The organism is Ramlibacter cellulosilyticus (genome assembly GCF_014297465.1).
Lineage (GTDB): Bacteria > Pseudomonadota > Gammaproteobacteria > Burkholderiales > Burkholderiaceae_C > Ramlibacter > Ramlibacter cellulosilyticus.
This window is the reverse complement of sequence record NZ_JACORT010000006.1, coordinates 164,903-275,513: the sequence shown is the minus strand read 5'-3', so window position 1 is coordinate 275,513 and position 110,611 is coordinate 164,903. Positions and strand designations below refer to the sequence as shown.

Below are 110,611 nucleotides of genomic sequence, written 5' to 3'. Positions count from 1 at the left end.
GAAGGCAGCGATGCCGCCCAGTCCTTCCGCAACACCGTGGCGCTGGCGCAGCATGCCGAGCGGCTCGGCTACCGCCGTTTCTGGCTCGCGGAACACCACGGCATGCCCGGCATCGCGAGTGCCGCCACCTCCGTCCTCATCGGCCACGTCGCGGGTGCGACGCGCAGCATCCGCGTCGGCGCCGGCGGCATCATGCTGCCGAACCACTCCCCGCTGGTGATTGCGGAGCAGTTCGGCACGCTCGAAGCGCTGTACCCCGGCCGCATCGACCTCGGCCTCGGCCGCGCGCCGGGTTCGGACCAGACCACCGCCCGTGCGCTGCGCCGCAACCTGCAGACCGATCCCGACGAATTCCCGCGCGACGTCGTCGAACTGATGGACCTGATGTCCGACGCGCCGCGGCAGCAGGTGCAGGCCGTGCCGGGACGGGGCGCGAAGGTGCCGGTCTGGATCCTGGGGTCCAGCCTCTTCGGCGCGCAGCTCGCGGCGATGCTGGGGCTGCCTTACGCGTTCGCTTCCCACTTCGCGCCGGGGCAGATGATGCAGGCCATCGAGCTGTACCGGGCCACGTTCCGCCCTTCGGAGTCCCTGGCGAAGCCGTACGTCATGCTGGGCTACAACGTGTTCGCGGCCGACAGCGACGAGGAGGCGGCGCTGCTCGCCAGCTCGATGCAGCAGGCCTTCGTCAACCTGCGCACCGGCCGCCCCGGCAAGCTGCAGCCGCCGGTCCCCGGCTACCTGGAATCGCTGCCTTCGGGCATCCGCGCGATGCTGGACGAAGTGCTCGCCTGCACCGCGATCGGCTCCGGCAGCAGCGTGCAGCGGCAGATCGAGGCCTTCGTGGAACGCACGGAGGCCGACGAGCTCATGGTGACCTGCCAGGTGTTCGACCAGGACGCGCGCTTGCGGTCCTACGAGCTCGCCTCGGCGGCGATGGCGAAGAAGTGATCCTTCAGCCGCGCTTGCTGCGCGGCAGCCGCCCCAGCACCGGATAGTTGGGGTCCGTGTAGCCCGGCGTGGAAGGGTGACCTGCGGGCACCAGGCGGTCCACAAGCGCTTCGTCTTCCGCCGTGAAAGGCGCTTCCTGCAAGGCCGCCACGTAGTCCTGCCACTGCTCCAGCGTGCGCGGGCCGCAGATCACCGACGTGACGGCGGCGCTGTCCAGGACCCACTTGAGCGCGAAGTGCGCCGCGGTGCTGTCGCTCGCCTCGGCATGCTTCTTCACCTCCTGCGCCAGCGCCACGGACTCGCCGCGCAGCTCCGTCTGCAGGATGCGCTTGTCCTTGCGCGCCGCGCGGCTGCCTTCGGGCAGCTGGTCGAGGCTCGCGTACTTGCCCGTGAGCACGCCGCGCGCGAGCGGGCTGTACGGGACCACGCCGATGCCGTAGTAGGTGCAGGCGGGCAGCAGCTCCGCTTCCGCCGTGCGGTTCATCGCGTTGTACAGCGGCTGGCAGGCCACCGGGCGGTCGATGCCGGCTTCGTCGCACAGGCGCACGACTTCGGCGATGCGCCACGCGGAGAAGTTCGACACGCCGAAATGGCGGATGCGGCCCTGCCGCACGAGGTCCGCCAGCGCATGCACCGTTTCTTCCAGCGCCGTCGTGCGGTCGTCGCGGTGCAGGTAGTAGATGTCGATGTAGTCGGTGTCCAGCCGCCGCAGGCTCTGGTCCACCGCGCGGAACAGGTTCTTGCGCGAGAGGTCCGGCGGCGTGGCGAGCAGCGGGTCGGGCAGGTAGCCCACCTTGGTGGCGACGACCCAGCGGTCCCGCTCGGCCTGCACGGCCTTCCCGACGATCCGCTCGGAATGGCCACCCACGTAGGCGTCCGCGGTGTCGATGAAGTTCACGCCGGCTTCGCGGGCCGCGGCGATGATGCCGCGCGACGCGGCTTCGTCGGCCTGGTCGCCGAACATCATGGCCCCGAGGCAGAGGGGCGAAACCTTCAGGCCGGAGCGGCCGAGACGGCGGTAGTCCATTGCTTCTCCTGGTGAACCCTCCAAAGACAAGACCCCTTGTAAATCGTTGATCTACAAGGGGCCTGCTTTTCTGGTGCCGGAGAGAGGAATCGAACCCCCGACCTTCTCATTACGAATGAGCTGCTCTACCGACTGAGCTACTCCGGCGAAGCCTGCCATTATAGGGCATGTGGTTGGACCGGATGGACGGGCTGTTGCGCTGCCGTCAGAATCCGGCGCCAGAAAGGGAGCAGGATTTTGCAGAGACTCGCCTTGTCGGTCGCCATGGGCGACTACGACCGCACCCGCGCGCTGCTGGATGGCAGCGTGCGCATCGACGGGGTGGACCCCGTCTTCATGACCATGTCGCCGGAGGAGGCCTTTTTCCGGGCTTTCCGGGGCACCGAGTTCGACATCGGCGAACTTTCGCTTTCCAGCTACACGCTGAAGGTGTCCCAGGGCGACTGCCCTTACGTGGCCGTCCCGGTGTTCCTGTCGCGCGCCTTCCGCCACACGGCCATCTACGTGCGCCGCGACCGGGTGCGCACGCCGGCGGACCTGCGCGGCAAGCGCGTGGGCATCCCGGAGTACCAGCTCACGGCCAACGTCTGGGCGCGCTCCCTGCTGAAGGAGGACCACGGGATCCTTCCTTCCGAGGTGACGTGGGTGCGCGGCGGCATCGAGACGCCCGGCCGCGCCGAGAAGCTGCGCATCCAGCTGCCACCCGGCGTGCGCATCGAGGAAGCGCCGGAAGGCGACACGCTGGCGGCCATGCTCGATCGCGGCGACCTCGACGCCTTCGTGGGCCCGCGGGCGCCGTCGTGCTTCGGCCGCAACCCGCAGGTGGGCTGGTTCTACGCCGACCCCACCGCGGCCGCGGAGGACTACTACCGCCGCACGCGCATCTTCCCGATCATGCACGTCGTGGGCATCCGCCGCGAGCTGGTGGAGCGCCACCGCTGGCTGCCGGTCGCCGTCTACAAGGCCTTCGAGGCCGCCAAGGCGATCGCGCTGGAGCGCCTGGCCGACCCCTCCGCGCCCAAGGCTTCGCTGCCCTTCCTGGAGGAGCTGCTGGCCGCCACGCAGCAGCTCATGGGCCGCGACTACTGGCCTTACGGCGTGGAGGACAACCGGGTCACGCTCGAAGCCTTCCTGGCGCACCACCACGACCAGGGCCTGTCCGCCCGCAAGGTGCAGCTCGAGGAGCTGTTCGCGCCCACCACGTACGAAATGGCCAAGATCTGACATGACCGCACCCGATCCCGCCCTGGTCGACGACCTCGTCGCCGCCAACCACATCCTCCTCGACGAAGGCGTGCTGGATGCCTTCGGCCACGTGAGCGTGCGCCACCCCGGCGCGCCCGACCGCTTCCTGCTCGCGCGCAACATGGCGCCGGGCCAGGTGCGCCGGGAGGACATCCTGCAGTTCGCCCTCGACGGCACGCCGCTCGATGCTGGCGACCGTCGCGTGTACCTGGAGCGCTTCATCCACGGCGCGATCTACCGCGCGCGCCCCGACGTGATGGCGGTCGTGCACAGTCACTCGCCCTCCGTGGTGCCGTTCTCCGTGTCGCGGCGGGCGCGCCTGCGGCCCGTGTGCCACATGAGCGGCTTCCTCGGCGCGGGCGCGCCGCTGTTCGAGATCCGCGACACGGCGGGCGATGCGAGCGACCTCCTGGTGCGCGACGACCGCCTCGGCCGCGCCCTGGCGGACACGCTCGGCTCGGCCAGCTTCGTGCTGATGCGCGGGCACGGCTCCACGACCGTCGCACCGTCGCTGAAGCTGGTGGTCTACCGCGCGGTGTACGCGGAAGTGAACGCGAAGCTGCAGATGCAGGCACTGCAGCTCGGGGACCCCGAATACCTCACGGACGGCGAAGCGGTGGCCGCGATGGCCAGCACCGAAGGGCAGGTGGAGCGGCCCTGGGCGCTGTGGAAGGAAGCGGCCCGCCAGCGCCGCGGGCTCTGAACGACACGAACGAGGAGGAGACACCATGGCTTTCCAACTGCCCCGCCGCACCGTCCTGGGCGGCATCCTGCTGGCACCCTTCGCGGGCGCGTTCGCGCAAGCCGCCTGGCCGGCACGACCCGTGCGCGTGATCGTGCCTTCGTCGCCGGGCGGCGGCACGGACGCCTTCGGGCGCATCCTGGCGCAGGCGCTGACCGAACAGACGGGCCAGTCCTTCGTCGTGGACAACAAGCCCGGCGCCAGCGGCAACATCGGCGCCGACATCGCGGCGAAGGCGGAGCCCGACGGCTACACGATCCTCGTCGCCTCCAACTCCTCGCTGGGCATCAACCCGGTGCTGCTCAAGACGATGCCTTTCGACATCGAGCGCGACCTCGCGCCGGTGACGCGCGGCGTCATGGCGCCGATGGTGGTGGTGGCTTCCCCGGCCACCGGATGGAAGACGCTGAAGGACCTGGTGGACGCCGGCAAGCGCGAGCCGGGCAAGTTCTTCTACGGCTCCGCCGGCGTGGGCAGCCCCGTGTACGTCGGCGTGCGCATGATCGAGGACGCCACCGGCGCGAGGTTCACGCACGTGCCGTACAAGGGCGTGGCGCCGGCGTACCAGGACCTCCTGAGCGGAAGGCTGCAGTTCATGTTCACGGACCTGGCGTCGATCGACCAGCACATCAAGGCCGGCAAGGTCGTCGCGCTCGCGGTGAACCAGAAGACGCCGCTGCTGCCGAACGTGCCCACGCTGGGCGACGCCGGCTACCCCGGCGTGCGGGCGTGGACGTCGTTCAGCGTGATGGCGCCCGCGAAGGTGCCGCCGGCCATCGTGAAGCGGCTCGGCGAGGAAGTCGGCAAGGCCATGCGCAATCCGGCGGTGGTGCAGCGGCTGGAGCAGCAGGCGCTGATCCCGGTGCACGACACGCCGGAGGAATTCGCGGCGGAGCTGCGCAAGGAGCGGCAGCACTGGGGGGAGTTCATCCGGCGGAACAACATCCAGCCGGAGTGACGTAGGCTGGGTTGCGCGCACGCGCACCCCAGCGGTTTGCGCGAAAGCGCTGGGGTTCGCTGGCGCGAAACCCAGCCTACGCTCCGGCGCGAAGCCCGGCCGACGGTTCCGCGCGAAACCCAGCCTACTGCTGGTGGTACGAAGTGACGCGCTCCACTTCGTTCTTCGAGCCGAGAATCACCGACACCCGCTCGTGCAGCTTCTTCGGCTGGATGTCGAGGATCTTCTCCCTGCCGTTGGTGGCCGCGCCGCCCGCCTGCTCCACCAGCCACGACATCGGGTTGGCTTCGTACATCAGGCGCAGCTTGCCCGGCTTGTCCGGCTCGCGCTTGTCCCAGGGGTACATGAAGATGCCGCCGCGCGTGAGGATGCGGTGCACGTCGGCCACCATCGAGGCGACCCAGCGCATGTTGAAGTCCTTGCCGCGCGGGCCTTCCTTGCCGGCCAGGCACTCGTCGATGTAGCGCTTCACGGGGGCGTCCCAGTGGCGCATGTTCGACATGTTGATAGCGAATTCCTTCGTGTCCTCCGGAATGCGCACGTCCTCCTGCGTCAGCACGAAGGAGCCCTGTTCGCGGTCCAGCGTGAACATCGCGACGCCGTCGCCGACGGTCAGCACCAGCGTGGTCTGCGGGCCGTAGATGCAGTAGCCGGCGGCCACCTGCTTGCGGCCGCACTGCAGGAAGTCGCCTTCGTCCACGCCGCGGTCGTCCTCGGGCATGCGCAGCACGCTGAAGATCGTGCCGATGCTCACGTTGACGTCGATGTTGGAGGAGCCGTCCAGCGGATCGAACAGCAGCAGGTATTCGCCCTTGGGGAAGCGGTTGGGCACCACGTAGATGCCTTCCATCTCCTCGCTGGCCATGCCGGCGAGGTGGCCGCCCCATTCGTTCGCCTCGATCAGCACCTCGTTGGCGATGATGTCCAGCTTCTTCTGGATCTCGCCCTGCACGTTGCCCGTGCCGGCGGTGCCCAGCACGTCGCCGAGCGCGCCCTTGTTCACGGCATGGCTGATGCGCTTGCAGGCGCGGGCCACCACTTCGATCAGCAGGCGCAGCTGGCCGGGGATGTGCCCGTGCGTGCGCTGCTGCTCGACGAGGTAGCGGGTGAGGGAGGTGTTGGAACTCATGGTTGAACTCTAATCGGCCAGCGCGCGGGTGACCACCTCGCGCACGTCGTTGCTCAGGTCGGGCTTCGCGGCCACGCGGGCGATCGCCTCGCGGGCGGCGCCGCGCAGGGGCTCGGCCAGCTTCTTCCAGCGATCGAGCGCGCGCGCGAGGCGGGCGGCGACCTGCGGGTTGATGGCATCCAGCTCGATGACGCGGTCGCTCCAGAAGACGTAGCCCGCCGCGTCCGCGCGGTGGAAGCCGCCCGGGTTGGCGCTGCAGTAGCTGAAGATCACGCTGCGCGCGCGGTTCGGGTTGCGGATGTTGAAGTCCGGGTGGACCATCAGCTGCTTCACGGTGGGCAGGATGTTGCCTCCGCGGTCGGGCGCGCCCGCCTGCAGGGCGAACCACTTGTCCAGCACCAGTGCCTCGCCCTTGAACATGGCGTGGAAGCGCTGCAGCGCCTCGGCCGCGAGCGGATGGCCGGTGCTCACCAGCGCGGCCAGCGCGTTGAAGCGGTCGGTCATGTTGGACGCGTCCTTGAAGCGCTGGTAGGCCTTGCCGGGCCACACCGCGTCGCCCGAGGAACGCGCGGCGAGGCACAGGTTGGTCAGCGCCATCCCGGCCAGCGCGCGGCGGCCGCTGGACACCGGGTCCGGGCGGTAGGCGCCGTTGTCCTTGTGCGCCTCGTAAGCCCATTCCCATTCGGCGGCCAGCGCGCGCGCCAGCTGCTCGCGCATCGCCTCGCGCACCGCGTGGATGCGCTGCGGGTCCACCACGTCCAGCTGTTCGGCGATGTAGGTCTCGCCGGGCAGCGTCAGCACCAGCTCCTTGAAGGCCGCATCCAGCGTCGGGTGGCGCAGCACGGTGCGCATCGCATCCAGGTAGGGCGCATCCAGTTCCACCGGGCTGCCGGTGCGGATGAAGGTCAGCGCACGGCCGGTGGCCAGGCGCTGCGCGGCCTCCCAGCGGTTGAACGGGTCGGTGTCGCTGGCGAGCAGGGCCAGCAGCTGCTGGTCGCTGTAGTCGTAGTCCAGGATCACCGGCGCGCTGAAGCCGCGCAGCAGCGAAGGCACGGGCTCCGACGCGTAGCCCGGGAAGGTGAGCGTCTCGGTCGCCTCGGTCAGCACGTGCAGGCCGCTCGTGAGCTCGCGGCCCTCCGCATCCAGCAGCCCGAGGGCCACGGGGATCACGAAGGGCTGCTTCTCCGGCTGGCCGGGCGTGGGCGCGCAGCTCTGCGTGAGCGTCAGCGTATAGATGCCCGAGACCGCGTCGAAGTGCGTCTGCGCCCGCACGCGCGGCGTGCCGGCTTGCGAATACCAGCGCTTGAACTGGTCCAGGCGCTGCGCGAGCTGCGACTCCGGGTTCGCGTCGGCGATGGCCTGGGCGAAGTCGTCGCAGGTGACGGCCTGGCCATCGTGGCGCTGGAAGTACAGCGACAGCCCCTTGGCGAAGCCTTCGCGGCCCACCAGGGTCTGCATCATGCGCACGACCTCCGCGCCCTTCTCGTACACCGTCACGGTGTAGAAGTTGTTGATCTCCAGGTACTGGTCCGGGCGGACGGGGTGGGCCATGGGGCCCGCGTCCTCGGGGAACTGCGCGGTGCGCAGCACGCGCACGTCCTCGATGCGCTTGACCGCGCGCGCCGACGCATCGCCGGCCAGGTCCTGGCTGAACTCCTGGTCGCGGAAGACGGTGAGGCCTTCCTTCAGCGAGAGCTGGAACCAGTCGCGGCAGGTCACGCGGTTGCCGGTCCAGTTGTGGAAGTACTCGTGGCCCACCACCGACTCGATGTTGGCGTAGTCCACGTCGGTGGCGGTGGCCTGGTTGGCGAGAACGTACTTCGTGTTGAAGATGTTCAGGCCCTTGTTTTCCATCGCGCCCATGTTGAAGTCGCTGGTGGCGACGATCATGAAGCGCTCCAGGTCCAGCGGCAGGCCGAACCTGGCCTCGTCCCAGGCGACCGAGGCCATGAGCGAGTTCATCGCGTGCTCGGTCTTGTCCAGGTCGCCGGCGCGCACGTACACCTGCAGCAGGTGGTCCTTGCCGTTGCGCGCGGCGATGCGCTGCTCGCGGCACACCAGCTGGCCGGCGACGAGCGCGAACAGGTAGCTGGGCTTGCGGAAGGGGTCGACCCACTTCGCGAAGTGGCGGCCGTCCTCCAGGTCGCCGTGGTCGACCAGGTTGCCGTTGGACAGCAGCACGGGGTACTTCTGCTTGTCGGCGCGCAGCGTCACCGTGTAGCTGGCCATCACGTCGGGACGGTCCAGGAAGTAGGTGATGCGGCGGAAGCCTTCCGCCTCGCACTGGGTGAAGAAGGACTCGTTGCTGACGTACAGGCCCATCAGCTTGGTGTTCTTCGCCGGCGCGCAGGTGGTGAAGATCTCCAGGTCGAAGGGCTCGTTGCCTTCGGGCAGGTTCTCCAGCACCAGTTGGCCTTCCTCCATCTTGAAGGAGGTGCCTTGCCCGCCCACGAGCACCCGCGCCAGGTTCAGCTCCTCGCCGTCGAGGCGCAGGGGCTGCGGCATCACGTCGGGGTTGCGGCGGATGCGCATGCGATTGAGCACGCGGGTCTTGGCCGGGTCGAGGTCGAAGCAGAGTTCGACGCTGTCGATCCAGAACGCCGGCGGCTGGTAGTCCGCGCGGTAGATGACCTTGGATGTTCCTTCACGCATGGAGGCTCTCCAGAAAATCGTTCTTCATGAGTTCTTCGAAATCCCGCACCGAGGCGATCACGTGCGGGCCTGCGAGTTCTTCGGCCTTGTGGGTGCTGCAGATGGCGACGGCCCGCATGCCCGCGCGGTGCGCGGCTTCGATGCCGAAAGGCGCGTCCTCGAACACGATGCAGTCGCGCGGCTCGGCGCCGAGCTTCTTCGCGGCGGCGAGGAAGATGTCCGGCTCCGGTTTCCCGGGCAGGCCCTGGTCGCCGCGCACTTCGGCCTCGGGTCTCACGTGCACCCGTTCCAGCACGAAGTGCAGGTTGTTCCTGTCCCCGGCGGTCGCCACGGCGATCTTCAGCCCGCGCGCCTGCGCGCGCCGCGCGAACTCGGAAAAGCCGGCGACCTCGCGGAAGTCCTCCGCGAAGATGCGCCGGTAGTCCGCTTCCTTCTCGTCGATCAGCCGCTTCGCTTCTTCCTCGGGCAGGTCGTCGCCGAGCAGCAGGCGCACGCACTCGATGCCGTTGCGGCCGGTGGTGCGCTTGAGGATCTCGTCGACGGACAGCTGCACGCCGTGGCGCTGGCGGAACAGGTCCCAGCTCTTCGCATGGGCGGGCATGGAGTCCACCATGGTCCCGTCCATGTCGAAGATGAGGGCAGCGGCCTTCAAGGCTTGTCATCCCGGGCTTGACCCGGGATCCATGGGGCGTTCGTTGCGGCGCGGAAGCCGCATGGATTGCGGGTCAGGCCCGCAATGACATGCTTCCTTCTCATACGCCCTGCTTCAGCGAAGCCTCGATGAACGCATCGAGGTCGCCGTCCAGCACCTTCTGGGTCGCCGAGATCTCCACGCCGGTGCGCAGGTCCTTGATCCGGCTGTTGTCCAGGACGTAGCTGCGGATCTGGTGGCCCCAGCCCACGTCGGTCTTGGAGTCTTCCAGCTTCTGCTGCGCTTCCATGCGCTTGCGCATCTCGAAGTCGTACAGGCGCGAGCGCAGGCGGCGCCAGGCGACGTCGCGGTTGGAGTGCTGCGAGCGGCTGTCCTGGCACTGCACGACGATGCCGGTCGGGATGTGCGTCAGGCGCACCGCCGAATCGGTCTTGTTGATGTGCTGGCCACCGGCGCCGGAGGCGCGGTAGGTGTCCGTGCGCACGTCCGCCGGGTTGATGTCGATCTCGATCGAGTCGTCGATCTCCGGATAGACGAACACGCTCGCGAAGCTCGTGTGGCGCCCGCCCGAGGAGTCGAAGGGCGACTTGCGCACGAGGCGGTGCACGCCCGTTTCCGTGCGCAGCAGGCCGAAGGCGTAGTCACCCTCGATCTTGATCGTGGCGCTCTTGATGCCGGCCGTGTCGCCCGGCGTCTCGTCTTCCACGGTGGTCTTGAAGCCCTTGCGCTCGGCGTACTTCAGGTACTGGCGCATCAGCATGCTGGCCCAGTCGCAGGCTTCGGTGCCGCCGGCGCCGGCCTGCAGGTCCAGGAAGCAGTTGCTGGGGTCGGCCGGCTGGTTGAACATGCGCCGGAACTCCAGGTCCTTGACCAGGGCTTCGAGCTTGCTGCCTTCGGCCTCGATGGCCTGCAGGCCCGCCTCGTCGCCTTCCTCCTTGCTCATCTCGTAGAGCTCGAGGTTGTCGGCGAGCTCGCGCTCCAGCGTCTGGATCGTGCCCACGACGCCGGACAGCTGCTTCTGTTCCTTGCCCAGTTCCTGCGCCTTCTTCGGGTCGTTCCAGACCGCGGGGTCTTCCAGCGAGGCGTTGACGGTCCTCAGGCGCTCCGACTTCGCATCGAAGTCAAAGATACCTCCGGAGATCGGCCGTCCGGGCCTGCAGGTCCTGCAGGGTGGTACCGATCAGGTTGATGCGTTCTGCGTCCATGTTCTATTCATTCCTTCGTCGAACCCTGAATTTTCTCATGCCGGGCTCGCGGGCGCAGGCAGGGGCAGGGAGAGGATGAACTCGGAGCCCTGGCCCACGGTGCTGCGCACCTCCAGCCGGCCCTGGTGCGCCTGCGCGATCTGCCGCGCGATGTACAGGCCGAGGCCGAGGCCCGCGACCTGCGCCGCGCCTTCGGTGCGCTCGAACTGCTCGAAGATGCGCTCCTGGTCGGCGGGCGCGATGCCCATGCCCTGGTCGCGGACGGACACGAAGGCTTCGCGGAGGTCGTCGCGCAGCCCCACGGTCACGACGACCGGCTTGCCGCCGCCGTAGCGCAGCGCGTTGGTCAGCAGGTTGGTGATCACCTGCTCGATGCGGAACTCGTCGCCGACGATGCGCAGCGACTCGGGCGCCGCCAGCGTGAGCTGCACGCCGGTCGCGTTGGCCTGCTCCTGGATCGCCTCGACGACCGCCTGCGCGGACGCGGCGAGGTCGAACTCCGCGGGAACGATGGCCAGCTTGCCCGTGCGCGCACGCGAGACGTCGAGCATGTCGTCGAGCAGGCGCACCATGCTGCGGATCTGGCGCTCGTCGCGTTCCACCATCTTCTGCATGGCCTGCGTATCGGGCGCCTTGGGCGAGGACAGCATCTTGCGGCGCAGCTGCGCCTGCAGGTAGACCGAGTTCAGCGGGTTGCGCAGCTCGTGCGCGATCATGGACATGAAGTCGTCGCGCATGGCCACCGCGCGCTGCAGCTGCACCTGCGCTTCCTGGAGCTCCTGGCGCTGGCGGAACAGGTCCACGAACACGGAGACCTTGCTGCGCACGGCATGGGGGTCGAGCGGCTTGTACAGGAAGTCGACGGCGCCGGACTCGTAGCCCTGGAAGGCGTAGTTCAGCTCGCGGCCGGCGGCGCTCACGAACACGATGGGGATGGTGCGGGTGCGCTCCGTCCCGCGCATCAGCTCGGCCAGCTCGAAGCCGTTCATGGACGGCATCTGCACGTCCAGGATGGCGAGCGCGAAAGGGTGCTCCAGCATCAGCGACAGCGCGTCGTCGCCCGAGCGCGCGGTGAAGATGCGGCGGCCCGGCCCACGGATCAGCGCTTCGAGCGCGATCAGGTTCTCCTGCAGGTCGTCGACCAGGAGGATGTTGGCTTCGGGGGTGGGGGAACTCATCGGCAGGCCACAGTGTGCAGCAGGCGGTGCAGGCCTGCCAGCGGAAGGACGAAATCGGGATCGGCGGCGGCGATGGCGGCGTTGGGCATGGTGGCGTGCAGCGCCTCGGCGGGGTCCTGCACCGCCGTGAGGCCGCCGCGGGCCTTGATGGTAGCGAGGCCGGCGGCGCCGTCCTCGTTGGCGCCGGTGAGCACCATGCCGAGCAGGCCCGGGCCATACGTTTCGGCGCAGGATTCCATCATGACGTCGATCGAGGGCCGCGAGAACAGCACCGGCGGGTCGCAGCTCAGCGCGAAGGTGCGGTCCGTCTCCACCAGCAGGTGGTAGCCCGGCGGCGCGAAGTACACCGCGCCGGGCGCCGCGGGCGCGCCGGGCTGCGCCTCGTGCACGGGCACGCGCGTGCGCTGCGCGAACACCTGCACCAGGCGGCTCTCGTGGTCCTCGGGCAGGTGCAGTACGATGATGATGGGCGCTGCCATCGGCGGCTGCAGGTCGTCCAGCAGCGTGAACAGCGCGTCGATGCCGCCGGCGGACGCGCCGATCGCGACGGCTTCGGCGGCGAAGGCGAAGCGCTTCGGCAGGGCGGTCTTCATGCGTCCCCCCGCTTGCGGTAGAGGCGGTCGGGCCGGCTCACCGGCTCGAAGCGATCGGCGTAGGCGGAGAAGTCCAGCGTCTCCTTGGAGCCCAGGCCGAGGAAGCCGCGGCGCGTGAGCGACTCGTGGAACAGGCCCAGCGCGCGGTCCTGCAGGCCGCGGTTGAAGTAGATCAGCACGTTGCGGCACGACACGAGCTGCGTCTCCGCGAACACCGCGTCGGTGGCGAGGCTGTGGTCGGCGAAGGTGATGCTGTCGCGCAGCTTGCGGTCGAACAGCGCGCCGCCGTAGGCCGCCGTGTAGTAGTCGCTGAAGCTTTTCAGGCCACCCGCGCGCTGGTAGTTGCGCGTGAAGGACTGCATGTGGTCCAGCGCGAAGATGCCCTGGCGTGCCTTCTCGAGCGAGGCGTGGTTGATGTCCGTCGCGTAGAGGATGGTGCGTTCCAGCAGGCCTTCCTCCAGCAGCAGGATCGCCATGGAGTAGGGCTCCTCGCCCGTGCTGCAGCCCGCGACCCAGATCTTGAGGGACGGATAGGTCCGCAGCACCGGCACCACCTGCCGCCGCAGCGCGAGGAAGTAGGCCGGGTCGCGGAACATCTCGCTCACGGGCACGGTGAGGTACTGCAGCAGGCGCGCGAATTCGTCCGGGTCGTGCAGCACCTTCTCCTGCAGCGCGGAGATGGAGCCCAGCCCCATGCGCTGCTGCGCCTGCAGCACGCGCCGGCGCAGCGAGGCGAAGGCGTAGTCGCGGAAGTCGTGGCCATAGCGCAGGTACACCGCCTGCACCAGCAGGCGGATCTCGATGTCCGCCACCGACATGGTCAAAGTATGCGCTCCAGCTTCGGCATCCACACGCGCATCAGCGAGAACAGCCGCTCCAGCTCGATCGGCTTGGCGAGGTAGTCGTTCGCGCCGGCCGCGAGGCACTTCTCCTGGTCTTCCTTCATGGCCTTGGCGGTGACGGCGATGACGGGCAGCTTCTGCCAGCGCGGGTTCTTGCGGATCTCGCGCGTGCAGGTCAGGCCGTCCATCTCGGGCATCATGATGTCCATCAGCACGAGGTCGATCCCGTCGGGATTCTCTTCCAGCTTGCGCAAGGCCTCCACGCCGTTGCGGGCGACCTCCACCTCGGCGCCCTTCTGCTCCAGCGCGCTCGTGAGCGCGAAGATGTTGCGCATGTCGTCGTCCACCACCAGGATGCGGCGCGCCTCGAAGGCCTTGTCGCGGCTGCGCGCCGTGCGCAGCATCTTCTGGCGTTCGCTCGAGAGCTGGTTCTCCACCTTGTGCAGGAAGAGGGTGACCTCGTCCAGCAGGCGTTCCGGCGAGCGCGCGCCCTTGATGATGATGGACCGGGAATAGCGCAGGAGTTCCGCTTCCTCGTCGCGGGTGAGGTTGCGGCCGGTGTAGACGATCACCGGCGGGAAGGAGCGGCTCTCGCCCGCGGCCATGCGGCGCAGCAGTTCCTGCCCGCTCATGTCCGGCAGCTTCAGGTCGATGATCATGCAGTCGAACACCGACCCCGCCAGCGCGTGCAGCGCGGCGGCTCCTTCGGAGACCGCCACGATCTCCACGTCGCCGTCGCCGATCAGCGCCCGCACGCTCTCCTGCTGCCGCGGGTCGTCTTCCACCAGCAGCACGCGCTTGAGCTTCTGGCTCAGCTTCTCCTCGAGCCGCTTGAACACGGCCTGCAATTCCTCGCGCGAGGCGGGCTTGCGGGCATAGCCGATCGCGCCCATCTGCAGCGCGGGCTCGGAGCGGTCTTCGGCGGACAGCGCGTGCACGGGGATGTGCCGCGTGCGCGGGTCTTCCTTGAGCCGCTGCAGCACGGCGAGCCCGGTCTCGTCGGGCAGCAGGATGTCCAGCAGCACCGCGTCGGGCACCTGCTGCGTCGCGAGTTCCACCCCGGCGCGCGCGTCGTGCGCCACCAGGCAGCGGTAGCCGAGTTCGTGCGCGAGGTCGAACAGGATGGACGCGAAGCGCACGTCGTCCTCGACCACCAGCACCGTGCGGCGGCCGTGGGCCGGCACGTCGCGGTCGTCGGGAAAGCTGGGGGCGCTCGGCGCAGGCGCGGGCGTGGCGGCTGGCGCCGGGCCCTGCGCCACGCGGGGCGCGGCGGGGGTCGGCGTGGGCGGCGCCATGGCCACGGGCTCCTGCGCCTTCTCCACCCGGTATTCCAGGGGCAGCACGACGGTGAAGGTGCTGCCCTGGCCGGGCGCGCTCTCGACGGAGATGTCGCCGCCGAGCAGGCGGGCGAGGTCGCGCGAGATGGACAGGCCCAGGCCCGTGCCGCCGAACCTGCGGCTGTTGGTGCCGTCCGCCTGGCGGAAGGCTTCGAAGATCAGGTCCTGCTGCGACTCCGGGATGCCGATGCCGCTGTCCCGCACCTCGAAGCGGATGCGGTCCCCCGGCTCGCGGCCGACGCGCAGGGCGACGCTGCCGTGCTCCGTGAACTTGACGGCGTTGGCCAGCAGGTTGCGCAGGATCTGCTCCACGCGGTGGCGGTCCGTGTAGAGCGAACCCGGGGCCTCGGGCTCCGCCGCCACTTCGAGCTGCAGGCCCTTGCGGGTGGCCAGCGGCTGGAACATGGAGCGCAGGCCTTCCATGACGGACGCCACGGAGGCCACCTCCGGCCGCACTTCCAGCTTGCCGGCTTCGACCTTGGCGATGTCCAGGATGTCGTTGATCAGGTTCAGCAGGTCGTTGCCTGCGTTGTAGATCGACTCGGCGAACTTCACCTGCTCGTCGCTCAGGTTGCCTTCCGCGTTGTCGGCGAGCAGCTTCGCGAGGATCAGCGAGCTGTTCAGCGGCGTGCGCAGCTCGTGCGACATGTTGGCGAGGAACTCCGACTTGTAGCGGCTCGCGCGCTGCAGCTCGCCCGCGCGTTCCTCCAGCTGCACCTGCGCCTCGCGCAGCTGGTCGCGCTGCTGCTCCAGGCGCTCGGCCTGCTCGGAGAGCTGCACGTTGGTCTGTTCCAGCTCCGCCTGCTGGCTTTCCAGGTGGGCCTGCGATTCCTTCAGGGCGCGGGACTGCTCCTCGAGCTCCTCGTTGGCCGTGCGCAGTTCCTCCTGCTGCACCTGCAGTTCCTCGTTGAGCTGCTGCGTTTCCTCCAGCACGTCCTGCAGGCGCTTGCGGTAGCGCGCCGCCTCCAGCGAAGCCCCGAGGATGCTGCTCGCGTACTCGAGCAGTTCGCCGTCGCGCGCCGCCAGCGGGCGCAGCAGCCCGACTTCCAGCACGCCGGCGAGGCGGCCTTCGTGTTCCACCGGTGCGATCAGCACGGACTGCGTCGTGGCCTCGCCCAGCGCGGAACTGACCTTCAGGTAGCCGGCGGGCACGTCGCTCATCGGGATCTGGCGACGCTGCGCCGCCGCTTCCGCGACCAGCGTGCGGTCCTGCGCGAGGCGTTCCCCGGCGCCCCCGGTGCCCGCCGACCAGCCCCAGGTCGCCACGCGCACGAAGCCGGGAGGCTCGGGCACGTAGAGCGCCCCCACGGCGATCCCGAGGTACTGCGACAGGAACTCCAGCGCGCCGTGGCCGACCGCCGCCAGGTCCTGCTCCTTGCCCAGGCGCTCGGAGAGCAGCGACTGCCCTTCGCGCAGCCACGCCTGCGCCTGCAGCGCCTCCGCCTGGCGCTGCTGGTCCGCCAGCGCCGTCTCGTAGTTCTCCGACAGCCCCGTCAGGTCCTTGCGGCCGCGCCAGGCGATCAGGGCGCCGGTGGTCAGCATGAACAGGACGAAGGCGACGGAGGTGATCAGCGCGTTGTGGTTCGTCTCCTCGATGCGCTGCGCGCGGTCGCGGCGCTCGACGCGGAAGAACTCGTCGAACTCGTCGCGCACGTCGTCCTTCAGCTCGCGTCCCGTGCTCGCGCTGATCGGCGCGAGCGGATCCTTGCGCTTCTGCGCGATGCGGTCGGCGGCGTACTCGCGCCAGCGTGCCTGCAGGTGCTCGATGCGGTCCAGCCGCTGCGTCTGGCCGGGGACGCCGTGCAGCATCTCGCGCAGGCGGCGCCCTTCCGCCGGTTGCCGCGCCATCGATTCCTCGTAGGGTTTCAGGAAGCGCTCGTCCCCGTTCAGCAGGAAGCCGCGGACCGCCGACTCCATGTCGAGGTCCAGCTTCTGCACCACGGTGGCCTGCTGGAGCAGTTCATCGCTGCGCTGCACCGCCGCGATGGCCGAGGCCAGGTACCAGAGCAGCGAGAGGAAGACGAGGGCGCTGGCGACGCCGAGCGCCAGTGGCAGCGCGAGGTTGCGCTGGAGGATGCGGCGGAAGGTACCGGGATCGTTGGGGCTGGATTGGGGCATGGCGCGGCTTGCCTTGGCAGGCAGCCGGCCAGTGTGCCGGGAAATCGCTCGGCCGTGGGGTGACTCAGGCGGAGGTCGGGTCCCCGGGCGAAGAAAAAGGGCTTAACGCGCCGTCGCGGCACCCAAGCGGGCCTGCGCGGTGCGGCTGCCCAGGTTGGCGGCGCGCTGCAGCCAGCGCACGGCCTGCGTCGAGTCCTGCGGCACGGTGGCGCCTTCGAGGTAGGCGATGCCGAGGAAGTAGCTCATTTCCATGCGGCCGAAGCGGATGCCTTCGTTCGTCGACTTGCCCGAGCGCTTCACGATCATGGGCACGTCGCCCTGGCCGTCGGCGAAGGACTGCATCTGGTCGATCGTGTTGCGGAAGAAGCGGTCGCGCGAGAGCATCGCCCGGTCGCGGTCCGGCATGGAGGCGACCAGTTCGTCGGCCAGGACCGGCAGCACCTCGAACGGCGTCATGCCGCCGCGCATGCGCGGGGAGTACCAGGCGCGCAGCATCACGCGGTCCAGCGGCAGCAGGCCGTCGACCTTGCTGGGGAAGTAGCTCAGGACGGTCTTGCCCGCGGGATGGCCCCGCACGCCCATCACGTGCATCGCCTCGTGGTAGGCGCAGCGGTAGGCGTCGCGGTTGCGCATCTGCATGGCCGCGGAGTCGATCCTCGTCTCGGTCTGGAAATTCAGGAAGGTGACGCAGGGCTGGTTCTCTTCCAGCATGTTGTCCGGCACGATCTCGACGCTCACGTTCGCGACCTGGGCCGCGTCGGGGCGGTCGCTGACGTCGATCACGCGGATGCCGGCCTCGGTGCCCACGTCCTTCAGCGCCTGCAGGGTGACCTGCTTGTGGACCCCGAGGTTCACGCCGTAGATGCGCACCTTGATGTCCTGCTCCCAGCGGACGAGGCGGGTGGGCGTGCCGCTCTGGTGCCAGAGCACTTCCCACATCGTGTTCATGCCCTGGTCGAACTCATCCGACTGCGCCAGGACGGGACTGATGACTGCAGCCGCCAGGAGGGCGGTCACACCCGACTTCCACATGAGTCACCCCTATCGAAGATGTCCGACTATGGGGTAGGCGTTCTCCTACGACAAGCGCTTTTACGTACAACTGGTTTCATGCAGCGCTACAGCCACAAAATTTCACGAATTCCGCCCATGCTGAGGCGCGAACGCCGCGCCGGCGGCCGTCAGGAGGAAAGGAAGTCCTCGATCAGCCGGGCGACTTCCGCGGGCTGGTCGTGGTGCAACATGTGGCCGGCGTCCTCGACCCGGCCCAGCCGCAGGTCGGACACGGACTTCAGACGTTCGTGGTACTCGGCGAGCGTGTACCGGCCCTGCCACCACTGGCCCAGGCTGTCGTCGCCGGCTTCCACGTTCAGCACCGGCGCCGTGATCGCCTTGTAGATCTCCAGTACCTCGTCGACACGGAACAGGCTCGCATTGACGATCTTGTGCGCCGGGTCGCCCAGGATGTGCCATTGGCCGTCCGCTTCCTGGCGGGCCCAATGGCGCGCGAGCCAGTCCGCCTTGTCCTGCGTCAGGCGGCGGTTGGTCTTCATCAGGCGGCGCGCGACGCCTTCGACGCTGTCGTAGGTCTTCAAGGCCATCTCGCCGCGGTGGAAGGCCTTGAGCTCGCCGATCCACTTGGCATACCGTCCGGGCGCCTGCGCGGGCCGCGTGGCCGGCATGCCGAAGCCTTCGAGGTTGGCGAGCCGGCGGATCCGCTGCGGCCGCGCGCCGGCATAGAGCATGGCGATGTTGCCGCCCATGCTGTGGCCCACCAGGTCCACCGGCGCCTCGCCCGCGTAGTGATCGAGCAGGAATTCGAGGTCCGCGAGGTAGTCGGGGAACCAGTAGTTGTCCGGCCGTGGGCCTTCGGTGAGGCCGTAGCCGCGCCAGTCGGGGGCGATCACCAGCCGGTCGTGCGCGAAGGCGTCGACGACGAACTGCCACGAGGCCGCCACGTCCATCCAGCCGTGCACCAGCACCAGCGGCGCGTGCCCCTCGCGCGCCTCGCCCCAGAGCCGCACGTGGTAGCGCAGGTTGCGGATCGGGACAAACTCGCTGCGGGACGCGCGCTTCGGTTGGTACATTCGGTCGATCATAGGAGACAGGACGATGGCGGGCAGTCAAGGCAGGGACAACTGGGCGGCCATGCACCGCGGGTTCGGCTGGCAGGTGCCGCCCGGCTTCAACATCGCCGAGGCGTGCTGCGGGCGCTGGGCGCGGCGCGAGGATGCGGACACGCGCGTGGCCATCGTCGCGCATGGCGCTTCGCCCGCCGCGACGCTCACCTTCGCGCAGCTGCAGCGCGAAGCGAACGCGATGAGCCGGTTGCTGGTGGGGCTGGGCGTGCACCGCGGCGACCGCGTGGCGATCGTGATGCCGCAGCGCTTCGAGACCGCGATCGCCTACATGGCGGTGCTGCAGCTCGGCGCGGTCGCGATGCCGCTGTCCATGCTGTTCGGGCCCGAGGCCCTGGAATACCGGCTGCAGGACAGCGAAGCCGTGGTGGCGATCTGCGACGAGAGCTCGATCGGCAACATCGGGCAGGTGCGTGCGTCGTGCCCCTTGCTGCGCAGCGTCGTCGGCGTCGGCGGTGCCGCGGCGCAGGCGGACCTCTCGTGGGAGGCGCAACGTGCGACGCTGGAGACCGGCTTCACGCCGGCGGCGACGCATGCGGACGATGGCGCGGTGCTGATCTACACCAGCGGCACGACCGGGCCGCCGAAAGGAGCGCTGATTCCGCACCGCGCGCTGGTGGGCAACCTGCCGGGCTTCGTGTGCAGCCAGAACTGGTTCGGCTTCCGCCCCCTGCGCCCCCGCCCCGGCCCTCCCCCGGCGGGGGAGGGGGCAAGTCCGGAAAGCGACGCAGTGTTCTGGTCGCCCGCCGACTGGGCGTGGACCGGCGGGTTGATGGACGCGCTGCTGCCTTCGCTGTACTTCGGCCGCCCCATCGTCGCGTGCAACGCGCGCTTCAACCCCGACACCGCGTTCACGCTGATGCAGGAGCACGGCGTCACGCACACCTTCCTCTTCCCCACGGCGCTGAAGGCGATGATGAAGGCGTACCCGCGGCCGCGCGATCATTTCGCGTTGCGCCTGCAGGCCGTCATGAGCGCCGGCGAGGCGGTCGGCGACGCGGTCTTCCAGTACTGCCGCGAGCAGCTGGGCGTGACGGTCAACGAGATGTTCGGCCAGACCGAGATCAACTACGTGGTGGGCAACTGCAGCATGAATGGCGACACGGCCGGTGGCGTCGGCTGGCCCGCGCGGCCGGGCAGCATGGGCCGTCCCTATCCCGGCCATCGCGTGGCGGTCATCGACGACGACGGCAACGAGGTGCCGCCCGGCGTACCCGGGGACGTGGCGGTGAACCGCTACGACGTGCACGGCGAGCCGGACCCGATCTTCTTCCTCGGCTACTGGAAGAACCCGGAAGCGACGCGGCGCAAGTTCACCGGCGACTGGTGCCGCACGGGCGACCTCGCGACGCGCGACGAGGACGGCTACCTCTGGTACCAGGGGCGCGCGGACGACGTGTTCAAGGCCGCGGGCTACCGCATCGGGCCGAGCGAGATCGAGAACTGCCTGGTCAAGCATCCCGCCGTGATCAATGCCGCGGTCGTGCCCAAGCCGGATCCCGAGCGGGGCGCGCTCGTGAAGGCCTACGTGGTGCTCGCGCCCAACGTGCTGGAGGCCCGCGCGATCACCACGCGCGGCCCGGACGCCTTCGACGCGGAACTCGTGAGCGAGCTGCAGCTGCACGTCAAGGGCAAGCTCGCTCCCTACGAGTATCCCAAGGAGATCGAGTTCATCGACGCCTTGCCGATGACGACCACGGGCAAGGTCCAGCGCCGCGTGCTGCGGCTGCAGGAAGAGGAGCGGGCCCGCGGCAGGGTGTCGTCGTAGGAACGGTCCGGCTCCCGCTGTCCTGCCTGTCCCGCCTGCCGCGCGCCGCCGGGCCGCTACCGTGGCGGCCATGGTCAAGGACACCCGCAAGAGCGTGCTGTTTGGCGTGGGGCTTCTGGTCGGCGTCGCGGCCGGCGCGGTGGGCATGATGAGCCTGCGCGGCGGCGACGGGCCGTACACGGGCTCGCCCGCGCCGTCCACGCGTGCGATGGGCGCCTCCCCAAGTACCGCGTTCGTGACCGCGATGGCGGGCAACTGCGAGATGGCCCCCATGTTGCCCAGTGCGGGCGACGGCGACGGGCGCGCCACGTTGCAGCAGAAGGCGGGCACCGGCAGCGCGGACGAAGTCGCCTCGCTGATCCTGGACGGCAAGGAGGCGGCCGCGGCCGGCCGCCAGCGCGACGCGGAAGTCGATTTCCTCAATGCGTGCCGCAATGCGGCGACGCTGCAGGACGGCGACCCGATCCCGCTCGCCGATGCGATGTACCAGCTGGGCCGGCACTACGCCACCGTGGCCGCGCTCGGCGCGCCCGGCAAGGGCAAGGACCTGTTCCAGCGCGCCGAGCGGCTGTACAGCGCCAGCCTCGAAGGCTATCGCGCGCGCTACGGCGAGGACCACGAGAAGACGCGCTTTGCCCGCGAAGGGCTGGTGACGGTGCAGCACGCGACCGGCGGCAAGGCGCCGACGGCGATCGCGAAGGCGCCGCCGGCTCCGCCCGCACCGGCGCCCGCGCCCGTCGTGCAGGCGCCCGAGCCCGCGGCGGCAGCATCTGCTGCGCCTGTCGCGAAGACGGCGCCTGCGCCCGCACCCGCACCGGCCGTGGCCGCGAAACCGGCGCCTGCTCCTGCGACTGCGGCCGCACCTGCTCCCGCACCTGCACCGGCACCGGCACCTGCCGCCGCGGCGGCGCCCGCGAAGCCGCCCGTGGCGAAGGCGCCGGCCCAGCCGCGCCCGCCCGAAGCGCAAGCCGCAGGCGAAGAGCGCACGGCCTCCACACCCGCGCGCAAGCGGCGCGTGGAGGAAGAAGCGGCGCCGCGCGTCGAGCGACGCGTCGAACCCGAAGTCACGACGGCCGCTCCGGATGAGCCACGTCCGCGTCCGCAAGCACGTCGCACGCCCCCGCGCGACGTGGCCGAGCCCGGCGACACCATCGTGGACGTGACGCCGCCGCCGGTTCGCCGGCCGCGCCCCGCACCGTACGCGGAGCAAGCCCAGCCGGAGCCGCCGTCTTCGCCGCCCGACGCTTCCAGCAGCGGCGCCGGGCCGGCGCCCAGCGCGGAGGGTTCGCCGGACGCGCCGTAAAGTTGCGGTGCGTCAGCCACGGCCTACACGCGGGCGTCCCGGGCCTCACGACAATAGCCGCTTACGCAGCGGCTGCTGCCGGGACATGCACATGGACCTCGCGGATGCGGGAACCACCGACCTCGCGCGATCACGCGCACTGCTGGCTGGCCAGAACCAGGCCTTGCAGCTCGCCGTGGGCGGCGCACCGCTCGCCTCCGTGCTCGACGTGCTCGTGCTCACGGCCGAACGCCAGTCCGACGGCGGCGTGCTCGCTTCCATCCTGTTGCTCGAAGAAGAGGGCGAGCGCCTGCGCCACGGCGCCGCGCCCTCGCTGCCCGCTGCGTACAGCCAGGCGATCGACGGGCTCGTGATCGGCCCCAGCGTCGGCTCCTGCGGCACCGCCGCCTGGCGCAACCAGGTCGTGGTGGTCAGCGACATCGCGAGCGACCCGCTCTGGACGGCGTTCCGCTCCCTCGCGCACGAGCACGGCCTCGCGGCCTGCTGGTCCACGCCGATCCGCTCCACGCTCGGCGAAGTGCTCGGCACCTTCGCCATGTACTACCGCGAGCCGCGTGCGCCCTCCGGCCACGACCGGCAGGTGGTGGAACTGCTCGCGAACACCGCGGCAGTGGTGATCGAACGCGACCGCGAAGCACGCGAGCGCAGCCGCATCGAGCAGTCGCTGCGCAGCAGGCAGGAGCGCTTCCGCGCCCTCGTCGCGGCCAGCCAGGCGATCCACGCCAGCCTGTCGGTGGAGGAAGTCGTCGCCGTGATCACCGAGCGGGCGCGCACGATCGTCGGCGCGCGGGACGCGACGGTCACCTTGTTCGCGTCCGGCAGTCCTGCGTCGCTGCAGGTGCCGGAGTGCGAGGGCCTGTCCGTGTCGCTGAATGGCGCGCAAGGCGCGAAGCTCGGCATCGTGCAGCTCACGGGCAAGCTCTCCGGAGAGTTCAGCACGGACGATGAAGCCGTGCTCACCCAGCTGGCCTCCATGGCTTCGGTGAGCATCGAGAACGCGCGCCTCTACGAGTCGCTGCGCGAAGCCAACCAGCGCAAGGACGAGTTCCTCGCCACGCTCGCCCACGAACTGCGCAACCCCCTCGCGCCCATCGGCAACGCGATCGCGCTTCTGCGCAAGGGCGGCGCCCAGGCGACCGAGAAGGTGATCGGCATCATGGAGCGCCAGCTGCGCCAGATGGTGCACCTGGTCGACGACCTGCTGGACGTGTCGCGCGTCACGACGGGCAAGATCGTGCTGAAGCGGGAGCCCGCCGAGGTGCGCGAGATCGTGCAGGTGGCGATCGAAGCCAGCCTGCCGCTGATGCAGGCGGCCCGCCACACCTTGCACCTGGACCTGCCGCCGGAAGCGCTGCACGTGGTGGGGGACCGCACGCGGCTCGCGCAGGTGCTCACCAACCTCCTGAACAACGCGGCCAAGTACACGCCGGACGGCGGCCGCATCACGCTGACCGCGCGCGCCACGCGGCGCGACGTGCTGCTGCAGGTGCGCGACAGCGGCCTGGGCATCCCGGCGGACATGCTGCCGCGCGTGTTCGAGATCTTCACGCAGGTGAAGCACGCCGAGGAACGCTCGCAGGGCGGCCTGGGCCTGGGGCTCGCGCTGGTGAAGAAGCTGGTGGAGATGCACGGCGGCGACGTGTGGGCCGAAAGCCCGGGGCTGGTGCAGGGCAGCACGTTCACCGTGCGCCTGCCGCTGGCGCATGCCGAAGTGCAGCCGCAGGAAGGCGCCGCGACGGCGCCGGTGGCGGCCGCCGCGGCGTTCCGCATCCTGGTCGTCGACGACAACCACGACGCCGCCGAAAGCCTCGCCATGCTGCTGCAATTGAGCAACCACGAGACGATGACGGCGTACAGCGGCCCGCAAGCCATCGACGTCGCCCGCCGCACGCGTCCGCGTGCCGTGTTCCTGGACATCGGCCTGCCCGGCATGAACGGCTACGAGGTCGCGAAGGCGATGCGCGAAGACCCGGACCTCTCCGGGACGACGCTGGTGGCGCTGACGGGTTGGGGGACGGAGACGGACCAGAAGCAGGCGCTGCAGGCGGGCTTCGACTACCACCTCACCAAGCCGGCGGCACCGGACCAGGTGCAGGAGTTGCTGGCGCGGATGGGGCAGGGGCCTGTGCGGGACGGCCTGTCTTCGTAGGGTGGCGCCGCGGCAGCGGCGGAAGGTGAGCGAAGCGAACCCCACCGATCATGCGTAGAGCACCTGGCAGTGCTCGCACCAGAAACTCCTGCGATTCGTCCTCCCCAGGTGCCCCTTCTTCAACGGAATGAGGCACCTCGGGCACGTGCGCTTCGTGTGCGCCAGCCAGTGCTTCTTCAGCACGAACTGCTTCTTCCACTCGTAGAAGTCGAAGCTGTACTGCCGCGCCTCGCGCACCAGTTCGCGCAACTTCGCCGCCGACAACGCGCCGATCGTCGAGAGGGGATGCACCCGGATGCGGAACAGCACCTCGTTCTTGATGATGTTGCCCACGCCCGCGAAGATGTCCTGGTCCAGCAGCGCGTCGCACACCAGCATGTCCGGCGCGGAGCGCAGGCGCTTCAGCGCGAGCTTCTCGTCCCAGTGCTCGGACATCACGTCGGCCCACCAGTCGTAGGCGAGGTCCAGCGGTTCCTCGATGAAGCGCACCGAGCAGGCGTAGAAGTTGATCTCGCCCACGTCGAACCCGAGCGACAGCCGGGGCACCGCCCAGCTCTTCGCCTCGTTGATGCGGTAGCTGCCGAACAGCATGAAGTGCACCCGCAGGCTGAAGTCCGGCAGCTCCACCAGGAAGTGCTTGCCCCAGCTGCGGAAGGACTCGACCTTCTGCTCCTGCAGCCGCTCCTTCTCGATCGTCGTGTTGCCGGACACGCGGCGGATCGTGTGCCCGAGGAAGGGCGTGACCTGCTCCTTGAGGATGACAATCGAGGGACCTTCGGGCATCCCGCTAATATGCTCGACCGATTCCACACACCGTCAACGCTGTAACGCCATGCAAACCATCCAGCTCGGCCAGAGCGACCTGCGCGTCACGCCCATCTGCCTGGGCACGATGACCTTCGGCGAGCAGGTGAACGAGGGCGATGCGCACGCGATCCTCGACCGCGCCGTCGCGCGCGGCATCAACTTCCTCGACACCGCGGAGATGTACCCGGTGCCGCCGCGCGCGGACACCTGCGGCGCCACGGAGGCCATCATCGGCCGGTGGCTCGCCGCGCGTCCGGGCCTGCGCAGCAGGATCGTCCTTGCCACCAAGGTGGCGGGTCCCTCGCGCGGCATGCCGTGGGTGCGCGCCACCCCGGGGCTCACGGCGGCGGACATCGTCGCGTCCTGCGAGGGCTCGCTCAAGCGCCTGCAGACGGAGGTGATCGACCTGTACCAGGTCCACTGGCCCGAGCGCCACGTCCCGACCTTCGGCGAGATCTACTACCAGCCCGGCAAGGAAACGAGCCGCACGCCCATCTACGAGCAGCTCGAAGCCTTCCAGAAGCTGGTGCGCTCCGGCAAGGTGCGCTACATCGGCGTGTCCAACGAGACGCCCTGGGGCGTGCACGAATTCGTCCGGCTCGCGGAGCAGCACGACCTGCCGCGGGTCGCGACGGTGCAGAACCCGTATTCGCTCACCAGCCGCATGGTCGACAACGGGCTGGACGAGACGATGCACCGCCTCGGCGTGTCCCTGCTCGCGTATTCGCCGCTCGCGTTCGGCGCACTCACCGGCAAGTACGACGACGGCGGCCTCGATGCGCCGGCCGTGCGCGAAGGGCGCCTGTCGAAATTCGAACGCATGCGCAACCAGCGCTGGGCGCGCCCCGACGCGCTGGAAGCGGCGCGCCGCTACAGCGCGCTGGCGCGCAAGCACGGCCTCACGCCCACGAAGCTCGCGCTCGCCTGGTGCTACGGCAACTGGCGCGTGGCGAGCACGATCATCGGCGTGACTTCGCTCGCGCAACTGGAGGAAAACGTCGACGCGTGGGGCACGCAGCTGTCGCCCGAACTGCTGGCGGAGATCGACAAGGTCCGCTGGGAGATCCGGGACCCCGCGGCCTGACGCCATGGCGAAGAAGGACCACGTCAGCGAAACGCCCGCCACCGCCTTCCTCAAGGCGAACGGCGTCGCGTTCACCGAGCATCCTTACGAGTACGTGGAGCACGGCGGGGCCCTGCACAGCAGCGAGGTGCTGGGCTTCGACCCGTTCACGGTGGTGAAGACGCTGGTGATGGAGGACGAGAAGGCGCGGCCGCTCATCGTGCTGATGCACGGCAACCGCAAGGTGTCCACCAAGAACCTCGCGCGCCAGATCGGCGCGAAGTCGGTCGAGCCCTGCAAGCCGGAGGTGGCCAACCGCCACAGCGGCTACCTCGTGGGCGGCACCTCGCCCTTCGGCACCCGCAAGCAGATGCCGGTGTACATCGAGGAGAGCATCCTCGCGCTGCCCCGCATCGTGCTCAATGGCGGCCGGCGCGGCTACCTGGTGGGCATCGACCCGCAGGCCTGCGTGCAGCTGCTCGGGGCGAAACCGGTGCAGTGCGCGCTGGCAGAATAGCGCCCACACAAGGAGGAGACGAGAGATGGAGTCGCTGTATCCCGCGCTGGCGGTGCTGGCCGCCTACCTGCTGGGGTCGCTCGCGTTCGCCGTGCTCGTGAGCAAGGCGATGGGCCTCGCGGACCCGCGCACGTTCGGCAGCAAGAACCCGGGCGCGACCAACGTGCTGCGCTCCGGCAGCAAGCCCGCCGCCGTCGTCACGCTGCTGCTCGATGCGATGAAGGGCTTCGTACCCGTGCTGCTGGTGAAGCTGTTCGGCGACCGCCACGGGCTGCACGAAGGCACGATGGCGATGGTCGGGCTTGCGGCCTTCCTCGGCCACCTCTATCCCGTCTTCTTCCGCTTCCAGGGCGGCAAGGGCGTGGCCACCTTCCTGGGCGTGGTGTTCGGCATCGACTGGATGCTGGGCGTGGCCACCGGCCTCACCTGGCTGATCATCGCCTTCTTCTTCCGCTATTCCTCGCTCGCCTCCCTGGTGTCGGCGGTGTTCGCGCCCGTGTACTACCTGATGGGCGACCGCCTCGCCTGGTACGCCGAGCGCCCGGTCGCGGTGGCACTGTTCGCGATGGCGCTGCTGCTCGCATGGCGCCACCGCGAGAACATCCAGCGGCTGCTGGAAGGCAAGGAAAGCCGGCTGGGGGCGAAGAAAGCCGGGTGAGGGCAGGCTATTCCTGTTCCACCAGGAAGCGCGACACGCGCGGCGGCTCCTCGCCGATGTGGAAGGCGAGGCGCTTGTCGCGCAGGGCGACGTCGTCGGCGCTGATGCGGTCGAAGCGGCGCAGGTGCTCGGTCCAGGACGCGTCCGTGATCTGCTCCACGTAGCGCCCCGGCTCGTACAGGTCGTGCAGCAACTGCCAGTCGAGCGCGCCCTGGCGCAGGCGGCTGCGGCGGCTCTCCTGCATGAGGGCCAGGAATTCCGGTGCCCGTGCCGGGTCGATGCGGTATTCGACCCGCACCTGGATGCGGCCGGCCTGCGGCGGCTCCGGCATCTCCGGGACCTTCAGCACGCGCGACGGCGTGTGGTCTTCCTCGGTGCCGCGGTCGACGACGGTGCGCTGCGCGACCAGCATCGTCACGACGCTCGTGACGGCCGCGATGGCCAGCGCATGCTGGATGCTGGTCCACGTGGCGACCTGGCCCCAGAGCGCGGCACCGGCGGCCGTGGACCCCATCAGCGCCATCTGGTAGATCGACATGCCGCGCGCCCGCACCCAGTCGGGCAGCGCCATCTGCGCGGCCACCGTGAGCGAGTTCGCCACGGTGATCCAGGCGGCGCCGGCGACGATCATCCCCGGCACGGCCAGCCAGATGCTCGGCGCGTACACCACCACGACGGACGCGAACGCCTGCAAGGCCGTGCCCACCAGCACGCGCGGCTGCAGCGGCAGCCAGCGCCGGATCTGCGGCATCAGCAGGGCGGCGATGATCGCGCCGACGCCCATGGAGGCGAGCAGCACGGTGAAGGTGCCCGCGGTGCCTCCGTGCAGGCCGCGCGCCACCAGCGGCAAGAGCGCCAGCAATGCCGTGGAATGCAGGAAGAAGAGGGCGATGCGCAACAGCACCGCGCGCATGCGGCCCGACTGCCACACGTACTGCACGCCCACGCGCATCGCGCTGGCGAGCGGCTCGCGCCCGAGCGGGCTTTCCTGGTGCACGCGGCGCCAGCGCATGATGGTGATGCCCGCCATCACGGACAGCGTGGCGTTCAGCACGAAGACGTAGGCGCTGCCGAAGCTCGCGATCAGCGCGCCCGCCACCAGGGGGCCGATGATGCGCGAAGCGTTCATCGCGATGCCGTTGAGGGCCAGCGCCTGCGCCAGCTGCGGGCGCGGGACGATCTCCGGGATGATGGCGGCGAACACGGGCCAGCGCATCGCCAGGCCGATGCCGTTGGCGAAAGTGAGCGCCAGCAGCAACGGGGCGGTGAGCCGGTCCAGGAGGATCACGACGCACAGGAGCGTGGCCACGGCCGCCACCCAGAACTGCGTCGCCATGAAGTAGCGCCGGCGGTCCACCGTGTCGGCCAGCGCGCCGCTGGGCAGCCCGAGCAGGAAGACGGGCAGCGTCGATGCGCTCTGCACCAGGGCCACCCACAGCGGCGACGGCCCCAGCGTGGTCATCAGCCAGGCCGACGCCACGTCGTTCATCCACATGCTCGTGTTGGCGGCGAGCCAGGTGAACCACAGCATGCGGAACACCGGCGCGCGCAAGGGCCCGAGCGCGCTTTCGCGGGGCCGCGCCTCGCGGGGCCCGGGGTATTCGGAGTCCCTCAAGTCAGTAGCGGCGCTCCAGCACCAGCTGGTCGTTGAAGCGTGTCATCTGGAAGCGGCCGAGGAAGCTGTTGCCCAGCAGGATGTGCCCGCCGTGGTTGGGAAGGACCGCCGCATCCACGTCGTAGACCTCCACGTCGCCGACGCGCACGGAGGACAGCTTGACCTGGTAGACGGTGACCTGCCCGTTGGCGGTGTTGCCGCGCCCGAGCTGGCCCTTCCTGTAGTCGATGCCCAGGCGCTCGGCCTCCGCCGCCCCCATGGCGATGGAGGTGGCGCCGGTGTCCACCATGAACTGCACCGCGCGTCCGTTGATCGCGCCCTGCGTGACGAAGTGCCCGCCGCTGCCGGCCGTGAGCACGATCTTGTTGCCCATCGGCGCCGCCGTGGCGCCCCAGGCCATGGGCGAGTCGCCCACGCGCAGCGTCTGGCGCTGGCCGCCGACCTCCAGCACGGCCTGGTCGCCGGCGGTGGAGACCACCTTGACGCCCTGCCAGGTCTCCCCGGCCGCGACGGCCTTGGGCGGGCGGCCGTCGACCACCAGCAAGGCCTTGGACCCGAGCATGCCCTGGAGCGTGACGGATTGCGCGGCGGCGGCCCCGGCCGCCAGGGCCAGGAGGGTGGCGAACAGGCGCTTCATGGGCTCTCCCTTTTCAGTCCCGGAAATTCGTGAAGGACAAGGGTAGCTCTGCCATCTCCTTGCGCACAAGGGCCATCGTCGCCTGCAGGTCGTCCTTCTTGGCGCCCGTGACCCGCACGGAATCGCCCTGGATCGCCGCCTGCACCTTCAGCTTGCTGTCCTTGATCAGCCTCTGCAGCTTCTTCGCCTGTTCGGACTCGATCCCGCTGCGGACCTTGACGACCTGCTTCACCTTGTCGCCGCCGATCTTCTGGACGTCGCCCTTGTCCAGGAAGCGCACGTCCACGTTGCGCTTGGCGAGCTTGCCGACCAGGATGTCGTAGACCTGGTTCAGCTGGAACTCGGCGTCGCCCGTGAGGGTGACTTCCTTGTCCTTGATCTCGATGGCCGCGGCGGTGCCCTTGAAGTCGAACCGGGTCCCGATCTCCTTGGCGGCGTTTTCCACGGCGTTCTTCACTTCCACCATGTTGGGCTCGCACACGGTATCGAACGACGGCATATGAGGTGTCCTCCTGCACAGCCGGGTGGCTGCTTGGGCCACAATTCTCCCATGATCGTCGAGACCAACGCGTCGCTGCAGCCGCACAACACGTTCGGCATCGTGGCGCGCGCCAGGAACATGGTGCGCGTGAAGTCCGCCGCGGACGTCCACGCCGTGCTGGCGCACCCCGAGCTTTCCAAGGAGCCCAGCTTCGTCCTGGGCGGCGGCAGCAACATCGTGCTGACCGGCGACGTGAAGGCGGTGGTGCTCAAGGTGGAGGTGCCGGGCCGGCGCGTGCTGGAGGACGGCCCCCGGTCCGCCGTGGTCGAATTCGGCGCCGGGGAGAACTGGCACGAGGCCGTGACCTGGACCATCGAGCAGGGCTTCGGCGGGCTGGAAAACCTGGCGCTGATCCCGGGCACCGTGGGCGCCTCCCCGGTACAGAACATCGGCGCCTACGGCATCGAGCTGCAGGACCGCTTCGAATCGCTGGACGCCATCGACCTGATGACCGGGCGCGAATTCACGCTCGATGCCGGACAGTGCGCCTTCGGCTACCGCGATTCCGTGTTCAAGCATTCCCCGGCGCGCGACAGCGACTTCGGCCTCGCGGGCCGGGCGCTGATCCTGCGCGTGCGCTTCCGGCTGCCCAAGCCCTGGAAGCCGGTGCTGGGTTACCTGGACCTGCAGCGCAAGGTGACGGAGTCGGGCGTCGTCCACCCCAGCCCGCGGCAGATCTACGACTGGGTCTGCGCGATCCGCAGCGCCAAGCTGCCGGACCCGCGCGTGATCGGCAACGCGGGCAGCTTCTTCAAGAACCCGACCGTCACCCCCGAGCAGTGCCAGGACATCATCGCCCGCGACCCCGGCATCGTGCACTACCCCATGCCGGACGGCTCGATCAAGCTCGCCGCCGGCTGGCTGATCGACGCCTGCGGCTGGAAAGGCAAGTCCGTGGGGCAGGCGGGCGTCTACGAGAAGCAGGCGCTGGTGCTGGTCAACCGCGGCGGCGCCACGGGCGGCGAGGTCGTCACGCTGGCGCGCGCCATCCAGACCAGCGTGTACGAGCGGTTCGGGATCCGGCTGGAGCCGGAGCCGGTGGTGGTGTGATGGCTTGAGATTGCTGGGGTGCGCTTCGCGCAACCCAGCCTACGGGGGCGAACGCGTACGTTCGTAGGCTGGGTTGCGCGAAGCGCACCCCAGCTTTCCGTCCTCTACCCGACGTTCTTCTCCCACCACCCCGCCAGCACGTCGTCGCTGGCGAGCACCCACAGGGCGAGGAAGGTGACGATCGCGCCGCAGGCCAGCGCGTTCTGCAGCGCCGGACGTACGCCGTCGAAGCCGAACACCGTGGGCAGCAGCATCAGCGCGACGCCGAGCACCACGTCCAGCCATTCCTCCCAGGCCTGCGAAAACTGCATCGCGCCGACGCTGGTGGCGAAGAGGAGGGCGCCGACCGCCGCCGTGGTGGCCGCGGCGATCACCACGGACTGGAAGCCGAGGACCCAGGGGGAGAGGACCAGCCAGGCGCCGACGAGGGCGTTCACGGGATCCTGCCAGTGCTTCACGCGTGCCATGCGGAACTCCTTTCGCCGCCACGGCGGCTCTCCGGTGGACGGGACGGTGCCATGGTAATCCTCGCGCGCAGGGAAGCCAACGTCTGCCGCAGGGCGGTGGCGACGACGCCTCAGGCGACGCCGCTCGCCGCGGCCGCCGCCTCGCCCGGCCCGCGCGGGACGGCGCCGGGCAGCGTGTCGTCCACGTCGCGCGTGGCCAGCGGCTGCACCCACGCCGCGGCGGCCGCCGTCACCGCCGGCTGCACGGGCGGGGCAGCCGGCTCGGCGATGCCGTCGCACAGCATGCCCACGTCCACCTCGTCGATCTGCTCCGGCTTGAGGAACTGCTCGGCGTACTGCCGCCACACGCCGGATTCCACGAACAGGCCGAACAGGTCCGGGTCGATGTGCCTGTCCTTCACCATGAAGCGCATGATGCGCAGCGCCTCCGAGAGCTTCTTCGGCGGCTTGTACGGGCGGTCGGCCGCGGTGAGCGCCTCGAAGATGTCGGCGATGGCCATGACGCGTGCGGGGATCGACATCTCCTCGCGCCGCAGGCCGCGCGGGTAGCCGGTGCCGTCCATCTTCTCGTGGTGGCCGCCCGCGTATTCCGGCACGCGGCGCAGGTGGCGCGGCCAGGGCAGCGACTCGAGCATGACGATGGTCTGCGCCATGTGCTCGTTGATGCGGTAGCGGTCTTCCTCGGTCAGCGTGCCGCGGCTGATCGACAGGTTGTAGATCTCCCCGAGGTTGGCCTCGCGCTCCGGGGCGCGCATGCGGAAGCCCCAGGGGTTGCCCTCGGCGGACAGCCGCAGCCCCTCGCGCGGGCTGATGTGGTCGTAGCGGTCCTCCAGCAGCTTCTCCTGCACCGGCAGCGGCCGCTCGGGGCTCGCGTCGCGGCGCTTCTTCTCCGCGTAGGAGATGCCCACGCGGTTGGAGAGCGTACGCGTCCACGTGCGTTCGGCGATCTGCTTCAGGCGTTCGACCTTCTCCGGCGCCATGTATTCGCCGCCGACGTTGCATTCGCCGATGAAGGCGAACTCCTCGTCGAGCGTGGCGCACTGCCGCTCGTACTCGGCCCGCAGCGCGGTGGCGTCGCCGCCTGCGAGCAGGCCCTGCAACATGGCGATCTCGGCATCGCGCTTGAGCACCTCGAAGCGCATGCGGACTTCGTGGATGCGGTCGTAGATGCACTCCAGCTTGGTCGCCTTGTCGACGATGTGCTCCGGCGTGATCACCTTGCCGCAGTCGTGCAGCCAGCAGGCCACGCGCAGCTCGTACCACTCTTCCTCGGTGAGGTCGAAGGCGCCGAAGGGCCCGTCCTGCGCTTCGCACGCGGCGCGCACGAGCATCTCGGTGAGCACGGGCACGCGCTGGCAGTGCCCGCCCGTGTACGGGGACTTGGTGTCGATCGCCGCGGCGATCACGCCGATGAACGCGTCCAGCAGCTGCTTCAGCTCCGCGATCAGCATGCGGTTGTCGATGGAGACGGCCGCCTGCGAGGCGAGCGCGCTCACCATCGGCACGATGGAGGGATCGAAGGCGATGACCCGGCCGTCGCGGTCCTTGGCGTTGATCAGCTGCAGCACGCCGATCACGTAGCCCTGGTGGTTCTTCAGGGGCACGGTGAGGAAGGAGCGCGACCGGTAGCCGAGGCGGCGGTCGAAAGCCTCGGTGCCGGAGAAATCGAGCTGGTCGGTGCGGCTGTACGCGTCCTCGATGTTCACGATCTCGCCGGTGATCGCGCAGTACGAGGCGACGTTCCGCAGGTTGGCTGCGCCCGTCTCCGTCACCAGCGGCACCGGCGGCAGGTCGATCTCCACGCCGGTCGTGCCGCCCATCGCGATGCCGAGCGAGTCGTTGCGCACGATCTGGAACGCGAGCTCCGTGCCCTTGCGTTTGAGATACAGCGTGCCCGCGTCGGCGTTGGTGAACGCCTTGGCCTCCAGCAGGATGCGTTCGCGCAGGCGCGCAGGGTCCTTCTCGGCGGACAGAGCGATGCCGATCTCGATCAGCTCCTGGTAGGCCTGCGCGGTGCTCTGGTGCACATCCATGCGGACACCCCTTTCCCTGCGACACCACAGGTTACACCGCGTAGCGCGAGCGTGCGGCGGCTGAGCTTGCGGCGGAACAGGTCCGCGTGTGAGCAAATACCGCGTCGCGATCAGCGGCGGGCGATCCGTCCCACGTAGAAGCCGAGGGCGGTCTGCCAGCCGTCGAGGAGGACCGTGTCGCCCGGCTTCGGCAGGGCGCCGGTGACGCGGCCGTCGAGGCAGAGGTTCGCGGTCTGCCCGGCGTGGAGGAACTCGCCTTTCTGGCGGCAGATCTTGCTGCTGCTCGAACCATCATGCAGGGACAGCAGGCGGCCTTCGCGCGCATGGACTCCGTCACCGAGGGCGCGCGTGAACATCGCCGCCCAGCCGAGGGGGCTCACCACCAGCGCGAGGGAGATCACCATGGCCGTGGCAGGAAAGAAGAAGCCCCAGCGCAGGACCGGATTGCGCCAGGTGGCCCGCGCGGCGTTCGTCCAGCGCTCGGAGACGAGCAGCAGCGTGCCGAACGCGAGGGTGAGGAGCCCGAACATCCACGGCATCGCCGCCCGGTACGCGTCGGCCCGCACGAAGAAGAAGCCGCCTTCCTGCACGTGCGCGACCGCGCCCACGACCACCCCGATGAACAGTGCAACGAAGGCCCACTGCCACCACGACATGCTGCCCGCCTCGAGGGAGCGCATCTGATCGCGCGCGTGGGCGAGGATCGCTTCGGTCTCTTCTTCCGACCGGCGCAGGATCGCGTCGCTGCGCGCCTGCAGGCGCTCGCGTGCGGCCTCGTCGAGGCGGCCTTCACGCTCGAGGCGCTGCATCTCCTCGACGAGCGCCGTGAGCTCGGCGTGGACGGTCGACGCCGGGGGATCGCGATCCGCCGCCATCCACCGTCCTCCCGCCCGCCGGGCCTCAGTCCTTGCCCAGCGACGGCAGCGGCGCGTCGCCGCCGCTCGTGAGCAGCCCGGTCTTCGAGTAGATGCCCAGCTTCTGGCGCGTGTCCGTGATGTCCAGGTTGCGCATGGTCAGCTGGCCGATGCGGTCCTTCGGCGTGAACGGCGCGTTCTCGACCTTCTCCATCGACAGGCGCTCCGGCGCGTACGTGAGGTTCGGCGACTGCGTGTCGAGGATCGAGTAGTCGTTGCCGCGGCGCAGTTCGACCGTCACTTCGCCCGTCACGGCGCGCGCCACCCAGCGCTGCGCCGTCTCGCGCAGCATGATGGCCTGCGGGTCGAACCAGCGGCCCTGGTACAGCAGGCGGCCGAGCCGGCGGCCGTTGTCGCGGTACTGCTCGATGGTGTCCTCGTTGTGGATGCCGGTGACGAGGCGCTCGTACGCGAGGAACAGCAGCGCCATGCCGGGCGCTTCGTAGATGCCGCGGCTCTTGGCCTCGATGATGCGGTTCTCGATCTGGTCGCTGGTGCCCAGGCCGTGGCGGCCGCCGATGCGGTTGGCTTCCAGGAACAGTTCCACCGGGTCGTCGAAGGTCTTGCCGTTCAGGGCGACGGGCTGGCCTTCCTCGAAGCGCACGCGCACTTCCTCGGCCTTCACCTGCACGTCGTCCTTCCAGAACGCCACGCCCATGATCGGGTTGACGATGCGCAGGCCGGAGTTGAGGTTCTCCAGGTCCTTGGCCTCGTGCGTCGCGCCGAGCATGTTCGAGTCGGTCGAATACGCCTTCTCGGCCGACATCTTGTAGCCGAAGCCCGCGGCCGTCATGAACGCCGACATCTCGGCGCGGCCGCCGAGTTCGTCGATGAACTGCTGGTCCAGCCAGGGCTTGTAGATGCGCAGCGACGGGTTGGTGAGCAGCCCGTAGCGGTAGAAGCGCTCGATGTCGTTGCCCTTGAAGGTGCTGCCGTCGCCCCAGATGTGGACGTCGTCTTCCTTCATCGCGGCCACGAGCATCGTGCCGGTCACCGCGCGGCCCAGGGGCGTGGTGTTGAAGTAGGTGATGCCGGCGGTGCTGATGTGGAACGCGCCGCACTGCAGGGCGGCGATGCCTTCGTGCGCGAGCTGCTTGCGGCAGTCGACCAGGCGGGCCTTCTCCGCGCCGTATTCCAGCGCCTTGCGCGGGATCGCGTCGTAGTCCGGCTCGTCGGGCTGGCCGAGGTTCGCGGTGTACGCGTAGGGCAGGGCGCCCTTCTTCTTCATCCAGTGCAGGGCGGCGCTGGTGTCCAGGCCGCCGGAAAAGGCGATGCCGACCTTCTGGCCGAGCGGCAGGCTCTCGAGGATGGTGCTCATGACGTGATCAACCGAAGTGGCAGATGTAGTGGTAGGCCTCGGTCACGCGGATCTCGAAGCTGGAGTTGCCCGGGACGGAGAACTTCCCGCCGGCGGCGGACTTCTTCCACTCGCTCGTGCCCGCGAGCTTGTACTCGCAGGAGCCCGCCACGCATTCCATGACCTCCGGCGCGCCGGTGTTGAAGGTGAGGGTGGCGGGCAGGATCACGCCCACCGACTTCTTCGTGCCGTCGGCCAGGGTGATGCCGTGGCTCACGCACTTGCCGTCGAAGTACACGTTGGCCTTGGTCGCGACGGACACGGCGTCGAATTTCTCGGTGGTCATGGGAATAGCTTCCGGGGAAACCCGCAATTTTAGGCGAGCGCGCCGCGGCGCCGGCCGGGCAGGAAAAAGGGCGCCCGCAGGCGCCCTTGGCACGCGAGGCGCGAGGCCTAGCGATGGCGGTGGCCGTGGCCGTGGCCGCTGAAGGAGAAGCCCAGCGACAGGCCGATGGGGAAGGCCGGATACGGACGGGCGTACGGATAAGGATACGGATAGGCGGGATACGCCGGGTAGGCCGGGTACGCGGGATAGGCGCCGTACGCCGGATAAGGCTGGCCGTAGACCACCGGCGCGGGGCTCTGCACGATCACCGGCGTCTGCACGGTGGCGACGGGCGTCGGCACCGTGGTCACCTGCGGCGCGGGCATGGCGACCTGCGGGGCCTGCTGTTGCACCGGGGGTGCGACGACGACACCGCCGCCATCGCCCAGCGGCGTGGCCGCCGGCGCCTGCGTCACCACCTGGCCCTGCAGCTGCACGGTGCGGCCCGGGTCGTAGGGCATGCGGGCGCTGTACTGCTGGCCGCGGTACTCGTACACCACGTCGTAGCCCACCGTGCGGTTCTCGGTCACGTTTTCGGTGGCGCACTGCGGGTAGGTCTGCGCGTAGCGCTGGTTCTGGGCTTCGACGTTGTTGCCGATGATCGCGCCCATGATCGTGCCGACCGCGATGGCGGCGGTGTTGCCGCTGCCGTGGCCGATCATGCTGCCGATGCCGGCGCCGGTGAGGCCGCCCACCGCGGCGCCGCCGCCGGTGGTCGTGACCTGGGACGGGGCCATCGGCTGGCAGACGGTGCGGGGCACCGCCACCTGCTGGACGACGGGGGTGCTGGAGAGGACGTTCCCGAATTCCTGCGCGGCGGCGCCGAAGGCGGCCAGCCCCAGCGCGGCGAAAAGGACGGTCTGTTTCATGGCGAGGACTCGTTGGACTACTGGTGCTGAAATCTTAAGCACGCGCGGATGACCTTGCCAGCCTTTACGGTAAAGCGGCTGTAAACCGCGCTGGCTCATGCATTTGTTCGCGCCTCCCAGGCTTTCGCGTCGAAACCGACCGTCACCTGCCCGTCCGCCCACTCGACGACCGGCCGCTTGATGACGCTGGGCTGCGACAGCATCAGGTCACGCGCCCCTTGCGCGTTGCCGGCCCGCAACTGCGTGGCTTCGTCCAGAGCCCGCCAGGTGGTGCCCTGGCGGTTCAGGAGCTTCTCCCAGCCGGCCGCCGCCTGCCAGCGCTCCAGGCGGTCCGCCGGGACGCCCTGCTTCCTGAAGTCGTGGAAGCCGTGGTCGACGCCGCGGTCCGCGAGCCAGGCGCGCGCCTTCTTCACCGTGTCGCAGTTCGGGATGCCGTAGAGGGTGATCGCCATGCAACGGATCATAGGTCGCGCGGGGCGGGACAATGCAGGGATGAAAGAACTCGGCGAATGGCTCGCGCACTGCGAGCGGCTGCATCCGAAGACCATCGACATGGGGCTCGCGCGCGTGCACGAGGTCGCGCAGCGCCTGCAACTGCGCTTCGACTGTCCGGTGGTCACCGTCGCGGGCACCAACGGCAAGGGCTCCACCTGCGCGATGCTGGAAGCGATCGCGCTGCAGGCCGGCTACCGCACCGGCGTGTACACGTCGCCGCACCTGGTGCACTTCGAGGAACGCTGCCGTATCGCGGGCGAGATCGTGCAGCCCGGCGCGCTGGTGCCGCACTTCGAGCGCGTCGAGGCGGCGCGGCAGGGTGTGACGCTCACGTACTTCGAATTCACGACGCTCGCCATCCTGAGCCTCATGGCCGCGAGCGCGCTCGACGTGGCCATCCTCGAGGTGGGGCTGGGCGGCCGGCTCGATGCGGTGAACGCGATCGACACGGACTGCGCCATCCTCACCAGCATCGACCTGGACCACATGGAGTACCTCGGGCCGGACCGCGAGAGCATCGGCCGCGAGAAGGCGGGCATCCTGCGCGAAGGCAAGCCGGCGATCGTGAGCGACCCGATGCCGCCGCACAGCGTGCTGCAGTACGCCGCCGCCCTCGGCGCGGACCTGTGGCTGCTGGGGCGCGACTTCAACTTCTCCGGCGACAAGCAGCAGTGGGCCTGGGCGGGCCGGGGCCGCCGCTATCCGGGGCTGGCCTATCCCGCGTTGCGCGGTGCCAACCAGTTACTCAATGCCTCGGGCGTGCTCGCGGCCTTCGAGGCGCTGCGTCCGCGCCTGCCGGTCACCGCGCAGGCGATCCGCAACGGGCTGGCGATGGTCGAACTGCCGGGGCGCTTCCAGATCGTCCCCGGCCAGCCCACGCTGGTGCTGGACGTGGCGCACAACCCGCATTCGGTCGCGGCGCTCACCGCCAACCTGGACGCGATGGGCTTCTATCCGGCCACCCACGCCGTTTTCGGCGCGATGGCGGACAAGGACCTGGCGCCGATGTTCGAAAGGATCGGGCCGCTGGTGGACCGCTGGTATTTCACGGACCTGCCCACGCCGCGCGCGGCTCCGGCGCAGCAACTCGCCGAGCGCTGGCAGGCCGTGCCCGGCAAGCGCGACGTGCCCGTGAGCACCCACACCGGCCCGCGGGACGCCCTGGACAGCGCGGTGGCTGCTGCAGAGCCCGCTGATAGAATCCTCGTGTTCGGATCGTTCTACACCGTGGGCGGCGTGCTGGAGAAGGGCATTCCCCGCCTGGCCGCCAAGCACCTCGGCTGACCCTCACCATGGCCTTGTTCAAGTCGCGCAAGAAAAAGGTCGACGAGCCGGTGGCCGCGGCCTCCCCCGCCGAAAGCATCGAGGTGATGCGCCGCCGCGCGCGGCATCGCCTGATCGGTGCCGTGGTGCTGGTGCTCGCCGGCGTGATCGGCTTCCCGCTGCTCTTCGACACCCAGCCGCGCCCCGTCGCGGTCGACATTCCCATCGAGATCCCGGACCGCAACAAGGCGAAGCCCTTGCCGCCGCTGCCGCAGCAGCCGGTCGCGAGCGGCAAGGTCTCCGCGGCCCCGGCGGCGTCCGCGCCGGCGGCTTCCGTGGCCGCGGCTGCGTCCACGCCCGTGATCACCGAAACCCGCGAGGAAGCGGGCGTGCCGGCGCAGAAGACGGAAGCGAAGCCCGCGCCCGCGGAAAAAGTCGCCAAGGCGGAGCCGGCGGAGAAGAAGGCGGAACCGAAGCCGGATCCCAAGGCCGAAGCCAGGGTGGCCGAAGCGGCCAAGGCCCGCGCGCTGCTGGAAGGCAAGCCGGTGTCCACCGCCGACGACGCCTCGGGGACGCGCTACGTCGTCCAGGTCGGTGCCTTCGCCGAGAAGGGCAAGGCCCGCGAGGCCCAGCAGAAGCTGGAGCGCGCCGGCCTCAAGAACTACACGAACGTCGCCGAGACGAAGAACGGCACGAGGATCCGCGTGCGCGCGGGGCCGTTCGCGTCCAGGGCCGAGGCCGACAAGGCCGCCGAGAAGATCAAGGGGCTGGATTTGCCGGCCGCCATCCTCACTCTGTAAGTGGCGGTTCTCGACTGGGTGGTGGTGGCCCTGCTCGCAGCCTCGGTGCTGCTGGGCCTATGGCGCGGCCTCGTGTACGAGGTGCTGTCGGTGCTGAACTGGATCGCGGCCTTCGTGCTGGCCCAGTGGCTGGCGCCGCGGGCGGCCGCGATGATGCCGCTGAGCCGCGCGGGCGAGTCGATCCAGTACGCTGCGGGATTCGTGGTGGTGTTCATCGCGGCCCTGTTCGCCGGCGGGCTGCTGGCCTGGCTCACCAGCAAGCTGGTGGCCGCGGTGGGCCTGCGGCCGGTGGACCGGGTGCTGGGCGGGATGTTCGGCGTGGTGCGCGGCATCGTCGCCGTGCTGGCGCTGGCGGTGGTGGTGCACCTCGCGGGCCTCACGGACGGCGCGTGGTGGACGGAATCGAAGACGGCCGGCGTCGCGACGGCGGCCTTGCGGGGTTTGAAGCCGGTGGTGCCCGAGCGTTTCGGGTCCTACCTCCCGGCCTGAAGGAAAGACTTATGTGCGGAATCGTGGGGGTCGTCAGCCATGGCCCGGTCAACCAGCTGATCTACGACGCGCTGCTGCTGCTGCAGCACCGCGGGCAGGATGCCGCGGGCATCGTGACCCTGCAGGGCCGCAAGGTCTTCATGCACAAGGCCAAGGGCATGGTGCGCGACGTGTTCCGCACCCGCAACATGCGCGCGCTGCCCGGCACCGCGGGCCTCGGCCAGGTGCGCTACCCGACGGCGGGCAACGCGTACAGCGAGGAAGAGGCACAGCCCTTCTACGTGAACGCGCCCTTCGGCATCACGCTGGCGCACAACGGCAACCTGACCAACGCGCAGGCGCTGAAGGCGGAGCTGTTCAGCGCCGACCACCGCCACATCAACACGGAGAGCGACACCGAGGTGCTCGTGAACGTGTTCGCGCATGAACTGGAGCGCACCACGCGCGGCCTGCCGCTGACGCCGCAGGACGTGTTCTCCGCCGTCGGCAACGTGCACCGGCGCATCCGCGGCTCCTATGCCGTGGTGGCGCTGATCGCCGGCCATGGCCTGCTGGCGTTCCGCGATCCCTACGGCATCCGGCCCCTGTGCTTCGGCCGCTCGCCGGACGGCACGGTGATGGTCGCGAGCGAGTCGGTGACGCTGGAAGGCACCGGCCACGTGTTCGAGCGCAACATCGCGCCGGGCGAAGCCATCTTCGTGGACATGAAGGGCAACGTGCACACGCGCCAGTGCGCGGAACATCCGCAGCTGTCGCCCTGCATCTTCGAGTTCGTCTACCTCGCGCGTCCCGACTCCGTGCTGGACGGCATCTCCGTCTACCAGGCGCGCCTGAACCTCGGCGAGACGCTGGCCAAGCGCGTGATCTCCACCGTGCCGCCCAGCGAGATCGACGTGGTGATCCCGATCCCGGAATCCAGCCGCCCGAGCGCGATGCAGCTCGCGCAGCTGCTGGGGCTGCCGTACCGCGAAGGCTTCGTGAAGAACCGCTACGTGGGCCGCACCTTCATCATGCCGGGGCAGGCGGTGCGCAAGAAGAGCGTGCGGCAGAAGCTCAACGTGATCCAGAGCGAGTTCAAGGGCCGCAACGTGCTGCTGGTGGACGACTCCATCGTGCGCGGCACCACCTCGCGCGAGATCGTGCAGATGGCCCGCGACGCCGGCGCGCGCAAGGTCTACCTCGCCAGCGCCGCCCCGCCGGTGCGCTTCCCCAACGTGTACGGCATCGACATGCCCACGTCCTCGGAGCTGGTGGCGCACAACCGCACGGTCGAGGAAATCCGCGAGATCATCGGCTGCGACGCGCTCATCTACCAGGACGTCGAAGGCATGAAGAACGCCATCGGCAAGCTGAACCCGCAGCTGAACGGCTTCGACGCGTCCTGCTTCGACGGCGTCTACGTCACCGGCGACATCAACGCGGAGGACATCTCCAGGATCAACGAGGCCCGCATCGGCCAGGAAGACCCGCTGGAAGAGAACACCACGCGCCTCGCCATCCCGAATCCCCAGGAAGCCTAGAAATGTCCCACCCCCGAAGCGCCTCCGGCGCTTCCCCCTCAAGGGGGCGCCCCCAGCGGCCCGGCAAAGCCGGTTCCGCGGCGGCTCTGGGGTAGGCTGCTGGACGACGAGCGCTTTGCGCAATGGAAAGCTAACGTGAACAAGAAACCTCTGCCCGAAGGACTGCACCGCGACACGCTCGCCGTGCGCACGGGCCTGCCCGCCAGCCAGTGGGGCGAGAACTCCGAGGCGCTGTACCTCACGAGCGGCTTCGTGCAGCCGGACTCGGAGACGATGGCGCACCGCTTCGCCAACCCGCAGGAAGGCTACACCTACGGCCGCACGTCGAACCCGACGGTGACCTCGTTCGAGCTGCGCCTCGCGGCGATGGAAGGCACCGAAGCCGCGATCGCCACCTCGACCGGCATGGCCGCGATCCTGCTGCTCGGCATGGGCGTGCTGCGCGCCGGCGACCACGTGATCTGCTCGCGCTCGGTGTTCGGCTCCACGCTGAACCTGTTCGCCAAGGAATTCGGCAAGTTCGGCGTCGAATCCACCTTCGTGTCGCAGGTCGACCTGAAGGAATGGAAGGCCGCGGTGAAGCCGAACACGAAGCTGCTGTTCGCCGAGACGCCGACCAACCCGCTCACGGACGTGTGCGACATCGCCGCGCTCGCCGACATCGCCCACACGGCCGGCGCGCTGCTGGCCGTCGACAACTGCTTCTGCTCGCCGGCGCTGCAGCGCCCGGTGGAGTCCGGCGCGGACTTCATCATCCACTCCGGCACCAAGTACCTCGACGGGCAGGGCCGCGTGATGGCCGGCGCGATCTGCGGTCCTTCGAAGTGGATCGTCGACACCTTCGCGCCCATCGTGCGCACGGCCGGCATGACGCTGGCGCCGTTCAACGCCTGGGTGGTGCTCAAGGGCCTGGAGACGCTGGGCATCCGCATGCAGGCGCAGTGCGCCAATGCGTTGCAGATCGCGCGCTTCCTGGAATCGCACCCGAAGGTCGGGCGCGTCTACTACCCCGGCCTGGAGTCGCATCCGCAGCATGCGCTCGCCATGAAGCAGCAGTCCGGCCTCGGCGGCGCCGTCGTGTCCTTCGACGTGAAGGGCGGCGACCCGGCCACGCTGCGCCGCAACGCCTTCACGGTGATCGACAGCTCGGAAGTCATGAGCATCGCCACCAACCTCGGCGACACGAAGAGCATCATCACGCACCCCGCCACCACCTCGCATGGGCGGCTGACGGAAGAACAGCGGCAGGCGGCCGGCATCGGCCAGGGCCTGATCCGGCTGGCCGTCGGCCTGGAACATCCGTCCGACATCCAGGCGGACCTCGAGCGAGGCCTGAGCAAACTGTGAAAGTCAGAACCCGATTCGCCCCGTCGCCGACGGGCTTCATCCATCTCGGCAACATCCGTTCGGCGCTGTACCCGTGGGCCTTCGCGCGCTCGCAGGGCGGCACCTTCATCCTGCGCATCGAGGACACCGACACGGAGCGCTCCTCGCAGGAGGCCGTGGACGTCATCCTCGAAGGCATGCAGTGGCTGGGCCTGTCGCACGACGAAGGTCCCTTCTACCAGATGCAGCGCATGGACCGGTACCGCGAGGTGCTGGAGGAGATGAAGGCCCGCGGCCAGGTCTATCCCTGCTACATGAGCGTCGAGGCGCTCGACGCGCTGCGCGAGCGGCAGATGGCCAACAAGGAAAAGCCGCGCTACGACGGCACCTGGCGGCCCGAGCCGGGCAAGACGCTGCCGGCGGTCCCGGAAGGCGTGCAGCCGGTGTGGCGCTTCCGCAATCCGCTGGACGGCGTCGTCGCGTGGGACGACAAGGTCAAGGGCCGCATCGAGATCGCCAACGCCGAACTCGACGACCTGGTGATCGCGCGCCCCGACGGCACGCCCACGTACAACTTCTGCGTCGTCGTCGACGACATCGACATGCAGATCACGCACGTGATCCGCGGCGACGACCACGTGAACAACACGCCGCGCCAGATCAACATCTTCCGCGCACTCGGCTACGAGCCGCCGGTGTTCGCGCACCTGCCGACGGTGCTCAATGCCGATGGCGAGAAGATGTCCAAGCGCCGCGGCGCCAAGCCGGTCACGTGGTACCGCGACGAAGGCTTCCTGCCGGATGCGATGGTGAACTACCTCGCGCGCCTCGGCTGGTCGCACGGCGACGACGAGATCTTCAGCCGCGAGCAGTTCCTGCAGTGGTTCGACCTCGACCACCTCGGCCGCAGCGCGGCGCAGTTCGACGAGGCCAAGCTGCGCTGGGTGAACGGGCAGCACCTCAAGGCGATGGCTGACGAGAACCTCGCGGTGATCGTCGAGCGGCTGCTGAAGCAGCGCGGCATCACGCCCGACAGGCGCCTGGCCGCCATCTGCGGCCTGTTCAAGGACCGCTGCGACACCACGCTCGCGCTGGCCGACTGGGTGCAGCGCTTCTACGCCGACATCACGCCGAACCCCGACGAAGTGGCGAAGCACATCCACGAGGGCGTGCGCCCGGCGATCTCCATGCTCGCGAAGATGCTGGAAGGCTGCCCGTGGACGAAGGAGGACATCGCCGAGGCGGTCAAGGAGACGCTGCGCGCGACGGGACTCAAGATGCCGCAGCTGGCCATGCCGGTGCGGGTGCTGGTGCTCGGAACGGCGCAGACGCCGTCGCTCGATGCTGTCTTGGCGCTGTCACTGCGCGAGACCGTGCTGGCACGCCTGCAGAGCGCCTGAAATTTCAGTGTAGAATTGCGGGCTCGACACCTGCAGGGGGTATAGCTCAGCTGGGAGAGCGCTTGCATGGCATGCAAGAGGTCAGCGGTTCGATCCCGCTTACCTCCACCAAGCAGATGTCGATGGAAATCAGTCCAGGTTTTGACCCTATCGTCTAGAGGCCTAGGACATCACCCTTTCACGGTGAGTACCGGGGTTCGAATCCCCGTAGGGTCGCCAAGTTTGGCTGCACTTGGCCTGCTGCGAAGCAGGCACGACGCAGCTCCACGCGGAGTGGTAGTTCAGTTGGTTAGAATACCGGCCTGTCACGCCGGGGGTCGCGGGTTCGAGTCCCGTCCACTCCGCCAGATGGATTCCCAGGAAGCGGGCCCGCAAAGGCCCGTTTTCTTTGAGTGGCGACACACCACGGGGGTATAGCTCAGCTGGGAGAGCGCTTGCATGGCATGCAAGAGGTCAGCGGTTCGATCCCGCTTACCTCCACCAAAGTGTCCGGAGTTCTTAGGTTACGACCCTATCGTCTAGAGGCCTAGGACATCACCCTTTCACGGTGAGTACCGGGGTTCGAATCCCCGTAGGGTCGCCAAGTTTGGCTGCACTTGGCCCGCGCAGGCGGGCACGACGCAGCCCCACGCGGAGTGGTAGTTCAGTTGGTTAGAATACCGGCCTGTCACGCCGGGGGTCGCGGGTTCGAGTCCCGTCCACTCCGCCAGAGGTTTCGCAAGGGGTCGCATCGCAAGGTGCGACCCCTTCGTCCTTGCGGTCGCCCGCAACCCGGATGCGTCCGTGCCCGCGCCGCGCGATCATTCGCGGCGGAGCGCGCATGAACATCGACGACCTCACCCGTCTCTACCAGGCGCACGGGGAGCTCGTCACCTTCCTGGTCGTCTTCGCCAAGCGCATGGGCGTGCCCGTCCCGGTGCTGCCCTTCCTGCTGCTCGCCGGCGCGCGCGGCGCCGACGACGGCGCGTTCGCCTTCGCCATCCTGGCGCTCGCCACGCTGGCCTCCGTCGTTGCGGACGGTGTCTGGTTCGCGGCCGGCCGCCGTTTCGGCCGCGGCATCCTCGCGCTGGTGTGCCGCATCTCGATCTCGCCCGACAGCTGCATCCGCAAGAGCGAACTCGCCTTTGCCCATCGCGCCGCCGTGACCGTCGTCGCAGCGCGCTTCATCCCCGGCATCGGCCCGCTGGCGCCGCCGCTCGCCGGCGCGCTGGGCATGCGCACCGGCAGCTTCCTGGTGCTGAACCTTGCCGGCACCGTGCTGTGGACCGGCAGCGCCCTGGCCGCGGGCGTGGTCCTGCGCGAGCAGGTGGCGCAAGCCGTGGCGGCGCTGCAGGAGCTGGGCAGCCGGGCCTTGCCCGTCCTTCTGCTCGCCATCGCGGCTTACGTGGGCTGGCTGGTGCTGCGCCGCGCCCTGATCACGTTCGCGGCCCTGAAGGCGCCGCGCATCCAGCCGCACGAGCTCGCCGACCACATGGACCGCGGCGACCCCTTGCTGCTGCTCGACGTGCGTGGCGCGATGCCCGGCGATGCACGCATCCCGGGGGCCGTCCTGGCCCGGTCGGACCACGAGCTGGTGGAGGAGCTCGTGCGACTGCCGGCCGACGTGCACCTGGTGACGTACTGCGACTGCCCCAACGACGTGAGCGCCGCGCGCCTTGCCGCGCGGCTGCGCAAGCGCGGGCTGCCGGTGCGGGTGCTGGCGGGTGGCTATGGCGCGTGGGTCGCGGCCGGGCTGCCCGTGCAGCCCGGCTGAGGCTACTTGGCGAGGCCGGCGGGCTTCGCGTCCGCCGCGGCGGCCGCCTTGCCGCCACCCCCGCCGCCCGCCCCGTCGATGCCGGGCAGGGTCGTCGTGAAGCGGTCCTCGATGAAGCCCTGGATGGTCGGCCGGATGATGTTGGGCGCCTTGAACACGCCGTAATGCGCGCCGGGATCGGCGAAGTGGGCGAAGTAGGCCCCGGGCACCTGTTCGCTCGCCTTGCGCGCGTTCTCCACCATCAGCCACATGTCGGTGTCGACGTGCACGACCAGCGTGCGCGCCTTGATGCGCTTCAGGTCCTTGTTGATGTTGTACGAGAAGCCGGCGTTGTTGCGGTACCAGTAGTCGACCGGGTCCTCGTTCTTCACGCGGTTGATGTAGGTCTGCCCCTCGTCGCCCTTCGGCTGCCAGTAGAAGACCTCCTTCTGCAGCGTGCCCCAGGGCGTCGCGGAGCGCACGGGGAAGGTGTAGCCCGTGAGCTGCAGCGCCGACCACATGAATTCCAGCCCCTTCTTCGGATGCTGCTCCTCGGGCAGGTCGTAGTAGTTGCCGCCGGTCTTGCGCCACACGGGATCGGATTCGATGGCGGCCTGGCCGAGGCGGAAGGTCCACTGGCCCACCGGATCGTCGCCGTCCGAGGCGGTCGTCCCCCCGATCGGCATGATCGCCTTCACGAAGCCGCTGGGCGAATACATCACGCCCCACACCCAGCTCTGGGTCGCGCCCATGGACACGCCGGTCGCCACTTCCACCTGCGCCACCTGGAGGTGGTCGCGCAGCAGCTGGTAGTTGGCCTGCACCATGTCGAAGTAGCTGTATTGCGGGAACCTGCGTCCCAGCCCCGCGGAGGGCTTGGCTTCGCCCCACAGCCCCAGCGCGTCGAGGAAGACGACGTAGAAGCGGTCCGTGTCGATCGTGCGCCCCGGGCCGACGATGGGCCCGCCGGAGAACGCATTGGCGGGCTGGCCTTCGTACCAGGTGTTGTACATCCAGGTCGAATCGCCCGAATAGAAGGTGCTGATGATCAGCGCGTTGGTGATCTCGCCCTGCGCGTTGCGCCGCGGCGTGCCGACGGCGATGTAGCCGACCTTCAGCGGCGGGGCCCCGAGCGACTCCAGCGTGGTGCCGCCGGGGGCGCCGTTGCGCCACGTTGCCGGGTCCGCGTCGAGGTCGTACTTGCCGCCGATGCGGAAGTTCGGGATCGTGTAGTACTCCTTCTTCGCGTCCTGCGCCATGATCGACGAGGGCGGCGTGATGCGGTGCATCCTGCTGGTGTCGAAGGCCTGCGCGTGCGCGCAGAAGCCGGCGGCCGCGAGCGCCGCGGCCAGGACGGTCGTGCGGAAGGTCGTGTTCATGGCGCAGCTCACTTGGCGAGGCCGGAGGGCTTGTCGGAGGCGGCGGCCGGCGCGGCCGCGGCGGGCACGCTGCCGTTCACCAGGGCGGACGTCACGGAGGGCGTGGCCGCGTCGACGCGGCCGGTCTTCATGAAGTCGACCGTGTCGCGCGCGTATTCGTAGGGCACGTCCGTGTGGATGAAGTGGCCCACGCCGGGATACACCTTGATCACCGGCGGGTTGCCGGCGGCGGTCATGCGCTGCTTGAAGGGCACGATGATGCTCTTCGACAGGTCCGTGAGGCCATTGAGCGCGGTGCCGGGGATGAAGGGTTCCTGCGCGCCGAAGGCGAGGAACACGGGCATCTTCAGCTTCGTGAGCTGCTTGTAGATGGAGGCCGGGTCGTCCCTGACCAGCTCGGAGCAGATCGAGTACAGGTCGTAGATGAACATGAACGACCACTGCTCGAATTCGCGCGGGTTGCCCGCGATCATCGCGACGCGCTGGTCTGTGTGCAGCCGCGCGTACTCGGTGTCGTTGAAGAAGTAGCCGGTGCTGGTGGGCACCGCGTTGCCCGCCGGGTCGCGCTTCTTGAAGTAGAAGAAGTCGCGCACGCCCTGCGGGCTGCGCTTCCGTTCGCCTTCGACGAGGCCCATGGGGTCGTAGGCCGCGTGCCAGGCCTTCAGGTCGTAGGCGATGGACTTGTCGCAGATCGGCAGGTCCTGGTCGCCCATGCGGAAGGTGCGGGAGTACTCCTCCAGGCCCGCCGGCGCCTCGAGCACCAGCCCTTGCACCGCTTCCGGATAGCGCAGCGCGTAGCCGATCACCGTCTGCCCGCCCAGGGAGTGGCCGTGGTACCAGGCCTTCTTCACGCCCAGCTTGTCCACGACGAGCGCATGGAACGCGTCGCGGACGTCCGTGAGCGTGCGCGTCATCGGCTTGTCCAGGTTGCCGGGGCCGGACGTGCCCCACTGCGGCATGTCGGGCGCGATCACGCGGTAGCCGCGTTCCACCGCGTACTTGATCAGGTAGCCATAGTGCGCGCCGAACGCGCCCTTGCCGTGCACGACGACCAGCACCGGCGGGTTCGCCGACTTGCCGCAGTATTCGTCCATGTAGCCCAGTTCCCATTGCACGCCGCGCCTGTCCTGCACCTGCGCGTACTTCACGGGGAAGGGCGACACCATCTCCTGCTTCCAGAACGAGCGGGCCTTGTCGGCCTGCATGTTCACCTTCGGCGTGCGGTAGTTCGTGGCCTCGCACACGATGTCCCGGTCGGCGAGGATGCCCACGTCGTGCAGGTAGCTGTCGAAGATGGGGTTGGTCCGCAGCACATTGGGTGCCTTGAACACCGCGTAGTGCGCGGTCGGGTCGCTCAGGCCCACGTACTGCCCGCCGGGGATGGCCTGTGCCGCGGCGCGGGCCTTGTCCGAGATCAGCCACTGGTCGTTGTCGACGTGCACGACCAGCGTGCGCGCCTTCATCTGCGGCAGCAGCGCGTTGATGTTGTGGATCTCGCCGACCGTGTCGCGGTACCAGAGGTCCACGCCGTCGAAGACCTTCGCGAGGTTCTTCAGGTTGGACCCGGCGTTCGCGCCCATGCGCGGGTCGGCCTCCCAGGAGAAGACTTCCTTCGACACCGCATCCCAGCCCAGGCTCTGGCGGTAGTTCAGGTCGTAGCCCGTGATGGACAGCATCGACCAGTGGAACTCGACGCCCTTGTTGGGGTGCTGCTCCTTCGGCAGCCTGTAGTAGTCGCCGTTCGTGGCGACCCAGACCGGATCCGACTCGAGCGCCGCCTTGGCGAGCTGGAAGGTCCATGCGGCCACCGGGCCTTCACCGTCGGTGGCGGTCGCCCCGCCGATCGGCATCACGGCCGCGACCATCTCCGGGTGCATGAGGCCCCAGTAGTAGGCCTGGGTGGCGCCCATGGAGGCACCGGTGGAGAGCACCACCTTGGCGACCTTCAGGTGATCGCGCAGCAGCCTGTAGTTGAGCTGCACGACGTCGTAATAGCTGTAGACCGGGAACTTGCGCCCCAGCCCGTCCGAAGGCTTGGACGCGCCCCACAGGCCCAGCGCATCGACGAAGACCACGTAGAACCTGTTGGTATCGAAGAGCAGCCCGGGACCCACCAGCGCCCCGCCCGAGAAGCCGTTGCCCGCCTGGCCCGCGACCCAGTTGTTGTACATGGCGGTCGCGTCGCCGGAGTAGTAGGAGTTGATGACGATGGCGTTGACGATCTCGCCCTGGGCGTTGCGCTTCGGCGTGCCGAGCGCCATGTACGCCGTGCGCGCCGGCGCCGCGCCCAGGGATTCCAGGGTCGTGCCGCCCGGCGCGCCGTTCTCCCAGGCCTTCCCATCGGCCAGGTCGTACTTGCCGCCGATGCGGAAGTTGCGGACTTCGTAGGTCTGCTTCAGGCGGTCCAGGTCGGCGACCACGGAGCGTGGCGTCAGCGGTTGCTGGGCCTGGGCGCTGGCGGCGAACCAGAGCACGGCGAGCAGTGGCGCCAGCCAGCGTGCAGCGAAGGAGAGGGGGAGGAGAAGGGGGCTCACGGGGCACCTCACTCGTCGAGGCGGGGCGGCCAGAGTGCTCCCGGCGGCCGCTCCCCGGCAAGTTGGACCAAGGGCCATCTGCGCCGGTCCCGCGATCGGGCGCAACATCGCCGCACCGATCGCCACCGAACCGGGAAGGACCCATGGCCAGCGTCCGCCTCGACGCAGTGCAGGTGAACTACGAACTCGCCGGCGCCCGGGGGCGCCCGGTCATCACCTTCCTGAACGGCCTCACGCAGAACGCGAACCTCTGGACGGCCTACGCGGACTACTTCGTGCCGCGGGGCTGGCGGGTGCTGGCCTACGACATGCTGGGGCAGGGGCGCTCGTCCAAGCCGGTGGTCGACATTCCCTTCGCGGCGCATGCCGACCTGCTGGCGCGGCTGCTGGACACGCTGGGCATCGCGAAGACGCACCTCGCCGGCATCTCCTTCGGCGGCGTGATCGCGCTGGACTTCGCCATCCGCCACGGGGAGCGCCTGGAGAGCCTCGTGGCCATGAGCACCTTCGCGGAACTCACGCCGCAGCTGGAGTTCCTCGGCACCGTGATGCTCCAAGGGCTGATCGAAGCCGGTTTCCCGTACATGCAAAGCATGCTGTACCCCATGAACATGAGCTCCGCCTGGATCGCGGCGAACCGCGAGCGCATCCCGGCGATGAAGCGCTCGGGCTACATCGGCAACGACGGCTACGCGATGCAGAACCTGATGGAGTCCTTCGTCGCGTTCCGCCCGCTCACGCCGCACCTGCACCGCATCGCCGTGCCCACGCTCGTCATGAACGGCGAGTTCGACTTCTTCACGCCGCGCGAGTGCCACGACCTGATCCGCAGCCACGTCGCCAACTCGCGGCTGGTGATCGTGCAGCGCGCCTACCACGCGTTCACGCTGGAGATGCCGGCCGTGACCATGCGCCAGATCGGCTTCTTCCTCGGCCAGGTGCGCGACGGCGACTGGGTCGGCGACCAGAGCGTGTGGGCTGCGGCGGAGAATCCCGCCGCGCACGCGCAGTGGCTCCCCATCCTGGGCGACTGGCGCCGGGCCATCCAGGTCGCGCCGCCGGAACCGCCGCCGGTGCGCACCGTCGTGCGCGCGCCCGCAAGATCGCAATCGCGCCGCACTGCAGCGGCCAGGGCGGCGGCGAAGCCATGATCGCCCCCGAACTCTACGACCGGGCCCGCGAGCGCATCGCGGAGCGCGGCTTCACGTCTGTGCTGCAGACGAAGATCGCCGTGCTGCTCTCGGCCGCCAAGACCGGCAACCTGGCGTTCCACGCGGCGATGCAGTGGGCGCCCGCGCTCGGGCTCGCGCAGCAGTTCGTGATCTCGCAGGCGTCCCGCGAGCTGGAGGCGATCACGCTGCTCGCGCGCACCACGCACTGGTCCGCTCCGCTGGCCGTCGGCACGGCGTGGCAGGTGGCGGCACCTCTCACCGCGGCCTGGAGCCGGGTGATGCAGCCTCCCGGGCCCTTGTTCAACCCCGCCGCGACCTACGCGGGCCTGTCGCTCGGACATGCGCAGTTCGCGCGCATCCGGCTCGCGCCCATCGTGCCGGAGGACGCGGACCCGCTGCAGCCGTTCGCCATGGCGCTCGCGCGCATCGAGCAGGAGAACGGCCGGATGCTGCAGACGCAGATCCGCCTGCTCAAGGTGCTCGCCGGCGACGTGCCGGTCGCCGAGCGCGAGGCGCGGATCGAAGCCGACCAGGTGCTCGTCGACGGCGTGATGACCGGGTTCCTGGACTGGCTGGCCGCGCCCGAGGCGGCCAGCCTTCCACCCACCGTTCCCTCCCCCTGGAGTCCTCCATGGCCCGCATCGCTACCGACACCGTCACCATGAGCTGCGTCGAGCACGGCAGCGGCGACAACGTCGTCCTCGCCGTGCACGGCAACCTGGGCTGCGCGAACTGGCTCGACCTGGTGCTCCCGCTGCTGCCGCCCGGCCTGCGCGTGATCGCGGCGGAGTGGCGCGGCTGCGGCGACTCGGACAAGCCGGCGCCGGCAGCGGACCATTCCAACTACTCCATGGCGGTGCACGCGCGCGACCACCTGGCGCTGCTGGACGCGCTCGGCATCCGCAAGTGCCACCTGTACGGCCACTCCACGGGCGGGATCATCGCGTCGCACATGCTGGCGATGGCGCCGGATCGCTTCGGCAAGGTGCTGCTGCTGGATCCGGTCACGCCGCTGGGGCTGCAACTCGCGCCGGGGCAGGTCGACGTGCTGACCGCGATGAAGAACGACAAGGACGTCTGCTTCGCGGGGCTGGCGAGCGCGGCGCCGACGCTGTTCCGCCCGGAGACGCTGGCGGCCGGCCAGGTGCCGCAGTTCGCGGGGACCGCGTCCGCCGCGCAGCGCGCCGTGTTCCGGCTGCTGGTGGAAAAGACACGGCTGCTCTCCGATGGCGTCTGGTTCGGCACGCCGCACAACCTGGCCCTGGAGTGGGCGTCGGGCGCGCTGGCGGAGAAGATGCCGAAGATGCTGCAGGAACACCTGGTGCTGTACGGGGCGATGGACTGGTGGATCCCGCGCGAGCACATGGACGTGATGGTGCAGAAGCTGCCGAAGGCGCGGCTGGAGCTGTTCCCCTCGATCGGGCATTCGATGAACCTGGAGCAGCCTTCGCTGTTCGCGCGGATCTTCTCCGACTGGTTCCGCGGCTGAACGCGTGGGCCCCCGGCGGCGCGGGGCGGCACGCATCGCGGACAATCGCCCCCCATGAGCAGCCAGGACAAGATGTTGGCCTTCCTCGACGCGTTCAGCGTCGACGCCCCGGTATGGTCCGCGGAGGAGCTGGCCGCGCGTTTCGAGCTGCCCTTGTCCACCTGCTACCGCTACCTGAAGTCCTTGCACCAGGCGGGCCTGCTGGCGCGCGTCGGCAGCGGCTCCTATGTCGTCGGTCCGCGCGTGCTGGCGCTGGACCGCATCTCGCGCCTCTCCGATCCCGTCTACAGCATCGGCAGCCCCGTGGTGGCCGCGCTGTCGAAACGCACGGGCTTCAGCGCGCTGCTGTCGGTGCTTTACAGCGATTCCGTCATGTGCGTGCAGCAGGTGGCGACCGAGGACGCGCCGGCCGGGCTCTTCGGGCGCGGCCAGCAGCGGCCGCTGGTGGCCGGTGCCACGGCCAACATCATCCTCGCCCACCTGCCGCCGCACCAGCTGCGCAGCGTGTTCGGCAAGCAGAAGGACAGCATCGCCGCCGCGCGCCTCGGCCACGACTGGGACACGCTGCGGGCGAAGCTCGCGGAGATCCGCCAGCAGGGCTACGCCTTCTCCGCCGGCGAGTACCGCGCGGGCATCGCGGGCCTGGCGGCGCCGCTGTTCAACAAGGACGGCGAGGTGCTGGGGAGCATCGCGCTCGCGACGTCCACGAAGTCGGAGCGGCTCGCCGAATTCAAGGCGCTCGCACCCGCCGTGATGAAGGCGGCTGCCGCCATTTCGGCCGGCATCGCCGAGAGTTCCAACGTGGTGGACCTGCCCGCCCGCGCGCTCGGCTAGCGAGGGCCGCGCTTGACGCGGCGGAAAAGTCTCCTACAATGTGAGAATCTTTCCGATCCCTCACCGCGGCCCCGCCGCGTCCGCATGACCCCCTCCCTGGACGAGATCCTCCGCAATAGCGTGAAGGAGAAGCTGGCCCGCGACGAAGTCGTGGCCTCGATGATGGTGCGCCTCGTGCGCGGCGTGGAGATCGCCCGCATCGCGAAGAGCGCCGGCTTCGACACCTTCTACATCGACATGGAGCACTGCTCCTTCTCGCTGGAGACCACGTCGCAGATCTGCATGGCGGCGCTGGAGATCGGCATCCCCGCCTTCGTGCGCGTGCCGGCCAACACCCCCGAGTACATCTCGCGCGTGCTCGATGGCGGCGCCGTCGGCGTGATCGCGCCGCACGTGCGCTCGGCGGAGCAGGCGGCCGAAGTGGTGCGCTACGCGCGCTTCGCGCCGCAGGGCGACCGCTCCGCCAACGGCGGCCTGCCGCACCTGCAGTACCGCAGCTTCCCGACGGAGCAGGCCAACCTGGCGCTGAACCGGCAGACCATGGTGATCCTCATGATGGAAGCGGTCGAGGCGCTGTACCGCGTGGAGGAGATCGCCGCCGTGGAAGGCGTCGACATGCTGCTGGTCGGCACCAACGACCTGACGGCCGAATGGGGCATCCCGGGCCAGTACGACGACCCGCGCGTGTGTGCCGCCTACGAGCGCACCATCGCGGCCTGCCGCAAGCACGGCAAGCACGTGGGCATCGGCGGCCTCGCCTCGCGTCCCGACCTGGTGGAGAAGTTCGTGCGCATGGGCGCGCGCTTCGTTTCCACGGGCACCGACCTGTCCTTCCTCATGGGCGCCTGCACCGCCAAGGCCAAGGCCGTGGCCGCGCTCACCCGCTGAATTCACAACAGGAGACTTCCCATGCAGTTCCCCCGCCGCACCCTGGCGAAAGCCGCTTTCGCCTTCGTCGCCGCCGCCTCGCTCGGCTCCGCCGCGTTCGCGCAAGGCGCGTTCCCGAACAAGCCCGTGAAGATCGTGGTGGCCTTCACCGCGGGCGGCCCGACCGACGTCGTCGCCCGCCTCATCGGCCAGAAGCTGACCGACAAGTGGGGGCAGCAGGTCGTCGTCGAGAACAAGCCGGGCGCCGCCGGCCTGCTCGGCTCCGAGTTCGTCGCGAAGTCTCCCGCCGACGGCTACACGCTGCTGATGGCGACCGCGGGCAACCTCACGGTCAACCAGCACCTGTACAGGAACATGAAGTTCGACCCGGTGAAGGACTTCTCGCCGATCGCGCAGACCGCCGCCGTGGACTTCGTGCTGGTCACGCAGCCGAACGCGCCCTTCCAGAACGTGAAGGAGCTGGTCGCTGCCGCGAAGGCGAAGCCGGACACCATCACGAGCGCGACTTCCGGCAACGGCGGCGCGCCGCACCTGGCCGCGGCGCTGTTCGAGAACGCGGCGGGCGTCAACCTGACGCTGGTGCCGTACAAGGGCACGGCCGACGCCGTGAACGCCGTCCTCTCCGGCCAGACGCAGCTCGATTTCGACGCCGCTTCGCAAGTCATGCCGCACATCAAGGCCGGCAAGCTCAAGCCGCTGGCCGTGCTGGGGCAGAAGCGTTCCGCGCTGCTGCCGGACGTGCCGACGATGGCCGAAGCGGGCCTGCCCTCGTACAACTTCAGCAACTGGTTCGGCCTCGTGGGCCCCGCTGGCCTGCCGAAGGACGTGCTGGAGAAGCTGCAGCGCGACGTCGCCGACGTGCTGAAGGATCCCGAGCTGCGCAAGAAGTTCGAAGGCATGGGCCTGCAACCCGGCAGCGGCACGGCCGCACAGTTCGAGGCGCTGGTCCAGGCGGATGCCGCCAAGTGGGGCGCCACGATCAAGGCCGCCAACATCGTCGCGGAGTGACGCGATGGGCATGACCATCACGGAGAAGATCCTGGCCCGTGCCGCGGGCCTGGACGCCGTGCGGCCCGGCCAGTTCCTCGATTGCCGGGTGGACCAGGTGGCCAGCATGGACCTGCAGGGCAAGCTGGTGTTCAACACCATCGGGAGCCTGGGCAGCGAGCAGCTGTTCGACCCGGCGCGGGTGGCGTTCACGCTGGACCACCAGAGCCCGGCGCAGACGGTGGCGATCGCCGACGTGCACGCGGCGATCCGCCAGGCGGCGAAGAAGTTCGAGGTGAAGAACCTGTTCGACGTCGGCAGCGGCATCATGCACGTGGTGATGCCCGAGCGCGGCCTCGTGCTCCCCGGCGAGCTGGTGGTCATGAACGAATCGCACACGCCCACCGGCGGCGCGATGGGCGCGGTGGTGATCGGCGTCGGCCAGACCGATGCCGCGGTTGCCGCGGCGCTGGGCGAGATCTGGCTGGTGGTGCCGGCCACGATCCGCGTGAACCTGCGCGGCACGCTGCGCGAGGGCGTCACGACCAAGGACGTCGCGCTGCACCTCATGAGCGTGCTCGGCTACGAACGCAAGGCGATCTACAAGACGATCGAGATCGGCGGCCCGGGCGTGAAGGCGCTGTCGATGGACGCGCGCTTCACCATCACGAACTACTGCTCCGACATGGGGGCGAAGTCCGCGATCTTCGAGCCGGACGCGGTCACGCTGGAATACGCCGCTGCGCGCGCGCAGCGGCCTTTCACGCCCGTCTGCAGCGACGCGGACTGCCGGTACGAGGAGGTCGTCGACGTCGACCTCGGCGCGCTCGAGCCGCTGCTCGCCTGCCCGCATGCGCTGGACAACATCCACAGCGTCGCCTCGCAGGCCGGCAAGGCGATCAACGAGGCCTTCATCGGCACCTGCACGAACGGCCGCTTCGAGGACCTGGCGGCCGCGGCAGCCATCGTCCGGGGACGCCAGGTTGCGCCCGGCGTCCGCTTCGTCGTCGTGCCGGCGTCGCGCGAGGTGTACCAGCGCGCGCTGAAGGCCGGCCACATCGCGACCTTGTCGGAAGCGGGCGCGCTGGTGTTCCCGCCCGGTTGCGGCCCTTGCATGGGCGAGCACAGCGGCGTGCTGGGCGCGGGCGAGGTGGCGATCAGCTCCGGCAACCGCAACATGGAGGGCCGCATGGGCAGCCCCGATTCCTTCGTGTACCTGGGCTCGCCGCAGACCGTGGCGGCCTCCGCCGTGTGCGGCGTCATCACCGACCCGCGCAAGCTCGCACCCTTGCCCCAGGAGGAGGTGGCCCATGCCTAGGACCATCCAGGCCGGCGCCTACCGCGTCGGCGACGACGTGAAGGCGCTGGAGATCATGCCCACGCGCTTCAAGAGCTCGAATGCGCTCTCGGACGCGGAGCTGGCGAAGGCGGCCTTCGCCGACCTCGACCCCGCCTTCTCCGCGAAGGCCCTGGCCGGCGAGTACGGCATCGTGGTCGCCGGGGTCAACTTCGGCGGTGGCGGCAAGACGGTGGAAGGCCCGGTGTTCGCGCTGCGCGGCGCCGGCGTGAAGCTGGTGATCGCGGAGTCGTTCGCGCGCTTCTTCCTGCGCAACGCGATCAACAACGCCTTCCCGGTGCTGGTGTGCCCCGGCATCCAGCACGCGGTGCAGACGGGCCAGCAGCTCGAGGTGGACCTGGACGGCGCCCGCATCACGAACGTGACGACCGGGCAGGTGCTGCAGGCGACGCCGCTTTCGGCAACCGCGCTGCAGATCATCGAGGCCGGCGGCCTGGTGCCGTATGCGCGCCGCAACCTGGCCCAGCGCGCATCGGCAACTCCCTGAATGGCAGGACGGTCCGGGGCGGCTACGATGGCGCCATGGACCTTTCCCGCTTCCCCCGCCGGCGTTACACGAACTTCGTAACCCCGCTCGAATTCCTCCCCAACTTCACCAGGGCGCTGGCCGCCAGCTGCCCCGGCGGCAAGGGCCCGCGCGTGTGGATCAAGCGCGACGACATGCTGGGCCTGTTCCCCGGCGGCAACAAGACGCGCAAGCTCGAATTCCTCGTCGCCGACGCGCTCGCGCAGGGCGCCGACACGCTGGTGACCTGCGGCGCGCCGCAGTCCAACCATTGCCGCATCACGCTCGCGGCCGCGGTGAAGGAAGGCCTGAAGTGCCGCTTCGTGATCGAGGAGCGCGTGCCGGACAGCTACGACGAGAAGGCGAGCGGCAACAACTTCATGTTCCGCCTGCTGGGCGTCGAGGCGATCACGGTCGTTCCCGGCGGCAGCAACATGGCCGCGGAGATGCAGAAGGTCGCGGAGCAGCTGGCGAAGGAAGGCCGCAAGGGGTACATCATTCCCGGCGGCGGTTCCAACGCCATCGGCGGCCTGGGTTACGTGGCCTGCGCGCAGGAACTGCAGCAGCAACTGTTCGACGAAGGCGTGCGCATCGACCGCCTCGTGGTGGGCTCCGGCAGCTCCGGCACGCATGGCGGACTGGTCGCCGGCTTCCTGGGCAACAACATCCGCATCCCGATCACGGGCATCGGCGTGAGCCGCGACCTGAAGGACCAGCAGCCGCTGGTGCTCAAGGAAGCCCAGGCCGTGCTGGACCTGCTGGGCGTCGATCGGAAGGTGAAGCCCGAGGACGTGGAATGCATCGGCGGCTACTGGCAGCCGAAGTACTCCGTGCCGAACGCGCGCATGGTGGAAGCCGTGCAGATGCTCGCGCGCACCGAAGGCATCCCGCTCGACCCGGTCTACACCGGCAAGATCATGGCGGGCCTGATCGGCCTCGCGCGCGAAGGGAAATTCAAGCCGGACGAGAACGTGCTGTTCCTGCACACCGGCGGCCTGCCGTCGCTGCATGCCTACGAGGCGACGGTGCTGGGCGAGGGCGGCGGCCTGCCGGCCTGAGGCTGCCGTGGCGGGCCACGTCGGCATCGTCGGCTGCTCCGCGGAGGGCGCGGCGCTCTGCTACCGCACGACCTGCACGGAAGGCACGGCGCACAGGCACCCCGAGGTGTCGATGCACACGCCTTCGCTGCACCTCTACGTCGAGCGGCTCGACGCGGGTGACCTGCAGGGCGTGGCGGACCTGATGCTGGCATCGGCGGAGAAGCTGGCGCGCGCCGGCGCCGATTTCCTCGTGTGCCCCGACAACACCATCCACCAGGCCTTCCACCTGGTGGAGCCGCGCTCGCCGCTGCCCTGGCTGCACATCGCCGACGAAGTGGCGCGCGAGGCGCAGCGGCGCGGCTTCCGCAAGCTGGGGATCACGGGGACGCACTGGCTGGTGGCAAGCGAGGTCTATCCGGAGCGGCTGCGTGCGCACGGCCTCGACTTCGCGCGTCCCACCGAGGCGGAGCGCCTGGAAACAGGCCGCCTGATCATGGACGAACTCGTTTGCGGCATCCAGTCGCCGCGGCAGGTGGAGTACCTGGCCGGCGTGATCGCAGGGCTGAAGGCGCAAGGCTGCGACGCGGTCGTGCTCGGTTGCACCGAACTGCCGCTGATCCTGAACGACGGCAATTCGCCGCTGCCCACCCTCGATTCGACGCGCCTGCTCGCCCGCGCCGCCTTGCGCCGCGCCGCCGCTATTCGGCCGTGATGTTGTTGGCCTTGATCAGCGCGCCGTACTTCGCGAGCTGGGCCCGCGTGGCGGAACCCAGTTCCTCGGGGCTGCTGCCGCGCGGCGTGAGGCCCTGGGCGGCGAGCTTCTCGCGCACTTCGGGATCGGCCAGCGCCTTCTGCACTTCGGAGGCGAGGCGGTGCGTGATGTCCCTGGGCGTCCCGGCCGGCGCCATGATCGCGAACCACGAGTTGAACTCGAAGCCCGGCAGCCCGGACTCGGACACGGTCGGGACGTCCGGGAACTGCGGCATGCGCTGCGGCGTGGTCACGCCGATCAGCCGCACCTTGCCGGCCTTCACCAGCGAGGTGACCGTCGCGATGCCCTGGAAGGCCGCGTCCACTTCCTTGCCCGCCACGCCCATCGCCGCCTGCGTCGCGCCCTTGTAGGGCACGTGCTTCATGTTCAGGCCGGACTGCGAGGCGAAGAGCGCCATGGCGATGTGCTGCGGGCTGCCGTTGCCGCCCGAGCCGTAGTTGATGGCGCCCGGCCTGCGCTTCGCGTTGGCGATCAGGTCGGCCGCCGATTTCTCCGGCGCGTCCGTGGGCACGACCAGTCCCCATTCCACGGTGGCCACCAGCGACACCGGTTCGAAGTCCTTGAGGATGTCCCAGGGCATCTTCGGATTCAGGTTCGGCACCATGGTCATGATGCTGTCGTTGAACCCGGCGATCGTGTAGCCGTCCGGCGCGGCCTTTGCCACGGTGCCCGCGCCGATGAGGCCCGCCGCCCCCGGCTGGTTCTCCACCACGATGGATTGGCCGAGGTTGCGGCCCACCTTCTCGGTCACGATGCGCGCGGCCGCGTCGACCGCGCTGCCGGCGGCCAGCGGCACGATCATGCGGATCGGCTTGTTCGGCCAGTTGGACTGCGCGTGCGCGCCGAGCGTGAAGGCGCCGGCGGCGAGCGCGAGGACGAGGCGACGGGTGTGCATGCTGGTTGTCTCCTGTGTTGTACGTTGTCAGCTGTCCTGCAGCAGGGGGATGCCCATCTCGCGCGCGAAGGTGTCGAGCTGGTCGTGCAGCGCGCGCGGCAGCGCCAGGCCTTCGCGCTCGTTCGCGAGCTTCTTCGCGTGGCTCTGTTCGCCGGGCATCCAGATGCGGTCCACGCCCGGCATGCGTTCGCTCGCGCGCAGTTCGCGCACCAGCTTGTCGACGCGTGCCTTGAACGCGTCGAGCTCGCCGAAGGCGTCCGGGTCGATGGCGACGATCGCCTGGCCGGTGTTGGTGATCGTGGTGTCGTCCTTGTTGAAGTCCACTACCTCGCTGCCCATGGCGGCGCCGTTCAGCGTGCCGGCGAGCAGGCCCACGATCATGGCGAGGCCGTAGCCCTTGTAGCCGCCGATGGGCATCAGGAAGCCTTCCTCGGCGCGCTTCGGGTCGGTGAGGGGCTGGCCCTGGCGGTCGATCATCCAGCCGACGGGCATCTGCTCGCCGCGCTGGGCCTTGGCCTTCACCTTGCCGTAGGCGGCCACGGTGGTCGCCATGTCGAGGACCACCGGCGGCTCTTCGCCCGCGGGCACCGCCACGGCGATGGGGTTCGTCGACAGCAGCATGTCGAGCCCGCCCCAGGGCGGCAGGTGGTTGGCGTTGCCGACGGCGAAGTACATGCCCACCATGTCGTGCCGCAGGCACATGCGCGCATACAGCGAGGCAGGACCCGCGTGATTGGAGACACGCGATCCGACCCAGGCCACGCCGCACTGCTTCGCCTTGGCGATCGCGATCTCGGCGGCCTTCTTCATCACGAGGTGGCCCATGCCGTTGTCGCCATCGACGAGCGCCATGGCCGCCTTCTCCTTGACCACGCGGATGTCGGGATGGAGGTTCAACCCGCCCGCGCGGATGCGGCGCGCATACGGCACGAGGCGGATCACGCCGTGGCCGTCGGAGCCCTGGAGTTCGGCTTCGGTCATCAGCTCCGCCACGGTGGCGGCATCGGCGCGCGGCAGGCCCAGGCTTTCGAAGGCGGTCGCGAGGAAGCGGCGCACTTGCGCCGCGGGGATGCGGGATTCAGGCATGCCGCATTCTCTGCAGGAGGGCGAGCACGGCGCAATCCGGGCTGCTCAGGACGGGGCAGGGCAGTTGCGCCTGCGCCGCAGGGGCGGCGGCCGCCATGGAGAACTGGGCGAGCATCACGGCATCGCAGTCGGCGAGCGCGCGCGCCGCCTCGGCGATCCTGCGGTCGTGGTCGGCGGCGCGGCCGGCGGCGAGGTCGTCCATGGCTTCGGGGACGAAAACGGTGCGCAGTTCGATCGCCTGGCCGCGTTCGCGGGCCATCGCCTCGAGCTCGTGCGACATGGAGCCCAGCGACGCCTGGAAGGTCGCCAGCAGCCCGAGCTTCCGGGTCGCGCCGCGCGCCGGAGTCGCGAGCGCCTGCTCGAACATGGCTTCGTTGGGCTTGAGCGTCGGCAGCCCGGTGGCGCGCCCCGCGGCCTCGATGGCCGGCCCGAAGGCGGAGCAGGTGAAGAGGATACCGCCGCAGCCGGCACGCTGGGCGTAGCCCGCGAGGTCCACGAAGCGCTGGACCAGGGCGTCGGTCAGCTTGCCGGCTTCCGCGCGGTCGACGGACAGGCTGTCGTCCAGCAGGTTCATGCGCCGCGCCTGCGGCCAGTGCCGCTCGAAGGCGGCGCGGATGGGTTCCACCGCGAGCGCGGTGGCGTGCACGAGGGCGATGCGCGGGACGCTCATCGCCGCATCCTAGCCGAGCTTCAGGCGGGCACTTCTTCGGTGGTGGCGCGGCGCAGCTCGCGGCGCTCCGCGAAGTCGAACCAGCGGCCGCGGTGCACGGTGGCCGTGTTGTCCCACATCACGAGGTCACCGACCTGCCAATGGTGCTGGTACACGAACTCGCGCTGCGTGGCGTGTTCCAGCAGGTCCAGCAGCAGCATGCGGCCTTCCGCGAGGGTCATGCCTTCGACCTGGCAGGCATGCACGCCGACGAACAGGATCCTGCGGCCGGAGCGCGGGTCCACCTGCACCAGGGGCCAGCTCGCCGGCGGGATGCTGTTCTTCTGCTCTTCGGTGTAGTTGGTGTCGCCGAGCAGGAAGCGCGAGTGCAGGGCGTAATGCAGGGCGTGCAGGCCTTCGACCTGCTTCTTGCGCCAATCCGGAAGAGCGTCGTAGGCCATGCGCAGGTCGGCGAACTCGGTCTCGCCGCCGAAACCCGGAACCGTCACCGCCGAGAGCATCGAGTACTTGGCGCGCGGCTTCTGGAAGGAGCTGTCGCTGTGCCACAGCTGGTTGGCCACGTTGCCGACGATCTTCGCGTGCTCGCGGTCGGCCACCTCGCCGTCCACCTTCACGTTGGAGATGTCGGCGAGCTCCGCGTACTTGAAGCGGTGCGGCCCGCCCTTGAGCTTGCGCAGCCCCAGGTCCAGCGGGCCCAGCGCCTTGGCGAACGCGATCTGCTCGTCCTGCGTCAGCGGCTGGTTGCGCCACACGAGGACGGCGTGCGTGTCCATCGCGTGCTCGATCTCCTTCACCTGTTCCGGCGTGAGGGGCCGGCGCAGGTCGATGCCGCTGGCTTCGGCGGCGAAGGGTTGCAGGGGTTTCAGCTGCAGGCTCATCTCGGGGTCCTTCTCACTCGATCCTGATGTTCGCGGTCTTCACGATGGCCGCCCACTTGTCGATTTCCGCGCGGATCTGCGCGTTGTACTGCTCGGAGGTGGAGCCCACCGGCTCCAGCCCCAGCGTGGCCATGCGCGCGCCCATCTCGGCGCTGCGCACCGCCTGGCCGACGTCGGCGCTGATCTTCTGCAGCAGTGGCTGGGGCAGGCCGCCGGGGGCGATGATGCCGATGGAGCTCATCGCGCTGAAGCCCGGCAGCGTGTCGGCGATCAGGGGGATCTCCGGATTCGAGATGGCGTGCTTCGGGCTGGACAGCGCGATCACCTTCAGGCGCTTGTCCTTCACGAACGGCATCGACGAATACAGGATGTCGAACAGCAGCGGCACGCGGCCGCCGATCACGTCCTGCTGCGCCGGTGCGCTGCCCTTGTACGGCACGTGGACCATCTTGATGCCCGCCATGTGCGCGAGCATCTCGCCGGCCAGGTGCGTGCCGGTGCCGGCGCCGGGCGTCGCGAAGCTGAGCGCATCCGGGTTCTTCTTCGCGTAGGCGATCAGCTCGGGGACGGTGTTCACCGGCAGCGAGGGATGCGCGAACAGGCCGAAGTGCGCCTGCGCCACCTGCGCGACGCCGACGATGTCCTTCCTGGTGTCGTAAGGCAGGTTGGCCTGCAGGCTGGGGTTGATCGTCAGGGCGGAGATCGCCATGCCCAGCGTGTAGCCGTCGGCGGGCGACTTCGCGACCACGGAGGTGCCGAGCACGGTGCCGGCGCCCGGCTTGTAGTCGACCACGACGGGCTGCTTCCAGATCGCTTCGAGTTGCGTGGCGAGCATGCGGGCGACGGTGTCGGTCGGGCCGCCGGCCGTGAAAGGCACGATCAGCTTCACGGGCTTGTCGGGCCAGGTGGGCGCCTGCGCGAAGGCCAGCAGCGGCGCGGCGGCGAGCGCGGCGACGATGCCGCGGCGGGTGAGTCGCGATGCGGTCATGGTGCGTCCCTCAGTCGGCCGTGGCGCCGGAGGCCTTCACCACCTGGGCCCAGCGCGGGATCTCGGTGCGGATGTACGCATCGAACTGCTCCGGCGTGTTGCCCACGCCCGTGAGGCCGATGTCGGCCATGCGCTGCTTCACTTCGGCGGACTGCAGCACCTTGTTCATGTCGGCGCTGATCCTCTGCACCACGTCCTTGGGCGTGCCGGAGGGAACGACCGCGCCGAAGACGCTCTCCACGACGAAGCCCGGCAGGGTCTCGGCGACTGTGGGGATGTTCGGCGCGATGGGCGAGCGCCTGGCGCTCATGATCGCGATCGGCTTCAAGCCGCCGGACTTGATGTGCGGCAGCGAGGAGAAGAGCGGGTCGACGAGCAGGTCGACGCGGCCGGCCATCACGTCGGGATAGGCGCCGCCCGCGCCCTTGTACGGCGTGTGCAGGATCTCGACGCCCGCGGTGGTCTTGAGCAGTTCGGCCCCGAGGTGCATGGAGCTGCCGCTGCCCGGCGAGGCGTAGCTCAGCTTGTCCTTCTTCGCCAGGGCGATCAGCTCCGGCAGGTTGTTCGCGGGGAGCCTGGGGGAGGCGGTGAGCACGATCGGCGACGTCGCCAGCAGCGACACGCCGGACAGGTCCTTGAGCGTGTCGAAAGGCATGTTCCTGCGCAGGCTCGGGTTGATCATGTGGCCCGTGATCACCATGCCGATGGTGTGTCCGTCCGGCGCGGACTTCGCGACGAAGTCGGTGCCCATCACGGTGCCCGCGCCCGGCTTGTACTGCACGATCACCGGCTGCTTCCAGGTTTCGCTGAGGTTCTTCTCCAGCAGGCGCGCCAGGATGTCGATGGCGCCGCCCGGCGCGTTCGGCACCACGATGGTCACCGGCTTCGAAGGGAAGGGGGCCTGCGCGGAAGCCGCGAAGGGCAGCACGGCGCAGGCGGCCGCGGCAAGGAGGTTCTTCAGGATCTTCATGGAGCAAACGGGGTGGGTTACTGTTTCTCGAAGCCGATCTGCTTGATCATCTGGCCCCAGCGGTCGTAGGCGACGCGGATCTCGTTGCCCAGCTCCGCGGGCGTGGAAGGCGAGGCCTCCCAGGCGCCGCGGTAGTAGAAGTCCTTCACGTCGGGCGCGTTCAGCGCCTGCGTGAGCAGCGCGTTCAGGCGCGCCACGAGCTCCGGCGGCATCTTCGGCGGGCCGACGAAGGCGATCCAGCTCGTGAGGTCCATGCCGGGAATGCCTTGTTCGGTGAAGGTCGGCACCTCGGGCGAGGCCGGCATGCGCTTGGGGGAGGCGACGCCCACCATGCGGATGCGCCCGGTGGCGGCGTTCTGGATGGCGGTGGGCGCGGCGTCGAAGTAGGCCTGCACGCGTCCTTCCAGCAGGTCGCGCGCCGCTTCGGCCGTGCCCTTGTACGGGACGTGCGTCACCTCGATGCCGGCCGCCTTCGCGAAAGCCATCGCGTAGATGTGCGAAGAAGTCCCGGTCCCGAAGGAAGCGAAGTTCAATTGGCCCGGATGCGCCTTGGCCCACGCGATCAGTTCCTTCGCGTCCTTCACGTTCAGGGACTGGTGCACGGTGAGCACCAGCGGCCCTTTCGCGGCGACCGTGATCGGCGTGAAGTCCTTGAACGGGTCGTAGGGCACGCTGGACAGCGTGTGCGGGTTCTGCGCGAAGAGCGACGAGGGCGCGTACAGCAGCGTGTAGCCGTCCGGCTGCGCGCGCACGACCTCGCTGGCCGACAGCATCATGCTGGCGCCGGGCTTGTTCTCCACGACCGCCTGCGTGCCGGCGATCTCGGACAGGCGCCGCGCGACGGACCGCGCCTGCCCGTCGAGCGAGCCGCCGGCCGCGAGCCCGACGAGGATGCGGATCGGCCGGCCCGGTTGCGGAAAGGTGCCTTGCGCCAGGCCTGCGAGGGGCGACGCCAACACGGCGCCAGCGGTCCATGCGCCAAAGTGGCGCCGGGAAATGCGCGAACCAGCCATTTTCTTGTCTCCTGATGTGCTTGCGCTGCGATTTTTCGCGGTCGGGATTGCACATTTTGAACGCGGCGTCCAGAATACGCAAGATGCAAGCAACCGAAGAGAGCGTCGCCGCCGTCGCGAAGCCGGACACCGTCAGCGCCCTGGAGCGCGGCATTGCCGTCCTGCGCTGCTTCACCGAGACCCGGCGCACCCTCACCTCCACCGAACTGTCGCGCCTGACCGGCGTGCCGCGGCCCACCGTCACCCGGCTGGCGTCCACGCTCGTGACGCTGGGCCTGATGAAGCAGGAGCCGGAAGGCGACCGCTACATGCTCGGCCCCGGCGTCGTGTCGCTGGCCCGCGTGTTCCTCGCCGGCCTGGACGTGCGCGCGATCGCGCGTCCCCACATGCAGGCGCTCGCCGAAGAAGCGGGCGGCTCGGTCTACCTCGCCGTGCCCGACGGCCTGGAGATGGTGATCGTCGAAGCCTGCCGCCCCCGCACGACCATGCTCGCGCCGAGACTCGACGTCGGCTCGCGCGCGCCGATCGCCAATTCGGCGCTGGGGCGTGCGTATCTCTGGGCGCTGTTCCCCGAAGAGCGCGCGCGCCTGATCGAGACGCTGCGCCTCTCGCGCGGCAGCGACTGGGCTGCCCTGGAGCCGCCGCTGAAGAAGGCGCTGGAAGAAGGCGACCGGCTCGGCTACTGCATCTCGGCGGGCGAGTTCCACCGCGAGATCAATTCCGTCTCGGTGCCCCTCGTGGGGCCGAACGGCGAGGTCATGTCGCTCAACTGCGGCACGGCGGCCTTCGTCTACACGGAGGACCACCTGCGCCAGGAGATCGCACCGCGGCTGCTGAAGATGGCCGGGGCGCTGGCTGCGGACATCGGCGGCCACGTGCCCGCGCCCCGTTGAATTCCAGGACGTACGAGGAGACACGAGAGATGAATGCACCTGCGCGCAAGCTGCGCAGCAATTTCCCCCGGGGGTCCTACCTCTGGGCCGTGCGCAACGCGCAATGGCAGGCCATGGGCATCCCGGAGGAGGACTGCGAGAAGCCGAAGATCGCCGTCGTCAACAGCAGCTCGGAACTCGCCGCCTGCTACAGCCACCTCGACCAGGTGGCCAAGGTGGTGAAGGAGGCGATCCGCGCCGCCGGCGGCGTGCCCTTCGAGATCCGCACCGCGGCGCCCAGCGACTTCGTCACCGGCGCGGGTGCCCGCGGCGCCTACATGCTCGCGGCGCGCGACCTGGTCACCAACGACATCGAGGCCGCCGTCGAAGGCGCGCAGCTCGATGGCATGGTGTGCCTCACCTCCTGCGACAAGACGGTGCCCGGCCAGCTGATGGCCGCGGCGCGCCTGAACGTGCCCACGATCCTGGTGCCTTGCGGCTACCAGGCCAGCGGCGAGTACAAGGGGCAGCACGTCGACATCGAGGAAGTGTTCATCCACTCGATGCACGCGCAGATCGGCAGCACGCCGGTGGATGAAGTCATCGGCATGAGCCGCTGCGCCATCCGCTCGCCGGGCGTGTGCTCGGGCCTGGGCACGGCCAACACGATGCACATCGTGTGCGAGGCGCTCGGCATGGCGTTGCCGGGCAGCGCGCCGGTCGCAGCCCTGTCCGACAAGATGTTCACCGACGCCCGCGCCGCCGGTGCGCGCATCGTGCAGATGGTGTGGGACGACCTCAAGCCCCGCGACATCCTGCAGCCCGGCGCGTTCGCGAATGCGGTCAAGGCGGTGCTGTCCATCGGCGGCTCGCTCAACGCGGTGAAGCACCTGCAGGCGGTGGCGACCGAGGCGCAGAACGGCGTCGACGTGTACGGCCTGTTCGAGCGGCTCGGCCCCGAGACGCCGGTGCTGGCCGGCGTGCGCCCGATCGGCGAGCACCTGATCGAGGAGTTCGAGGCCGCCGGCGGCTGCCGCGCGCTGATGAAGCAGCTGCAGCCGCTGCTGGACAACGGCGTGCGCACCGTCACCGGCGGCAGCGTGGCCGACAACCTCACCGGCTACCAGCCGGCGAACGCCGAAGTGATCCGCCCCATCGCGCGACCGGTCGCGCCGCGTCCCGCGATCGTGCTGCTGCGCGGCTCGCTCGCGCCGGAAGGGGCACTGATCAAGCCCGGCATCGTGGAGCGCAAGGTGCGCCGCTTCAGCGGTCCGGCGATCTGCTTCGACACCTCCGACGCCGCCGTCGCCGCGCTGCGCGACAAGCAGGTGCCGTCCGGCTCCGTGCTCGTGCATCGCGGCGCGGGCGCGTGCGGCGGCCCTGCCATGGGTGGCGGCGCTTCGCGCGTCGTGTTCGCCATCGACGGCGCGGGCCTCGGCGACGAAGTCGCGATGCTCACCGACGGCCACCTGAGCGGCCTGGTGTGCAAGGGCATCGTCGTCGCGGAAGTCGCGCCGGAAGCCGCGCTGGGCGGCCCGCTCGCCCTCGTGCAGGACGGCGACACCATCACCATCGACCTGGACACGCGCCGCGTGGACCTGGAGGTCGCGCCGCAGGTGCTGGAGCAGCGCCGCGCGGCCTGGACGAAGCCCTCGCCGCAGTTCGACCGTGGCTGGCTGCAGATCTACCGCCGCAACGTGGGTCCGCTGGCGCAAGGCGCCGTGCTCACCCGCGACACCGCCGAATGAGACGACCGACATGAGCATCGACAAGCCCACCATGAAGACCGCCGTCCGCGGCGACGAGCGCATCCTCCAGTCCGACATCTTCTCGCGCGACGCCAAGCCGCCGCGCCCGCAGCTGGGCACGGTGCACGAGCCGGGCCGCGACATCCCCGTGTACCGCCAGTGCGACGTGCTGGTGGTCGGCGGCGGGCCCTCGGGCACCGCGGCGGCCGCGGCCGCTGCACGCGCCGGTGCCGACGTCGTGCTGCTGGAGCGCTACAACCACCTCGGCGGCCTGTCCACCGGCGGCCTGGTGATCTGGATCGACCGCATGACCGACTGGGAAGGCAAGCTGGTGATCCGCGGCTTCGCCGAGGAACTGTTCGACCGCCTGCCGGCCGATGCGGTCGCCGGCCCCGCGCCCGAAGACTGGGGCTCGCAGGATCCGAAGAAGGCGCACCACTGGTCCTTCCGCACCGCGGCCTACCACGGCGTGGTGACCTGGTCGCCCACCATCGACCCCGAGCGCCTCAAGCTGCTGTCGCAGGAGATCATGATCGAGCGCGGCGTGAAGCTGGTCTACCACTCCTGGGCCGCGATGCCGCTGGTGGAAGACGGCAAGGTCACCGGCGCCACCTTCGAGAGCAAGGAAGGCCGCATGGCGATCCGCGCGAAGGTGGTGGTGGACGCGACGGGCGACGGCGACCTGTTCGCGCGCGCCGGCGCCGGCTTCACCAACGACATCGAGGAAGAGGACGTGCACCACTGCATGAACACGTCCTGGCTGTTCGGCGGCGTCGACATGAAGAAGTGGCTCGCGTTCCGCTCCGGCGAGCCGGAGGCCTTCCAGGCCTTCATGGCCGGCGGGCGGGAGGAGTGCGGCCTGTTCGAGCGGCCCTTCGTCTCCTGGCGCGACGACATCGCGCTCTTCATGGGGCCGCGCCAGTCCGGTTATTCCGCGCTGGACGTCGACGACCTCACGGCCGTCGAAGTGCGCTCGCACCGTGCGATGGCCGCGCACCTGGAGTACTTCCGCAAGCACGCGCCCGGCTTCGAGAACGCGTACATGATGCTGTCCGCGCCGCAGATCGGCGTGCGCCACGCGCGCCGCCTGAAGGGCGTGGACGCCGTGCTGCGCAGCCGCTGGCCCGAAGGCACGGCGCTGTGGGACGAGGTGGGCGTGACGCCCGCGGTCTCGCCCAAGTTCCCGAACATCTCCATTCCCTACGGCGCGCTGGTGCCGGAGACGCTCGACGGCCTGCTCGCCTGCGGCCGCCACATCTCGTGCGACCGCAACTCGCACGGCTTCATGCGCGAGATTCCGCAGTGCTGGATCACCGGCCAGGCCGCCGGCGCGGCGGCGGCGCTCGCGGTGGCGCAAGGCGTGCAACCGCGCCACGTCGACGTGCCCACCCTGCAGCAGGAACTGCTGCGCCAGGGCGCGTTCCTGCGCGCGAGCGACAAGGCGAAGGCCACCGTCGCCGGGGAGAAGGCATGCGCCTGACCGACGCCGAGAAGGCGATGCGCGACGGCCAGGGCGGCGAAGCCGTCGCCGCCGCCATGGACCTGCTGATCCGCTACGGCGAGGCGCTCGGCGCCGAGTGCCTGGTGGAGACGCACAACGTGACGGGCACCGTCACCGCCACCACGCCTTTCATGCGCGACTTCGCGCTGGAGAAGGGCGGGATGGACGCCGTGTTCAGCGAATTCAGCCTGGACAGCCGCAAGGTGGTGAACATCCCCAAGGTCAAGGCGTTCAGCTCGCACCTGCAGCTCGGCTTCGATCCGCACCATCCGCAGGAGATGGGCCTGTCCGAGGAGATGGTCCGCTTCTACAGGAAGAGCGAAGCGGAGACGGCGCGCCTGGGCGTGCAGATCCTCAACACCTGCACGCCTTACCAGGTGGGCAACGTGCCCACGCGCGGCGAGCACTGCGCGTGGATGGAATCGTCGGCCGTCGTGTACTGCAACTCCGTGCTGGGCGCGCGCACCAACACCGAAGGCCGCGAGAGCGTGGGCGCGGCGATGCTCACCTGCCGCATCCCGGACTGGGGCTTCCACCGCGACGAGGGCCGGCGCGGCACGCTCGGCATCCACCTCGACATCCCCGTCGAGACCGTGGAGGACTGGGGCCTGCTCGGTTACTGGATGGGCGACTGGGTGCAGGAGCGCGTGCCCGTCATCACCGGCGTGGGGCAGGTGCCGAACCTGCCGAAGCTGAAGCACTTCGGCGCGGCGGCTTCCTCGTCCGGCGGCGTCGAGATGTTCCACCTCGTGGGCATCACGCCGGAAGCGAACACGAGAGAACAGGCTTACGGCGGCAACACGCCCACCGAGCTGCGCCACTACGGCGCCCGCGAGCGCGCCGCGACCCTGGAGCGCATCAACGCGACCGGCAAGGACCGCCAGGTCGACTACGTGATGCTGGGCTGCCCGCACTACACGATCGAGCAGATCTGGGAAGCGGCGCAGCTGATCGAAGGCCGCAAGGTGAACCCCGGAACGGCGCTGTGGATCTGGACGCCGCGCGCGATCAAGGAAATCGCCACGCGCAACGGCTACACGAAGATCATCGAGGACGCGGGCGGCAAGATCCTCACGGACAGCTGCTCCGCGATGAGCCGCGCCGTGCCGCCGGGCACCAGGGTCGTCGCCCTCGATTCCGCCAAGCAGGCGCACTACCTGCCCGCCATCCTCGGCGTGCAGGCCTGGTTCGGCACCACCGCGCAATGCATCGACGCGGCCTGCACGGGCCGTTGGAGCGCAGCATGAACTCCGCCGTGATCGAAACCATCGTCATCCGCGGCCGCAAGGTCGTCCCCGGCGTCGCCGAAGGCGAAGCCCTCGTCACCACCGAGCCGATCTCCGGCTGGGGCGGCGTCGACCCGCGCACCGGCACCATCGTCGAAGTCCGCCACGAGCTGCGCGGCCAGAGCTTCGCCGGCAAGGTGCTGGTGTTCCCCGGCGCCAAGGGCTCGTCCGGCTGGTCGGCGATGTTCCACCTGGCCCGCGTGATGGGCACCGCGCCGGCGGCATGGCTGTTCAACCAGATGACGGCCAAGGTGGCGCTGGGCACCGTCGTGACGCACGCCCCCGCCATGACCGATTTCGACATCGACCCGCTCACGGTGATCCGCACCGGCGACTGGGTCCGCGTGGATGCCGATGCCGGCATCGTGACCATCACCCGCAAGTAGAGATCCGCACAGGACCGAGGAGACATCGATGGACAAGACCTTTACCCGCCGGCACGTGCTGCAGGCCATCGCCGCTGCGGCGGCCTCCTGCGCGGTGCCCGCCGCCTTCGCGCAGGGCGGCAAGCCCGTGCGCATCGTCGTCGGCTTCACGCCCGGCGGCGCCGCCGACGTGATGACGCGCATCATCGCCAAGGGGCTCGCCGCCGAACTCGGCACGCAGGTGATCGTGGACAACAAGCCCGGCGCCGACGGCATCATCTCCGCGCAGGAGGTGATGAAGGCGCCCGCGGACGGCACGACCATCCTCATGGGCACCAACACCGCGATGGTGGCCGTGCCTGCGCTGCGGCCCAACCCGCCGTACGAGCCGTTCAAGGCGTTCACGCCGATCAGCTCGGCGGGCGAGTTCTCCATGTTCCTTGCCGTCGCGCCGCAGCTGCCGGCGAAGACGCTGTCCGAGTTCCTCGACCTCGTCGCGGCCAACCCGGGCAAGTACACCTCCGCCTCGAGCAACAGCGCTTCCGAGCTCGCCATGCTGCAGCTGCTGTCCACCCGCGGCGCCAAGGTGGTGAACGCGCGCTACAAGGGCGACGCGCAGGCGCTGACCGACCTGGCCAGCGGGCAGATCAGCATGATGTTCTCCACCGGCACGCTGATGCCCGCCTTCGTCAAGGAAGGCAAGGCCAAGGCGCTCGTGACGCTGCTGCCCAGGCGCAGTCCCTTGATGCCCGACGTTCCGACGGCGGCCGAGCTCGGCATCGGCAAGCTGACCATCACGCCCTGGGCGGGCTTCTTCGGCCCGGCCGGCATGCCCGCGGACGTCACCGAGAAGCTCAGCGCCGGCTTGCGCGCGGCGCTGGCGCGCCCGGATGTGCGCGAGCAACTGGTGGGGCAGGGCTTCTCCAGCTACGGCATGACGCCGGCGGAGTTCAGCGCGTTCTTCCACAGGCAGTACGACGGCTTCGTGGCGACGGTCCGCGAGAACAACGTCAAGTTCGACTGACCGCCCGGCCCGCCCGGTGTGCAAAGCCGCACATCGGGCGCCGCGCCTGCCGCTGCGTTGCGCGCTGTCCTACAGCGTTTTCGTGACGGTTTTCCTAGAGTGCAAGCATGAGCACCAGGAACGGACCGCACGCACGCGCCCACTCGATCGACGATCGCCCGGGCAGCAGTGGCAGCGGCAGCAAGAACACCGCGCGCTACAGCCGCGCGGAGTACGCGAAGGTGCTGGCCCTGCAGGAAGAAGTGGCCCGCGCGGACGCCGACTACCAGCGGCTGCGGCTGGCCTACCTGGACGTCGTGGAGCACGAGCCCACCCACGAGGTGGCGATCGCCATGATCGGCGCGGACATGGACCGCGCGCACGCGCGGCTCCAGGCGCTGATCGGCCTGCCGCGCCTGCCCTTCACGCACGAGCCCAGCAGCGTCATGCGCCGCGACGCGCAGCGCGTGGCCGACGAAAAGCACTGACGCGCGGAGGCGCCGTCGACTACAGGCGATCGTCCCCGCGACCGTAATCGCGGCCGAACCGCCCGGCGCACCATCGCGGCAGGAAGCGACCCATGAACCACCAGGAGATCGACGCCAGCCTGCGTGCCGCCGAGCCGGCGCGCGAAAGCCTCGCCGACGGCTTCTCTCCTCCGGCGGATGCGCAGCCCGCCCCCGCGGGGGAGCATGGCCGCATCGACCCACCGGAGCCCGTGCTCTCGCCCAAGAGCCCGTTCTGACCATGACGCACCCCACGCCCACGCACCCGGTCGAGCCCGAGCCTTATCCGCCCGGCACCGACGTCCCCGCCAACCCGACGCAGCTGCCGGTCGAGCCCGAGTTCGGGCAGGCGCTGCCGCCGGCCGAGCCCGAGGACCCCGGCGTGGCCAAGCCCACCATCTGAAACCACAGGAGCCTTCCCATGCCCACCATCCGCGTCCCCCGCGGCATCACGCCGCCGGCCCCCGGCCTCGACCGCGAGGAACCGGCCTTCGTGCCCGAACAGGACATCCCCGCCGACGGGAAGGGCGATGCGCGCAGCGAGCGCGGCACCGGGCGTGACGAGCGCCCGGCGCGCAGCCCCGAACGCGAATGACCACGGGCGCGCCCACCCCGGCGCCCAAGCCGGCCAACCCCGAGCCGACGCCGGCGCCCGCCGATCCCGAGAAGGGGCACGTGCCGAGCGGCCCGGAGCAGGGCCATTCGGAACATCCGAAGCAGTAAACGACGCGAGGTCGCGTTGTAGGGTGGCGCGGCGCAGCCGCGGCAGGTGAGCGCAGCACACCCCACCGATCGGCGCTAGTTCACGCCAGCATCCCCTGCGCGTCCTCGTCGCTCCCCGCCAGCGGCGTCGCCTTCGCCAGCGCGATCCACACCCCGAACGGCAACGCCGCCCGCGCCGGCCTTTGCGCCGTCCGCGCGACCACGAGCCGCTCCCCCTGCAGCAGCATCACGCCGCATTCCGGCGGCACGTCCTCCGGCTCGCCGATCGGCTTGCCGCGCGCATCGCTTCCCAGCACGTACCAGCACTCGCCCAGGTCGCGATAGGCGGCCCGCTTGGCCTCGACCCGCAAGTCGGCGAGCAGGTCCGAGCGGCGCACCTTGATCTCGTGCACGATGGGTTCGACGTAGCTCTCGACGGACGTGTGCCGGATCGAGAACACGTCCGGCCGCGCGATGCACCAGCGCGTGGGCTTCGCTTCGTCCCCGGTCGCGACCTGCGCGCGCAAGCTCAGCCCTGTCCACGCGAGCCGGCCCGCACGCGCCATTTCCTGCGCCACCTTCTGCACCAAAGCCTCGTGCGAGGACAGTGCGGCCCGGTTGCGCGCCAGGGTCACCGCCAGCCACTGCACGCCGGCGTCGGTGACGCGCAGCGTCTCGTGCCCGGCGGGCGAGCGCACGCGTTCCAGCAATCCGGCCGCGAGCAGGTCGATCTCCAGCGCATCCTGGCTCGGCCATCCCGCCGAGCGGTAGAGGTCCCGCAGCCGCCGCGCATGCGCGCGGGACAGCACGGACGAGGAGACAGGGCTGGTGGAGGACATGGCGGGGAGTACAGTGTACGGTTCGACGGTAGGCAGACTCCCACGCCTTCACGCGCGCCCCGCTTATCGAGGCCGGAAGGTGGGTGCCCACAATGTGCCCCATGGTTGAGAAATCGATGTCGTTCCCACGCAGCACCGCGTCCATCCCGCCCCTGGCCGGCGGCCCGGTGTCCACCGTGCTTTACGGCATCACCGCCGTGCGCCTGGAAGGTTCGCAGGTCTCGGAGGTGATGATGGGCATGATCGATCCCAGCCTGGAACACTGGGATTTGCGCCCCGCGCCCACGCGGCTGGTGGAAGTGGTCGACCGCCTCGTCGAGGGCGACACCATCGTCACGCTGTTCCCCACCGAGCGCGGCACCCTGCAGATGGGCCCGCAGGTGAAGGTGGACGTGCTGCCGGAAGGCACCGAGACGCTGGCGCCGGCGGAGGAGAGGCCGGGGCGGCGGTTGACGGACCTGCCGCGGTTCTAGGAAGACCTGCGCGGTATTAGGAAGGACCTGCGCGGTTCCAGGAATTTTGAACGCAGAGGTCGCAGAGGATACGCAGAGGTCGCAGAGAAAGCCTTCGCAAGGTTGTCCTCTGCGACCTCTGCGCAACCTTTGCGACCTCTGCGTTCTTCCTTCTCGCGCCCCACCCCTTTCACCTTGCGCGCACGCCTCATGCCTGCGTACGCACTGACGGGATCTTCAGCAGCCCCGTCGACAGCGCCGTGCCGAGCACGACGACCGCGCCCCACGTCAGCATCCAGGAAGTCACCGGCTCGCGCAGGAACAGCGCGCCGTAGAAGATCGCGAAGACCGGCAGCGCGAAGGTGACGGCCAGCGCCCGCGACGGTCCCGCCTGTTCGATGAGGCGGAAGTAGAGGATGTACGCGATGCCGGTGCACAGCACGCCGAGCACGAGCAGCGCCAGCCACGCTTGCACCGGCGGCACGTGGTCGGGCCGCAGCCACAGCGCGGGCAGTGCCAGCACCAGCGTCGCACCGAGCTGGCTGCCCGTGGCCGTCATCAGCGGCGGCAGGCCGCTCAGGTAGCGCTTGGTCGCGCTCGCCGCGATGGCATAGCAGACCGTCGCGAGCAGGCAGGCGAGCACCGCCCAGGCCGGCGCGATGCCGCTCACGGCGTCCGGACGGAAGCTCGCCTTGTCCCAGGCGAGCGCCGCGACGCCGGTGAAGCCCACGAGCAGGCCCAGCAGGCGCGAGCCGGTCGGCCGGTCCTTCAGCCAGACCCACGCCACGAGGGCGCCGAACAGCGGCACCGTCGCATTCAGGATCGCGGACAAGCCCGTCGTGATCGACAGCAGCGAGAACGCGAACAACATGAAGGGCAGGGCGGAGTTGAGCACGCCCACGAGGCACACCTTCCACCAGTGGCGGCGGAACAGCGCGCCGTGGCCCTTGGCCAGCATCAGCGGCACGAGGAACGCGGTGGCGATCGCGACGCGCATGGCCGCCGTCGCCACGGGGCCGAAGTCGCCGACCGCGAGGCGCATGAAAAGGAAGGACGCACCCCAGATCGCCGCCAGGGCGATGAAGTCGATGACGGAAGCGAAGGACATGAGGACGCCTAGTGTCGGGCGATTCGGGCCGCGTTCCGGCGGCCACTGATGAATTCTGCAGGCCGCATTGATTCGCGGCTCACATCAATGCGCCTTCCAGCTGCAGCAAGGCGGTCTTGCGCTCCAGCCCGCCGGCGTAGCCGGTGAGCGTCCCATTGGTGCCGAGCACGCGATGGCAAGGCACCACGATGCTCACCGGGTTGCGGCCCACGGCGGCGCCGATCGCGCGTGCGGCCTGCGGCTTGCCGAGGCGGCGCGCCAGTTCCGCATAGCTCGTGGTGCCGCCGCGCGGGATGGTGCGCAAGGCGTCCCACACGCTTTGCTGGAACGCGGTGCCGGCCCGCAGGTCCAGCGGCAGGTCGAAGCCGGTGCGCTCGCCGGCGAAGTAGGCGCGCAGTTGCGCGACGGCCTGCTGCAGCACCGGATGCGCCGGGTCTTCGCGCCAGCCGCTGCTGTCCGGCCCATGCCGCTGGCCGACGAACCAGACGCCGGCCAGGCCGGCGCCGGTGGCCGCCAGCAGCATCGTGCCGAGGGGGCTCTCGTAGTACGTGCAGACGCGTTCGTTCATTGCATGCTCCTCAGAGGGCGCTCCAGGCGCGGATGACCGCATAGCTGCGCCACGGTTTCCAGGCCTGCGACGCGGCCTCTGCCTCGCGTGCGGGCTGCTTCGCCTCCCGCACGCCCAGCGCCTTGTGCAGGGCGACGTCGCCGGCGGGGAAGGCATCGGGCCAGCGCAGGGCCCGCATCGCGATGTATTGCGCCGTCCAGTCGCCGATGCCGGGCAGTTCCTTGAGCGCGGTCGTCGTGGCCGCGACGTCGGCGCCGGCATGCAGCGCGACGCGTCCTTCCGCCACGGCCCGCGCGATCGCCACGATCGCGGCCTGCCGCTGCCGCACGATGCCCAGCTGCCCGAGCGCGTCGCCTTCGGCCGCGGCCAGGACTTCCGGCGCCGGGAACAGGTGGCGCAGCGCCGGATCCGGCGTGGCGACCGGGGTGCCGAAACGTTCGACAAGGCGCTGTGCGAGCGTGCGCGCCGCCGCCACCGTGATCTGCTGGCCCAGCACGGCACGGATGGCGAGTTCGTAGCCGCTGAGCGCGCCCGGCACGCGCAGCCCGTCGCCGAGCGGGAAGCTGCCGTGCAGCCGCGCGTTGATGGCATGCGGGTCCGCATCCAGGTCGAAGGCGGCCCGCACGCGGCGGATCACCAGCGGCAGCACGCCGTGCAGCGATTCGCTCACGCGCAGCAGCACCTGGCAATGCGCTTCGTCGAAAGTGGCCGTGAGCCAGCCTTCCCAGCGGCGGCCGGCGGCGTCGAGCGCCAGCGTCCGCGACAGCGATCGTTCGGTGATCGCCTCCAGCCCTGCGATGGCCCGCGTGCGGAAGAAGCCCAGCATCGCATCCACGTCGTACGGTGGACGGTAGCCGAGCCGCACTTCGCAAGCCGCTTCGCGCGCCGGCCCTTCGCGCCGCACGGCGCCGGGGCTCAGCCCGTAGTGCGCCGTGAACGCGGCATTGAAGCGGCGCACGCTGCCGAAGCCGCTGACGAGCGCGACCTGCGTGATGGGCAGCGCCGTGTCGGCCAGCAGTTGCTTGGCGCTCAGCAGCCGGCGCGTCTGCAGGTACTGCAGCGGCGAGACGCCGAGGTGCGTGTCGAAGATGCGGCGCAGGTGCCGGTCGCTGATGCCGAGCCGCTGCGCCAGCCCTTCCACGGAAGGACCCGCGTCGCCCCACGCTTCCGGCTCGTCGAGCAGGCGCGCCGCCTGCTGCGCCAGCACGGCCCCCGCGTCCTGCAGCGACCAGCGCAGGGCCTGCGGCGCCAGCTCCGGACGGCAGCGCAGGCACGGCCGGAACCCGGCACTCTCGGCCTGCGCCGCGTGGGCGAAGAAGCGGCAGTTCTCGCGCCGCGGCGTCCGCACGCGGCACACGGGCCGGCAGTAGATGCCGGTGCTCGTCACGCCGGTGAAGAAGCTGCCGTCGAAGCGCGCGTCGCGCGCCTTCAGCGCGAGGTAGCAGGCATCGGGGCTCAGGGGCGGCTCGACCGGGGTCATGCGATGGATGATACGCAGCGCGGCGCGCGGCACTAGCCGTTTTCGGACATGTTCCTGCCGGCCCGCCGCCTAGAATGCCCGGGACACCTCCAACACCAGAACCGCTCTTTCCATGCAGCTCAGTCCCAGCATCTTCAAGGCTTACGACGTCCGCGGCATCGTGCCGTCCACCCTGACGGAAGAGGTTGCCGAGGCCCTTGGCCGCGCCTTCGGCACGATGGCCCGGCGCGAAGGCGAGAAGGCCGTCGCCGTCGGCCGCGACGGGCGCCTCAGCGGCCCCTCGCTCTCCGCCGCCCTCGTCCGCGGCCTCGTCGCCAGCGGCGTCGACGTCGTCGACGTCGGCATGGTGACCACGCCCATGCTGTACTTCGCGGCGAACACGCTCGCCACCAGCGGCATCCAGGTGACCGGCAGCCACAACCCGAAGGACTACAACGGCTTCAAGATGGTCCTGGCCGGCCGCGCCATCTACGGCGACGAGATCCAGGCCCTGCGCCGCATGATGGAGACCTCCGGCTGGGACGAACCGCCGGCGCCCGGCAAGGTCCGCAACGTGAACGTCACCGCCCCCTACCGCGACCGCATCAAGGGCGAGATCAAGCTCGCCCGGCCGCTGAAGATCGTCGTCGACTGCGGCAACGGCGTCGCCGGCGCGTCGGCCCCCGACATCTACCGGGCGATCGGCTGCGAGGTGATCGAGATGTTCAGCGAGGTGGACGGCAACTTCCCGAACCACCACCCCGACCCGAGCAAGCCGGAGAACCTGCGCGACCTGATCGCCAAGCTGAAGGAGACCGGCGCCGACCTCGGCCTCGCCTTCGACGGCGACGGCGACCGCCTCGGCATCATCACGAAGGAAGGCAACAACATCTTCCCGGACCGCCAGATGATGCTGTTCGCCCAGGACGTGCTCTCGCGCGTGCCCGGCGCCCCCATCCTCTTCGACGTGAAGTGCACGCAGCGCCTCGGCCCGGCCATCGCCGCGGCCGGCGGCCAGCCCGTCATGTACAAGACGGGCCACTCGCTGATCAAGGCGAAGATGAAGGAGCTCAACGCGCCCCTGGGCGGCGAGATGAGCGGCCACATCTTCTTCAAGGAGCGCTGGTACGGCTTCGACGACGGCACGTATGCCGGCTGCCGGCTGCTGGAGATCCTCTCGCGCTCGCCGGACCCGAGCAAGGTGCTCAACGAGCTGCCCACCAGCTTCTCCACGCCGGAGCTGAACGTGAAGTGCGAGGAGGGCGAGCCGCACCGCGTCGTCGCCGAGCTCGTGAAGAAGGCCAGCTTCCCCGCCGCGCAGGTGTCCACCATCGACGGCCTGCGCGTGGACTGGAAGGACGGCTTCGGCCTCGTGCGGGCGTCCAACACCACGCCGGTGCTGGTGCTGCGCTTCGAGGGGCACACGCAGGAAGCCATGCACCGCATCGAAGGCGAGATGCTGGCCCTGCTGCGCAGCGTGAAACCCGACGCGAAGATCGGCGAGGCGGCACACTAGCGGCTTGGACCTCCTCATCGTCAAGCTCTCGTCGCTCGGCGACGTCGTGCACACGCTGCCCGTGGTGCACGACCTGCGCGATGCGTTTCCGGACGCGCGCATCGACTGGGTGGTCGAGCGCGGCTTCGCGCCGCTCGTGCGGCGCTGCGCGGGCATCGACCGGGTCATCCCCTGTGACCTGCGCCGCTGGCGCAAGGCGCCGTTCGCGCGCGAGACGCGGGTGGAGTGGCGGGCGTTCCGCGAGGACCTCAAGGCCCGGGCCTACGAGGCCGTCGTCGACCTGCAGGGGCTGACCAAGTCGGCCCTCGTCGCCCGCATGGCCACGCTCGCCCCCGGCGGGCGGCGCTACGCCATGGCGAACGCGACGGACGGCTCGAGCTACGAGCGTCCCACGCGCTGGGTCGCCGACGTCGCGATCCCGCTGGAACAGCAGCTGCACGCCGTGGAGCGCGCCCGCGAAGTCTGTGCCCGCGCTTTCGGCTATGCGCTCTCCGGCGCGCCGCGCTACGGCCTGGCGCGCGCCGCGGGACCGCGCGAGGACACCGTCGTCCTGGTGCACGGCACCTCGCGCGAGGACAAGTGCTGGCCCGAGGACCACTGGCTGGAGCTCGGGCAGCGCCTGCTCGCGCAAGGGCACGCGCTGGCGCTGCCGCACGGCAACGAGGCCGAGGAGAAACGCAGCCGCCGCATCGCCGCGGCCCTCGGGCCGCGTGCCGAGGTGTGGCCGCGGCTGTCGCTGGACGCGCTCACCCAGCGCATGGCCCGCTGCGCCGGCACCATCGGCGTGGACAGCGGCCTGAGCCACATCGCCGTCGCGCTCGACCTGCCGCACGTGCAGGTCTACAACTTCGACACGGCGTGGCGCACGGGGCCGCTCGGCAACCGGCGGCAGCAGGCCGTCTACGCCCGGCCCACGCCCTCGGTGGATGCCGTCTGGCACGCGTGGCAGGGCGTCACAATGGCGGGATGATCCGGCCGCTCTATTCCCTGGTCCTCATCGGGGCCCAGCCGCTGTTGCGCCGGAAGCTGCGGCGCCGCGGCGTGGCGGAGCCGGGCTACCTGGAACACGTCGAGGAACGCTTCGGGCGCTACCACGGGCCCTCGGAGCCGGGCCGGCTCTGGATCCACGCCGTGTCGCTCGGCGAGACCCGGGCGGCCGCGATCCTCGTCGACGCCTTGCGCCGCGCGCAGCCGGACCTGCGCATCCTGCTCACGCACGGGACGGCGACGGGCCGCGCCGAAGGGCAGCGCCTGCTGCGCGAAGGCGACGCGCAGGCCTGGCTGCCCTGGGACACGCCGCAGGCCGTGCGCCGCTTCCTGGACCACTTCCGTCCCAGCGCGGGCATCCTGATGGAGACGGAGGTGTGGCCGAACCTCGCGGCGCTGTGCCATGCGCGCGGCGTGCCGCTGGCGCTCGCCAACGCGCGGCTGTCGCCCAAGTCGCTCGCGCAGGCACGGCGCCTCGCGCGCCTGTCGCGGCCGGCCTATGGGGCGCTGCATGCCGTGTGGGCGCAGACGGAGGAGGACGCGCGGCGCCTGTCCGAGCTCGGTGCGCGCGTCGAAGGCGTGTTCGGCAACCTGAAGTTCGATGCCAGCCCGGACGCCGGGCAGCTGCGGCTGGGCCGCGACTGGCGCGGCACCTCGCCGCGGCCGGTGGTGATGTTCGCGAGCTCGCGCGAAGGCGAGGAAGCGGAGTTCCTGCGCGCGATCGCGGCGCACCGCGACGTGCAGTGGCTGCTGGTGCCGCGGCATCCGCAGCGTTTCGACGAGGTCGCGGCGCTCGTGGCGCAGGCCGGTTTCTCGGTGTCGCGCCGCAGTGCCTGGACGAACGAAGCGCCCGCGCCGGCCGACGTGTGGATCGGCGATTCGCTGGGCGAGATGGCGCTGTACTACGCGACGGCGGACGTGGCGCTGCTCGGGGGCAGCTTCGCGCGCCTGGGGGGACAGAACCTGATCGAGGCGGCGGCCTGCGGGTGCCCGGTGGTGATGGGGCCGCACACGTTCAATTTCGGGGAGGCGGCGGAATTGGCGTTGCAGGCCGGGGCGGCGATGCGGGTCGCCGACATGGAAGCGGGAGTGCGGGCGGCCGTTGATTTGGTGCGGGACGACGCGGCGCGCCAGGCGGCCGCGGAAGCAGGCGAGCGGTTCGCCGCGGCGCATCGCGGGGCGGCGGTGCGGACGGCGAAGGCGGTGTTGGCGATGGTGAGGGTTTGAGGGCGATCGGTGGGGTTCGCTTCGCTCACCTTCCGTGGCTCTCGCCACGCACCCTACGAGTCGTGGCGCATCCCGTGTTGTAGGGTGGCGGCGCGCCAGCGCCGGAAGGTGAGCGAAGCGAACCCCACCGCAAGCGCGATCAGCGCGCCAGCAGCGTATTCAACCGCGTCAGGTCTTCCGCCGACAGCGTCCCGTTCGCCTGCCGCAACCGCAGGTGCCCCAGCAGCACGTTGTACCGTGCCTGCGAAAGATCCCGCTTGGTCTGGAACAGCTGCGTCTGCGCGTTCAGCACGTCGATGTTGATGCGCACGCCGACCTGGTAGCCCAGGCGGTTCGCGTCCAGCGAGCTCTGGCTGGACGCCTCCGCCGCTTCCAGCGCGCGCACCTGGCCTTGCCCCGACACCACGCCGAAGTACGCGGTGCGGACCGCCTGCGCGATCTGGCGGCGCGTCGCCTCCAGGTCGGTGCGCGCCTTTTCCTCCAGCGCCAGCGTCTCGCGGACGCGGTTCTGCACGGCGAAGCCGGAGAACAGGGGCAGGTTGAAGGCGATGCCGGCCGTGCCCTGCCGCGGACGGTTGTCGATCGTGGAGCTGGCGCTGCCGTTGTTGTTGTGCACCCAGCCGTAGCTGGCCGTCAGGTCCACCGTGGGCTTGTGGCCCGCGCGCGCCTTCTCGGTCTCCAGTTCCGCGATTTCCACGTTCGACTTGGCGGCGAGGATCTGCGGGCTCGCATCTTCGGACGCGGCGACCCAGGCTTCCGGGTCGGCGGGCTGCGGCGGCGGAACGTTGTTCAGCGGTCCCAGCACGTTGGGCTGGGACCCCGGTCTACCCACGAGCGTGTCCAGCGCCAGGCGCTTGATGCGCAGGTCGTTCTCGGCCTGGATCTCCTGCGACAGCACGAGGTCGTAGCGCGCCTGCGCCTCCCGCGTGTCGGTGATCGTCGTCGTGCCCACCTCGAAGTTGCGCTTGGCGGACGCGAGCTGTTCCGCCGTCGCTTCCTTCAGGGCGCGCACGAAGGCCAGCGTGTCCTGCGCCGCCAGCACGTCGAAGTAGGCCTGGCTGACGCGGATGATCAGGTCCTGGCTCGCCGCCGTGAGCTGGTATTCGGCGAGCTGCAGCTGGCGCTGGCCCTGCCGGTAGGTGGCCAGGTTGGCCGGGCGGTACAAGGGCTGCGAGGCGCTGAGCGTGGCGTTCTGCGTGCCGAACATGCGGTCCGTCGGCGGGTTGTCCACGTCGATCTTGCTGCGGCTCACGCCGGCGGAGAGGCCGGCCTGCGGCAGGATGCCCGCCTTGGCCTGCTCGGCCCGGTACAGGTTGGCGTCGTATTGCGCCTTCGCCGATTGCCAGGTGGCGTCGTAGGCACGGGCGGCCTCGTACATGTCCAGCAGGCTCTCCGCCGATGCCGGTCCGGCGCCGGCCAGGGCGATCGCCACCGCGAGGGGCGCAAGCCGCAACTTCTTCATGGTCCGTCCTTTTCGGGTCTTGCTTTTCTGCTCGTCGTCCTCGGCGATTGTCGACGGCGCTTCAATACCTGGGAATCCCCGGATCGCGCTCCCGCGACCACGCATCGATGCCGCCCGCGATGTTCGCCACGTCCGCGTAGCCTTGCTGCGCCAGGAACATGGCCACGCGCAGGCTGCGGGCGCCGTGGTGGCACAGGCAGGCGATGGGCCGGTCCTGCGGCAGTTCCGCCAGGCGCCCCGGGATCTCGTTCATGGGAATGGCCACCAGGTCGAAGTCGCCCGCGGGCACGCTGGCGGTCTGCACCTCCCAGGGCTCGCGCACGTCCAGCAGCACGGGGCGCCCGGGCTGCGCCTGCAGCCAGTCGGGCCAGTCGGCGGGGCGGACCTGGGCGATCATGCCGGCCGCCTCAGAAGTGGAAGCGCGAAGGCGCGGGGAAGTTGGCCAGGCGCGGCGCCGCGGTGTCCCAGGGCTGCGTGGTGGTGTACGAGGCCTCGCCCGTGCGGGTGATGAAGGTGGCGCGCATGACGGGCTCGTCGCCGACGATCGCGGCCAGCCGGCCGCCGACCTTCAGCTGCGCGAGCAGCGCCTGCGGCACTTCGGCGACGGAGCCGGAGAGCACGATGGCATCGAACGGGCCTTCCGCGGCCAGGCCCTTCGCGCCGTCGGCCTCGCGGACTTCGACGTTGCGGATGCCCGCGCGCTGCAGGTTCTCGCGGGCCGTGCGGGCCAGTTCCGGCACGATCTCCAGGCTGATGACGCGCTGCGCGCGGCTGGCGAGCAGGGCCGCCATGTAGCCGGAGCCGGTGCCGACCTCCAGCACCTTCTCGTGGGCGCGGGGGGCGACGTCCTGCAGCATGCGGGCTTCCTGCTTGGGCTCGAGCATGCACCAGCCCTGGCGCATCGCTTCCTCGGTGGGGGTGCCCAGGGGGATCATCATGTCCGTGAAGGCCAGCGCCTGGTGGGCGGCGGGCACGAACTCCTCCCGCTTCACCTGCGACAGCAAGGCCAGCACGTCGAGGTCCAGCACGTCCCAGGGACGGATCTGCTGCTCGATCATGTTGAAGCGGGCGCGTTCGAGGTCGGGGACGGCGGTCATGGGCTTTCTCGTGGCATTCAGGACAAACCCCCCATTCTAGAAGCCGGGACGGGCTCGGCCCCCGCGCCACCGCCGCTGCCTTCGGGGGCCGCGTGGCGCCCACGCCTCAGCCAGCGGGCGAAGTCGTCGAGGTAGCAGTACACGACCGGCACGACCACGAGCGTCAGGAGCGACGAGGTGATCACCCCGCCGATCACGGCCTGCCCCATGGGGGCGCGCTGCTCGGAGCCTTCGGTGAGGGCGAAGGCGAGCGGCACCATGCCGAACACCATGGCCAGCGTCGTCATCAGGATCGGCCGCAGGCGCACGCGGGCGGCATGCAGCAGGGCCTGCGAGCGCTCCATGCCCTGCTCGCGCATGCGGATGGCGAAGTCCACCAGCAGGATCGCGTTCTTGGTCACCAGGCCCATGAGCATCACGATGCCGATCACCGAGAAGATCGAGAGCGTGGAGTGGAAGGCCAGCAGCGCCAGCACCACGCCGATCAGCGTGAGCGGCAGCGAGGTCATGAGCGCCAGCGGCTGCAGGAAGCTCTTGAACTGGCTCGCCAGGATCATGTAGATGAAGATCACGGCCATCGCCAGCGCGGAGACCGCGTAGCCGAAGGACTCCTTCATGTTCTTGGTGGAGCCGCTGAACTGGTAGCGGTAGCCGGGCGGCAGCTGGATGGTGTCGAGGCGCGCGCGGATGTCGTTGGAGACGTCGCCGGCCGAGCGGCCGTGCGCGTTGGCGCTGATCGCCACCTCGCGCGTGAGGTCGCGGCGGTTGATCTGGTTGGGGCCCGTCGATTCGCGCACCGTCGCGACCTGGTTCAGGCGAACGATGCGCGGACTGCCGTCGGCGTTGCTGCCCACGGAGAAAGGCAGGCGTTCCAGGTCCTGCGGCGCGTTGCGCGCATCCGGGGCGAGCCGCACGTTGACGTCGTAGGTCTCGTCGTCGGGCGCGCGCCAGTTGCCCACCGTCTGGCCGGCGACCAGCGTGCGCAAGGCGCCCGCGATCTGCGCCACCGACAGGCCCAGGTCCGAGGCGGCGTCGCGCCGCACCTGCACGGCCACCGTGGGCTTGTCCGGCTTGACGCTGGAGTCCAGGTCCACCAGGCCGGGGATGTCGCGGATGCGTTCGGTCGCCAGGCGCGAGAGGCGCTCCAGCTCCTTGAGGTCGGGACCCTGCAGCGAGAACTCGATCTGCTTGTTGCCGCCCACGGCATCGAGCAGGCCCGCGTGCGTCACCGTGATGCCCGGCACCTGCTTCAGGCGCTCGCGCAGGATGCTGGCCATGGTGTCCACGCTGCGCTGCCGGTCCTTGCGATCGACCAGCCGCACGTAGAGGTTCGCGTAGATCTTGCCCGCGGCGGCGCCCGTGTTGATCGTCGCCACCGTGTAGCGCACTTCCGGGAACTCGCGAACGATGGATTCGACCTGGCGCGCCTTGGCTTCGGTCAGCTCCAGCGAGGAGCCCACCGGCGTGTAGAAGCTGATGGTCGTCTCGGAGAAGTCCGCTTTCGGCACGAACTCGGTGCCGAGCAGCGGCACCATGAACACGCTCGTGAGGAAGATGGCGACGGAGCCCAGCACCGTGGCCAGCTTGTGCGCGAGCGACCAGCGCAGGATGGACTGGTAGGCGTCGGCCAGCCGCTCGGTGGAGCGGTCGAACCAGCCCGTCACGCGGCCGATGGTGCGGTCGTAGGTGGTGAGCTTCGCCTTGGGCTTGCCGTGGCCCTCCGCCTCCGGGTCGTGCCACACGGAGGACAGCATCGGGTCCAGCGTGAAGCTCACGAACATCGAGATCAGCACCGCCGCCACGATGGTCACGCCGAACTCGTGGAAGAACTTGCCGATGATGCCGCCCATGAAGCCGATGGGCAGGAACACGGCCACGATGGAGAAGGTCGTGGCCAGCACGGCCAGGCCGATCTCCTGCGTGCCTTCCAGCGAGGCCTGGTAAGGCGGCTTGCCCATCTGCACGTGGCGCACGATGTTCTCGCGCACCACGATCGCGTCGTCGATCAGCAGGCCCACGCACAGCGACAGGGCCATCAGCGTCACCATGTTGATGGAGAAGCCGAAGGCGTACATGAACAGGAAGGTGCCGATCAGCGCGATGGGCAGCGTCAGGCCGGTGATGACCGTGGACCGCCAGGAGTTCAGGAACAGGAAGACGATCAGCACGGTGAGCGCCGCGCCTTCCAGCAGCGTGCGCCGCACGTTCTCCACGGCGACGCGGATCGGCCGCGAGGAGTCGGTCACCTGCTTCAGCTTCACGCCGCCGGGCAGCTGCGCCTGCATGTCCGCCAGGGTGCTGCGCAAGCCGTCGATCACCTCGATGGTGTTCTCGTCCTGCGCCTTCAGCACCTGCAGCAGCAGGGTGCGCTGGCCGTTGTAGAGGGCGAGGCTCTCGACTTCCTGGCCGCCGTCGGTGACGCGCGCGACCTGGTGCACGCGCACGGGCGTGCCCCCGCCGGCTTGACCGGCGGTTCCTGATCCCTTGCGGGCGACGATGATGTTGCCGAAGTCCTCGGGGCGCTGCATGCGCGCGTCGATCTGCACCACCCGCTCCTGCGCCAGCGAGCGGATCGCGCCGACGGGGAGGTCCTGGTTCTCGCTGCGCACCGCCGCCACCACCTGGTCGGCCGTGATCCCCAGCGCTTCCAGCGCCGCCGGGTCGAGGTAGATGTTGATCTCGCGCTTGCTGCCGCCCACGAGCGTCACGGAGCCGACGCCGCGCACGTTCTCCAGCCGCTTCTTGAGCACCTGGTCGGCCCAGTTGGTCAGCTCCACCGGCGTCATCGCGCGCGCGCCGCCGCGGGTGTCGGGCAGCACGGCCAGCGACCAGATCGGGCGGCTCGCCGGGTCGAAGCGCAGGACGCGGGGCTCCTTCACTTCCGTGCGGAAGAGGGGGCGCACGGACGCCACCTTCTCGCGCACGTCGTCGGCGGCCTTGCGGCCGTCCACGTGCAGCTGGAACTCGATGATGACCAGTGACTGGCCTTCGTAGCTGCGCGAGGTGAGGGCGTTGATGCCGGCGATGGAGTTCACCGCCTCCTCCACCCGCTTGCTGACCTCGCTCTCCACGATCTCGGGCGATGCGCCCGGGTACTCGGTCTGCACCACCACCACCGGGAACTCGATGTTGGGGAACTGGTCGATGTTGAGGCGCTTGTACGAGAACAGGCCCAGCACGACGATGGCGAGCATCACCATCGTGGCGAACACGGGGTTCCTGAGGCTGACGCGGGTGAACCACATGGCGGTTACGGGCTGGGACTCTTGCTCCCTCTCCCGCTTGCGGGAGAGGGCTGGGGTGAGGGTCCCCCGGTGAACTTCACCAGCGTCCCCTCCCGCAACGCCCCCACATGCCCCAGGATCACCACCGCCCCCGGCGCGATCCCCTGCACGGCCACCCACTTCTCCTTGTCCGCGTCGCCGCGCTCGCCGGCCTGCACGGCGCGGTGCACCACCTTGCCGTCCTCCACGAGCTGCACGTAGGGCGAAGGCTTGTCCGTGCGCACCGCCGACAGCGGCACGGCGAGCGCCGAAGACTGTCCCAGGCGCACGGTGCCTTGCGCGAACAGGCCCTGGCGCAGGCCCGTCGTGTCCGCGATCGAGAGATAAGCGAGCACGCTGCGGCTGCCCGCCTGCGCGCTGGGGTTGATGCGCGCCACGCGCGCCGCCACGGGGCGCGCGCTGCCTTCCACCTGCAGGGTGGCGTCCTGGCCGACGCGCAGCTCCACGGAATCGGCAGCGCTCAGCGTCGCTTCCATCTCCAGGCTGGAGAGGTCCACGATCTCGAGGATGCGGCCGTCGATCGCCACGCGCTCGCCCGGTTGCGCGAGGCGCTGCGCGACGACGCCGGTGATGGGAGCGCGCAGCACGGTGTCTTCCACGCCCTTGCGCGCGAGGTCCACGGCGGCCAGCGCGGCCTGGTGCGTGGCGCGTGCGGCGGCGAGGTTGTTCTGCGAGGTGTCCAGCGCCGACTTCGAGATGAAGCCCTGGTCCACCAGCGCCTTGTTGTTGTTGAACTGGCGCTCGGCGATGTCGATCTGCGCCTTGGCCGCGTCGGCCTGCTGCTGCGCCTGGTTCAGGCGCGCCTGGCCTTCGGTGCGCTCGATGCGGGCGACCACCTGGCCGGCCTTGACCGGGTCGCCTTCGCGCAGCACGAGTTCCAGCAGTTCGCCGGGCACGCGTGCCTTCACGAAGGCGGAGTTCACCGCCTTGATGGAGCCGGAGACCGGCAGGCCGCGGCGCAGTTCGCGCGTCTCGGCGCGGACCACGTCCGTCGCCGCGAGTTCCACCAGGGGCTGCGCCTTCTGGGTCGCGAGCTGGGCCTGCGCGGCCTGCTGCGCCTGCCGCGCGCCCATGGCGCGCCAGCCGCCGACGGCGACCACCACCACCACGACGGCCGCGGCCGCGATGCCTTGCCAGCGCTTCATGCCTGCGCTCCCGGACGTGCGCAGAGGCCCTGCAGCAGCATGTCCATCTGCGTGTCCACGTAGCGTTGCGGGTCGAGCGGGTAGTCCTGGGGCGCGCAGGCGCCGAGCGAATGCTTCATCATGATCAGGAAGATCATCGGGGCGACGACGCCGAACACCGCGTATTCGACGTCGACGGGACGGAACTCGCCGCGCGCGATGCCCCGCTGCAGGATGCGCCGCACCAGGTCGGTCCCGGGGCGGATCACTTCCTGCTGGTAGAACGCAGCCAGTTCCGGGAAGTTGCGCGCCTCGCTGATCATCAGCTTCGTGATGCCGGAGGCGCGCGTGGCGCCGATGCGCTCCCACCACACCCGCATGAAGTGGCGTGCCATGTCCGCCGTGGAGCCTTCGAACTTCATGAACTCCTCCTGCCACTCCGCGAAGCGGCCGGACATGTTCTCGCGCACGACGGCCTTGAACAACTCCTCCTTGGTCGGGAAGTAGAGGAAGAGGGTGCCCTTGGAGACGCCGGCGCGCGCGGCGACCTCCTCGGAGCGCGTGGCGGCGAAGCCCTTCTCGACGAAAAGGTCGAGGGCCGCATCGAGCAGCTCGCCGGGGCGCGCTTCCTTGCGGCGTTCGCGCCTGGACTGGCTGTCGTCGGCGAGGCGGGTGGAGGACATGGGCGGGGGTGCCGGCACCCCGGGGCGGAGTGGGCGGCAGTTAATGACTGACTGGTTAGTAATGTAGCTGTGCGGGGTTTGCCGCGTCAAGGCAGCCCATCCTTGCGGCGGCGGGTACAGTCGCCCGCAGGAGAACCGACATGAGCGACCTGCAGCAAATCGTGCTGGGCGGCGGCTGCTTCTGGTGCACCGAGGCGGTGTTCAAGGAAGTGCGCGGCGTCACCGACGTGGAGTCCGGCTACAGCAACGGCGATGCCCCCAACCCGACGTACGAGGAAGTGTGCACCGGCCGCACCGGCCATTCGGAGGTCGTCAAGCTGACGTACGACCCCCGGCAGGTGAGCCTGGACCAGCTGCTGCAGGTCTTTTTCGTCGTGCACGACCCGACGCAGATGAACCGCCAGGGCAACGACGTGGGCACGCAGTACCGCAGCGGGATCTACTACACGACCGAGGAACAGAAGCAGGTGGCGGACGACCTGATCCGGCAGATGAGCCAGGAGAAACTGTTCGGGCGGCCCATCGTCACGGAGGTGCAGCCGCTGCGGAACTACCACCCGGCGGAGACGTACCACCAGGACTTCTTCGAGAAGAACCCGACGCAGGGCTATTGCCTGGCGGTGGCGGCGCCGAAGGTGGCGAAGTTCAGGAAGACGTTCGTGGAGTTGACGAGGAAGTAGGCGCGGCGCGGGGTCGCTGGGGTGCGCTTCGCGCAACCCAGCCTACGAACCCGACGAACCCGACGAACCCGACGAACGCGACGAACGCGACGAACGCGACGAACGCGACGAACGCGACGAACGCGACGAACGCGACGAACGCGACGGACGCGACGAACGCGACGAACGCGACGGACGCGACGAACGCGACGGACGCGACGAACGCGACGGACGCGACGAACCCGACGAACGCGCACGGGCCTTGCCCTGTAGGCTGGGTTGCGCGAAGCGCACCCCAGCACCCCCTCAAGGCGCCAGCCGCTCCCGCACCCACGTCCCCTCATCGAGCCGGTACCGCAGCCGGTCATGCAACCGGCTCTTCCTCCCCTGCCAGAACTGCCACGTGTCCGGCACCAGCCGGTACCCGCCCCAGTGCGGCGGACGCGGCGGGTTCAGCAGGTACTGCGCCCCGTACTTCGCCGCGTTGGCCACCAGCACGCTGCGCCCCGGGATCACCTGGCTTTGCGGGCTGGCCCAGGCGCCGATGCGCGAGTCGAGCGGACGGCTCGCGAAATACGCGTCGCTTTCCTCCGCGCTGGTCTTCTCCACGCGGCCCTCGATGCGCACCACCCGCTCCAGCTCCACCCAGTGGAACTGCAGGGCGGCCCAGGGGTTGCCGGCCAGTTCCAGGCCCTTGCGGCTCTCGTAGTTGGTGTACCAGACGATGCCGCGCGCGTCGTAGCCCTTCACCAGCACGACGCGCGTGCTGGGACGCAAGTCGCTGCCCACGGTGGCCAGCGTCATGGCATTGGGCTCGGGGATCTGCGCGGCGATGGCCTCGGTGATCCACTGGTCGAACTGCTTCAGGGGATCGGCGTGGGAGGCGTCCTCGCCCAGTTCGGCGCGCTCGTAACTCTTGCGCAGGGCGGCGATGCCGTCGGCGGTGCTGCTGCTCATGGCGCGATTCTCGCCCACAATGCCGCATGGCCTCTCCCGTCGTGCTCGTGCTCGCCTCCGGACGCGGGGAGCGCTTCGTCGCCTCCGGCGGGCGCGGGTCCAAGCTGCAGGCGCTGCTCGCGGGGCGGCCCGTGATCGAGCACACGCTCGCTGCGGTGCGCGCGAGCGGGTTGCCTTGCCACGTGGAGGATGCGGGGCATCCGGGGATGGGAGATTCGATCGCGGCCGGTGTGCGCGCCACGGCGGATGCGGGCGGGTGGCTGGTGCTGCCGGGGGACTTGCCGCTGGTGGCGCCGGGGTCCTTGCGTGCGGTGGCAGAGGCGCTGGGTCGTGCGAGCGTGGTCTTGCCGTTCTACCGCGGGATGCGCGGGCATCCGGTCGGTTTCGCGGCGGAGCATCGGGACGCGTTGCAGGCGCTCACGGGAGCCGAGGGCGCGGCATCCATCGTGCGGGCGTCGCAGGCGATGAAGCTGGAGCTGGAGGACGAGGGGATCGTGACGGATATCGACACCGTCGCGGACCTGGAGCGGGCGGAGGCGCTGCTGCGCATGCGCTGACGGTGGGGTTTGCTTCGCTCACCTTCGCGGCGTTCCGCCGCCCACCCTACACAGACACATCAACCCCGCTGGATCAAGCGCAGCAGCTTCTCCAGGTTCCTGTCCCGGATGTCGTGCCGTTGCAATTCCTCGTGCGTCCGATGCGCGTAATCGAGCGTCGTCCCGTAGATCCCCGACGCGAACGCGAAGATCGCCCGGTATTCCTCCTCGCTGAGCTCCCCCGTATGGCTCGGGCTCTTGCGCGACAGCGTGAATGCGAGCGCGCGCACGCGCCCCTGCGGCGTTTCCGCGGCGAGCCAGCGCGGGTCGTACACCGCGGTGGCCATCTCGCGCTTCCACAGGCGCGCCAGCACCTCGCCGCCTTCCTCGCGCGGGATGCGGAACACCACGCCGCGGCAGCAGCCGCCCGACAGCAGGCCGAAGACGAGGCCGGGCCGCTCGGGCGTGCCGCGGTTGATGCGGCTCCACATCTTGAGGGCGCGATGCCAGCCGTGCACGCGCGCGGCCCGGCGCTCGGCATAGTCGAAGTCCGGCCGCCAGATGAGCGAGCCGTAGCCGAAGAGCCAGAGGTCTTCGTCCCCGCCCCATTCGGACAGCGCTTTTTCCAGCATGGCCGCGGGGTCCCGCAGCGGCTTCAAGGGTTCGCTCACGAAGCGGAACTCTAGCGGAGCGCGCGCACGCCCGGAAGTTGGTAACCGGTTCGTACCGCGCACGGGCCACAAGTGCTGCGCGGCGGGGTAGCATTCCTGCAACCCATGAAAGTCCATCCCGTCCTGGAGGCGGTGACGCAGCGCATCCGCGAACGCAGCGGCCCCACGCGCTCCGCTTATCTCAGCCGCATCGAAGCCGCCGCCGCCCGCGACCGCGGCGCCGACCGCATGGGCTGCGCCAACGTCGCCCACGCTTTCGCCGGCATCCCCGCCAACGACAAGTTCCGCGTCGTCGCCGAGCGCGCGCCCAACATCGCGATCGTCAACGCCTACAACGACATGCTGTCGGCGCACGCGCCCTACGGCAGCTATCCGCAGGTGATCAAGGACGAGGCGCGCAAGCAGGGCGCGAGCGCGCAGGTCGCCTCCGGCGTGCCGGCCATGTGCGACGGCGTGACGCAGGGCACCGCCGGCATGGAGCTGAGCCTGTTCTCGCGCGACACGATCGCGATGGCCACGGCCGTGGGCCTGAGCCACGACGTCTTCGACGCCGCGCTGATGCTGGGCATCTGCGACAAGATCGTGCCCGGCCTGCTGATCGGCGCGCTGCACTTCGGCCACCTGCCGACCGTGTTCGTGCCGGGCGGCCCGATGCCCAGCGGCCTCTCCAATACCGAGAAAGCGAAGGTCCGCGAAAAGGCGGCGCAGGGTCTCGTGGGCCGCGCGGAACTGCTGGAAGCCGAGGAGAAGGCGTACCACACGCAAGGCACGTGCACCTTCTACGGCACCGCCAACAGCAACCAGATGCTGATGGAGGCCATGGGCCTGCACGTGCCGGGGGCCGCCTTCATCCAGCCGCAGGACAGCCTGCGCGAGGAGCTCACGCGCGAAGCGGTGCGCACCGCGCTCGGCATCCTGCAAAGCCGCCGCTACGCGCCCATCGGCCGCATCGTCGACGAGCGCTGCATCGTGAACGCGATGGCGGCGCTGCTGGCCACGGGCGGCTCCACCAACCACCTGATCCACTGGGTCGCCGTCGCGCGCTCGGCCGGCATCGTGATCGACTGGGACGACTTCGATCGCCTGTCCTCCGTCGTGCCGCTGCTGGCCCGCGTGTACCCGAACGGCACCGCCGACGTGAATGCCTTCCAGCATGCCGGCGGGCCGGGTTACGTGATCCGCGAACTCCTCGACGCCGGCCTGATGCACGAAGACGTGCTCACGGTGCGCGAAGGCGGCCTGCGCGAATACACGCGCATCCCCGCACGCTCGGAAGTGGACGCCGGCCTCGCGTGGAACGACATCGGCGCGAGCGGCGACGACACCATCCTGCGCCCCGCGCACGCGCCCTTCAGCCCCACCGGCGGACTCAAGCTGCTCAAGGGCAACCTGGGACGCAGCGTGATCAAGGTGTCCGCCGTGCCCGAAGACCGGCACGTGATCGAGGCGCCCGCGCGCATCTTCGACAGCCAGGAAGCGCTGCTCGCCGCCTTCAAGGCCGGCGAGCTCGAACGCGACCTCATCTGCGTCGTGCGCTGGCAGGGCCCGCAGGCGAACGGCATGCCGGAGCTGCACAAGCTGACGCCTCCGCTCGCCGTGCTGCAAGGCAAGGGCTTCCGCGTGGCGCTGGTGACCGACGGCCGCATGAGCGGCGCCTCCGGCAAGGTGCCGGCCGCGATCCACGTCACGCCGGAAGCGGCGGCCGGCGGGCCGCTGGCGCTGCTGCGCGACGGCGACCTCGTGCGGCTGGACGCTCCTGCCGGCACCCTGGAGGCGCTGGTGGATGCGAGCGAATGGTCGCGGCGGCAGCCCGCCGCGATGACCGACGCGCAGCGCGAGCAGAATGCGCACGGCGTCGGCCGCGAACTCTTCGCCGGCATGCGGCGCAATGCGAAGGCGGCAGAGGAGGGCGCCTGCACATGGCTGTGAACATGGCGAACCGGCGGCCCACGCCGATGGAAGTGATGCAGGACGCGGCGGTGATCCCCGTCATCGTGCTGCAGGAGACGGCGCATGCCGTGCCGCTCGCGCGAGCCCTGGTGGCCGGCGGCATCCGCATGCTGGAAGTGACGCTGCGCACGCCGGTGGCGCTCGCCTGCATCGAGGCGATCGCGAAGGAAGTGCCGGACGCGGTGGTCGGCGCAGGAACGGTGCGAAGCGCCGCCGACGCGCAGGCCGCGGCCCTCGCGGGCGCGCGTTTCGCGGTCAGTCCGGGCTACACGCATGCCGTGGGCAAGGCCTGCCACGACCTCGGCATCGCGCTGCTGCCCGGCGTGGCGACGGGCAGCGAGATCATGATGGCGCAGGAGGACGGCTACACCGCCCTCAAGTTCTTCCCGGCGGTGCCTGCGGGCGGCGCGGGCATGCTCAAGGCCTGGCACGGTCCCTTCAACGACGTGAAGTTCTGCCCCACCGGCGGCATCACCGCGGGCAACGCGCGCGAATTCCTGGCGCTGCCCAACGTGGCCTGCGTGGGCGGTTCCTGGCTGACGCCGGCCGACGCGCTGGCGGCGCAGGACTGGGGGCGGATCACGCGCCTGGCCACGGAAGCGGCCGCGCTGCCGAGGTCCTGAGGCGCATGCCGCGCCAGGCTGCCTTCCTGCGGGGCGTCAGCCCCATGAACTGCAGGATGGCCGAGCTGAAGGCGGCGTACGAGGCCGCGGGCTTCACCGAGGTCCGGACGGTCCTGGCCAGCGGCAACGTGGTCTTCGGCGGCAGCGGCACGCGCCGCGCGCTGGAGAAGAAGGCGCAGGCGGCGACCGAGCAGCACCTGGAAAAGGGCTTCCGCACCTTCGTGCGCCGCGTGGACGACCTGCGCGGCATCGTGGAGGACGATCCGTTCCGGCACTTCCGGCTGCCCGCGGGCGCGAAGAGGATCGTCACCTTCCTCGCCGACGGCGCCGGGGCCGGCGCGAAACTGCCCGTGGAGATGCAGCAGGCGAGCATCCTCGCCGTCGCCGACGGCATCGCGTTCGGCGCTTACGTCCCGCTGGAGAACGACCCCGCCTTCATGCGCCTGATCGAGAAGACTTTCGGCAAGGACGTGACCACGCGCACGTGGGACACGCTCAAGAAGGTCTGCGCCGCGGCGTGACGGCCGCCGGGTCAGGCGGACGCGTTCGCGCGCTGGATCAGCTCGATCTTGTACCCGTCCGGGTCCGCCACGAAGGCGATCACCGTGGTGCCGCCTTTGACCGGGCCCGGCTCGCGCGTGATGCTGCCGCCGGCGGCGCGGATGCGGTCGCAGGACGCGTACACGTCCGGCACGCCGATGGCGATGTGGCCGTAGGCGGAGCCCATCTCGTAGCGCTCGACGCCGTGGTTGTAGGTGAGCTCCAGTTCCGCGTGCTCCGGGTTCGTGCCGTAGCCCACGAAGGCCAGCGAGTACTTCTGTTCCGGCCGCTCCGTGGTGCGCAGCAGGTTCATGCCCAGCACCTTCGTGTAGAAGTCAATGGACCTTTGGAGATCGCCGACGCGCAGCATGGTGTGGAGAATTCGCATGTGTCCATGATAGCCACCGGCCCCAGCTCGACCATGCGAAGCGTGCAAGCGTCGGCTTGCGCCTACGGCGCGGCATGCGCAGCCCGGCGATAGTTCTGCCCTTCATGATCCGCACCCTCCTGGCGGCCGCGGGCCTGGCCTTGCTGGCGACCGCCGTCGTCGCGCAGCCCGCCGACGCCCCCGTTCCTCCCGGCCTGGCGCCTGCGCCCGGCCCGGAAGCCAAGGCCCCGCCGGCGTTCGACCTCGTGGTGCGCGCGCCGGACCCGCTCAAGGAGATCCTGGAGAACAACCTGGAGTTGCGCCGCTACCGGGAGGTGAGCGACCTCGACGACGCCGAGATCGCGCGGCTGGTGGTGCTCGGCGAGAAGGACGCGCGCGAGCTGCTCGCCACGCAAGGCTATTTCGACCCGCAGGTGCGCATCGCGCGCGAGCCCGGGGCGCGCACGACGCTGGTCGTCACCGTCGAACCGGGGCGCCGCACCACCGTGTCGGAAGCGCGCGTGGAGTTCGAGGGCGACATCGCCACCAGCGCCGACCCGGAGGCCGCCGCCCAGCGCGAAGGCATCCGCAGCGGCTGGAGCCTGCCGGCGGGCCAGCCCTTCACCCAGACCGGGTGGGACCGGGCCAAGTCGGTCGCCACGCGCGCGCTGCTCGCGCGCCGCTATCCGGCCGGGCGCATCAGCTACAGCCTGGCCGATGTCGATGCGGCCACGGCCTCCGCCCGCCTCGGCCTGCGCCTCGACTCCGGTCCCGTCTACCGCCTCGGCGCCCTGCAGGTCACCGGCACGCAGCGCTACGACCCGCTGCTGGTCTCGCGCCTGGCGCGCCTGCCCGAAGGCACCGTGTACGACCAGGAGCAGATCGTGCAGGCCCAGTTGCGCCTCACGGGCAGCGGCTATTTCGATTCGGCGTTCATCTATGTGGATCCGGAGTCGGACCCGAACGCGGCGCCGGTGCAGGTGACCGTGCGCGAGGCGCCGCTGCAGAAGCTGGTTCTGGGCGTGGGCTTCACCACCGACGGCGGCCCGCGCCTGACGGCGGAACACACGCACAATCGCGTGCCCGGCATCGGCTGGCGCGCCGTCACCAAGCTGCAGGCGGAGAAGAAGAACCCGTACGCGCAGACGGAGTGGACCGACATCCCCGACGAGGACGGCTGGCGCTGGTCCGTGCTGGCGCGCGGCGAGAAGCTGGACGACGACCGGCTCGTGACGCACTCGCAGCGCCTGCGCGCCGGCCGCTTCAAGAACGGCGACCGCATCGACCGCAACTGGTACGTGCAGTACGAGCGGGCGCGCGTGCAGAACCCGCGCAACGTGCCGCTGACCAGCGCGGACACCGGCGACGGCTCCGCGTTCACCGTCAACTACATCTGGACCGGCCGCTACTTCGACAACGTGCAGTCGCCCACCTCGGGCTACGGCATCGGCTTCGAGCTGGGCGGGGGCCTCACGCTGGAAGGCAACAACCAGCCGTTCCAGCGGTCGCTGGTGCGCTGGCTCGGGTACCGCCCCCTGTCTTCCGGCCGGCTGGAGCTGCGGGCCGAAGCGGGCGCCGTGTTCGCGAAGCCGCAGGCCGAGGTGCCGTTCACGCAGCTGTTCCGCACCGGCGGCGACACCTCCGTGCGCGGCTACAAGTACCTGGATATCGGCGTGGAGCTGCCGGACGGCCTCATCGGCCCGGGCCGCTACATGACGGTGGGCAGCGTCGAGTGGCAGCGGCCGATCCGCGTGCGCGGCCAGCCTTCGGCCTTCGAGCACACGCTGTTCGTGGATGCGGGCGCCGTGGCCGACAAGCCGTCCGAGCTGCGCGCCCGCGTCGGCGTGGGCACGGGCGTGCGCTGGCGCAGTCCCGTGGGCCCGATCGAGGCTGCGATCGCGTACGGGCTGGAGGCGAAGCGCTTCCGGCTGCATTTCAGCGCAGGATTCGTCTTCTGATGAAAGCCGCGGCTGCTTCCCTGGCGCGCTGGACCGTGCGGGTCCTCGTGGGCTTCGGCCTGCTGCTCGCGCTCGCCGCCGCCGTGTTGTGGTGGTGGGCGGGGCAGGAAGGCTCGCTGGAGTGGACCTTGCGCCGCATCGGCGGCAGCGTGCCGCTGCAAAGCGAGGGCGTGACGGGGTCGCTGCGCGGCGGCTGGCACGTGGACCGCATCGTGTGGGAGCGCGACGGGCTGCGCCTGGAAGCCGAGGACATCCGGCTCGAATGGCAGCCGCTCGCGATGCTGAACCGCACCTTGCAGCTGCAGCTCGTGCACGTCGCGCGTGCGCGCGTCGTGGACACGCGGCCGAAAGACGACGAGCCGCTGAAGGAGCCGGAGAACCTGCGCCTGCCGTGGCGGGTGGAGGTCGAGTCGCTGAAGGTGGGCAGCCTGAAGTACGAAGGGCGGACGCAAGTCGAGGCGTCGCAGCTCGAGGCGGCCTATGCCTTCGACGGGTTGCGGCACCGCGCCTCGGTGCAGTCGCTGCAGGTGGCGGGCGGCAGCTACAGCGGCGACCTGGCGTTGCTCGCGATCGCGCCGCTCACCATCGACGCGAAGCTGCGAGGGCGCTTCACGCCGCCCATGCCCGAGGGCGGTCGTGCCGTGCCGCTGGAGCTCGAAGCGAAGGCGGAGGGCCCGGCGGCCGCCGTGGCGGTCCGCGCGCAACTGAAGGCGGCGCGCAGCGGCAGCACGGGCGAGGCGCCGTCGGCGACCGTGCAGGCACGGCTCACGCCTTTCGCGAAGATGCCCGTGCCGCGCGCCGATGCGGAGCTGCGTGCGATCGACGCGGCGCTGTTCTGGCCGTCGGCGCCGCGCACTTCGCTGTCCGGCACGCTGCAGGTGCGGCCGCAGCCGGGCAACGTGTTCCGGCTGCAGGCGGACGTGCGCAACGGCCTCGCGGGGCCGTGGGACAGCGGGCGTCTGCCGCTGGCGTCGCTGCGAGGTGCCGCGGAGTGGCGCGAGGGCACGGCGCTGCTGGAGTCCCTGTCGGCGCAGGCCGGCGGCGGCACGGTGGAAGGCAACGGCCGCTGGCAGGGCGAGGGATGGCGCTTCGAAGGGCGCGTGGACGGCGTCGACCCGGCGCAGCTGCACACGGCGCTGGCGTCGCTGCCGCTCTCGGGGCCGCTGAAGCTCGATGGCGAAGGCCGCGCCGTCGGCTTCGACGTCGCGCTCGCGGCCGGCCGCCCGGGCCGCAAGGCGCCCGCCGTGCTCGACACGCTGGACCTGCGCGACGTGACCGCCACGGGGCGCTGGTCGGGCGACACCTTGCGCCTGTCCGTGCTGCGCGTGCGCACGAGCGATGCGCAGCTGGAGGGCGAGGGCGAGGTCGCGATCGCGGCGCGTGCCGGCAGCGGCCGCCTGGAATTGCGCGCGCCGGGGCTGCAGCTGCAGGCGCGCGGCAGCCTCGCCGAGACGCGCGGGCAGGGCAACGCGGAACTGCAGGCCGGCGACCTCGCCCGCCTGCAACGCTGGATCGCCCGCTGGCCGGGCGCGGGCGCCGCGGTGCGCGACCTGGCCTTGCGCGGCCAGGCCGATGCGCAAGTCGCCTGGCAGGGCGGCTGGCGCGACCCGACCGTGCAGGCGCGCGCGACCGCGCGTTCGGTGGGCTGGCAGTCGCCGCCACCGGCCGACAGCGGGGCGCCACCGGCCTGGACCGTGCGCGACGCGGTGCTGCAGGTGCAAGGCCGGCTGCGCGATGCGGCGCTCGACCTGCGCGGACAGGCGGAACAAGGGCAGCGGCAGGTTTCGCTCGCGACGCGGGGGCGGCTCGGCATGCAACCGGGCACTGCGACGTCCTGGCGCGGCAACGTGGCGACGCTCGACGTGCAAATGCTCGATCCTTCCATCACGCCGGGGCCCTGGCGGCTCGAACTGCAGCGGCCGGTGGACTGGCGCGCGGCGGGCGGCACCATCGAAGTCGGTGCCGGGGAAGCCTTGCTGCGCGCGCCCGCGATGCGCAGCGGCGCCGGGGCGACCGACGCGGTGCTCGCCTGGTCGCCCGTGCGGCGTCAAGGCGGGCAGCTCACGACGGCGGGACGGCTGTCGGGCCTGCCGCTCGCGTGGCTGGAGCTGGTCGGCGGCGCACAGCTGGGAGGCGCCGCGCTCTCCGGCGACCTCGTCTTCGACGCGCAGTGGAATGCGCAGCTCGGATCGACCGTGCGCGTGGACGCATCGCTGGCGCGCGTGCGCGGCGACGTGAACGTGCTTGCCGAAACGGCCGACGGCGGCACGGCCCGCGTGACGGCGGGCGTCCGCGAGGCGCGCGTGACCGCGAGCACCGTGGGCGACCAACTGGAGTTCCGCCTGCTGTGGGACAGCGAGCGGGCGGGACACGCGGAGGGCGTGGTGCGCAGCCGGCTGGTGCGGTCCGGCGATGGCTGGGCCTGGCCGGAGCAGGCGCCCTTGTCGGGGCGGCTGCAGGCGAACCTGCCGCGCATCGGCGTGTGGTCGCTGCTGGCGCCGCCCGGGTGGCGGCTGCGCGGCTCGCTCGTCGCGGACGTGCAGTTCGCGGGCACGCGCGCGCAGCCGGACCTCTCGGGCACCTTGCGTGCGGACGAACTCGCGCTGCGCTCCGTGGTCGATGGCATCGAACTGCGCAACGGGCGGGTGCGCGCCGAGCTCGCCGGGCGCAAGGTGGTGGTGACCGAGTTCGTGCTGCACGGCAGCCAGCAAGGCGGCGGCGACGGCGGCAGCCTGGTGGCGACGGGCGAAGGCAGCTGGACGGCCGAAGGGCCGCGCTTCAGCGTGGACGCGCAGCTCTCCCAGTTGCGCGCCAGCGTGCGCAGCGACCGGCAGCTCACGGTGTCGGGGACGGCGGCCGCACGCATGGACCGCAGCGGCACGCGCGTGACCGGCAACCTGCGCGTGGACCGCGCGCGCATCCAGGTGCCGGACGAAAGTCCTCCGCGCCTCGGCGAAGACGTGGTCGTGCGCAACGCGGGCGGCGTGGCGGCGACGGAGGAGGAACGACGCAAGCGGCCCCCTGCGGCGGAGGGCGGCTCCCGCCTCGACCTGCGGCTGGCGTTCGACCTCGGGCCGGACTTCCGCGTGAGCGGCCGCGGCCTCGACACGCGCCTCGCCGGCACGGTGGAGGTGCAGGGCAGCGCCAGCGGCACGCCGCAGATCGTCGGCGTGATCCAGACGGTGGGCGGCACCTACGAAGCGTACGGGCAGCGCATGAAGATCGATCGCGGCGAGCTGCGCTTCACCGGCCCGCCGGACAACCCGGCGCTGGACATCCTCGCGATCCGGCCGAACATGGTGCAGAAGGTCGGCGTGCAGGTGACGGGCCGCGCGCAGTCGCCGCACGTGGAGCTGTATTCGGACGCGGGGCTGTCGGACGCGGAGACGCTGTCGTACGTGGTGCTGGGGCGGTCGTCGGCGGGCAGCGGTGCCGAGACCGCGCTGCTGCAGCGCGCCGCCACCGCGCTGCTGGCGGGCCGCGGCGGCAAGGGCAAGGGCATCGCGGGCAGCCTGGGGCTCGACGACCTGAGCGTCACGCCGGACAGCACGAGCGGCGCCGTCGTGCGCGTGGGCAAGCGCTTCGCGGAGAACTTCTATGCGGCGTACGAGCGCAGCCTGCAGGGGGCGATGGGCACGCTGTACCTGTTCTACGACGTGTCGCGCAAGCTGACGGTGCGGGCGGAGGCGGGGGAGAGGACGGGGCTGGACCTGATCTGGACGTTCAGTTTCCAGTGAACGACGATCGGTGGGGTTCGCATGCGCTCACCTGCGGACGCTGGCGCGTCCCCACCCTACAAAGCCTGCCTCCATGTAGGGTGGCGCCGCGCCAGCGGCGGAAGGTGAGCGCACGCGAACCCCACCGATGACCACTCACTTCATCTCGAACACCAGGCACGTCGTCGTCGCGTGCGCATACAGGGTCCCGTCCGGCCCCACCAGCTTCGCTTCCGCCGTCGCGAGCTGCCGCCCGCAATGCAGCACGCGGCCCTCGGCGCGCACGCGCTGCACTTTCGTGCCGATGGCCTTCACCAGGTTCACGCCCAGTTCGGCCGTCGTGTAGCCGCGGCCCGGCGGCATCATGGTGTGCACCGCGCAGCCGAGCGCGGAATCGAGCAGCGTCGCATACCAGCCGCCGTGGATGCCGCCCATGGGATTCAGGTGCGCCGGCCCGGGCTGGCCCTGGAACACGGCACGCCCTTCACCGACTTCCAGCAGCTGGAAGTCCAGCGTGCGCGCGATCGGCGGGTACGGCAGCTCGCCGCGCAACATGGCCTGCAGCAACTCCAGGCCGCTGCGGCCCACCACCTGCTGCGGCGTCGCCACCCCGCAGCCCGCGCCGGCATCCAGCCGCTGCTGCACCTCGCGCTCCTGCGCCAGCCACTCTTCCAGTCGGTCCATCGTCACCTCGGTCGAAAAACTTGCATATGCAATAGTTGCAGCTACAATAGTCCGCATGGACACCGCTGTCAAGCCGCAGGGCTGCACCAACCTCAAGCTGCGCCAGCTGATGCGCCGCGTGGCGCAGCTCTACGACGCCGAGGTCGGCAAGACGGGCTTGCGCGGCACGCAGTACTCGCTGCTGTCGTACGTGGTGAAGCTCGGTCCCATCCGGCCCGTGGACCTGGCGCGCGCCATGAAGGTGGATGCCTCGACGCTCACGCGCAACCTGCGCCCGCTGCTCGATGCGGGCCTGCTTGCGATGGAGCCCGGCCCCGATGCGCGCAGCCGCCTCGTGACGGCGACGGCCGCCGGGCGCGAGAAGCGCACCGAGGCGCAGCGCCGCTGGCGTGTGGCGCAGGAGTCACTGAACGCGCGACTCGGCGCGGACCGTGTGCTAGCGTTGCACGCGCTGCTCGACGAGTGTCAGGACCTGCTGGCCGACCTTCCCGAAGGAGAGATCCATGAGTGATGCCACGCGCCGCACCGCGTTCTGGCTGGTGCTGCTGGCGGCGGCCGGCACCTTCGCGCTGACGATGGGCAGCCGGCAGAGCATGGGCCTCTTCCTGCCGGCGCTGAACACGTCGACAGGGCTCGGCCTCGGCAGCATCAGCCTGGCGTTCGCGTTCGGCCAGTTGTGGTGGGGCCTCACGCAACCCTTTGCGGGCGCCATGGCGGATCGCTACGGCGCCGGCCGCGTGCTCGTCGTGGGCCTTGCCCTGATGGCGCTCGGCACGGTGCTCACGCCTTTCATGACCACCACCCTGGGCCTGATCTTCGCGATCGGCGTGCTGGCGGCGGGCGGCTCCGGGATGGCGGGCCCGGCAGTGCTGATGTCCGCCAGCATGCGGATGATCGAACCCGCCCGCCGCGGCATCGCCACCGGCATCGTGAATGCAGGCGGCTCCTTCGGCCAGTTCGCCACCGCGCCGATCGCCGCGGCACTGATCGTGGGCATGGGCTGGGCCTCGGCGATGCAGGTGCTGGGCGTCATGGTGCTCCTGTGCCTGCCGGCGGCGTGGGTGCTGCGTGGCACCGGTGCGCGAGCGGAAGGCGCCGCGGCGCAGAAGCCGGTCGGCGCCGGGCACGCGGTGCGCGAGGCGCTGCGCAACCCGAGCTACGTGCTGCTCGCCGCGGGCTTCTTCGTCTGCGGCTTCCACGTCGCCTTCCTCGCCGTGCACCTGCCGGGCGTGATCGAAGCCTGCGGCCTGCCGACGCAATGGGGCGGCTGGGCGCTTGCGATCATCGGCCTGTTCAACATCGCGGGCAGCCTCGCGGTGGGCTGGGCGATGGGCCGCTGGCGTTCCAAGTCGCTGCTCGCCTTCATCTATGCCGTGCGGGGGCTCGCGGTGCTGGCCTTCCTGTTCGCGCCGAAGACGGGAACCGTCGTGCTGCTCTTCGCGGCGGTCATGGGCCTCAGCTACCTGTCGACCGTTCCGCCCACCGCCGGGCTGGTCGCGAAGTTCTTCGGGCCTGCCAACATGGCGACGCTGTTCGGCGTGGTCATGCTCACGCACCAGGTGGGAGCCTTCTTCGGCTCCTGGCTGGGTGGCAAGGTGTACGAGTGGACCGGTGCCTACGACTGGTTCTGGTACATGGACGTCGTGCTGGCCGCCGGCGCGGCGCTGGTGCACCTGCCCATCCGCGAGGCGCCGCTGCCCGCGCGCAGCCCGGCCGCCGCAGCCGCCGCCTGAGCGCTCGCAGCAGCGCGCCCGCACCGCCCCCGCCGCCCGGCCGAGGCGTTTGCCATTGACTCAGCGTTGGCGCCGGCCTACAAAACGAAGAGCCAGAGACCGATGCGCTGTCGGTGGGTTTCCCCGAACCCGAGCCGCGCGAAAGTACTACCATCCGACTCACATGATAGGTGCACAGTATTATCATGTCCGGAAAGCAGAACGATCGCATGGAAGACAAACCTGCACGCCTCACCGTCCTCATTGACGCGGAGAAGAAGAAAGCCTTCGAGCAACTCTGCGCATCGCAGGACATCACAGCCTCGCAGGTAGTGCGGCAACTGATCCGCGACTACCTCGCGAAGCATGGCGTGAGCTACACCGGCACCGCCAGCGCGCAGCCGGAATGAACGCGCACCGTCGCCCGCGGAAAGGAATTACAATCCGATTAACATCGGACACCGCGCGCGCATGGAGCTCAAGACTGCAAGGCTGACGATCCTGATCGACCCGGCGAAGAAGTTGGCCTTCGAGGAGTTGTGCCGCACGCAGGACATGACGCCCTCGCAGGTGGTCCGCCGGCTCATCCGCGAGTTCATGGAACAGCAGGAGCCGGAGCCTGCGACGCGCCGCGCGCCGCGCAAGGCGGCAGTGCCCGCCCGAAAGCGCTAGACCGGCACCGTGTAGTTCAGGGTCATGCGCCCGCCGTCGACGACGACGATCTCCCCCGTCACGTAGCTCGCCGCATCGCTGGCGAGGTAAGCCACGACGTCCGCCACTTCCCACGGTTCGCCGAGGCGCTTCATCGGCGTGCGCGTCATGATGCGCGCCTTCGCTTCCTCGCTCGTGAGCACGGCCTTTGCCGCAAGCTCCGTCGCGATGGTGCCGGGCGCCACGGCGTTGACGCGCACGCCCTTGTCCGCGAGCGACAGGGCCATCACGCGCGTGAGCTGGTTGATCCCGCCCTTGCTCATGTTGTAGGTGGCGATGCTCGGGATGGTCAGCACCGCGTTCACCGAGCTCATGTTCACGATCGCGCCGCGGCCCGCCTTCGCCATCTCGCGCGCCACGGCCTGGCCGACGAGGAAGGAGCCTTTGAGGTTCACGCGCAGCACCGCGTCGTAGTCGGCTTCGGTGATCTCGAGGAAGTCCGCGGCCTTGAAGATCCCCGCGTTGTTCACCAGCACGTCGATGCGGCCGTGGCTGAGCATCGTCTTGGCGACCAGCGTGTCCACCTGCGCCTTGTCGCCCACGTCGCAGTGGACGAAGAGCCCCTGCAGTTCCTGCGCGAGCGCCTGGCCGCGCGCGTCCTCGATGTCGGCGATCACCACTTTCGCGCCCTCGCGCGCGAAGCGGCGGGCGCAGGCCTCGCCTATGCCTTGCGACGCGCCGGTGACGATGCACACGCGGTCGCGCAGGCCGAACTGGACGCTGGTGGACGGGGTCGGGGGGGCGCTGGTCATGTGCGGATCGTACCCGTCCAGGCGTCCGCGAACGCTTGCGCGGACGCGGCGATCGCATCGCCATCGCGGCCGGGCTGGTAGAGCGCCGAGCCGATGCCGAAGCCGTTCGCGCCCGCGGCGCGGTACGGTGCCATCGTGGCCGGCGCGATGCCGCCGACCGGGAACAGCAGCACGTCTTGTGGCAGCACCGCGCGCACGGCTTTCACGGCTGCCGGGGGGATCACTTCCGCGGGAAACAGCTTGAGCCCGGTGGCACCGGCGTCCAGCGCCGCGAAGGCCTCCGTGGGCGTCATCACACCGGGCAGCGCCACCATGCCGAGCGCCGCGGCGGCGCGCACGACGCGTGCATCGAAGTGCGGCGACACGATGAGCCGGCCCCCCGCGGTGTGCACCGCGCGGACTTCGTCTTCGGTGCGCACGGTGCCCGCGCCGACGATCGCGTCGGGGAAGCGCCGGGCCAGCGTGGCGATGCTCGCGAGCGGCTCGGGCGAATTGAGCGGCACTTCCAGCAGCCGCCAGCCGGCACCGTGCAGCACGTTGCCGACGGTTTCGGCCTCGTCGGGACGGATCCCGCGGAGGATGGCCACCAGCGGCAGTGCGCCGACTGCGCCTTGCCAGGCGGCCGCGAGCGATGTGTTCATGCGGACTCCAGGGAACGGGCGAGGGCCCACAGCCCGCGCCAGGTGGCCTCGGCGCCGAGGGCGCGGCTGCCGCGGCCCAGCGCTGCGAGCGCGATCGCATAGCGGCGTGTGAGCTGCGGGCTGCCCACCAGGACCACGTCACCGGCATCGCGCGCCTGCAACCGCAGTTCCTCGCCGATCACGAGGCCGGAGAGGTAGCTGGGCGCCACAGGCGTGTCGAGCCGGTCGAACAGCGACAGCGTGCGTGCGCTGAACGCCGCGTGCAGCAGGCTGCCGCTGCGCTGCGCGTGCTGCACGCCGCGCACGAAAGCGGCCTCGTCCAGCGCGCCATCGTCCTGCGGCAAGGTGCGCGCGAGGATCGAGTGCTGTCGCAGCAGCGCATAGAACTCGCCCGACATGCAGGTGGCGAACGACTGCACGCGTCCCGCGTCGACGCGCACCCACTTGCTGTGCGTGCCGGGCAGCACGAAGGTGCCGTGCTGCGCGCCCAGGAGCGCCATCGCGCCGAACACCTGCACCTCCTCGCCGCGCATGACGTCGGGGACGCCGTCCGCTTCGCAGGAGAGCCCCGGCACGAGGGCGATGCGCCGGGGTTCCACCCAGAGCAGCGCCTGTGCGAGTTCGCCGAAGCCGGCGGGGCACGGGCAGTATGGCGCCTCGACCCACCCTTGGCGGCTGCCCGCCATACCGCTGACGAGGCAGAGCGCGGCGGGATCCTCCAGCCAGTCGCCGCAGGCCTCGTGCAGCACGCCAGGGAAGCCGCCAGCCGGGACGGTGAGGATGCCGCGCTGGGAGGCGCGTTGTTCGAGCACCGTGCCGTCCGCGGCGATGCGGGCGGCGCGGAGGGAGGAGGTGCCCCAGTCGACGGCGATGAGCATTGCGTTCGCCTGTCCGCCTTCCGCCTTCCGTCTTCAGTGGTTGTCCCGCGGCACGAAAGCCCCGCGCTTGCCGACCAGGAAGTCCAGGTCCGCGCCCTGGTCGGCCTGCAGCACGTGGTCCGTGTACAGCTTCCAGTAGCCGGAGTCCAGCTTGGGCGTCGGGGGCTTCCACGCAGCCTGGCGGCGCGCGAGTTCCTCGTCGCTCACTTCCAGGTGGATGCGGCGCTTCGGGACGTCCAGCTCGATGATGTCGCCGTTGCGCACCAGCGCGAGCGGCCCGCCCGCGGCGGCTTCGGGCGCGGTGTGCAGCACCACGGTGCCGTAGGCCGTGCCGCTCATGCGCGCATCGCTGATGCGCACCATGTCCGTGATGCCCTTGCGCAGCACCTTGGGCGGCAGCGGCATGTTGCCCACTTCGGCCATCCCGGGGTAGCCCTTGGGCCCGCAGTTCTTCAGCACCAGCACGCAGCTCTCGTCGACGTCGAGGTTCTCGTCGTCGATGCGCGCGTGGAAGTCCTCGATGTCCTCGAACACCACCGCGCGACCGCGGTGCACCATCAGCTTGGGCGTGGCGGCGCTCGGCTTGATCACCGCGCCGCGCGGCGCGAGGTTCCCGCGCAGCACCGCGATGCCCGCCTTCTCCTTGAACGGCGCGTCGAGCGGCTGGATCACTTCCTTGTTCCAGTTCTGCGCGTCGGCGATGTTCTCGCGCACGGACTTGCCGCTGGCGGTGACCGCGTCCAGGTGCAGGTGGTCCTGGATTTCCTTCATCACGACCGGCAGGCCACCGGCGTAGCAGAAGTCCTCCATCAGGTGCTGGCCCGAGGGCTGCAGGTTCACCAGGCAAGGCATCTCGCTGCCGAGGCGGTCGAAGTCCTCGATGGAGAGCTCCACGCCGATGCGGCGGGCGATCGCGATCAGGTGGATGACCGCGTTGGTCGATCCCCCGATGGCCGCCAGCGTCCTGATCGCGTTCTCGAAAGCCTCGCGCGTGAGGATCGACGACAGCTTCTGGTCCGTGTGCACCATCTCCACGATGCGCCGCCCCGCCATGCGCGCGAGCACGTTGCGGCGCCCGTCGACGGCGGGATAGGCCGCGTTGCCCGGCAGGCCCACGCCCAGCGCTTCGACCATGCTCGCCATGGTGGAGGCCGTGCCCATCGTCATGCAGTGGCCGTGGCTGCGGTGCATGCAGCTCTCGGCCTCGAAGAAGTCCTGCAGCTTCAGCGTGCCGGCGCGCACCTGCTCGCTCATGCTCCACACGCCGGTGCCGGAGCCGAGCTCCTGGCCGCGCCACTTGCCCGAAAGCATGGGCCCGCCCGACACGCCGATGGTGGGCAGGTCCACGCTGGACGCGCCCATCATCAGCGAAGGCGTCGTCTTGTCGCATCCCATGAGGAGCACCACGCCGTCGATGGGGTTGCCGCGGATCGATTCCTCCACGTCCATGCTCGCGAGGTTGCGATAGAGCATCGCGGTGGGACGCAGCATCGTCTCCCCGAGCGACATCACGGGGAATTCGAGCGGAAAGCCGCCCGCTTCGTACACGCCGATCTTCACCTGCTCCGCCAGCGTGCGGAAGTGCGAGTTGCACGGCGTGAGTTCGCTGAAGGTGTTGCAGATGCCGATGACGGGGCGGCCGTCGAACTGGTCGTGCGGCACGCCCTTGCCTTTCACCCAGCTGCGGTATGCGAAGCCGTCGCGGTCCTGGCGGCCGAACCATTGCTGCGAGCGCAGCTCCTCGGGTTTCTTGCGGGGCGGTGTCATAGGGTTGGTCCTGATCGATGAACCATCTTATGGTCATACGATTGCGACCCCTTTACGGACAAACCATGAGCGATCCTCAGCGTCCTGCCGTGCTGGCCGTCATGAAGCTGCCGCCGTTCTTCCTGGAACCGCTGCGCGCGCACTTCACGGTGCACGACCGCCTGCACGAAACCAACCCGGAGGAATTCGCGCGCGTCGCCCCGACGATCCGCGCCGTGACCGGCGGCGGCGATTCGCAGGTGCCGCGCGCCCTCATGGACAAGCTGCCTGCCCTGGAGATGGTGTCCATCATGGGCGTGGGCTACGACAAGGTGGACGTGCCCGCCGCGAAGGAACGCGGCATTCCGGTGACGCACACGCCCGACGTGCTGAACGACGAGGTCGCGGACCTCGCGCTGGCGCTGATGCTCTCCATCGCCCGCAAGGTGCCGCAGGCCGACCGCTACGTGCGCGAGGGCCGGTGGGAGCAGGGCAACATGCCGCTGGCCACCCGCATGTCGGGCAAGCGCCTGGGCATCGTGGGGCTGGGGCGCATCGGCAAGGCGATCGCGGCGCGCGCGCAGGGCTTCGGCATGTCCATCGCGTACACGGGCCGCACGCAGCAGTCCGGCGTCGCCTTTCCCTACCACCCATCCGCGAAGGCGCTTGCGGCCGCGGTCGATTTCCTGGTCGTCATCACGCCCGGCGGTGAAGCCACGCGCCGCATGATCAACGCCGAAGTGCTGCAGGCCCTCGGCCCGAAGGGCTATCTCGTGAACGTCGCGCGCGGCTCCGTCGTCGACGAGCAGGCGCTCATCGAGGCCTTGCAGGACGGCGTGATCGCCGGCGCCGGCCTCGACGTGTTCGAGAACGAGCCGCAGGTGCCCGCCGCCCTGCGCGCGCTGGACAACGTGGTGCTCACCCCGCACATGGCGAGCGCCACCCACGAAACCCGGCAGGCGATGGCGGACCTCGCCCTGGCCAACCTGCAGGCGCACTTCGCCGGCAAGCCGCTCTTGAGTCCCGTGCCCGAATGCCGCTAGCGCGGCGCCGGGTCCCTGTTTCTTCCACCACGACAGCACAGGAGACAAAAGGCATGAAAACGAGACTGGTTCTGGCCGCCGCGGGCATCGCCTTCGGCCTGCTGGCCGGGGCGCCCGCGATGGCGCAGGAGAAACTCACCGTCTGGTGGGTCAAGGGCTTCTACAAGGCCGAGGACGACGCGCTGTTCGAGGCCATCAAGAAGTACGAGGCCAGGCACAAGAACGTCAAGATCGAGCTGTCGCAGTACCCGATCCAGGACATGATCCCGAAGACGGTGGCGGCGCTGGACTCCGGCAACCCGCCCGACGTGGCGTATGCCGACGTCTACGACTTCCAGGTCACCGCCAAGTGGGCGTACGACGGCAAGCTGGAGGACATCAGCAGCGTGATCGACCCGCTGCGCGCCAAGTTCGAGCCGAACGCGCTGTCCACGACCTTCCTGTACAACGATGCGGCGAAGAAGCGCGCCTACTACGCCTTCCCGCTGAAGCAGCAGACCATGCACATCCAGTACTGGAAGGACATGCTGGCCGAGGCGGGCTTCAAGGACAGCGACATCCCGAAGGACTGGAAGGGCTACTGGAGCTTCTGGTGCGACAAGGTGCAGCCCGCCGAGCGCCAGAAGACCGGCCAGCGCGTGTTCGGCATCGGCCAGCCGCTCGGCGTGGATTCCAGCGACTCCTTCTATTCCTTCCTGACCTTCATGGACGCGTACAACGTCAAGCTGGTCAACGATTCGGGCAAGCTGCTGGTGGACGACCCCGCGGTCAAGCAGGGGCTGGTCAACGCGCTCACCGACTACACCTCGGTGTACAGCAAGGGCTGCTCGCCGCCGTCCTCCACCAGCTGGAAGGACCCGGACAACAACGTCGCCTTCCACAACAAGACGACGGTGCTCACGCACAACGCCACGATCTCCATCGCCGCGAAGTGGCTGGACGACGCCAACAACGCCTCGCTGACGGACGCCCAGCGCGCCGCCGCGAAGAAGAACTACACCGACAACATCGCGACTGCGGGCTTCCCGATGAAGCCGGACGGCTCCAAGATGGTGTATCGCGCCGCCGTGAAGACGGGCGTGATCTTCAGCGCCGCGAAGAACAAGCAGCGCGCCAAGGAGTTCGTGGCCTTCCTGCTGCAGGACGAGAACCTCACGCCTTACGTGGAGGGCTCGCTGGGCCGCTGGTTCCCTGTGACCAAGGCCGGCCAGCAGAGCGCGTTCTGGAAGCAGGACCCGCACCGCACCGCCGTCTACAACCAGTTCATGAGCGGCACCACGCCTTTCGAGTTCACCAAGAACTACCGCTTCACGGTCCTGAACAACGAGAACGTGTGGGCCAAGGCGGCCAACCGCGTGC

Annotated in this window: 105 protein-coding genes and 7 tRNA genes (2 of these 112 cut by a window edge); 62 read left to right on the top strand and 50 right to left on the bottom strand. The window is 69.9% G+C overall.

Translation table 11 applies throughout. The features are described 5' to 3' along the window. Positions 1-948 carry the 3' portion of an LLM class flavin-dependent oxidoreductase gene (locus tag H8N03_RS15880; protein ID WP_187077169.1) on the top strand. The gene continues 39 nt to the left of window position 1, outside the view, so the window shows 948 of its 987 coding nt (coding positions 40-987); the start codon falls outside the window, past its left edge; it ends in the stop codon at positions 946-948. 4 nt (positions 949-952) lie between these two features. On the opposite strand, the gene H8N03_RS15875 is transcribed toward H8N03_RS15880, so the two are convergent. Then, positions 953-1,975: an aldo/keto reductase gene (locus H8N03_RS15875; RefSeq protein WP_187077168.1), complete on the bottom strand. Its 1,023-nt coding sequence runs from the start codon at positions 1,973-1,975 to the stop codon at positions 953-955. A 71-nt stretch (positions 1,976-2,046) separates the two neighbouring features. Further along, positions 2,047-2,122 (bottom strand) — tRNA-Thr (locus H8N03_RS15870). 90 nt (positions 2,123-2,212) lie between these two features. Between H8N03_RS15870 and H8N03_RS15865 the strand changes: the two genes are divergently transcribed. The 3 genes from H8N03_RS15865 to H8N03_RS15855 are packed head-to-tail and all read left to right on the top strand — an operon-like array spanning position 2,213 to position 4,920. Further along, positions 2,213-3,199, top strand: coding sequence for a type 2 periplasmic-binding domain-containing protein (locus H8N03_RS15865; RefSeq protein WP_187077167.1), 987 nt, complete (start codon positions 2,213-2,215; stop codon positions 3,197-3,199). A 1-nt stretch (position 3,200) separates the two neighbouring features. Then, positions 3,201-3,923 carry a class II aldolase/adducin family protein gene (locus H8N03_RS15860; protein ID WP_187077166.1) on the top strand — a complete coding sequence of 241 codons (723 nt, stop codon included), beginning with the start codon at positions 3,201-3,203 and terminating at the stop codon, positions 3,921-3,923. A gap of 25 nt (positions 3,924-3,948) precedes the next feature. Then, positions 3,949-4,920 (top strand): Bug family tripartite tricarboxylate transporter substrate binding protein, encoded by a 972-nt coding sequence (locus tag H8N03_RS15855; RefSeq protein ID WP_187077165.1) that lies wholly within the window; start codon positions 3,949-3,951, stop codon positions 4,918-4,920. Positions 4,921-5,044: 124 nt separating this feature from the next. Here H8N03_RS15855 and H8N03_RS15850 read toward each other — a convergent pair whose 3' ends face one another. The 10 genes from H8N03_RS15850 to H8N03_RS15805 form a co-directional block, all read right to left on the bottom strand. Then, positions 5,045-6,049, bottom strand: coding sequence for a class 1 fructose-bisphosphatase (locus H8N03_RS15850; protein WP_187077164.1), 1,005 nt, complete (start codon positions 6,047-6,049; stop codon positions 5,045-5,047). Between the two features lie 9 nt (positions 6,050-6,058). Next, positions 6,059-8,701 (bottom strand): aminopeptidase N, encoded by a 2,643-nt coding sequence (gene pepN, locus H8N03_RS15845; protein WP_187077163.1) that lies wholly within the window; start codon positions 8,699-8,701, stop codon positions 6,059-6,061. Then, positions 8,694-9,353 carry an HAD family hydrolase gene (locus tag H8N03_RS15840; protein WP_255428236.1) on the bottom strand — a complete coding sequence of 220 codons (660 nt, stop codon included), beginning with the start codon at positions 9,351-9,353 and terminating at the stop codon, positions 8,694-8,696. Before H8N03_RS15840 ends, pepN begins: the two co-directional genes overlap by 8 nt. Positions 9,354-9,453: 100 nt before the next feature. Then, positions 9,454-10,558, bottom strand: a protein-coding gene (gene prfB, locus H8N03_RS15835) for a peptide chain release factor 2 (RefSeq protein ID WP_187077162.1) whose coding sequence is annotated in 2 segments (ribosomal slippage) — positions 9,454-10,476 and positions 10,478-10,558 — 1,104 coding nt in all. Because the reading frame shifts where the segments join, the coding sequence is not laid out codon by codon here. Between the two features lie 35 nt (positions 10,559-10,593). Beyond that, entirely contained in the window at positions 10,594-11,736 is a 1,143-nt protein-coding gene (locus H8N03_RS15830) for a hybrid sensor histidine kinase/response regulator (RefSeq protein ID WP_187077161.1), read from the bottom strand. Next, a complete protein-coding gene (locus tag H8N03_RS15825) occupies positions 11,733-12,329 on the bottom strand; it encodes a chemotaxis protein CheB (protein WP_187077160.1) in 597 nt (198 codons plus the stop codon). The genes H8N03_RS15830 and H8N03_RS15825 overlap by 4 nt, the downstream gene beginning before the upstream one ends. After that, complete coding sequence (locus H8N03_RS15820) at positions 12,326-13,147, bottom strand: CheR family methyltransferase (protein ID WP_187077159.1); 822 nt, start codon at positions 13,145-13,147, stop codon at positions 12,326-12,328. Before H8N03_RS15820 ends, H8N03_RS15825 begins: the two co-directional genes overlap by 4 nt. Positions 13,148-13,149: 2 nt before the next feature. Then, positions 13,150-16,626: a response regulator gene (locus tag H8N03_RS15815; RefSeq protein ID WP_187077158.1), complete on the bottom strand. Its 3,477-nt coding sequence runs from the start codon at positions 16,624-16,626 to the stop codon at positions 13,150-13,152. A 102-nt stretch (positions 16,627-16,728) separates the two neighbouring features. Beyond that, positions 16,729-17,643, bottom strand: coding sequence for an SEL1-like repeat protein (locus tag H8N03_RS26625; protein WP_187077157.1), 915 nt, complete (start codon positions 17,641-17,643; stop codon positions 16,729-16,731). A 164-nt stretch (positions 17,644-17,807) separates the two neighbouring features. Then, positions 17,808-18,713: an alpha/beta fold hydrolase gene (locus tag H8N03_RS15805; RefSeq protein WP_187077156.1), complete on the bottom strand. Its 906-nt coding sequence runs from the start codon at positions 18,711-18,713 to the stop codon at positions 17,808-17,810. Between the two features lie 25 nt (positions 18,714-18,738). On the opposite strand from H8N03_RS15805, the gene H8N03_RS15800 reads away from it, so the two are divergent. The 3 genes from H8N03_RS15800 to H8N03_RS15790 all read left to right on the top strand — a co-directional run bounded on the left by H8N03_RS15800 (position 18,739) and on the right by H8N03_RS15790 (position 23,984). Next, positions 18,739-20,532 (top strand): acetate--CoA ligase, encoded by a 1,794-nt coding sequence (locus H8N03_RS15800; protein WP_187077155.1) that lies wholly within the window; start codon positions 18,739-18,741, stop codon positions 20,530-20,532. Positions 20,533-20,602: 70 nt separating this feature from the next. Beyond that, complete coding sequence (locus H8N03_RS15795) at positions 20,603-21,835, top strand: hypothetical protein (protein WP_187077154.1); 1,233 nt, start codon at positions 20,603-20,605, stop codon at positions 21,833-21,835. Positions 21,836-21,926: 91 nt separating this feature from the next. Then, on the top strand, positions 21,927-23,984 hold the full coding sequence (locus H8N03_RS15790; protein ID WP_187077153.1) for a hybrid sensor histidine kinase/response regulator: 2,058 nt from the start codon (positions 21,927-21,929) through the stop codon (positions 23,982-23,984). 48 nt (positions 23,985-24,032) lie between these two features. Here the strand turns inward: H8N03_RS15790 and H8N03_RS15785 are convergent, their stop codons facing one another. Beyond that, a complete protein-coding gene (locus H8N03_RS15785) occupies positions 24,033-24,767 on the bottom strand; it encodes a DNA-formamidopyrimidine glycosylase family protein (protein WP_187077152.1) in 735 nt (244 codons plus the stop codon). A gap of 49 nt (positions 24,768-24,816) precedes the next feature. Between H8N03_RS15785 and H8N03_RS15780 the strand changes: the two genes are divergently transcribed. From H8N03_RS15780 to plsY, 3 genes are read left to right on the top strand one after another with little or no spacing between them, the layout of a single operon-like run. Further along, positions 24,817-25,875, top strand: coding sequence for an aldo/keto reductase (locus tag H8N03_RS15780; protein WP_187077151.1), 1,059 nt, complete (start codon positions 24,817-24,819; stop codon positions 25,873-25,875). A gap of 4 nt (positions 25,876-25,879) precedes the next feature. Next, positions 25,880-26,371, top strand: coding sequence for an aminoacyl-tRNA deacylase (locus H8N03_RS15775; RefSeq protein ID WP_187077150.1), 492 nt, complete (start codon positions 25,880-25,882; stop codon positions 26,369-26,371). Between the two features lie 25 nt (positions 26,372-26,396). Then, on the top strand, positions 26,397-27,029 hold the full coding sequence (gene plsY / locus H8N03_RS15770) for a glycerol-3-phosphate 1-O-acyltransferase PlsY (RefSeq protein ID WP_187077149.1): 633 nt from the start codon (positions 26,397-26,399) through the stop codon (positions 27,027-27,029). Between the two features lie 7 nt (positions 27,030-27,036). Here the strand turns inward: plsY and H8N03_RS15765 are convergent, their stop codons facing one another. The 3 genes from H8N03_RS15765 to H8N03_RS15755 all read right to left on the bottom strand — a co-directional run bounded on the left by H8N03_RS15765 (position 27,037) and on the right by H8N03_RS15755 (position 29,780). Then, entirely contained in the window at positions 27,037-28,560 is a 1,524-nt protein-coding gene (locus H8N03_RS15765) for an MFS transporter (RefSeq protein WP_187077224.1), read from the bottom strand. Positions 28,561-28,645: 85 nt separating this feature from the next. Next, entirely contained in the window at positions 28,646-29,281 is a 636-nt protein-coding gene (locus tag H8N03_RS15760; RefSeq protein WP_187077148.1) for a retropepsin-like aspartic protease family protein, read from the bottom strand. A gap of 13 nt (positions 29,282-29,294) precedes the next feature. Next, positions 29,295-29,780: a YajQ family cyclic di-GMP-binding protein gene (locus tag H8N03_RS15755; RefSeq protein ID WP_187077147.1), complete on the bottom strand. Its 486-nt coding sequence runs from the start codon at positions 29,778-29,780 to the stop codon at positions 29,295-29,297. Between the two features lie 51 nt (positions 29,781-29,831). Between H8N03_RS15755 and murB the strand changes: the two genes are divergently transcribed. Beyond that, a complete protein-coding gene (gene murB / locus H8N03_RS15750; RefSeq protein ID WP_187077146.1) occupies positions 29,832-30,872 on the top strand; it encodes a UDP-N-acetylmuramate dehydrogenase in 1,041 nt (346 codons plus the stop codon). 104 nt (positions 30,873-30,976) lie between these two features. Here murB and H8N03_RS15745 read toward each other — a convergent pair whose 3' ends face one another. The 7 genes from H8N03_RS15745 to H8N03_RS15715 all read right to left on the bottom strand — a co-directional run bounded on the left by H8N03_RS15745 (position 30,977) and on the right by H8N03_RS15715 (position 37,289). After that, positions 30,977-31,339 carry an SPW repeat domain-containing protein gene (locus tag H8N03_RS15745; protein ID WP_187077145.1) on the bottom strand — a complete coding sequence of 121 codons (363 nt, stop codon included), beginning with the start codon at positions 31,337-31,339 and terminating at the stop codon, positions 30,977-30,979. Between the two features lie 110 nt (positions 31,340-31,449). Next, a complete protein-coding gene (locus H8N03_RS15740) occupies positions 31,450-33,372 on the bottom strand; it encodes an HD family phosphohydrolase (RefSeq protein ID WP_187077144.1) in 1,923 nt (640 codons plus the stop codon). A 110-nt stretch (positions 33,373-33,482) separates the two neighbouring features. Continuing rightward, on the bottom strand, positions 33,483-34,247 hold the full coding sequence (locus H8N03_RS15735) for a hypothetical protein (protein ID WP_187077143.1): 765 nt from the start codon (positions 34,245-34,247) through the stop codon (positions 33,483-33,485). A gap of 25 nt (positions 34,248-34,272) precedes the next feature. Then, positions 34,273-35,604 (bottom strand): argininosuccinate synthase, encoded by a 1,332-nt coding sequence (argG, locus tag H8N03_RS15730; protein WP_187077142.1) that lies wholly within the window; start codon positions 35,602-35,604, stop codon positions 34,273-34,275. 7 nt (positions 35,605-35,611) lie between these two features. Beyond that, entirely contained in the window at positions 35,612-35,929 is a 318-nt protein-coding gene (ppnP, locus tag H8N03_RS15725; RefSeq protein ID WP_187077141.1) for a pyrimidine/purine nucleoside phosphorylase, read from the bottom strand. A gap of 107 nt (positions 35,930-36,036) precedes the next feature. Further along, positions 36,037-36,837 carry a glycine zipper 2TM domain-containing protein gene (locus tag H8N03_RS15720; protein ID WP_187077140.1) on the bottom strand — a complete coding sequence of 267 codons (801 nt, stop codon included), beginning with the start codon at positions 36,835-36,837 and terminating at the stop codon, positions 36,037-36,039. 95 nt (positions 36,838-36,932) lie between these two features. Continuing rightward, a complete protein-coding gene (locus tag H8N03_RS15715) occupies positions 36,933-37,289 on the bottom strand; it encodes an ArsC family reductase (protein WP_187077139.1) in 357 nt (118 codons plus the stop codon). 40 nt (positions 37,290-37,329) lie between these two features. Here H8N03_RS15715 and folC point away from each other — a divergent pair, with 40 nt between their 5' ends. From folC to H8N03_RS15650, 13 genes are all read left to right on the top strand, one after another. Next, complete coding sequence (gene folC / locus H8N03_RS15710) at positions 37,330-38,616, top strand: bifunctional tetrahydrofolate synthase/dihydrofolate synthase (RefSeq protein ID WP_187077138.1); 1,287 nt, start codon at positions 37,330-37,332, stop codon at positions 38,614-38,616. 8 nt (positions 38,617-38,624) lie between these two features. Continuing rightward, positions 38,625-39,395: an SPOR domain-containing protein gene (locus H8N03_RS15705; protein WP_187077137.1), complete on the top strand. Its 771-nt coding sequence runs from the start codon at positions 38,625-38,627 to the stop codon at positions 39,393-39,395. Further along, on the top strand, positions 39,396-39,884 hold the full coding sequence (locus H8N03_RS15700; RefSeq protein WP_187077136.1) for a CvpA family protein: 489 nt from the start codon (positions 39,396-39,398) through the stop codon (positions 39,882-39,884). It abuts the gene before it with no gap. An 11-nt stretch (positions 39,885-39,895) separates the two neighbouring features. After that, a complete protein-coding gene (purF, locus tag H8N03_RS15695) occupies positions 39,896-41,404 on the top strand; it encodes an amidophosphoribosyltransferase (protein ID WP_187077135.1) in 1,509 nt (502 codons plus the stop codon). A 135-nt stretch (positions 41,405-41,539) separates the two neighbouring features. Then, the gene (locus H8N03_RS15690; protein ID WP_187077134.1) at positions 41,540-42,751 is read left to right on the top strand and encodes an O-succinylhomoserine sulfhydrylase; all 1,212 of its coding nucleotides are present in this window, start codon (positions 41,540-41,542) and stop codon (positions 42,749-42,751) included. Continuing rightward, positions 42,748-44,130: a glutamate--tRNA ligase gene (gene gltX / locus H8N03_RS15685; RefSeq protein ID WP_187077133.1), complete on the top strand. Its 1,383-nt coding sequence runs from the start codon at positions 42,748-42,750 to the stop codon at positions 44,128-44,130. The genes H8N03_RS15690 and gltX overlap by 4 nt, the downstream gene beginning before the upstream one ends. Before the next feature lie 35 nt (positions 44,131-44,165). Beyond that, a tRNA-Ala gene (locus H8N03_RS15680) sits at positions 44,166-44,241 on the top strand. 32 nt (positions 44,242-44,273) lie between these two features. Next, positions 44,274-44,349: transfer RNA gene (locus tag H8N03_RS15675), tRNA-Glu, on the top strand. Positions 44,350-44,400: 51 nt separating this feature from the next. After that, a tRNA-Asp gene (locus H8N03_RS15670) sits at positions 44,401-44,477 on the top strand. Between the two features lie 60 nt (positions 44,478-44,537). After that, positions 44,538-44,613 (top strand) — tRNA-Ala (locus H8N03_RS15665). A gap of 24 nt (positions 44,614-44,637) precedes the next feature. Next, positions 44,638-44,713, top strand: a tRNA-Glu gene (locus H8N03_RS15660). A gap of 49 nt (positions 44,714-44,762) precedes the next feature. Continuing rightward, positions 44,763-44,839 (top strand) — tRNA-Asp (locus H8N03_RS15655). Positions 44,840-44,950: 111 nt separating this feature from the next. Continuing rightward, positions 44,951-45,883 carry a rhodanese-like domain-containing protein gene (locus H8N03_RS15650; protein WP_187077132.1) on the top strand — a complete coding sequence of 311 codons (933 nt, stop codon included), beginning with the start codon at positions 44,951-44,953 and terminating at the stop codon, positions 45,881-45,883. A 2-nt stretch (positions 45,884-45,885) separates the two neighbouring features. Here the strand turns inward: H8N03_RS15650 and H8N03_RS15645 are convergent, their stop codons facing one another. Together H8N03_RS15645 and H8N03_RS15640 are read right to left on the bottom strand one after the other, a co-directional pair. After that, positions 45,886-47,241, bottom strand: coding sequence for an alpha/beta hydrolase (locus H8N03_RS15645; protein WP_187077131.1), 1,356 nt, complete (start codon positions 47,239-47,241; stop codon positions 45,886-45,888). A gap of 8 nt (positions 47,242-47,249) precedes the next feature. Beyond that, the gene (locus tag H8N03_RS15640; RefSeq protein ID WP_222623005.1) at positions 47,250-49,775 is read right to left on the bottom strand and encodes an alpha/beta hydrolase; all 2,526 of its coding nucleotides are present in this window, start codon (positions 49,773-49,775) and stop codon (positions 47,250-47,252) included. 143 nt (positions 49,776-49,918) lie between these two features. On the opposite strand from H8N03_RS15640, the gene H8N03_RS15635 reads away from it, so the two are divergent. The 10 genes from H8N03_RS15635 (at position 49,919) to H8N03_RS15590 (ending at position 58,759) form a co-directional block, all read left to right on the top strand. Next, complete coding sequence (locus H8N03_RS15635; RefSeq protein ID WP_187077130.1) at positions 49,919-50,926, top strand: alpha/beta fold hydrolase; 1,008 nt, start codon at positions 49,919-49,921, stop codon at positions 50,924-50,926. Beyond that, on the top strand, positions 50,923-51,612 hold the full coding sequence (locus H8N03_RS15630) for a hypothetical protein (protein ID WP_187077129.1): 690 nt from the start codon (positions 50,923-50,925) through the stop codon (positions 51,610-51,612). Before H8N03_RS15635 ends, H8N03_RS15630 begins: the two co-directional genes overlap by 4 nt. Next, positions 51,579-52,436 (top strand): alpha/beta fold hydrolase, encoded by an 858-nt coding sequence (locus H8N03_RS15625; protein WP_187077128.1) that lies wholly within the window; start codon positions 51,579-51,581, stop codon positions 52,434-52,436. The genes H8N03_RS15630 and H8N03_RS15625 overlap by 34 nt, the downstream gene beginning before the upstream one ends. Positions 52,437-52,490: 54 nt before the next feature. Continuing rightward, the gene (locus tag H8N03_RS15620) at positions 52,491-53,270 is read left to right on the top strand and encodes an IclR family transcriptional regulator (RefSeq protein ID WP_187077127.1); all 780 of its coding nucleotides are present in this window, start codon (positions 52,491-52,493) and stop codon (positions 53,268-53,270) included. A gap of 84 nt (positions 53,271-53,354) precedes the next feature. Beyond that, positions 53,355-54,158 carry an HpcH/HpaI aldolase family protein gene (locus H8N03_RS15615; RefSeq protein WP_187077126.1) on the top strand — a complete coding sequence of 268 codons (804 nt, stop codon included), beginning with the start codon at positions 53,355-53,357 and terminating at the stop codon, positions 54,156-54,158. 21 nt (positions 54,159-54,179) lie between these two features. After that, a complete protein-coding gene (locus tag H8N03_RS15610; protein WP_187077125.1) occupies positions 54,180-55,166 on the top strand; it encodes a Bug family tripartite tricarboxylate transporter substrate binding protein in 987 nt (328 codons plus the stop codon). A 4-nt stretch (positions 55,167-55,170) separates the two neighbouring features. Further along, positions 55,171-56,463 (top strand): 3-isopropylmalate dehydratase large subunit, encoded by a 1,293-nt coding sequence (locus H8N03_RS15605; protein ID WP_187077124.1) that lies wholly within the window; start codon positions 55,171-55,173, stop codon positions 56,461-56,463. Then, the gene (locus tag H8N03_RS15600; RefSeq protein WP_187077123.1) at positions 56,456-56,989 is read left to right on the top strand and encodes a LeuD/DmdB family oxidoreductase small subunit; all 534 of its coding nucleotides are present in this window, start codon (positions 56,456-56,458) and stop codon (positions 56,987-56,989) included. Before H8N03_RS15605 ends, H8N03_RS15600 begins: the two co-directional genes overlap by 8 nt. 35 nt (positions 56,990-57,024) lie before the next feature. Further along, on the top strand, positions 57,025-58,065 hold the full coding sequence (cuyA, locus tag H8N03_RS15595) for a D-cysteate sulfo-lyase (RefSeq protein ID WP_187077122.1): 1,041 nt from the start codon (positions 57,025-57,027) through the stop codon (positions 58,063-58,065). A gap of 7 nt (positions 58,066-58,072) precedes the next feature. Then, the gene (locus tag H8N03_RS15590) at positions 58,073-58,759 is read left to right on the top strand and encodes an aspartate/glutamate racemase family protein (protein WP_187077121.1); all 687 of its coding nucleotides are present in this window, start codon (positions 58,073-58,075) and stop codon (positions 58,757-58,759) included. Here the strand turns inward: H8N03_RS15590 and H8N03_RS15585 are convergent. The 7 genes from H8N03_RS15585 to H8N03_RS15555 are packed head-to-tail and all read right to left on the bottom strand — an operon-like array spanning position 58,746 to position 65,265. Next, positions 58,746-59,714 carry a Bug family tripartite tricarboxylate transporter substrate binding protein gene (locus tag H8N03_RS15585; RefSeq protein WP_255428235.1) on the bottom strand — a complete coding sequence of 323 codons (969 nt, stop codon included), beginning with the start codon at positions 59,712-59,714 and terminating at the stop codon, positions 58,746-58,748. The two genes, H8N03_RS15590 and H8N03_RS15585, sit on opposite strands and share 14 nt — an antisense overlap. Positions 59,715-59,741: 27 nt before the next feature. After that, a complete protein-coding gene (locus tag H8N03_RS15580; protein ID WP_187077120.1) occupies positions 59,742-60,800 on the bottom strand; it encodes an Ldh family oxidoreductase in 1,059 nt (352 codons plus the stop codon). Further along, positions 60,793-61,470 (bottom strand): aspartate/glutamate racemase family protein, encoded by a 678-nt coding sequence (locus tag H8N03_RS15575; protein ID WP_187077119.1) that lies wholly within the window; start codon positions 61,468-61,470, stop codon positions 60,793-60,795. Before H8N03_RS15575 ends, H8N03_RS15580 begins: the two co-directional genes overlap by 8 nt. A 20-nt stretch (positions 61,471-61,490) precedes the next feature. After that, positions 61,491-62,348, bottom strand: a complete 858-nt coding sequence (locus H8N03_RS15570; RefSeq protein ID WP_187077118.1) for a TauD/TfdA dioxygenase family protein — start codon at positions 62,346-62,348, stop codon at positions 61,491-61,493. Between the two features lie 13 nt (positions 62,349-62,361). After that, a complete protein-coding gene (locus H8N03_RS15565; RefSeq protein WP_187077117.1) occupies positions 62,362-63,336 on the bottom strand; it encodes a tripartite tricarboxylate transporter substrate binding protein in 975 nt (324 codons plus the stop codon). Between the two features lie 10 nt (positions 63,337-63,346). Continuing rightward, positions 63,347-64,306 carry a tripartite tricarboxylate transporter substrate binding protein gene (locus H8N03_RS15560; RefSeq protein WP_187077116.1) on the bottom strand — a complete coding sequence of 320 codons (960 nt, stop codon included), beginning with the start codon at positions 64,304-64,306 and terminating at the stop codon, positions 63,347-63,349. 17 nt (positions 64,307-64,323) lie between these two features. Beyond that, positions 64,324-65,265: a Bug family tripartite tricarboxylate transporter substrate binding protein gene (locus H8N03_RS15555; protein ID WP_354005134.1), complete on the bottom strand. Its 942-nt coding sequence runs from the start codon at positions 65,263-65,265 to the stop codon at positions 64,324-64,326. Positions 65,266-65,402: 137 nt separating this feature from the next. Between H8N03_RS15555 and H8N03_RS15550 the strand changes: the two genes are divergently transcribed. The 11 genes from H8N03_RS15550 (at position 65,403) to H8N03_RS26355 (ending at position 73,323) form a co-directional block, all read left to right on the top strand. After that, complete coding sequence (locus H8N03_RS15550) at positions 65,403-66,212, top strand: IclR family transcriptional regulator (protein WP_187077114.1); 810 nt, start codon at positions 65,403-65,405, stop codon at positions 66,210-66,212. 29 nt (positions 66,213-66,241) lie between these two features. After that, positions 66,242-67,939: a dihydroxy-acid dehydratase gene (ilvD, locus tag H8N03_RS15545; RefSeq protein WP_187077113.1), complete on the top strand. Its 1,698-nt coding sequence runs from the start codon at positions 66,242-66,244 to the stop codon at positions 67,937-67,939. A 31-nt stretch (positions 67,940-67,970) separates the two neighbouring features. Continuing rightward, a complete protein-coding gene (locus tag H8N03_RS15540) occupies positions 67,971-69,419 on the top strand; it encodes an FAD-dependent oxidoreductase (RefSeq protein ID WP_187077221.1) in 1,449 nt (482 codons plus the stop codon). After that, the gene (locus tag H8N03_RS15535; RefSeq protein ID WP_187077112.1) at positions 69,410-70,687 is read left to right on the top strand and encodes an aconitase X; all 1,278 of its coding nucleotides are present in this window, start codon (positions 69,410-69,412) and stop codon (positions 70,685-70,687) included. Before H8N03_RS15540 ends, H8N03_RS15535 begins: the two co-directional genes overlap by 10 nt. Next, entirely contained in the window at positions 70,684-71,112 is a 429-nt protein-coding gene (locus tag H8N03_RS15530) for an aconitase X swivel domain-containing protein (RefSeq protein ID WP_187077111.1), read from the top strand. The genes H8N03_RS15535 and H8N03_RS15530 overlap by 4 nt, the downstream gene beginning before the upstream one ends. 28 nt (positions 71,113-71,140) lie before the next feature. Beyond that, on the top strand, positions 71,141-72,115 hold the full coding sequence (locus tag H8N03_RS15525; RefSeq protein WP_187077110.1) for a Bug family tripartite tricarboxylate transporter substrate binding protein: 975 nt from the start codon (positions 71,141-71,143) through the stop codon (positions 72,113-72,115). A 107-nt stretch (positions 72,116-72,222) separates the two neighbouring features. Next, positions 72,223-72,582, top strand: a complete 360-nt coding sequence (locus tag H8N03_RS15520; protein WP_187077109.1) for a hypothetical protein — start codon at positions 72,223-72,225, stop codon at positions 72,580-72,582. 92 nt (positions 72,583-72,674) lie between these two features. Next, on the top strand, positions 72,675-72,839 hold the full coding sequence (locus H8N03_RS15515; protein WP_187077108.1) for a hypothetical protein: 165 nt from the start codon (positions 72,675-72,677) through the stop codon (positions 72,837-72,839). Between the two features lie 2 nt (positions 72,840-72,841). Then, positions 72,842-73,003 carry a hypothetical protein gene (locus H8N03_RS15510; protein ID WP_187077107.1) on the top strand — a complete coding sequence of 54 codons (162 nt, stop codon included), beginning with the start codon at positions 72,842-72,844 and terminating at the stop codon, positions 73,001-73,003. Between the two features lie 18 nt (positions 73,004-73,021). Beyond that, positions 73,022-73,195 carry a hypothetical protein gene (locus tag H8N03_RS15505; RefSeq protein WP_187077106.1) on the top strand — a complete coding sequence of 58 codons (174 nt, stop codon included), beginning with the start codon at positions 73,022-73,024 and terminating at the stop codon, positions 73,193-73,195. After that, entirely contained in the window at positions 73,192-73,323 is a 132-nt protein-coding gene (locus H8N03_RS26355; RefSeq protein ID WP_255428233.1) for a hypothetical protein, read from the top strand. The genes H8N03_RS15505 and H8N03_RS26355 overlap by 4 nt, the downstream gene beginning before the upstream one ends. An 80-nt stretch (positions 73,324-73,403) precedes the next feature. Here the strand turns inward: H8N03_RS26355 and H8N03_RS15500 are convergent, their stop codons facing one another. Continuing rightward, complete coding sequence (locus H8N03_RS15500; RefSeq protein ID WP_187077105.1) at positions 73,404-74,141, bottom strand: hypothetical protein; 738 nt, start codon at positions 74,139-74,141, stop codon at positions 73,404-73,406. Between the two features lie 101 nt (positions 74,142-74,242). Here H8N03_RS15500 and H8N03_RS15495 point away from each other — a divergent pair, with 101 nt between their 5' ends. After that, entirely contained in the window at positions 74,243-74,614 is a 372-nt protein-coding gene (locus tag H8N03_RS15495; RefSeq protein ID WP_187077104.1) for a hypothetical protein, read from the top strand. Between the two features lie 187 nt (positions 74,615-74,801). On the opposite strand, the gene H8N03_RS15490 is transcribed toward H8N03_RS15495, so the two are convergent. From H8N03_RS15490 to H8N03_RS15480, 3 genes are all read right to left on the bottom strand, one after another. Continuing rightward, positions 74,802-75,701 carry a DMT family transporter gene (locus H8N03_RS15490; RefSeq protein ID WP_187077103.1) on the bottom strand — a complete coding sequence of 300 codons (900 nt, stop codon included), beginning with the start codon at positions 75,699-75,701 and terminating at the stop codon, positions 74,802-74,804. A 79-nt stretch (positions 75,702-75,780) separates the two neighbouring features. Beyond that, the gene (locus H8N03_RS15485) at positions 75,781-76,269 is read right to left on the bottom strand and encodes a methylated-DNA--[protein]-cysteine S-methyltransferase (RefSeq protein ID WP_187077102.1); all 489 of its coding nucleotides are present in this window, start codon (positions 76,267-76,269) and stop codon (positions 75,781-75,783) included. A gap of 10 nt (positions 76,270-76,279) precedes the next feature. After that, the gene (locus H8N03_RS15480; RefSeq protein ID WP_187077101.1) at positions 76,280-77,749 is read right to left on the bottom strand and encodes a DNA-3-methyladenine glycosylase 2 family protein; all 1,470 of its coding nucleotides are present in this window, start codon (positions 77,747-77,749) and stop codon (positions 76,280-76,282) included. Positions 77,750-77,861: 112 nt separating this feature from the next. On the opposite strand from H8N03_RS15480, the gene H8N03_RS15475 reads away from it, so the two are divergent. The 3 genes from H8N03_RS15475 to H8N03_RS15465 are packed head-to-tail and all read left to right on the top strand — an operon-like array spanning position 77,862 to position 81,458. After that, positions 77,862-79,244, top strand: coding sequence for a phosphomannomutase/phosphoglucomutase (locus H8N03_RS15475; RefSeq protein WP_187077100.1), 1,383 nt, complete (start codon positions 77,862-77,864; stop codon positions 79,242-79,244). A gap of 4 nt (positions 79,245-79,248) precedes the next feature. Continuing rightward, a complete protein-coding gene (gene waaC, locus H8N03_RS15470; RefSeq protein ID WP_187077099.1) occupies positions 79,249-80,214 on the top strand; it encodes a lipopolysaccharide heptosyltransferase I in 966 nt (321 codons plus the stop codon). Then, positions 80,211-81,458 (top strand): 3-deoxy-D-manno-octulosonic acid transferase, encoded by a 1,248-nt coding sequence (locus H8N03_RS15465; protein ID WP_187077098.1) that lies wholly within the window; start codon positions 80,211-80,213, stop codon positions 81,456-81,458. The genes waaC and H8N03_RS15465 overlap by 4 nt, the downstream gene beginning before the upstream one ends. A 139-nt stretch (positions 81,459-81,597) precedes the next feature. On the opposite strand, the gene H8N03_RS15460 is transcribed toward H8N03_RS15465, so the two are convergent. The 6 genes from H8N03_RS15460 to H8N03_RS15435 all read right to left on the bottom strand — a co-directional run bounded on the left by H8N03_RS15460 (position 81,598) and on the right by H8N03_RS15435 (position 89,108). Further along, complete coding sequence (locus H8N03_RS15460; RefSeq protein ID WP_187077097.1) at positions 81,598-82,920, bottom strand: TolC family outer membrane protein; 1,323 nt, start codon at positions 82,918-82,920, stop codon at positions 81,598-81,600. Between the two features lie 61 nt (positions 82,921-82,981). Beyond that, positions 82,982-83,317 carry a rhodanese-like domain-containing protein gene (locus H8N03_RS15455; protein ID WP_187077096.1) on the bottom strand — a complete coding sequence of 112 codons (336 nt, stop codon included), beginning with the start codon at positions 83,315-83,317 and terminating at the stop codon, positions 82,982-82,984. Between the two features lie 10 nt (positions 83,318-83,327). Continuing rightward, a complete protein-coding gene (locus tag H8N03_RS15450; RefSeq protein WP_187077095.1) occupies positions 83,328-84,017 on the bottom strand; it encodes a protein-L-isoaspartate O-methyltransferase family protein in 690 nt (229 codons plus the stop codon). Positions 84,018-84,034: 17 nt separating this feature from the next. After that, the gene (locus H8N03_RS15445; RefSeq protein WP_187077094.1) at positions 84,035-87,262 is read right to left on the bottom strand and encodes an efflux RND transporter permease subunit; all 3,228 of its coding nucleotides are present in this window, start codon (positions 87,260-87,262) and stop codon (positions 84,035-84,037) included. A 5-nt stretch (positions 87,263-87,267) separates the two neighbouring features. Continuing rightward, on the bottom strand, positions 87,268-88,446 hold the full coding sequence (locus H8N03_RS15440; RefSeq protein WP_187077093.1) for an efflux RND transporter periplasmic adaptor subunit: 1,179 nt from the start codon (positions 88,444-88,446) through the stop codon (positions 87,268-87,270). Continuing rightward, positions 88,443-89,108, bottom strand: coding sequence for a TetR/AcrR family transcriptional regulator (locus tag H8N03_RS15435; protein ID WP_187077092.1), 666 nt, complete (start codon positions 89,106-89,108; stop codon positions 88,443-88,445). The genes H8N03_RS15440 and H8N03_RS15435 overlap by 4 nt, the downstream gene beginning before the upstream one ends. A gap of 140 nt (positions 89,109-89,248) precedes the next feature. Here H8N03_RS15435 and msrA point away from each other — a divergent pair, with 140 nt between their 5' ends. After that, positions 89,249-89,788, top strand: coding sequence for a peptide-methionine (S)-S-oxide reductase MsrA (msrA, locus tag H8N03_RS15430; protein WP_187077091.1), 540 nt, complete (start codon positions 89,249-89,251; stop codon positions 89,786-89,788). 285 nt (positions 89,789-90,073) lie between these two features. On the opposite strand, the gene pdxH is transcribed toward msrA, so the two are convergent. Then, a complete protein-coding gene (gene pdxH / locus H8N03_RS15425; protein WP_187077090.1) occupies positions 90,074-90,724 on the bottom strand; it encodes a pyridoxamine 5'-phosphate oxidase in 651 nt (216 codons plus the stop codon). A gap of 26 nt (positions 90,725-90,750) precedes the next feature. Here pdxH and H8N03_RS15420 point away from each other — a divergent pair, with 26 nt between their 5' ends. After that, positions 90,751-91,281, top strand: coding sequence for a nucleotidyltransferase family protein (locus tag H8N03_RS15420; RefSeq protein ID WP_187077089.1), 531 nt, complete (start codon positions 90,751-90,753; stop codon positions 91,279-91,281). Positions 91,282-91,340: 59 nt separating this feature from the next. On the opposite strand, the gene H8N03_RS15415 is transcribed toward H8N03_RS15420, so the two are convergent. Then, positions 91,341-91,892: a gamma-glutamylcyclotransferase gene (locus tag H8N03_RS15415; RefSeq protein WP_187077220.1), complete on the bottom strand. Its 552-nt coding sequence runs from the start codon at positions 91,890-91,892 to the stop codon at positions 91,341-91,343. Between the two features lie 144 nt (positions 91,893-92,036). On the opposite strand from H8N03_RS15415, the gene edd reads away from it, so the two are divergent. The 3 genes from edd to H8N03_RS15400 are packed head-to-tail and all read left to right on the top strand — an operon-like array spanning position 92,037 to position 95,025. Then, positions 92,037-93,860 (top strand): phosphogluconate dehydratase, encoded by a 1,824-nt coding sequence (edd, locus tag H8N03_RS15410; protein ID WP_187077088.1) that lies wholly within the window; start codon positions 92,037-92,039, stop codon positions 93,858-93,860. After that, positions 93,851-94,504, top strand: a complete 654-nt coding sequence (gene eda, locus H8N03_RS15405; protein WP_187077087.1) for a bifunctional 4-hydroxy-2-oxoglutarate aldolase/2-dehydro-3-deoxy-phosphogluconate aldolase — start codon at positions 93,851-93,853, stop codon at positions 94,502-94,504. The genes edd and eda overlap by 10 nt, the downstream gene beginning before the upstream one ends. Positions 94,505-94,509: 5 nt before the next feature. Next, positions 94,510-95,025 (top strand): DUF1697 domain-containing protein, encoded by a 516-nt coding sequence (locus tag H8N03_RS15400; protein ID WP_187077086.1) that lies wholly within the window; start codon positions 94,510-94,512, stop codon positions 95,023-95,025. An 11-nt stretch (positions 95,026-95,036) separates the two neighbouring features. On the opposite strand, the gene gloA is transcribed toward H8N03_RS15400, so the two are convergent. After that, positions 95,037-95,432: a lactoylglutathione lyase gene (gene gloA / locus H8N03_RS15395; protein ID WP_187077085.1), complete on the bottom strand. Its 396-nt coding sequence runs from the start codon at positions 95,430-95,432 to the stop codon at positions 95,037-95,039. Between the two features lie 104 nt (positions 95,433-95,536). Between gloA and H8N03_RS15390 the strand changes: the two genes are divergently transcribed. Together H8N03_RS15390 and H8N03_RS15385 are read left to right on the top strand one after the other, a co-directional pair. After that, entirely contained in the window at positions 95,537-97,369 is a 1,833-nt protein-coding gene (locus tag H8N03_RS15390; protein ID WP_255428232.1) for an autotransporter assembly complex protein TamA, read from the top strand. Further along, a complete protein-coding gene (locus H8N03_RS15385; RefSeq protein ID WP_187077083.1) occupies positions 97,369-101,106 on the top strand; it encodes a translocation/assembly module TamB domain-containing protein in 3,738 nt (1,245 codons plus the stop codon). The genes H8N03_RS15390 and H8N03_RS15385 overlap by 1 nt, the downstream gene beginning before the upstream one ends. A gap of 135 nt (positions 101,107-101,241) precedes the next feature. Here H8N03_RS15385 and H8N03_RS15380 read toward each other — a convergent pair whose 3' ends face one another. Then, positions 101,242-101,769: a PaaI family thioesterase gene (locus H8N03_RS15380; RefSeq protein WP_255428231.1), complete on the bottom strand. Its 528-nt coding sequence runs from the start codon at positions 101,767-101,769 to the stop codon at positions 101,242-101,244. 55 nt (positions 101,770-101,824) lie between these two features. On the opposite strand from H8N03_RS15380, the gene H8N03_RS15375 reads away from it, so the two are divergent. The 4 genes from H8N03_RS15375 (at position 101,825) to H8N03_RS15360 (ending at position 104,153) form a co-directional block, all read left to right on the top strand. Beyond that, positions 101,825-102,280 (top strand): MarR family winged helix-turn-helix transcriptional regulator, encoded by a 456-nt coding sequence (locus H8N03_RS15375; protein WP_187077081.1) that lies wholly within the window; start codon positions 101,825-101,827, stop codon positions 102,278-102,280. Continuing rightward, positions 102,273-103,502, top strand: a complete 1,230-nt coding sequence (locus tag H8N03_RS15370) for an MFS transporter (RefSeq protein WP_187077080.1) — start codon at positions 102,273-102,275, stop codon at positions 103,500-103,502. Before H8N03_RS15375 ends, H8N03_RS15370 begins: the two co-directional genes overlap by 8 nt. Positions 103,503-103,711: 209 nt before the next feature. Beyond that, positions 103,712-103,891 carry a ribbon-helix-helix protein, CopG family gene (locus tag H8N03_RS15365; protein ID WP_187077219.1) on the top strand — a complete coding sequence of 60 codons (180 nt, stop codon included), beginning with the start codon at positions 103,712-103,714 and terminating at the stop codon, positions 103,889-103,891. A gap of 61 nt (positions 103,892-103,952) precedes the next feature. Next, a complete protein-coding gene (locus H8N03_RS15360; RefSeq protein WP_187077079.1) occupies positions 103,953-104,153 on the top strand; it encodes a CopG family transcriptional regulator in 201 nt (66 codons plus the stop codon). Here the strand turns inward: H8N03_RS15360 and H8N03_RS15355 are convergent. From H8N03_RS15355 to H8N03_RS15340, 4 genes are read right to left on the bottom strand one after another with little or no spacing between them, the layout of a single operon-like run. Continuing rightward, positions 104,150-104,944, bottom strand: a complete 795-nt coding sequence (locus H8N03_RS15355; protein ID WP_187077078.1) for an SDR family NAD(P)-dependent oxidoreductase — start codon at positions 104,942-104,944, stop codon at positions 104,150-104,152. The two genes, H8N03_RS15360 and H8N03_RS15355, sit on opposite strands and share 4 nt — an antisense overlap. Continuing rightward, a complete protein-coding gene (locus tag H8N03_RS15350) occupies positions 104,941-105,585 on the bottom strand; it encodes a 2-dehydro-3-deoxy-6-phosphogalactonate aldolase (RefSeq protein ID WP_187077077.1) in 645 nt (214 codons plus the stop codon). The genes H8N03_RS15355 and H8N03_RS15350 overlap by 4 nt, the downstream gene beginning before the upstream one ends. Further along, on the bottom strand, positions 105,582-106,463 hold the full coding sequence (locus H8N03_RS15345; protein WP_187077076.1) for a 2-dehydro-3-deoxygalactonokinase: 882 nt from the start codon (positions 106,461-106,463) through the stop codon (positions 105,582-105,584). The genes H8N03_RS15350 and H8N03_RS15345 overlap by 4 nt, the downstream gene beginning before the upstream one ends. Positions 106,464-106,496: 33 nt before the next feature. Further along, complete coding sequence (locus tag H8N03_RS15340) at positions 106,497-108,230, bottom strand: IlvD/Edd family dehydratase (RefSeq protein ID WP_187077075.1); 1,734 nt, start codon at positions 108,228-108,230, stop codon at positions 106,497-106,499. Between the two features lie 65 nt (positions 108,231-108,295). Between H8N03_RS15340 and H8N03_RS15335 the strand changes: the two genes are divergently transcribed. Continuing rightward, the gene (locus H8N03_RS15335) at positions 108,296-109,252 is read left to right on the top strand and encodes a 2-hydroxyacid dehydrogenase (RefSeq protein WP_187077074.1); all 957 of its coding nucleotides are present in this window, start codon (positions 108,296-108,298) and stop codon (positions 109,250-109,252) included. 53 nt (positions 109,253-109,305) lie between these two features. Continuing rightward, positions 109,306-110,611, top strand: the 5' portion of a protein-coding gene (locus tag H8N03_RS15330) for an ABC transporter substrate-binding protein (protein ID WP_187077073.1). Its footprint extends 80 nt past the window's final position; the window shows 1,306 of its 1,386 coding nt (coding positions 1-1,306); it begins with the start codon at positions 109,306-109,308; its stop codon lies beyond the right edge, outside the window.

Excerpts from the sequence above, each read along its gene's own strand:
- H8N03_RS15875 (WP_187077168.1), bottom strand. The coding sequence starts at position 1,975 with ATGGACTACCGCCGTCTCGGCCGCTCCGGCCTGAAGGTTTCGCCCCTC.
- H8N03_RS15860 (WP_187077166.1), top strand. The coding sequence starts at position 3,201 with ATGACCGCACCCGATCCCGCCCTGGTCGACGACCTCGTCGCCGCCAAC.
- H8N03_RS15855 (WP_187077165.1), top strand. The coding sequence starts at position 3,949 with ATGGCTTTCCAACTGCCCCGCCGCACCGTCCTGGGCGGCATCCTGCTG.
- H8N03_RS15850 (WP_187077164.1), bottom strand. The coding sequence starts at position 6,049 with ATGAGTTCCAACACCTCCCTCACCCGCTACCTCGTCGAGCAGCAGCGC.
- pepN (WP_187077163.1), bottom strand. The coding sequence starts at position 8,701 with ATGCGTGAAGGAACATCCAAGGTCATCTACCGCGCGGACTACCAGCCG.
- H8N03_RS15830 (WP_187077161.1), bottom strand. The coding sequence starts at position 11,736 with ATGAGTTCCCCCACCCCCGAAGCCAACATCCTCCTGGTCGACGACCTG.
- H8N03_RS15825 (WP_187077160.1), bottom strand. The coding sequence starts at position 12,329 with ATGAAGACCGCCCTGCCGAAGCGCTTCGCCTTCGCCGCCGAAGCCGTC.
- H8N03_RS15820 (WP_187077159.1), bottom strand. The coding sequence starts at position 13,147 with ATGTCGGTGGCGGACATCGAGATCCGCCTGCTGGTGCAGGCGGTGTAC.
- H8N03_RS15815 (WP_187077158.1), bottom strand. The coding sequence starts at position 16,626 with ATGCCCCAATCCAGCCCCAACGATCCCGGTACCTTCCGCCGCATCCTC.
- H8N03_RS15805 (WP_187077156.1), bottom strand. The coding sequence starts at position 18,713 with ATGTACCAACCGAAGCGCGCGTCCCGCAGCGAGTTTGTCCCGATCCGC.
- H8N03_RS15800 (WP_187077155.1), top strand. The coding sequence starts at position 18,739 with ATGGCGGGCAGTCAAGGCAGGGACAACTGGGCGGCCATGCACCGCGGG.
- H8N03_RS15795 (WP_187077154.1), top strand. The coding sequence starts at position 20,603 with ATGGTCAAGGACACCCGCAAGAGCGTGCTGTTTGGCGTGGGGCTTCTG.
- H8N03_RS15790 (WP_187077153.1), top strand. The coding sequence starts at position 21,927 with ATGGACCTCGCGGATGCGGGAACCACCGACCTCGCGCGATCACGCGCA.
- H8N03_RS15785 (WP_187077152.1), bottom strand. The coding sequence starts at position 24,767 with ATGCCCGAAGGTCCCTCGATTGTCATCCTCAAGGAGCAGGTCACGCCC.
- H8N03_RS15780 (WP_187077151.1), top strand. The coding sequence starts at position 24,817 with ATGCAAACCATCCAGCTCGGCCAGAGCGACCTGCGCGTCACGCCCATC.
- H8N03_RS15775 (WP_187077150.1), top strand. The coding sequence starts at position 25,880 with ATGGCGAAGAAGGACCACGTCAGCGAAACGCCCGCCACCGCCTTCCTC.
- plsY (WP_187077149.1), top strand. The coding sequence starts at position 26,397 with ATGGAGTCGCTGTATCCCGCGCTGGCGGTGCTGGCCGCCTACCTGCTG.
- H8N03_RS15765 (WP_187077224.1), bottom strand. The coding sequence starts at position 28,560 with ATGCTGTGGTTCACCTGGCTCGCCGCCAACACGAGCATGTGGATGAAC.
- H8N03_RS15760 (WP_187077148.1), bottom strand. The coding sequence starts at position 29,281 with ATGAAGCGCCTGTTCGCCACCCTCCTGGCCCTGGCGGCCGGGGCCGCC.
- H8N03_RS15755 (WP_187077147.1), bottom strand. The coding sequence starts at position 29,780 with ATGCCGTCGTTCGATACCGTGTGCGAGCCCAACATGGTGGAAGTGAAG.
- murB (WP_187077146.1), top strand. The coding sequence starts at position 29,832 with ATGATCGTCGAGACCAACGCGTCGCTGCAGCCGCACAACACGTTCGGC.
- H8N03_RS15745 (WP_187077145.1), bottom strand. The coding sequence starts at position 31,339 with ATGGCACGCGTGAAGCACTGGCAGGATCCCGTGAACGCCCTCGTCGGC.
- H8N03_RS15740 (WP_187077144.1), bottom strand. The coding sequence starts at position 33,372 with ATGGATGTGCACCAGAGCACCGCGCAGGCCTACCAGGAGCTGATCGAG.
- H8N03_RS15735 (WP_187077143.1), bottom strand. The coding sequence starts at position 34,247 with ATGGCGGCGGATCGCGATCCCCCGGCGTCGACCGTCCACGCCGAGCTC.
- argG (WP_187077142.1), bottom strand. The coding sequence starts at position 35,604 with ATGAGCACCATCCTCGAGAGCCTGCCGCTCGGCCAGAAGGTCGGCATC.
- ppnP (WP_187077141.1), bottom strand. The coding sequence starts at position 35,929 with ATGACCACCGAGAAATTCGACGCCGTGTCCGTCGCGACCAAGGCCAAC.
- H8N03_RS15720 (WP_187077140.1), bottom strand. The coding sequence starts at position 36,837 with ATGAAACAGACCGTCCTTTTCGCCGCGCTGGGGCTGGCCGCCTTCGGC.
- H8N03_RS15715 (WP_187077139.1), bottom strand. The coding sequence starts at position 37,289 with ATGGCGATCACCCTCTACGGCATCCCGAACTGCGACACGGTGAAGAAG.
- folC (WP_187077138.1), top strand. The coding sequence starts at position 37,330 with ATGAAAGAACTCGGCGAATGGCTCGCGCACTGCGAGCGGCTGCATCCG.
- H8N03_RS15705 (WP_187077137.1), top strand. The coding sequence starts at position 38,625 with ATGGCCTTGTTCAAGTCGCGCAAGAAAAAGGTCGACGAGCCGGTGGCC.
- purF (WP_187077135.1), top strand. The coding sequence starts at position 39,896 with ATGTGCGGAATCGTGGGGGTCGTCAGCCATGGCCCGGTCAACCAGCTG.
- H8N03_RS15650 (WP_187077132.1), top strand. The coding sequence starts at position 44,951 with ATGAACATCGACGACCTCACCCGTCTCTACCAGGCGCACGGGGAGCTC.
- H8N03_RS15645 (WP_187077131.1), bottom strand. The coding sequence starts at position 47,241 with ATGAACACGACCTTCCGCACGACCGTCCTGGCCGCGGCGCTCGCGGCC.
- H8N03_RS15635 (WP_187077130.1), top strand. The coding sequence starts at position 49,919 with ATGGCCAGCGTCCGCCTCGACGCAGTGCAGGTGAACTACGAACTCGCC.
- H8N03_RS15630 (WP_187077129.1), top strand. The coding sequence starts at position 50,923 with ATGATCGCCCCCGAACTCTACGACCGGGCCCGCGAGCGCATCGCGGAG.
- H8N03_RS15625 (WP_187077128.1), top strand. The coding sequence starts at position 51,579 with ATGGCCCGCATCGCTACCGACACCGTCACCATGAGCTGCGTCGAGCAC.
- H8N03_RS15620 (WP_187077127.1), top strand. The coding sequence starts at position 52,491 with ATGAGCAGCCAGGACAAGATGTTGGCCTTCCTCGACGCGTTCAGCGTC.
- H8N03_RS15615 (WP_187077126.1), top strand. The coding sequence starts at position 53,355 with ATGACCCCCTCCCTGGACGAGATCCTCCGCAATAGCGTGAAGGAGAAG.
- H8N03_RS15610 (WP_187077125.1), top strand. The coding sequence starts at position 54,180 with ATGCAGTTCCCCCGCCGCACCCTGGCGAAAGCCGCTTTCGCCTTCGTC.
- H8N03_RS15605 (WP_187077124.1), top strand. The coding sequence starts at position 55,171 with ATGGGCATGACCATCACGGAGAAGATCCTGGCCCGTGCCGCGGGCCTG.
- H8N03_RS15600 (WP_187077123.1), top strand. The coding sequence starts at position 56,456 with ATGCCTAGGACCATCCAGGCCGGCGCCTACCGCGTCGGCGACGACGTG.
- cuyA (WP_187077122.1), top strand. The coding sequence starts at position 57,025 with ATGGACCTTTCCCGCTTCCCCCGCCGGCGTTACACGAACTTCGTAACC.
- H8N03_RS15585 (WP_255428235.1), bottom strand. The coding sequence starts at position 59,714 with ATGCACACCCGTCGCCTCGTCCTCGCGCTCGCCGCCGGCGCCTTCACG.
- H8N03_RS15580 (WP_187077120.1), bottom strand. The coding sequence starts at position 60,800 with ATGCCTGAATCCCGCATCCCCGCGGCGCAAGTGCGCCGCTTCCTCGCG.
- H8N03_RS15575 (WP_187077119.1), bottom strand. The coding sequence starts at position 61,470 with ATGAGCGTCCCGCGCATCGCCCTCGTGCACGCCACCGCGCTCGCGGTG.
- H8N03_RS15570 (WP_187077118.1), bottom strand. The coding sequence starts at position 62,348 with ATGAGCCTGCAGCTGAAACCCCTGCAACCCTTCGCCGCCGAAGCCAGC.
- H8N03_RS15565 (WP_187077117.1), bottom strand. The coding sequence starts at position 63,336 with ATGACCGCATCGCGACTCACCCGCCGCGGCATCGTCGCCGCGCTCGCC.
- H8N03_RS15560 (WP_187077116.1), bottom strand. The coding sequence starts at position 64,306 with ATGAAGATCCTGAAGAACCTCCTTGCCGCGGCCGCCTGCGCCGTGCTG.
- H8N03_RS15550 (WP_187077114.1), top strand. The coding sequence starts at position 65,403 with ATGCAAGCAACCGAAGAGAGCGTCGCCGCCGTCGCGAAGCCGGACACC.
- ilvD (WP_187077113.1), top strand. The coding sequence starts at position 66,242 with ATGAATGCACCTGCGCGCAAGCTGCGCAGCAATTTCCCCCGGGGGTCC.
- H8N03_RS15540 (WP_187077221.1), top strand. The coding sequence starts at position 67,971 with ATGAAGACCGCCGTCCGCGGCGACGAGCGCATCCTCCAGTCCGACATC.
- H8N03_RS15535 (WP_187077112.1), top strand. The coding sequence starts at position 69,410 with ATGCGCCTGACCGACGCCGAGAAGGCGATGCGCGACGGCCAGGGCGGC.
- H8N03_RS15530 (WP_187077111.1), top strand. The coding sequence starts at position 70,684 with ATGAACTCCGCCGTGATCGAAACCATCGTCATCCGCGGCCGCAAGGTC.
- H8N03_RS15525 (WP_187077110.1), top strand. The coding sequence starts at position 71,141 with ATGGACAAGACCTTTACCCGCCGGCACGTGCTGCAGGCCATCGCCGCT.
- H8N03_RS15520 (WP_187077109.1), top strand. The coding sequence starts at position 72,223 with ATGAGCACCAGGAACGGACCGCACGCACGCGCCCACTCGATCGACGAT.
- H8N03_RS15515 (WP_187077108.1), top strand. The coding sequence starts at position 72,675 with ATGAACCACCAGGAGATCGACGCCAGCCTGCGTGCCGCCGAGCCGGCG.
- H8N03_RS15510 (WP_187077107.1), top strand. The coding sequence starts at position 72,842 with ATGACGCACCCCACGCCCACGCACCCGGTCGAGCCCGAGCCTTATCCG.
- H8N03_RS15505 (WP_187077106.1), top strand. The coding sequence starts at position 73,022 with ATGCCCACCATCCGCGTCCCCCGCGGCATCACGCCGCCGGCCCCCGGC.
- H8N03_RS26355 (WP_255428233.1), top strand. The coding sequence starts at position 73,192 with ATGACCACGGGCGCGCCCACCCCGGCGCCCAAGCCGGCCAACCCCGAG.
- H8N03_RS15500 (WP_187077105.1), bottom strand. The coding sequence starts at position 74,141 with ATGTCCTCCACCAGCCCTGTCTCCTCGTCCGTGCTGTCCCGCGCGCAT.
- H8N03_RS15495 (WP_187077104.1), top strand. The coding sequence starts at position 74,243 with ATGGTTGAGAAATCGATGTCGTTCCCACGCAGCACCGCGTCCATCCCG.
- H8N03_RS15490 (WP_187077103.1), bottom strand. The coding sequence starts at position 75,701 with ATGTCCTTCGCTTCCGTCATCGACTTCATCGCCCTGGCGGCGATCTGG.
- H8N03_RS15485 (WP_187077102.1), bottom strand. The coding sequence starts at position 76,269 with ATGAACGAACGCGTCTGCACGTACTACGAGAGCCCCCTCGGCACGATG.
- H8N03_RS15480 (WP_187077101.1), bottom strand. The coding sequence starts at position 77,749 with ATGACCCCGGTCGAGCCGCCCCTGAGCCCCGATGCCTGCTACCTCGCG.
- H8N03_RS15475 (WP_187077100.1), top strand. The coding sequence starts at position 77,862 with ATGCAGCTCAGTCCCAGCATCTTCAAGGCTTACGACGTCCGCGGCATC.
- H8N03_RS15465 (WP_187077098.1), top strand. The coding sequence starts at position 80,211 with ATGATCCGGCCGCTCTATTCCCTGGTCCTCATCGGGGCCCAGCCGCTG.
- H8N03_RS15460 (WP_187077097.1), bottom strand. The coding sequence starts at position 82,920 with ATGAAGAAGTTGCGGCTTGCGCCCCTCGCGGTGGCGATCGCCCTGGCC.
- H8N03_RS15455 (WP_187077096.1), bottom strand. The coding sequence starts at position 83,317 with ATGATCGCCCAGGTCCGCCCCGCCGACTGGCCCGACTGGCTGCAGGCG.
- H8N03_RS15450 (WP_187077095.1), bottom strand. The coding sequence starts at position 84,017 with ATGACCGCCGTCCCCGACCTCGAACGCGCCCGCTTCAACATGATCGAG.
- H8N03_RS15445 (WP_187077094.1), bottom strand. The coding sequence starts at position 87,262 with ATGTGGTTCACCCGCGTCAGCCTCAGGAACCCCGTGTTCGCCACGATG.
- H8N03_RS15440 (WP_187077093.1), bottom strand. The coding sequence starts at position 88,446 with ATGAAGCGCTGGCAAGGCATCGCGGCCGCGGCCGTCGTGGTGGTGGTG.
- H8N03_RS15435 (WP_187077092.1), bottom strand. The coding sequence starts at position 89,108 with ATGTCCTCCACCCGCCTCGCCGACGACAGCCAGTCCAGGCGCGAACGC.
- msrA (WP_187077091.1), top strand. The coding sequence starts at position 89,249 with ATGAGCGACCTGCAGCAAATCGTGCTGGGCGGCGGCTGCTTCTGGTGC.
- pdxH (WP_187077090.1), bottom strand. The coding sequence starts at position 90,724 with ATGAGCAGCAGCACCGCCGACGGCATCGCCGCCCTGCGCAAGAGTTAC.
- H8N03_RS15420 (WP_187077089.1), top strand. The coding sequence starts at position 90,751 with ATGGCCTCTCCCGTCGTGCTCGTGCTCGCCTCCGGACGCGGGGAGCGC.
- H8N03_RS15415 (WP_187077220.1), bottom strand. The coding sequence starts at position 91,892 with ATGCTGGAAAAAGCGCTGTCCGAATGGGGCGGGGACGAAGACCTCTGG.
- edd (WP_187077088.1), top strand. The coding sequence starts at position 92,037 with ATGAAAGTCCATCCCGTCCTGGAGGCGGTGACGCAGCGCATCCGCGAA.
- eda (WP_187077087.1), top strand. The coding sequence starts at position 93,851 with ATGGCTGTGAACATGGCGAACCGGCGGCCCACGCCGATGGAAGTGATG.
- H8N03_RS15400 (WP_187077086.1), top strand. The coding sequence starts at position 94,510 with ATGCCGCGCCAGGCTGCCTTCCTGCGGGGCGTCAGCCCCATGAACTGC.
- gloA (WP_187077085.1), bottom strand. The coding sequence starts at position 95,432 with ATGCGAATTCTCCACACCATGCTGCGCGTCGGCGATCTCCAAAGGTCC.
- H8N03_RS15390 (WP_255428232.1), top strand. The coding sequence starts at position 95,537 with ATGATCCGCACCCTCCTGGCGGCCGCGGGCCTGGCCTTGCTGGCGACC.
- H8N03_RS15385 (WP_187077083.1), top strand. The coding sequence starts at position 97,369 with ATGAAAGCCGCGGCTGCTTCCCTGGCGCGCTGGACCGTGCGGGTCCTC.
- H8N03_RS15380 (WP_255428231.1), bottom strand. The coding sequence starts at position 101,769 with ATGGACCGACTGGAAGAGTGGCTGGCGCAGGAGCGCGAGGTGCAGCAG.
- H8N03_RS15375 (WP_187077081.1), top strand. The coding sequence starts at position 101,825 with ATGGACACCGCTGTCAAGCCGCAGGGCTGCACCAACCTCAAGCTGCGC.
- H8N03_RS15370 (WP_187077080.1), top strand. The coding sequence starts at position 102,273 with ATGAGTGATGCCACGCGCCGCACCGCGTTCTGGCTGGTGCTGCTGGCG.
- H8N03_RS15365 (WP_187077219.1), top strand. The coding sequence starts at position 103,712 with ATGGAAGACAAACCTGCACGCCTCACCGTCCTCATTGACGCGGAGAAG.
- H8N03_RS15360 (WP_187077079.1), top strand. The coding sequence starts at position 103,953 with ATGGAGCTCAAGACTGCAAGGCTGACGATCCTGATCGACCCGGCGAAG.
- H8N03_RS15355 (WP_187077078.1), bottom strand. The coding sequence starts at position 104,944 with ATGACCAGCGCCCCCCCGACCCCGTCCACCAGCGTCCAGTTCGGCCTG.
- H8N03_RS15350 (WP_187077077.1), bottom strand. The coding sequence starts at position 105,585 with ATGAACACATCGCTCGCGGCCGCCTGGCAAGGCGCAGTCGGCGCACTG.
- H8N03_RS15345 (WP_187077076.1), bottom strand. The coding sequence starts at position 106,463 with ATGCTCATCGCCGTCGACTGGGGCACCTCCTCCCTCCGCGCCGCCCGC.
- H8N03_RS15340 (WP_187077075.1), bottom strand. The coding sequence starts at position 108,230 with ATGACACCGCCCCGCAAGAAACCCGAGGAGCTGCGCTCGCAGCAATGG.
- H8N03_RS15335 (WP_187077074.1), top strand. The coding sequence starts at position 108,296 with ATGAGCGATCCTCAGCGTCCTGCCGTGCTGGCCGTCATGAAGCTGCCG.